The 112,803-nt window shown below is 58.0% G+C and carries 99 protein-coding genes and 2 pseudogenes; 67 read left to right on the top strand and 34 right to left on the bottom strand.

All coding sequences use genetic code 11. The features are described from left to right. Positions 1–198: 198 nt before the first annotated feature. Positions 199–357 carry a DUF3309 family protein gene (locus tag CKW18_RS13505; RefSeq protein WP_169432680.1) on the bottom strand — a complete coding sequence of 53 codons (159 nt, stop codon included), beginning with the start codon at positions 355–357 and terminating at the stop codon, positions 199–201. A 300-nt stretch (positions 358–657) separates the two neighbouring features. Here CKW18_RS13505 and CKW18_RS13500 point away from each other — a divergent pair, with 300 nt between their 5' ends. The 3 genes from CKW18_RS13500 (at position 658) to csrA (ending at position 2,203) form a co-directional block, all read left to right on the top strand. Further along, positions 658–1,473, top strand: coding sequence for an SDR family oxidoreductase (locus tag CKW18_RS13500; RefSeq protein ID WP_095189254.1), 816 nt, complete (start codon positions 658–660; stop codon positions 1,471–1,473). 63 nt (positions 1,474–1,536) lie between these two features. After that, entirely contained in the window at positions 1,537–1,869 is a 333-nt protein-coding gene (locus CKW18_RS13495; protein WP_003226957.1) for a YnfA family protein, read from the top strand. 148 nt (positions 1,870–2,017) lie between these two features. Continuing rightward, the gene (gene csrA / locus CKW18_RS13490) at positions 2,018–2,203 is read left to right on the top strand and encodes a carbon storage regulator CsrA (RefSeq protein WP_095189253.1); all 186 of its coding nucleotides are present in this window, start codon (positions 2,018–2,020) and stop codon (positions 2,201–2,203) included. 5 nt (positions 2,204–2,208) lie between these two features. Here csrA and CKW18_RS13485 read toward each other — a convergent pair whose 3' ends face one another. From CKW18_RS13485 to CKW18_RS13465, 4 genes are all read right to left on the bottom strand, one after another. After that, positions 2,209–2,436, bottom strand: a complete 228-nt coding sequence (locus CKW18_RS13485; RefSeq protein ID WP_003192759.1) for a YheU family protein — start codon at positions 2,434–2,436, stop codon at positions 2,209–2,211. Positions 2,437–2,621: 185 nt separating this feature from the next. Beyond that, complete coding sequence (locus CKW18_RS13480) at positions 2,622–3,812, bottom strand: osmoprotectant NAGGN system M42 family peptidase (protein WP_095189252.1); 1,191 nt, start codon at positions 3,810–3,812, stop codon at positions 2,622–2,624. Positions 3,813–3,953: 141 nt separating this feature from the next. Then, on the bottom strand, positions 3,954–5,699 hold the full coding sequence (ngg, locus tag CKW18_RS13470) for an N-acetylglutaminylglutamine synthetase (RefSeq protein ID WP_095189251.1): 1,746 nt from the start codon (positions 5,697–5,699) through the stop codon (positions 3,954–3,956). Between the two features lie 3 nt (positions 5,700–5,702). Further along, entirely contained in the window at positions 5,703–7,475 is a 1,773-nt protein-coding gene (locus CKW18_RS13465) for an N-acetylglutaminylglutamine amidotransferase (protein WP_095189250.1), read from the bottom strand. Positions 7,476–7,772: 297 nt separating this feature from the next. Between CKW18_RS13465 and CKW18_RS13460 the strand changes: the two genes are divergently transcribed. Continuing rightward, the gene (locus CKW18_RS13460; protein WP_095189249.1) at positions 7,773–12,749 is read left to right on the top strand and encodes an NEL-type E3 ubiquitin ligase domain-containing protein; all 4,977 of its coding nucleotides are present in this window, start codon (positions 7,773–7,775) and stop codon (positions 12,747–12,749) included. 26 nt (positions 12,750–12,775) lie between these two features. Here CKW18_RS13460 and mnmC read toward each other — a convergent pair whose 3' ends face one another. Next, entirely contained in the window at positions 12,776–14,755 is a 1,980-nt protein-coding gene (gene mnmC / locus CKW18_RS13455; RefSeq protein WP_095189248.1) for a bifunctional tRNA (5-methylaminomethyl-2-thiouridine)(34)-methyltransferase MnmD/FAD-dependent 5-carboxymethylaminomethyl-2-thiouridine(34) oxidoreductase MnmC, read from the bottom strand. A gap of 172 nt (positions 14,756–14,927) precedes the next feature. Here mnmC and pap point away from each other — a divergent pair, with 172 nt between their 5' ends. Beyond that, a complete protein-coding gene (gene pap, locus CKW18_RS13450; protein ID WP_095189247.1) occupies positions 14,928–16,442 on the top strand; it encodes a polyphosphate:AMP phosphotransferase in 1,515 nt (504 codons plus the stop codon). A 102-nt stretch (positions 16,443–16,544) separates the two neighbouring features. Further along, positions 16,545–17,729: a thiolase family protein gene (locus tag CKW18_RS13445; RefSeq protein WP_095189246.1), complete on the top strand. Its 1,185-nt coding sequence runs from the start codon at positions 16,545–16,547 to the stop codon at positions 17,727–17,729. 112 nt (positions 17,730–17,841) lie between these two features. Here the strand turns inward: CKW18_RS13445 and CKW18_RS13440 are convergent, their stop codons facing one another. Beyond that, complete coding sequence (locus tag CKW18_RS13440; protein WP_095189245.1) at positions 17,842–18,036, bottom strand: DUF6316 family protein; 195 nt, start codon at positions 18,034–18,036, stop codon at positions 17,842–17,844. A gap of 211 nt (positions 18,037–18,247) precedes the next feature. Here CKW18_RS13440 and CKW18_RS13435 point away from each other — a divergent pair, with 211 nt between their 5' ends. Beyond that, on the top strand, positions 18,248–19,207 hold the full coding sequence (locus tag CKW18_RS13435) for a DMT family transporter (protein ID WP_095189244.1): 960 nt from the start codon (positions 18,248–18,250) through the stop codon (positions 19,205–19,207). A gap of 122 nt (positions 19,208–19,329) precedes the next feature. Here CKW18_RS13435 and CKW18_RS13430 read toward each other — a convergent pair whose 3' ends face one another. Further along, positions 19,330–20,724 carry a class II fumarate hydratase gene (locus tag CKW18_RS13430; RefSeq protein WP_095189243.1) on the bottom strand — a complete coding sequence of 465 codons (1,395 nt, stop codon included), beginning with the start codon at positions 20,722–20,724 and terminating at the stop codon, positions 19,330–19,332. A 193-nt stretch (positions 20,725–20,917) separates the two neighbouring features. Here CKW18_RS13430 and CKW18_RS13425 point away from each other — a divergent pair, with 193 nt between their 5' ends. The 5 genes from CKW18_RS13425 (at position 20,918) to CKW18_RS13405 (ending at position 25,293) form a co-directional block, all read left to right on the top strand. Further along, positions 20,918–21,439 (top strand): DUF2059 domain-containing protein, encoded by a 522-nt coding sequence (locus tag CKW18_RS13425; protein ID WP_095189242.1) that lies wholly within the window; start codon positions 20,918–20,920, stop codon positions 21,437–21,439. A 12-nt stretch (positions 21,440–21,451) separates the two neighbouring features. Beyond that, a complete protein-coding gene (locus CKW18_RS13420) occupies positions 21,452–21,751 on the top strand; it encodes a BolA family transcriptional regulator (protein ID WP_095189241.1) in 300 nt (99 codons plus the stop codon). A gap of 152 nt (positions 21,752–21,903) precedes the next feature. After that, positions 21,904–22,845 carry a rhodanese-related sulfurtransferase gene (locus tag CKW18_RS13415; protein ID WP_095189240.1) on the top strand — a complete coding sequence of 314 codons (942 nt, stop codon included), beginning with the start codon at positions 21,904–21,906 and terminating at the stop codon, positions 22,843–22,845. A gap of 35 nt (positions 22,846–22,880) precedes the next feature. After that, a complete protein-coding gene (locus tag CKW18_RS13410; RefSeq protein WP_170947248.1) occupies positions 22,881–23,483 on the top strand; it encodes a DsbA family protein in 603 nt (200 codons plus the stop codon). Then, entirely contained in the window at positions 23,476–25,293 is a 1,818-nt protein-coding gene (locus CKW18_RS13405) for an ABC transporter ATP-binding protein (protein WP_095189238.1), read from the top strand. Before CKW18_RS13410 ends, CKW18_RS13405 begins: the two co-directional genes overlap by 8 nt. A 1-nt stretch (position 25,294) precedes the next feature. On the opposite strand, the gene CKW18_RS13400 is transcribed toward CKW18_RS13405, so the two are convergent. Continuing rightward, positions 25,295–29,416 carry a deaminase domain-containing protein gene (locus tag CKW18_RS13400; RefSeq protein ID WP_095189237.1) on the bottom strand — a complete coding sequence of 1,374 codons (4,122 nt, stop codon included), beginning with the start codon at positions 29,414–29,416 and terminating at the stop codon, positions 25,295–25,297. Positions 29,417–29,632: 216 nt separating this feature from the next. Between CKW18_RS13400 and CKW18_RS13395 the strand changes: the two genes are divergently transcribed. Continuing rightward, positions 29,633–32,092, top strand: a complete 2,460-nt coding sequence (locus CKW18_RS13395; protein WP_095189236.1) for an EAL domain-containing protein — start codon at positions 29,633–29,635, stop codon at positions 32,090–32,092. Positions 32,093–32,171: 79 nt separating this feature from the next. Continuing rightward, positions 32,172–32,933, top strand: a complete 762-nt coding sequence (locus CKW18_RS13390; RefSeq protein WP_371857629.1) for a TenA family transcriptional regulator — start codon at positions 32,172–32,174, stop codon at positions 32,931–32,933. A gap of 136 nt (positions 32,934–33,069) precedes the next feature. Here CKW18_RS13390 and CKW18_RS13385 read toward each other — a convergent pair whose 3' ends face one another. The 5 genes from CKW18_RS13385 to CKW18_RS13365 form a co-directional block, all read right to left on the bottom strand. Next, entirely contained in the window at positions 33,070–33,996 is a 927-nt protein-coding gene (locus CKW18_RS13385; protein WP_095189234.1) for a GGDEF domain-containing protein, read from the bottom strand. A 361-nt stretch (positions 33,997–34,357) separates the two neighbouring features. Further along, positions 34,358–35,098: a YciK family oxidoreductase gene (locus CKW18_RS13380; protein ID WP_085710824.1), complete on the bottom strand. Its 741-nt coding sequence runs from the start codon at positions 35,096–35,098 to the stop codon at positions 34,358–34,360. A 123-nt stretch (positions 35,099–35,221) separates the two neighbouring features. Beyond that, complete coding sequence (gene mupP / locus CKW18_RS13375; protein WP_095189233.1) at positions 35,222–35,893, bottom strand: N-acetylmuramic acid 6-phosphate phosphatase MupP; 672 nt, start codon at positions 35,891–35,893, stop codon at positions 35,222–35,224. 4 nt (positions 35,894–35,897) lie between these two features. After that, entirely contained in the window at positions 35,898–36,596 is a 699-nt protein-coding gene (ubiG, locus tag CKW18_RS13370) for a bifunctional 2-polyprenyl-6-hydroxyphenol methylase/3-demethylubiquinol 3-O-methyltransferase UbiG (protein WP_095189232.1), read from the bottom strand. A gap of 57 nt (positions 36,597–36,653) precedes the next feature. Then, positions 36,654–37,988: a TRZ/ATZ family hydrolase gene (locus tag CKW18_RS13365; RefSeq protein WP_095189231.1), complete on the bottom strand. Its 1,335-nt coding sequence runs from the start codon at positions 37,986–37,988 to the stop codon at positions 36,654–36,656. Positions 37,989–38,096: 108 nt separating this feature from the next. On the opposite strand from CKW18_RS13365, the gene mtnA reads away from it, so the two are divergent. From mtnA to CKW18_RS13230, 27 genes are all read left to right on the top strand, one after another. Then, positions 38,097–39,173 carry an S-methyl-5-thioribose-1-phosphate isomerase gene (gene mtnA / locus CKW18_RS13360; protein WP_095189230.1) on the top strand — a complete coding sequence of 359 codons (1,077 nt, stop codon included), beginning with the start codon at positions 38,097–38,099 and terminating at the stop codon, positions 39,171–39,173. A 423-nt stretch (positions 39,174–39,596) separates the two neighbouring features. Next, a complete protein-coding gene (gyrA, locus tag CKW18_RS13355) occupies positions 39,597–42,386 on the top strand; it encodes a DNA gyrase subunit A (protein WP_095189229.1) in 2,790 nt (929 codons plus the stop codon). A gap of 231 nt (positions 42,387–42,617) precedes the next feature. Further along, entirely contained in the window at positions 42,618–43,703 is a 1,086-nt protein-coding gene (gene serC, locus CKW18_RS13350) for a 3-phosphoserine/phosphohydroxythreonine transaminase (RefSeq protein ID WP_095189228.1), read from the top strand. Beyond that, entirely contained in the window at positions 43,703–44,797 is a 1,095-nt protein-coding gene (gene pheA, locus CKW18_RS13345; protein ID WP_007908404.1) for a prephenate dehydratase, read from the top strand. The genes serC and pheA overlap by 1 nt, the downstream gene beginning before the upstream one ends. Before the next feature lie 13 nt (positions 44,798–44,810). Further along, entirely contained in the window at positions 44,811–45,923 is a 1,113-nt protein-coding gene (hisC, locus tag CKW18_RS13340) for a histidinol-phosphate transaminase (protein WP_095189227.1), read from the top strand. A 28-nt stretch (positions 45,924–45,951) separates the two neighbouring features. Beyond that, positions 45,952–48,159 (top strand): bifunctional prephenate dehydrogenase/3-phosphoshikimate 1-carboxyvinyltransferase, encoded by a 2,208-nt coding sequence (locus CKW18_RS13335; protein WP_256586958.1) that lies wholly within the window; start codon positions 45,952–45,954, stop codon positions 48,157–48,159. Continuing rightward, positions 48,156–48,845: a (d)CMP kinase gene (gene cmk, locus CKW18_RS13330; protein ID WP_095189225.1), complete on the top strand. Its 690-nt coding sequence runs from the start codon at positions 48,156–48,158 to the stop codon at positions 48,843–48,845. Before CKW18_RS13335 ends, cmk begins: the two co-directional genes overlap by 4 nt. Before the next feature lie 119 nt (positions 48,846–48,964). Further along, a complete protein-coding gene (gene rpsA / locus CKW18_RS13325; protein ID WP_095189224.1) occupies positions 48,965–50,647 on the top strand; it encodes a 30S ribosomal protein S1 in 1,683 nt (560 codons plus the stop codon). Between the two features lie 213 nt (positions 50,648–50,860). Next, the gene (locus tag CKW18_RS13320) at positions 50,861–51,139 is read left to right on the top strand and encodes a hypothetical protein (protein ID WP_095189223.1); all 279 of its coding nucleotides are present in this window, start codon (positions 50,861–50,863) and stop codon (positions 51,137–51,139) included. Between the two features lie 150 nt (positions 51,140–51,289). Next, positions 51,290–51,586 (top strand): integration host factor subunit beta, encoded by a 297-nt coding sequence (ihfB, locus tag CKW18_RS13315; protein WP_003189779.1) that lies wholly within the window; start codon positions 51,290–51,292, stop codon positions 51,584–51,586. Positions 51,587–51,616: 30 nt separating this feature from the next. After that, a complete protein-coding gene (locus tag CKW18_RS13310) occupies positions 51,617–51,856 on the top strand; it encodes a lipopolysaccharide assembly protein LapA domain-containing protein (RefSeq protein ID WP_095189222.1) in 240 nt (79 codons plus the stop codon). Between the two features lie 224 nt (positions 51,857–52,080). Then, positions 52,081–53,157 (top strand): dTDP-glucose 4,6-dehydratase, encoded by a 1,077-nt coding sequence (gene rfbB, locus CKW18_RS13305; RefSeq protein ID WP_095189221.1) that lies wholly within the window; start codon positions 52,081–52,083, stop codon positions 53,155–53,157. Then, the gene (rfbD, locus tag CKW18_RS13300) at positions 53,154–54,047 is read left to right on the top strand and encodes a dTDP-4-dehydrorhamnose reductase (RefSeq protein ID WP_095189220.1); all 894 of its coding nucleotides are present in this window, start codon (positions 53,154–53,156) and stop codon (positions 54,045–54,047) included. Before rfbB ends, rfbD begins: the two co-directional genes overlap by 4 nt. Next, positions 54,044–54,937 carry a glucose-1-phosphate thymidylyltransferase RfbA gene (gene rfbA, locus CKW18_RS13295; RefSeq protein WP_095189219.1) on the top strand — a complete coding sequence of 298 codons (894 nt, stop codon included), beginning with the start codon at positions 54,044–54,046 and terminating at the stop codon, positions 54,935–54,937. The genes rfbD and rfbA overlap by 4 nt, the downstream gene beginning before the upstream one ends. After that, complete coding sequence (locus tag CKW18_RS31490; protein WP_095189218.1) at positions 54,934–55,914, top strand: WxcM-like domain-containing protein; 981 nt, start codon at positions 54,934–54,936, stop codon at positions 55,912–55,914. The genes rfbA and CKW18_RS31490 overlap by 4 nt, the downstream gene beginning before the upstream one ends. Then, on the top strand, positions 55,901–56,575 hold the full coding sequence (locus CKW18_RS13285; RefSeq protein WP_095189217.1) for an acetyltransferase: 675 nt from the start codon (positions 55,901–55,903) through the stop codon (positions 56,573–56,575). The genes CKW18_RS31490 and CKW18_RS13285 overlap by 14 nt, the downstream gene beginning before the upstream one ends. A gap of 11 nt (positions 56,576–56,586) precedes the next feature. After that, the gene (locus CKW18_RS13280; protein ID WP_095189216.1) at positions 56,587–57,504 is read left to right on the top strand and encodes a hypothetical protein; all 918 of its coding nucleotides are present in this window, start codon (positions 56,587–56,589) and stop codon (positions 57,502–57,504) included. A gap of 92 nt (positions 57,505–57,596) precedes the next feature. Then, the gene (locus tag CKW18_RS13275; protein WP_256586953.1) at positions 57,597–58,439 is read left to right on the top strand and encodes a GNAT family N-acetyltransferase; all 843 of its coding nucleotides are present in this window, start codon (positions 57,597–57,599) and stop codon (positions 58,437–58,439) included. Then, on the top strand, positions 58,432–59,532 hold the full coding sequence (locus CKW18_RS13270; RefSeq protein WP_095189214.1) for a DegT/DnrJ/EryC1/StrS aminotransferase family protein: 1,101 nt from the start codon (positions 58,432–58,434) through the stop codon (positions 59,530–59,532). Before CKW18_RS13275 ends, CKW18_RS13270 begins: the two co-directional genes overlap by 8 nt. A 78-nt stretch (positions 59,533–59,610) precedes the next feature. Beyond that, positions 59,611–60,876, top strand: coding sequence for an O-antigen translocase (locus CKW18_RS13265; protein ID WP_218274347.1), 1,266 nt, complete (start codon positions 59,611–59,613; stop codon positions 60,874–60,876). A gap of 188 nt (positions 60,877–61,064) precedes the next feature. Then, complete coding sequence (locus tag CKW18_RS13260) at positions 61,065–61,958, top strand: glycosyltransferase (RefSeq protein ID WP_095189213.1); 894 nt, start codon at positions 61,065–61,067, stop codon at positions 61,956–61,958. A 217-nt stretch (positions 61,959–62,175) separates the two neighbouring features. Then, positions 62,176–63,216: a glycosyltransferase family 4 protein gene (locus CKW18_RS13255; protein ID WP_095189212.1), complete on the top strand. Its 1,041-nt coding sequence runs from the start codon at positions 62,176–62,178 to the stop codon at positions 63,214–63,216. A gap of 297 nt (positions 63,217–63,513) precedes the next feature. Then, positions 63,514–64,401 (top strand): glycosyltransferase, encoded by an 888-nt coding sequence (locus tag CKW18_RS13250; protein ID WP_095189211.1) that lies wholly within the window; start codon positions 63,514–63,516, stop codon positions 64,399–64,401. Positions 64,402–64,423: 22 nt separating this feature from the next. Continuing rightward, positions 64,424–65,545, top strand: a complete 1,122-nt coding sequence (locus CKW18_RS13245) for a hypothetical protein (protein WP_095189210.1) — start codon at positions 64,424–64,426, stop codon at positions 65,543–65,545. 99 nt (positions 65,546–65,644) lie between these two features. Then, complete coding sequence (locus CKW18_RS13240; RefSeq protein WP_095189209.1) at positions 65,645–66,442, top strand: Wzz/FepE/Etk N-terminal domain-containing protein; 798 nt, start codon at positions 65,645–65,647, stop codon at positions 66,440–66,442. 50 nt (positions 66,443–66,492) lie between these two features. Next, entirely contained in the window at positions 66,493–67,431 is a 939-nt protein-coding gene (locus CKW18_RS13235) for an NAD-dependent epimerase/dehydratase family protein (RefSeq protein ID WP_095189208.1), read from the top strand. A gap of 384 nt (positions 67,432–67,815) precedes the next feature. Further along, complete coding sequence (locus CKW18_RS13230; protein WP_170947247.1) at positions 67,816–69,795, top strand: nucleoside-diphosphate sugar epimerase/dehydratase; 1,980 nt, start codon at positions 67,816–67,818, stop codon at positions 69,793–69,795. A 145-nt stretch (positions 69,796–69,940) separates the two neighbouring features. Here the strand turns inward: CKW18_RS13230 and CKW18_RS13225 are convergent, their stop codons facing one another. Genes CKW18_RS13225 through CKW18_RS13215 form a run of 3 tightly spaced genes read right to left on the bottom strand, consistent with a single transcriptional unit; the run spans position 69,941 to position 72,703 of the window. After that, positions 69,941–70,321, bottom strand: a complete 381-nt coding sequence (locus tag CKW18_RS13225; protein WP_256586952.1) for a GtrA family protein — start codon at positions 70,319–70,321, stop codon at positions 69,941–69,943. Next, the gene (locus tag CKW18_RS13220; protein ID WP_095189206.1) at positions 70,293–71,219 is read right to left on the bottom strand and encodes a glycosyltransferase family 2 protein; all 927 of its coding nucleotides are present in this window, start codon (positions 71,217–71,219) and stop codon (positions 70,293–70,295) included. Before CKW18_RS13220 ends, CKW18_RS13225 begins: the two co-directional genes overlap by 29 nt. A gap of 2 nt (positions 71,220–71,221) precedes the next feature. Next, the gene (locus tag CKW18_RS13215) at positions 71,222–72,703 is read right to left on the bottom strand and encodes a hypothetical protein (RefSeq protein WP_141233102.1); all 1,482 of its coding nucleotides are present in this window, start codon (positions 72,701–72,703) and stop codon (positions 71,222–71,224) included. Between the two features lie 576 nt (positions 72,704–73,279). On the opposite strand from CKW18_RS13215, the gene CKW18_RS13210 reads away from it, so the two are divergent. The 3 genes from CKW18_RS13210 (at position 73,280) to fabF (ending at position 75,931) form a co-directional block, all read left to right on the top strand. Further along, the gene (locus tag CKW18_RS13210) at positions 73,280–73,615 is read left to right on the top strand and encodes a helix-hairpin-helix domain-containing protein (RefSeq protein ID WP_095189204.1); all 336 of its coding nucleotides are present in this window, start codon (positions 73,280–73,282) and stop codon (positions 73,613–73,615) included. A gap of 215 nt (positions 73,616–73,830) precedes the next feature. After that, on the top strand, positions 73,831–74,634 hold the full coding sequence (locus CKW18_RS13205; protein ID WP_095189203.1) for an SDR family oxidoreductase: 804 nt from the start codon (positions 73,831–73,833) through the stop codon (positions 74,632–74,634). Between the two features lie 22 nt (positions 74,635–74,656). Then, positions 74,657–75,931: a beta-ketoacyl-ACP synthase II gene (gene fabF, locus CKW18_RS13200; protein ID WP_095189202.1), complete on the top strand. Its 1,275-nt coding sequence runs from the start codon at positions 74,657–74,659 to the stop codon at positions 75,929–75,931. Here the strand turns inward: fabF and CKW18_RS13195 are convergent. The 3 genes from CKW18_RS13195 to eat form a co-directional block, all read right to left on the bottom strand. Beyond that, positions 75,928–76,485: a TetR/AcrR family transcriptional regulator gene (locus tag CKW18_RS13195; protein ID WP_095189201.1), complete on the bottom strand. Its 558-nt coding sequence runs from the start codon at positions 76,483–76,485 to the stop codon at positions 75,928–75,930. The genes fabF and CKW18_RS13195 overlap by 4 nt on opposite strands. A 137-nt stretch (positions 76,486–76,622) precedes the next feature. Continuing rightward, positions 76,623–76,790 (bottom strand): DUF2897 family protein, encoded by a 168-nt coding sequence (locus CKW18_RS13190; protein WP_080896048.1) that lies wholly within the window; start codon positions 76,788–76,790, stop codon positions 76,623–76,625. Between the two features lie 129 nt (positions 76,791–76,919). Next, complete coding sequence (eat, locus tag CKW18_RS13185; RefSeq protein WP_095189200.1) at positions 76,920–78,284, bottom strand: ethanolamine permease; 1,365 nt, start codon at positions 78,282–78,284, stop codon at positions 76,920–76,922. 400 nt (positions 78,285–78,684) lie between these two features. On the opposite strand from eat, the gene kdpF reads away from it, so the two are divergent. From kdpF to CKW18_RS13155, 6 genes are all read left to right on the top strand, one after another. Next, positions 78,685–78,774: a K(+)-transporting ATPase subunit F gene (gene kdpF, locus CKW18_RS13180; RefSeq protein ID WP_007899818.1), complete on the top strand. Its 90-nt coding sequence runs from the start codon at positions 78,685–78,687 to the stop codon at positions 78,772–78,774. A gap of 8 nt (positions 78,775–78,782) precedes the next feature. After that, entirely contained in the window at positions 78,783–80,477 is a 1,695-nt protein-coding gene (gene kdpA, locus CKW18_RS13175) for a potassium-transporting ATPase subunit KdpA (protein WP_095189199.1), read from the top strand. A 10-nt stretch (positions 80,478–80,487) separates the two neighbouring features. Further along, positions 80,488–82,545 (top strand): potassium-transporting ATPase subunit KdpB, encoded by a 2,058-nt coding sequence (gene kdpB, locus CKW18_RS13170; protein WP_095189198.1) that lies wholly within the window; start codon positions 80,488–80,490, stop codon positions 82,543–82,545. A 155-nt stretch (positions 82,546–82,700) separates the two neighbouring features. Then, entirely contained in the window at positions 82,701–83,246 is a 546-nt protein-coding gene (gene kdpC, locus CKW18_RS13165) for a potassium-transporting ATPase subunit KdpC (RefSeq protein ID WP_095189197.1), read from the top strand. A gap of 130 nt (positions 83,247–83,376) precedes the next feature. Beyond that, a complete protein-coding gene (locus CKW18_RS13160) occupies positions 83,377–86,028 on the top strand; it encodes a sensor histidine kinase KdpD (protein WP_095189196.1) in 2,652 nt (883 codons plus the stop codon). Between the two features lie 48 nt (positions 86,029–86,076). Further along, positions 86,077–86,772, top strand: a complete 696-nt coding sequence (locus CKW18_RS13155) for a response regulator (protein ID WP_095189195.1) — start codon at positions 86,077–86,079, stop codon at positions 86,770–86,772. A 119-nt stretch (positions 86,773–86,891) separates the two neighbouring features. On the opposite strand, the gene CKW18_RS13150 is transcribed toward CKW18_RS13155, so the two are convergent. Next, positions 86,892–87,929 carry a patatin-like phospholipase family protein gene (locus CKW18_RS13150; RefSeq protein ID WP_095189194.1) on the bottom strand — a complete coding sequence of 346 codons (1,038 nt, stop codon included), beginning with the start codon at positions 87,927–87,929 and terminating at the stop codon, positions 86,892–86,894. 216 nt (positions 87,930–88,145) lie between these two features. Here CKW18_RS13150 and CKW18_RS13145 point away from each other — a divergent pair, with 216 nt between their 5' ends. From CKW18_RS13145 to CKW18_RS13135, 3 genes are all read left to right on the top strand, one after another. Beyond that, the gene (locus tag CKW18_RS13145) at positions 88,146–88,424 is read left to right on the top strand and encodes a hypothetical protein (protein WP_053122404.1); all 279 of its coding nucleotides are present in this window, start codon (positions 88,146–88,148) and stop codon (positions 88,422–88,424) included. Between the two features lie 80 nt (positions 88,425–88,504). Further along, positions 88,505–89,272 (top strand): CHAD domain-containing protein, encoded by a 768-nt coding sequence (locus CKW18_RS13140; RefSeq protein ID WP_095189193.1) that lies wholly within the window; start codon positions 88,505–88,507, stop codon positions 89,270–89,272. A gap of 236 nt (positions 89,273–89,508) precedes the next feature. After that, positions 89,509–90,303: an acyl-CoA thioesterase II gene (locus CKW18_RS13135; protein ID WP_095189192.1), complete on the top strand. Its 795-nt coding sequence runs from the start codon at positions 89,509–89,511 to the stop codon at positions 90,301–90,303. A gap of 1 nt (position 90,304) precedes the next feature. Here CKW18_RS13135 and CKW18_RS13130 read toward each other — a convergent pair. From CKW18_RS13130 to CKW18_RS13120, 3 genes and pseudogenes are all read right to left on the bottom strand, one after another. Continuing rightward, a pseudogene (locus tag CKW18_RS13130) lies at positions 90,305–90,670 on the bottom strand (terminase). Between the two features lie 187 nt (positions 90,671–90,857). Next, complete coding sequence (locus tag CKW18_RS13125; protein ID WP_095189191.1) at positions 90,858–92,339, bottom strand: methyl-accepting chemotaxis protein; 1,482 nt, start codon at positions 92,337–92,339, stop codon at positions 90,858–90,860. Between the two features lie 214 nt (positions 92,340–92,553). Beyond that, positions 92,554–93,360, bottom strand: a complete 807-nt coding sequence (locus CKW18_RS13120) for a TatD family hydrolase (RefSeq protein WP_095189190.1) — start codon at positions 93,358–93,360, stop codon at positions 92,554–92,556. A gap of 236 nt (positions 93,361–93,596) precedes the next feature. Between CKW18_RS13120 and CKW18_RS13115 the strand changes: the two genes are divergently transcribed. From CKW18_RS13115 to CKW18_RS13105, 3 genes are all read left to right on the top strand, one after another. After that, positions 93,597–95,018 (top strand): transglycosylase SLT domain-containing protein, encoded by a 1,422-nt coding sequence (locus CKW18_RS13115; RefSeq protein ID WP_095189189.1) that lies wholly within the window; start codon positions 93,597–93,599, stop codon positions 95,016–95,018. Between the two features lie 107 nt (positions 95,019–95,125). Beyond that, on the top strand, positions 95,126–95,560 hold the full coding sequence (locus tag CKW18_RS13110) for a DoxX family protein (protein ID WP_095189188.1): 435 nt from the start codon (positions 95,126–95,128) through the stop codon (positions 95,558–95,560). Positions 95,561–95,806: 246 nt separating this feature from the next. Then, a complete protein-coding gene (locus CKW18_RS13105) occupies positions 95,807–96,115 on the top strand; it encodes a hypothetical protein (protein ID WP_095189187.1) in 309 nt (102 codons plus the stop codon). Between the two features lie 6 nt (positions 96,116–96,121). Here CKW18_RS13105 and greB read toward each other — a convergent pair whose 3' ends face one another. The 3 genes from greB to CKW18_RS13090 are packed head-to-tail and all read right to left on the bottom strand — an operon-like array spanning position 96,122 to position 99,841. Beyond that, positions 96,122–96,619, bottom strand: a complete 498-nt coding sequence (gene greB, locus CKW18_RS13100; protein ID WP_025113125.1) for a transcription elongation factor GreB — start codon at positions 96,617–96,619, stop codon at positions 96,122–96,124. A gap of 34 nt (positions 96,620–96,653) precedes the next feature. After that, complete coding sequence (locus CKW18_RS13095) at positions 96,654–99,158, bottom strand: ABC transporter permease (RefSeq protein ID WP_095189186.1); 2,505 nt, start codon at positions 99,156–99,158, stop codon at positions 96,654–96,656. After that, complete coding sequence (locus CKW18_RS13090; RefSeq protein WP_095189185.1) at positions 99,158–99,841, bottom strand: ABC transporter ATP-binding protein; 684 nt, start codon at positions 99,839–99,841, stop codon at positions 99,158–99,160. Before CKW18_RS13090 ends, CKW18_RS13095 begins: the two co-directional genes overlap by 1 nt. Before the next feature lie 10 nt (positions 99,842–99,851). Between CKW18_RS13090 and CKW18_RS13085 the strand changes: the two genes are divergently transcribed. From CKW18_RS13085 to CKW18_RS13075, 3 genes are all read left to right on the top strand, one after another. Further along, the gene (locus CKW18_RS13085; RefSeq protein WP_167394895.1) at positions 99,852–100,457 is read left to right on the top strand and encodes an arylesterase; all 606 of its coding nucleotides are present in this window, start codon (positions 99,852–99,854) and stop codon (positions 100,455–100,457) included. 57 nt (positions 100,458–100,514) lie between these two features. Next, a complete protein-coding gene (locus CKW18_RS13080) occupies positions 100,515–100,808 on the top strand; it encodes a hypothetical protein (RefSeq protein WP_007955656.1) in 294 nt (97 codons plus the stop codon). Between the two features lie 213 nt (positions 100,809–101,021). Continuing rightward, positions 101,022–101,993, top strand: coding sequence for a L,D-transpeptidase family protein (locus CKW18_RS13075; RefSeq protein WP_095189183.1), 972 nt, complete (start codon positions 101,022–101,024; stop codon positions 101,991–101,993). A gap of 125 nt (positions 101,994–102,118) precedes the next feature. Here the strand turns inward: CKW18_RS13075 and oprI are convergent, their stop codons facing one another. After that, positions 102,119–102,370, bottom strand: coding sequence for an outer membrane lipoprotei OprI (gene oprI, locus CKW18_RS13070; protein ID WP_003199355.1), 252 nt, complete (start codon positions 102,368–102,370; stop codon positions 102,119–102,121). Positions 102,371–103,006: 636 nt separating this feature from the next. On the opposite strand from oprI, the gene CKW18_RS13065 reads away from it, so the two are divergent. After that, complete coding sequence (locus tag CKW18_RS13065; protein ID WP_095189182.1) at positions 103,007–103,288, top strand: GNAT family N-acetyltransferase; 282 nt, start codon at positions 103,007–103,009, stop codon at positions 103,286–103,288. Positions 103,289–103,348: 60 nt separating this feature from the next. Here the strand turns inward: CKW18_RS13065 and CKW18_RS13060 are convergent, their stop codons facing one another. Both CKW18_RS13060 and CKW18_RS13055 read right to left on the bottom strand, forming a co-directional pair. After that, on the bottom strand, positions 103,349–104,425 hold the full coding sequence (locus CKW18_RS13060; RefSeq protein ID WP_042560279.1) for a 3-deoxy-7-phosphoheptulonate synthase: 1,077 nt from the start codon (positions 104,423–104,425) through the stop codon (positions 103,349–103,351). 126 nt (positions 104,426–104,551) lie between these two features. Beyond that, positions 104,552–104,995 (bottom strand): PilZ domain-containing protein, encoded by a 444-nt coding sequence (locus CKW18_RS13055; protein WP_095189181.1) that lies wholly within the window; start codon positions 104,993–104,995, stop codon positions 104,552–104,554. Here CKW18_RS13055 and CKW18_RS13050 point away from each other — a divergent pair. The 5 genes from CKW18_RS13050 (at position 104,994) to cysB (ending at position 108,962) form a co-directional block, all read left to right on the top strand. Continuing rightward, a complete protein-coding gene (locus tag CKW18_RS13050; RefSeq protein WP_095189180.1) occupies positions 104,994–105,380 on the top strand; it encodes a co-chaperone YbbN in 387 nt (128 codons plus the stop codon). The genes CKW18_RS13055 and CKW18_RS13050 overlap by 2 nt on opposite strands. Beyond that, a complete protein-coding gene (locus tag CKW18_RS13045; RefSeq protein ID WP_095189179.1) occupies positions 105,381–106,334 on the top strand; it encodes a putative 2-dehydropantoate 2-reductase in 954 nt (317 codons plus the stop codon). It begins immediately after the preceding gene. 32 nt (positions 106,335–106,366) lie between these two features. Next, positions 106,367–107,272 carry a 5'-nucleotidase gene (locus CKW18_RS13040; RefSeq protein ID WP_095189178.1) on the top strand — a complete coding sequence of 302 codons (906 nt, stop codon included), beginning with the start codon at positions 106,367–106,369 and terminating at the stop codon, positions 107,270–107,272. Positions 107,273–107,370: 98 nt separating this feature from the next. After that, positions 107,371–107,874 (top strand): universal stress protein, encoded by a 504-nt coding sequence (locus CKW18_RS13035; RefSeq protein WP_095189177.1) that lies wholly within the window; start codon positions 107,371–107,373, stop codon positions 107,872–107,874. Between the two features lie 113 nt (positions 107,875–107,987). Then, positions 107,988–108,962, top strand: a complete 975-nt coding sequence (cysB, locus tag CKW18_RS13030) for an HTH-type transcriptional regulator CysB (RefSeq protein ID WP_007908591.1) — start codon at positions 107,988–107,990, stop codon at positions 108,960–108,962. A 9-nt stretch (positions 108,963–108,971) separates the two neighbouring features. Here the strand turns inward: cysB and CKW18_RS13025 are convergent, their stop codons facing one another. Both CKW18_RS13025 and CKW18_RS13020 read right to left on the bottom strand, forming a co-directional pair. Next, complete coding sequence (locus CKW18_RS13025) at positions 108,972–109,454, bottom strand: GreA/GreB family elongation factor (RefSeq protein ID WP_042607891.1); 483 nt, start codon at positions 109,452–109,454, stop codon at positions 108,972–108,974. Positions 109,455–109,456: 2 nt separating this feature from the next. Then, the gene (locus CKW18_RS13020) at positions 109,457–109,864 is read right to left on the bottom strand and encodes a hypothetical protein (RefSeq protein WP_095189176.1); all 408 of its coding nucleotides are present in this window, start codon (positions 109,862–109,864) and stop codon (positions 109,457–109,459) included. Positions 109,865–109,988: 124 nt separating this feature from the next. Here CKW18_RS13020 and earP point away from each other — a divergent pair, with 124 nt between their 5' ends. Both earP and CKW18_RS13010 read left to right on the top strand, forming a co-directional pair. After that, positions 109,989–111,131 (top strand): elongation factor P maturation arginine rhamnosyltransferase EarP, encoded by a 1,143-nt coding sequence (gene earP / locus CKW18_RS13015; RefSeq protein ID WP_095189175.1) that lies wholly within the window; start codon positions 109,989–109,991, stop codon positions 111,129–111,131. Positions 111,132–111,179: 48 nt separating this feature from the next. Continuing rightward, a complete protein-coding gene (locus CKW18_RS13010) occupies positions 111,180–111,749 on the top strand; it encodes an elongation factor P (RefSeq protein WP_028619992.1) in 570 nt (189 codons plus the stop codon). Positions 111,750–111,939: 190 nt separating this feature from the next. On the opposite strand, the gene CKW18_RS13005 is transcribed toward CKW18_RS13010, so the two are convergent. Beyond that, entirely contained in the window at positions 111,940–112,359 is a 420-nt protein-coding gene (locus CKW18_RS13005) for an organic hydroperoxide resistance protein (protein WP_095189174.1), read from the bottom strand. Between the two features lie 241 nt (positions 112,360–112,600). Then, positions 112,601–112,803 (bottom strand): annotated as a pseudogene (locus tag CKW18_RS13000) (IS110 family transposase); the annotation flags it as partial.

The following is a 112,803-nucleotide window of genomic DNA, read 5'->3' as shown; positions in this document are numbered from 1 at the left end:
GGGAACATCCCCAAATATCTCGCAGAGTTGCATGCCTCAGCCCCGCATTATGTCCTGCCACATCGACGCGAGGAGCGCATTTATCCTCGGGCAATCAGGCTCAAATCGCCGAAGTATCCGATCAAAAACAAAAATGCCAGTCAGCTTAACTGACTGGCATTACCCTGAAAAGGGCCTCTTTTTTTTACGTTTGAGTCGTTATATCCGACCGAGTAACAACAGCACCAGCAGCACGACCAACACCACGCCGATAATGCCCGATGGACCGTAACCCCAACTTCTGGAGTGCGGGAAGACTGGCAGACCACCGATCAGCAACAGGATCAGGATAATGATAAGAATTGTGCCCATGTCTATTTCCTTGTTGAAAGTGTTCGAGAAGTCTTGGTGTTCAAGGGCGACTGGAGACTAAGTATTTCCAGACGGCTTATAAATTCCGACTGGTGCGCGTGACAGAAAATTCAATGTTTTTTTAATGTATTTGGATCGCGCTCTTATTTCCTTTTCCACTGCTGCAAGTTCAGAACTTAGTCCCTCTCAACGGATCAAACGCGCCACGGTTTGCCCCCACCATTCAGCAATCTGATGGAGCGAGGCTGGCGGCTGATCCTTCGCTACACTCGGCGCATCTTCCCAAGAACAACAAGGCTGTCCGCTATGCAAAATCGCATGATGATCACTGGTGCAGGCTCGGGCCTGGGTCGCGAAATCGCGCTGCGCTGGGCGCGTGAAGGCTGGCAACTGGCCTTGTCCGATGTCAGCGAACCCGGCCTGCAGGAAACCCTGAAAATGGTCCGTGAGGTCGGCGGCGACGGCTTTGTTCAACGCTGCGATGTGCGTGATTACAGCCAGCTCACCGCGTTCGCCCAGGCCTGTGAAGAGAAACTCGGTGGCATCGACATCATCGTCAATAATGCTGGCGTGGCGTCTGGCGGGTTCTTCAGCGAACTGTCGCTGGAAGACTGGGACTGGCAGATCGCGATCAACCTGATGGGCGTGGTCAAGGGCTGCAAGGCGTTTTTGCCGCTGCTTGAGCAAAGCAAGGGCAAGATCATCAACATCGCCTCCATGGCCGCGTTGATGCAAGGCCCGGCGATGAGCAACTACAACGTTGCCAAAGCGGGCGTAGTGGCCTTGTCAGAAAGCCTGTTGATCGAACTGGCACAGCAGGAAGTCGGCGTGCATGTGGTGTGTCCGTCGTTCTTCCAGACCAATCTGCTCGATTCTTTCCGTGGTCCGACCCCGGCGATGAAGGCGCAGGTTGGCAAGTTGCTGGAGAGTTCGCCAATCACCGCTGCGGACATCGCCGATTACATCTATCAGCAAGTGGCTGCCGGCGAATTCATGATCCTGCCCCACGAGCAGGGGAGAATGGCCTGGGCGATCAAACAGAAGAATCCGCAACTGCTCTACAACGAAATGACCTCCATGGCCGAGAAAATGCGCGCCAAGGCCAAACAGAGCAACGGCTGAACTTGCCCCACAAGTGCGGCGTGGTTAGGGTGGCCGCAATGGTCACCCTGTCGAGACGCGTCAATGCTCAATTATCTGTGGTTCTTTCTCGCGGCACTGTTTGAAATCGCCGGTTGTTTTGCCTTCTTCATGTGGCTGCGCCAAGGCAAAAGTGCCCTGTGGGTGATCCCCGCGCTGCTCAGCCTGACCTTGTTCGCGCTGTTGTTGACGCGTGTTGAAGCGGCCTATGCCGGTCGTGCCTATGCCGCTTATGGCGGGATCTACATCGTGGCGTCGATCGGCTGGCTGGCTGTGGTCGAGCGTGTTCGGCCGTTGGGTTCGGACTGGATCGGCGTGGCGCTGTGCGTGATCGGTGCCAGCGTGATTTTGTTTGGTCCACGCTTTTCTGCCGCTTGAGGCGAAGCCTGTATAGCGATTTGCAGGAAACATCTGAAGGGCACTGCGCTACGACGTTGTAGGGCATTACTGATTTGCCCGCGACGCATTGTAGAGCCGCCGCAAGCCGCGCATCTTCAGGGTTCGTTAACCTTGAAGGACGAATCTCATGCTTGTGCTCAGCCGTGTCGTTGGTGAGTTGATATCAATCGGTGATGACATCACCTTACGCGTTCTGTCAGTGAACGGCTCCAGCGTGCGCTTTGGCGTCGACGCACCGCAGAAGGTCAACGTGCACCGCGCGGAGGTCTATGAGCGAATCCAGCGCAAGCAGGCCACGCAAAAAGTGCGCTGAGGATTTCAATCGAACAGATGCTTGGGCACATCGTGCTTGAGCATCAACTGGCACTGCTCGCTTTCCGGGTCGAAGACAATCAGCGCCTGGCCCTTGGTCAGCGCCTGGCGTACGCGCAGCACGCGGGTTTCCAGCGGCGTGTCATCGCCGTTGTCAGTGCCATCGCGGGTGACGAAATCTTCGATCAGGCGGGTGAGGGTGTCGACTTCAAGCGCGTCGTAGGGAATAAGCATGGGCACCTCGGCTAAATCAATGGCGGGATGCTACGGCGATTGGCGATCGACTGCCAGTTTTGTGCTGCTTGATCTGGCCCCTTCGCGAGCAGGCTCGCTCCCACATTTGGAATGCGTTTCCCTGTGGGAGCGACGGTGCGACGATTCGACCTGCTCGCGAAGGCGATGGTTCTGGCAACAGAGATTTAATTGTCCGAGCGCTGCCCCACCAGACTGTCCACTGGCGGCACTCGCGTTTCGCTCTCCATCTGCGTGTCATGTTCGATCTGATGACTGAAGCGATCCAGCGAAGCATTGGCCGGCGCCGCATCGCTGGCGAACACCGGAGGGCTCAGGATGTACGCCCCGAGCAAGCGACTCAGCGCTGCCAGACTGTCGATGTGCGTGCGCTCATAACCATGGGTTGCATCGCAGCCAAAGGCGAGCAGGGCGGTTCGAATGTCGTGGCCGGCGGTCACCGCCGAATGTGCATCGCTGAAGTAGTAGCGGAACAGGTCGCGGCGCACCGGCAGTTCGTTTTCCACGGCCAGACGCAGCAAGTGCCGCGACAGGTGATAGTCGTACGGCCCGCCGGAATCCTGCATCGCCACGCTCACCGCGTGTTCGCTGGAATGCTGTCCGGGCGCGACCGGTGCGATGTCGATGCCGACGAACTCGCTGACGTCCCACGGCAATGCTGCCGCCGCGCCGCTACCGGTTTCCTCGGTGATGGTGAACAGCGGATGGCAGTCGATCATCAACTCCTGGCCGCTGTCGACGATGGCTTTAAGCGATGCCAGCAGCGCAGCGACGCCGGCCTTGTCATCCAGGTGACGGGCGCTGATATGGCCGCTTTCGGTGAACTCCGGCAGCGGATCGAACGCCACCACATCGCCGACGCTGATGCCCAGCGAGTCGCAATCGGCCTTGGTCGCGCAGTAGGCATCCAGGCGCAGTTCGACGTGATCCCAACTGATCGGCATCTCATCCACGGCAGTGTTGAACGCATGCCCGGAAGCCATCAGCGGCAACACACTGCCGCGAATCACGCCGTTGTCGGTGAACAGGCTGACGCGACTGCCTTCGGCAAAACGGCTCGACCAGCAGCCGACCGGGGCGAGCGTCAGACGCCCGTTGTCTTTGATCGCCCGAACGGCGGCACCAATGGTGTCGAGATGCGCCGAGACCGCGCGATCGGGACTGTTCTTTTTACCCTTGAGCGTGGCGCGAATGGTGCCGCGCCGGGTCATTTCAAAAGGGATGCCGAGTTCTTCCAGACGCTCGGCGACGTAGCGCACGATGGTGTCGGTGAACCCGGTTGGGCTAGGAATGGCGAGCATTTCCAGAAGGACTTTTTGCAGGTAGTTGAGATCCGGTTCGGGGATTTGCGTGGTCATGGAAACTCCTGATGGGTTGAGCACTGATCGTTCCCACGCTCGGCGTGGGAATGCAGCCCGGGACGCTCTGCGTCCCAAGAGAGGACGCAGAGCGTCCGGTGAAGCGTTCCCACGCCGAGCGTGGGAACGATCAGGAAATGTTCAGACAACCGGCTGACTGTGCGGAAACAACAAATCGACAAACCGCTCAGCCGTCGGTTGCGGTTCATGGTTGGCCAGGCCTGCGCGTTCGTTGGCTTCGATAAACACGTACTCCGGTTGATCCGCCGCCGGCACCATCAAATCAAGGCCGACCATCGGAATATCCAGTGCGCGCGCCGCCCGCACCGCCGCATCCACCAGGGTCGGATGCAGAATCGCCGTGACATCCTCCAGCGTGCCGCCGGTGTGCAGATTCGCCGTGCGCCGCACAAACAGATGCTCGCCCGCGGGCAAGACGCTGCTGTAGTCGTAACCGGCCGCATGCAAAGTGCGCTGGGTTTCGTGATCCAGCGGGATTTTGCTTTCGCCACCCGTGGCCGCTTGCCGGCGTCGGCTCTGGGCTTCGATCAGCGCACCAATCGAATGCTGACCATCGCCGATCACTTCCGCCGGACGACGAATCGCTGCCGCCACCACTTCAAAACCAATCACCAGAATCCGCAGGTCGAGACCTTCGTGGAAACTCTCCAACAGCACTCGGCTATCAAATTGCCTGGCCGATTCGATGGCCTGCTGCACCTCTTCGATGCTCTGCAAATCCACCGCGACGCCTTGGCCCTGTTCTCCGTCGAGTGGTTTGACCACCACCCGCTGATGCTCGTCGAGAAAGGCCAGATTGTCGTCGGCGTTGCCGGCCAATTGCTGCGCGGGCAGCTTGAGCCCTGCGGCTTTCAGCACTTTGTGAGTCAGGCTTTTGTCCTGACACAAGCTCATGCTGATCGCACTGGTCAGGTCGCTCAGCGATTCGCGGCAACGCACTCGGCGCCCGCCATGACTGAGGGTGAACAGTCCGGCTTCGGCGTCATCCACTTGCACGTCGATACCGCGACGATGGGCCTCTTCGACGATGATCCGCGCATAGGGATTGAAGTCGGCTTCCGGCCCTGGGCCGAGGAACAGCGTCTGATTGATGCCGTTCTTGCGCTTGATCGCGAAGGTCGAGAGGTTGCGGAAACCGAGTTTGGCGTAGAGGTTTTTCGCCTGGCGGTTGTCGTGCAACACCGATAGATCCAGATAGCTCAGGCCGCGACTCATGAAGTGCTCGATCAGGTGCCGCACCAGCACTTCGCCGACACCGGGGCGCGAGCACTGCGGATCAACCGCCAGGCACCAGAGGCTGCTGCCGTTTTCCGGGTCGTTGAACGCCTTGTGGTGATTCAGGCCCATGACGCTGCCGATCACCGCGCCGCTGTCTTCATCCTCGGCCAGCCAGTAAACCGGGCCGCCCTGATGACGCGGGGTGAGCAGCGTCGGATCGATCGGCAACATGCCGCGCGCCTGGTACAGGTGATTGATTGCCTGCCAGTCCGCGTCACTTTGCGCACGCCGAATACGAAAGCCGCGAAATACTCGGGTGGACGGGCGATAGTCGCTGAACCACAGCCGCAGGGTGTCGGACGGGTCGAGAAACAGTTGCGTCGGTTCGAGGCCGAGAATCTGCTGCGGCGCGGCGACGTACAGGGCGATATCACGCTCGCCGGGCTGCTCGTTGAGCAGCTCCCGGGCCAGTGTCGCCGGGTCGGGAAAAGTATGCCCGATCAGCAACCGGCCCCAGCCGCAATGCACGGCAATCGGGGCGGTGGCGAGTTCGCTGCCGTCTTCGGCCAGACGCGCCTGCAAACGTTCATACGACGGAGTCTGGCCGCGTATCAGGCGTTGGTTAATGGCCGTGGCGTGGGGTTTCATCAATCAGATTCCTTGTTCACTGAGCCACAGGTTCAGGGCCGCCAGTTGCCACAGCTTCGAACCGCGCAACGGCGTCAGTTGGCCTTGCGGGTCAGTCAGCAGTTTGTCGAGCATGGCCGGGTTGAACAGGCCGCGATCCTGGCTCGGATCAAGCAGCAGTTCGCGCACCCAGTTCAGCGTGTCACCCTGCAAATGCTTGAGGCCAGGCACCGGGAAGTAGCCCTTCTTGCGGTCGATCACTTCACTCGGAATGACCCGTCGTGCGGCTTCTTTCAGCACTTGCTTGCCGCCATCAGGCAGCTTGAATTTGCCGGGAACCCGCGCCGACAGTTCGACCAGTCGATAGTCGAGAAACGGTGTGCGCGCCTCCAGCCCCCAGGCCATGGTCATGTTGTCGACGCGTTTGACCGGGTCGTCCACCAGCATCACCGTGCTGTCCAGACGCAGGGCCTTGTCCACCGCCTCATCAGCGCCGGGTTGGGAGAAATGTTCCTTCACGAAGTCACCGGCGGCGTCATTGGCGGTCAGCCATTTCGGTTGCACAGTGGCGGCGTAGTCGTCGTAGCTGCGGTCGAAAAATGCCTCGCGATACGCCGCGTAAGGATCGGCCGCGCCGTCCACTTGCGGGTACCAGTGATAACCGGCGAACAGTTCGTCAGCGCCCTGGCCGCTCTGCACCACTTTGCAGTGCTTGGCCACTTCGCGCGACAGCAGATAGAACGCGATGCAGTCGTGGCTGACCATCGGCTCGCTCATCGCACGGAACGCGGCGGGCAATTGTTCGATGATCTCTTTCTCGTCGATGCGCAGTTGGTGATGTTGGGTGCCGTAGTGCTTGGCGATCAGGTCGGAGTACTGGAACTCGTCGCCGCGCTCGCCACCGGCATCCTGGAAACCGATAGAAAAGGTCGACAGGTCTTCCACACCGACTTCACGCAACAGGCCGACCAACATGCTCGAATCGACGCCGCCGGACAGCAATACACCGACATCCACGGCCGCGCGTTGACGGATCGCCACGGCTTCGCGAGTGCTGTCGAGGACGCGGTCGACCCAGTCTTCGAGGGTCAGATTTTTTTCGTCATCGTGGGGGCCGTACGGCAAGGTCCACCAGGTTTTCTGCTCGGTGGTGCCATCGGCGTCAACGCGCATCCAGGTCGCTGGCGGCAGTTTTTCGATGCCGGCCAGCAGCGTGCGCGGTGCAGGCACTACCGCGTGGAAATTCAGATAGTGATTGAGCGCCACCGGGTCGAGGATCGGGTTGATGTCGCCGCCCTTGAGCAATGCCGGCAGGGCCGAAGCAAAGCGCAAGCGCTGGCCGGTGCGCGACAGGTACAACGGCTTCACGCCGAGACGGTCACGGGCGATGAACAGACGCTTGGCGTCGCGCTCCCAGATGGCGAAGGCGAACATGCCGTTGAGTTTTGGCAGCAGTGCTTCGCCCCAGGCGTGATAGCCCTTGAGCAGCACTTCGGTGTCGCCACCGGAATAGAAGGCGTAGCCCAGCGTTTCGAGTTCGGCACGCAGTTCCGGAAAATTGTAGATCGCGCCGTTGAAGGCCAGTGACAGGCCCAACTGGCTGTCGATCATCGGCTGCGCCGAGCCGTCCGACAGGTCCATGATTTTCAAACGGCGATGGCCCAGAGCAATCGGCCCTTGGGCATGGAAACCCCACGCGTCAGGCCCGCGAGGTGCCAGGTGATGGGTGATGCGTTCTACCGCTGCAAGGTCTGCAGGTTGTTGATCAAAACGTAACTCGCCAGCTAATCCGCACATAAAGTCCTTACCGGTTTTTCCGTTGGGGAGAGGGGTCAAGCCGTACCTCGCAAAGGGCGGGTACTCAGAAACTGACCTGCTGCGGTAAGTGGAGTTTTAGAACGATAAGTTATAAGCGGGCTTGTCTGACCGGCGGACCATTAGCAGATTCAACGCTTATCCGTGCGGTATATAGATAGGGCAAACATTGCATTTTCTGCTCTGAACAGCGGAAAACCGTGCAGTTATTCGTATTTTTAATCAAAGCGCAGTATCGATAGGGTAAAGGCTCGAACCAGCAATAAAGGAATATTGCCGATGCCGACTGAAGAGAAAAAAGTACCCTCCGCGCCATTGACGCAGACACAGATGCTGGCTGCTTTTTTGCAGGCCACCGGCGATCTCGACACCGCCGAGGCCTTGCAAAAAAGCCTGCCGCCATGGCTGCTGAAAACGTCACCGGCCACGCTGGGAGCCGTCGACAAGACGGCTCGTGATCTCGACGCAATCAGAGAGAAAGTAGACGTCGAACTGAAGCGCTTGCAACCGATGAAAGCTTTCTGCATCAACGCTCTGAATACTGCGCTGAGCGAGAAGTGGCAGAACGTGGAGTTCGACGTCGAGCATGACCATCTGGAACTGCCCGGTGCCGATTGTGATTGTGCACCGGCCCCGGAAACGGCGGGAGTACAAAACCTGATCGCGACCACCCAGGCGGTCAACGCCACGACGCAGGCGGGCAGTGCCGCCGTTCAGACCGCGGCCGCCAAGGTCCCGACCGTTGAGACGGCTTCGGTTTCGCCAGCGCCGGGTGCGCCTTCTGCCCAAGCCAAACCGGCCCAAGTCAGCATTCCCCCGGCGACACAGTCACTGCTGGAAGCGGCGATGCAAAATTTCACCGCCGATGAAGAGACGGCGGACGGCTTTCCGGCTGGCAGCGTCGTCAGCGTCGACAGCGCGCCGCAAGGCATCGACGGGCTGACACCGCAGGCTTTCGCCAAAGTGTGTCGCACGCTGGATCTGGGCAAGCGCTACCAGGCACACTTCGAACAGGTTTTCGGGCTGCGCGACAAGGACGGCAACGCCGTTGTCGGTAGTCGTGTGAGCAAAGACATTGGCACCCTGAAGAAGCTGCAACTGCAATTGGATGTGAGCCTCGCTCTGGCGAAAAAACATATCACGCCAGCGGGTGGCGAGACTTTGCAGCGGCTGATCGACGCGAATGGTGTGGTCAGCGCGCAAACCCTGCATTACCGCAATCAGCCGTTGATCATGCAGGGTATCGAAATTCGAGACAGTTGCATCTGGGGCGTGGTGGTGTTTTCGCTGCGCTCGATCGAAACCCACCCCAACGAGTGGTGCCTGGTTTACATGCCTGGCGAGCCTGATCGACCGGTTTACGATTACCCCAGCTTCGCCTCGTTCAAGGAATACCTGACGCTGAAACTGAGTGTGAGACGCTACAAGGATTATTTCGCCAACAGCCTCGACGAAGACAACAAGGTCGACTTCTTCAAGGCGTACGCCGGCAAGCGCGATCTGGGCATCATCAAAGCGCTGCCGATCACCGTTTCGCTGGTTGATTTCATGGTGCAAAGCCATCTCGGCAAGCTGCAGATCGATGCGCGCAAGCTCGTCGTACCGACTACGGACGTGGATGAGGAGGCACGCAAAAAGCGACTGCTCAATTACCTCGAAGTCAGTGTGACTGTCGCTTCTCTGGCTGGGTTTTTTATCCCGGTACTCGGCCAGTTGATGATGGGCGTCGCTGTGGGGCAACTGCTGGGCGAAGTTTTTGAAGGCGTCGAGGACTGGGGACAGGGTGATCGACAGGAGGCTTTGGCGCACTTGCTCAGCGTGGCCGAGAACATTGTGCTGATGGGCGCCACGGCGGGCGGGCAGAAAATCATCGGGTCGCTGGTGAAAAAAACCGTGCGCGCGCACCCGGAGTTTTTTGCCGGGTTTGCGGCGATTCTCGATCCCGCCGGCAAGGCACGCTTGTGGCGCCCGCAACTGGCCGCCTATGCGCAATCAATGCCGCAGACTGCAACTGCGCTCATTGACGCCAAAGGCCTCTTTCACTTACGGGGCAAGACCTTTGGACGAATCGGCGATTTGCTGTACGCCGGTCAGCACTCCGCCGAATCGAAGACCTGGCGCCTTGAACATCCGACGCGCAAGACGGCCTTCGCGCCTGAGCTGCAGGAAGGGATTGAAGGAGGCTGGCGCCATCCGGCCGAAGAGGCCAGCCAATGGGCCGGTCCCGGCTACACGCTCAAACGTATTGATCCAACGCTGGCCAGCGTTGAGGACCTTCGTCTGGATATGATGCGCCGGCTCACGCAAACCCCCTATGACGAACTGCATCGTACGTTCGAGGAAAATTTGTCGCTGCCGCCGCGGTTACGCGACACCATCGAGCGTTTCAGTCTTGAACGCCGGGTGCGCGATTTTATCGCCGACATGCAGGCGGGAAATGCTCGAAGCACCCGCTATACCCAAGAGCAGCTGTATACCTTGCCCAAGCTCAAGCAATGGCCGACTGACCGCTACATCAAGGTCATCGACGACAACGAGCAGGTCATTGCAACCTACCCTGAAGTGCAGGCGCAGGACGATGCGCTCAGTGTCGTCGTCACTGAAGATCAGTTAAGCAGCGGCGAGTTGCTCAAGACTGTCGTCAAAGGGCTGTCGCAGAAGGAAGTGGCGGCTTTGCTAGGCGCAAACGTCGCCCGGGGCGAGCAGAGCATACAGTTGGCAAAAAAACTCGGCGCCGCCGTCAAAACCGATCAGCGGCCGTTGTTCGAGCAGCTCTATCAAACCTACGACCAAAGCGACGTCGACGAAGTCCTGAAACTGCGCAAGCTGTATCCCGATCTCCCCGTACGCTATGCGCAGGCATTGATTGACCGGGCGTCGAGCGTTCAGCGGACGTTGCTGCGAGACACCGGGCGGGTATCGATGGCACTTGCGCAATCGGTTCGCCCGGCCAGCCACAACATTCGCCTGGATCGAGCGCTGGCCGGTTTTTATCTGCCGGATATCGCCAATGGCGATACCGAGAAACTGGCGATCCAGATGCTGCCCCGCCTGGCTGGCTGGAGCTCCGATGTGCGATTGGAGCTGCATGAAGGCACGCTCAACGGAACGCTGTTGGAGGCGATCGGCGCAACATCGGCAACGCCACTCAATACCTGCAAACTAGTGAAATCCCCAAGCGGTTACGAAGCATTCGACGGTAACGGGCTCTCGTCGGGATTGGCGCCAGCGGGGCCGGACAGCTTGTACGAGGCGATTCTCAAGGCGCTCCCGCCCAGCAAACGCACTGCTGCCGGTTTTCCCGACCCGACGCCAAGTGACGGTGCGAGATTGCGCAAGCGATTACTGGAGACGGCGTTGGGCGAGCGTGAGCAAGGTGCGCGGATGGTGGCCGGTGGTGAGTTCGAGCCGGTGATCGCAGAGCCGAACTGTGTTCAGGCTGACCCACCCTTATTTTCTTCTCGCCATGGCCGGACCTTGCTGCGCAAGGTGCGCAAATTGTTTCCTTTATTTACCGAAGCGCAAGCCGAGGCGTTTCTCGACAACCTTGGTGACGACCCCGTGACACGTGCCAAGCGGGTCAAACAGTTGCGCCTCGATCTGCAGAGCTTGCGCGAAACATTGGGCACCTGGAGCGAACAAAAGGACGAAACAGCGGATGCGGCGCAAGTCCGCGAACAGTTCAAAAGCCGGCAGGAGACAGCTTTTCGGATTGAGGACTGTTTCCGCCGCCGAATTCTGTTGCCTGATGCTCAGGGCAGACCTGTTTGCGGCCTCAAGCTTGACGGCATGCGCGTCGGCAGTCTGCCGTCGCTGCCCGCCGAGGTCAGCTTCGAACATGTCCGAGAGCTGTCGCTGAAGAACATGCAGTTGGGCGATGACATTGGCGGGTTTTTAAAATTTTTCAAACAAGTCGAGACGCTGCAACTGGACGCCAATCAACTCACAGCGCTGCCCCAGGCCTTGTCGCTTATGCCCGAACTCAAATGGCTGAGCCTGGCCGACAACAGCATCAAACTCACCGAACAATCACTTGCGCAGCTGGCCGGCCTGCGCACGCTGTACAGCTTGAATCTCAGCGGAAATCGCCTGGGAGCCACGCCCGATGTCGGCAAGATGTTTGATCTGCGCTACCTGTCTCTGCGTAATACTCATGCCACGGAGCTGCCCAAAGGGCTTTCGCGCTTGCCCAATCTTGACCGCGTGGATCTGCGCAACAATGCCATCAAGCAATTGCCGGCCTGGTTGTTCGACACGCCCAGACAGTTCAGCGAGACGATCAACCTGCGCCATAACGAGCTGTCACAGGCCAGCAGTGATTTATTGACGGCATACCGTGACCGCACGGGTATCGGTATGGGCTACCTGGAAGACGATCTGGCGCGCCTGGATGAACAACAGGCACGCTCGCTCTGGTTCAAGGAGATCGCCGGCACCCAGTGGGCCCGTCGCGAACCGATCTGGACGGCGTTCAAGGATGAGCCGGCCGCCGAAGGGTTGTTCCATTTGCTGGCCGAGTTGGGCAGTACCGCTGACAGTGCCAGGGTCAACGAGGACATGACCCGTCGCGTCTGGGACGTGCTGGAAGCGGCTGAGTCCAATGCCACGTTGCGAGAACAGGTGCTGGACCTGGCCGCCAATCCGATCAACTGTACCGATTCGGCAGCGTTGAACTTCAGCCATCTGGAAGTCGCCGTCGAGGTCGATAAAGTGACCCGCGACGGCAGGGCATCGACGGCTGCATTGCTCAAATTGGGCCGCGGTTTGTTCAGGCTCGAAAAACTGGAACAGATCGCTCAGGAGCATGTGAAGCAAAATGCGAGTGTCGATCCGCTGGAGGTCAGTCTGGCTTACCGCACCGGGCTGGCAGAACATTATGAGTTGCCGGGCCAACCGCGACACATGCGCTTCGCGGCACTGAGCGGCGTGAAGGCGACGGATCTGGAATCGGCCAAAAGCCAGGTAGACGCTGCTGAAATGTCCGCCAAGTGGAAAGATTTCATCGTGCGTCAGCCCTTCTGGTGCGATCACCTGAAACGCAACGATCCCTCGAAGTTTTCCGCCATTGATGAAATCCATGCACCCAAAATACAAGCGCTGTTCGACAAGGCCGATACGCTGACAAGTGCCGAATACCGCAAGCAAATGGATGGATTAATGATGCACAAAGAGCAGGCTGAGAACGAGGTGTTCAGAAGCCTGACCACCGAAGCATTGCGTGTGGGGGATGTCGGGATCTGCGCGATTCCAAACTGATATGTCACCGGTGTCGGCGAGCGGATTTACTTGCCCCTGATCAACCGCCGCAAGGCAAAACGATTGGGGTGACACGCCTCAGCCACACTGCGCGGTAACGGCAGCGGTTCGTTGTCCAGCCAGGCGGCGAGCAGCTCGCCGGACAGCGGCGCAGTGATCAGCCCCCGTGAGCCATGGCCGCTGTTGACGTACATACCGTCGAGCCATGGGCAAGCGATGTCCGGCACCTGTCGGGCATCCTTGGCCAGTGCGGCATACGCCTGAGTGAAGGCTTCGCGGTCGGCCAGCGGGCCGACGATCGGCAGATAGTCCGGGCTGGTGCAGCGAAAAGCCGCACGGCCCTGAAGGTCTTCGACAGCCTGTTCGCTGATGTTCAGACGCGCGACCAGATCGCTGGAGATCTCTTCGAGCATTGCCAGATTGCCTTGGTGTTCGGCGCTGGTCGGGGTCAGGTCGTCGCTGTTGAAATCGAAGCTGGCGCCCAGCGTGTGCTCGCCCAGCCGTGCGGGTGCGACATACCCCTCGGCGCAGACCACCGTGGCCAATGCCTGACTTTGCGCGGTCTGGGCGAGGCGGGTGATCTGCCCGCGAATGCGCTTGAGTGGCAGCTCGGCGCTTTGCGCAAAGCGCTTGATCTCCGCAGCACCGGCCAGCACCACGACGGCGGCGCTGGCGAGCAAACGGTCGCCGTCGAAAGCCTGCCATTGGCCATCGACCTTGCGCAGCTCCAGCACGTCATGATGGCTGAGCAGCTCGATATTCGGCTGCGCGGCGTGTGCCTGGCACAGCGCCGGCGGGTGCACCCAGCCGCCCTCGGGATAGTACAGGCCACCATGGGCCAGGCCCACGCCGGCACGGGCCTGCGCTTGGGGTTGATCGAGCCACTGCAACAGGTCGTGCGGGAATGCCTCGGCCAACTGCGCGTGACGCTCGGCTTCTTTGCTGTTGAACGCCAGTTGCAGCACGCCGCAATCGTCCCAGTCGGTACCGCGCTGCAGGCTCTCGAGCAGGCGGCGGGTGTAACCAAAGCCGCTGACGATCAGTTGCGACAACGCCGTACCGTGAGCAGACAGTTTCAGGTACAACACGCCCTGCGGGTTGCCCGAGGCCTCTTGCGCCACGGCATCGTGGCGTTCGAGCAAACTCACTTGCCAGCCGCGCGCCGCGAGGCTCGCCGCGGTGGCACAACCGGCCAGACCGGCGCCGATCACCAAGGCCCGACGTTCACCGCTCAGCGGCGCTGGGCGCGCGAACCAGGGTTTCTCGGCGGCGGGTGGCGGCACTTCCTGGGGCCAGCCAAGGAACTCGCCACGCAGGATTTCCCATTTGTGGCCGATGCCTGGCGTGCGCTTCATCTTGAACCCGGCGGCGTTGAGCAGGCGCCGCACCCAACCGGTGCTGGTGAAGGTGCTGATGGTCGAGCCGGGCGCCGCCAGTCGGGCCAGTTCGACGAACAGTTCGGCGGTCCACATGTCGGGGTTTTTCGCCGGGGCAAAGCCGTCGAGAAACCACGCATCGATCTGCGCATCAAGCTGCGGCAGTTGCTCCAGGGCATCGCCGATCAGCAGCGTCAACGTCACACGACCATTGGCCAGGGTGATGCGCTGAAAGCCCTGATGAATCGCCACGTAGTGCTTGAGCAACTGATCGGCCAGCGGTTTGAGTTCTGGCCACAACGCCAACGCGCGTTGCAGGTCGGCCGGGCTTAACGGGTACTTTTCGACACTGACAAAATGCAGGCGCGCACCTGCCACCGCGTGTTGTTCGAACAGTTGCCAGGCGCAGAGAAAATTCAGCCCGGTGCCGAACCCGGTCTCACCGATGACCAACCGCCCACCCGCCGGCAACGCCGCGAAGCGCTCGGCCAGACGGTTTTGTTCAAGGAACACATAGCGGGTTTCATCCAGCCCCGACTGATCGGAAAAATACACGTCATCGAACACTCGCGAACGCGGGCGTCCCTGGTCATCCCAGTCGAGTTGGGCGTGGGGCAATACAGGTTTCATGGCAGGCTCGGCAACGACAAGGCGGCCATTCTAGCTGATCGCGCAGGTGCTGCTTGATCCATGGCAAGGCTTGCTCGCGATGTCTCAAGGACAATCCACCGCCCGCGGGAATTTCTGCGCCGCGCCTGTGCCCAATCCGCTAGTCTTGCTGAATTCTGGAAGGAGCCGTCCAATGTTTGAATCCGCTGAAATCGGTCACGCCATCGACAAAGACACCTACGAGGCCGCCGTTCCTGCGCTGCGTGAAGCACTGCTCGAAGCGCAGTTCGACTTGCAGCAGCAAAAGCGCTTTCCGGTGATCGTATTGATCAACGGCATCGAAGGTGCGGGCAAGGGCGAGACGGTCAAGTTGCTCAATGAGTGGATGGATCCGCGCCTGATCGAAGTGCGCACCTTCGACCAGCAGACCGATGAAGAGCTGGCGCGGCCACCGGCCTGGCGTTACTGGCGGATGCTCCCGGCGAAGGGACGGATGGGGGTGTTCTTCGGTAACTGGTACAGCCAGATGCTGCAAGGGCGGGTGCATGGATTGTTCAAGGATCCGCGCCTAGATCAGGCGATCAATGCTGCCGAGCGTCTGGAAAAGATGCTCTGCGATGAAGGCGCACTGATCTTCAAGTTCTGGTTCCACCTGTCCAAGAAACAGATGAAGGCCCGGCTCAAGTCTCTCGCGGATGACCCGCTGCACAGTTGGCGCATCAGCCCGCTGGACTGGCAGCAATCGCAAACCTACGACAAGTTCGTCAAATACGGTGAGCGCGTGCTGCGCCGTACCAGTCGTGACTACGCGCCGTGGCATGTCATTGAAGGCATGGACGCCAATTACCGCAGCCTGGCGGTCGGCAAGATTCTGCTTGAGGGCCTGCAAAACGCCCTGAAGCGTCCGGATGTGCACACCGAAGAGGTCAACGCTGCGCCACTGGGCACGGCGGTCGATCAACTCAACCTGCTCGACAGCCTCGACCTGACCCAGCGCCTGGAAAAGAAAGATTACGAAGAACAACTGATCACCGAGCAGGCGCGGCTGTCCGGGCTGATGCGCGACAAGCGCATGCGTCGCCACGCGCTGGTTGCAGTGTTCGAAGGGAACGATGCGGCAGGCAAGGGCGGGGCGATTCGCCGGGTAGCGGCAGCCCTCGATCCGCGCCAGTACAGCATCGTGCCGATCGCCGCGCCGACCGAGGAGGAGCGGGCGCAGCCGTACTTGTGGCGTTTCTGGCGGCACCTGCCGGCGCGGGGCAAGTTCACCGTGTTTGACCGCTCCTGGTATGGCCGCGTGCTGGTGGAACGTATCGAAGGCTTTTGCAGCCCGGCCGACTGGCTGCGCGCGTACAGCGAAATCAATGACTTTGAAGAGCAGATCGCCGACGCCGGGGTGATCGTGGTCAAGTTCTGGCTGGCCATCGACAAGGACACGCAGATCGAGCGTTTCCAGGCGCGCGAAGAGATCCCCTTCAAGCGCTTCAAGATCACCGAAGACGACTGGCGCAACCGCGACAAGTGGGATGCCTATCGGACGGCGGTGGGCGACATGGTCGATCGCACCAGCACCGAAATCTCGCCGTGGACGCTGGTCGAAGCCAACGACAAACGCTGGGCCCGGGTCAAGGTGTTGCGCACCATCAACCGCGCGCTGGAAGAGGCGTTCGAGAAGTCGGACAAGAAGGCCAAAAAGCACAAGGACTGAGCCGATGGGCACGCATACGCGGGGTGAATGATTGTCGCGGTCGGTCATTTGGTGGGCTTATGCTCGAACCACTCTCAACCGACAACAACAACGAGGTATGCCATGCGTGAAGTGGTGATCGTCGACAGCGTCCGGACCGGCCTGGCCAAATCCTTTCGCGGCAAGTTCAACCAGACCCGCCCCGACGACATGGCGGCGCATTGCGTCAATGCGCTGCTGTCGCGCAATGACATCGACCCGGCCAGCGTCGAGGATTGCATCGTCGGTGCCGGCTCCAACGAGGGCGCGCAGGGCTACAACATTGGCCGTAACGTCGCAGTGCTTTCGCCACTGGGCACTGGCGTTGCAGGGATGACCCTCAACCGCTTCTGTTCCTCGGGCTTGCAGGCCATTGCGATTGCCGCTAACCAGATCGCCTCGGGGTGCAGCGACATCATCGTCGCCGGCGGCGTCGAGTCGATCAGTCTGACCCTGAAAAGCGTCAACACCGATCACCTGATCAACCCGCTGCTCAAGCAGCAGACCCCGGGTATCTATTACACGATGGGCCAGACCGCTGAAGTGGTCGCGCGACGTTATGGCGTCAGCCGTGAAGCGCAGGATCGTTATTCCCTGCAAAGTCAGTTGCGCACCGCCCAGGCGCAGGCCGCCGGGTTGTTTGATGACGAAATCGTGCCGATGGCGGTGAAGTACCGGGTCGAGGACAAAAACAGCGGCGAAGTGCAGATCCTCGACGGCATCGTCGAGCGCGACGACTGCAACCGTCCTGACACCACTTACGAAAGCCTCGCCGGATTGAAACCGGTGTTTGCCGACGACGGTTCGGTAACGGCGGGCAACTCGTCGCAACTGTCCGACGGTGCGTCGATGACGCTGGTCATGAGCCTGGAAAAAGCCCTGCAACTGGGGCTCAAGCCGAAAGCGTTTTTCCGTGGTTTCACCGTCGCCGGTTGCGCGCCGGACGAAATGGGCATCGGCCCGGTGTTCTCGGTGCCGAAACTGCTCAAGGCCAAGGGCCTGCAAGTGGCGGATATTGATTTGTGGGAACTCAACGAGGCGTTCGCTTCGCAGTGCCTGTACGCCCGGGATCGGCTAGAGATCGATAATGACAAATACAACGTCAATGGCGGGTCGATTTCCATTGGCCACCCGTTCGGCATGACCGGATCGCGGCAGGTCGGGCATCTGGTGAGGGAGTTGCAGCGGCGCAATCTGCGTTACGGCATCGTCACCATGTGCGTGGGCGGCGGGATGGGGGCGACGGGGTTGTTTGAGGCGGTACGCTAGGCTCCAAAGAGTTTGTTGTTCGTTCTAGCGCTTTCGCGAGCAGGCTCGCTCCCACATTTGGAATGCATTTCAACTGTGGGAGCGAGCCTGCTCGCGAAGGAAGCACCGCGGTTTATCTGTTGGAATCCATAACCTGCATCCGCGCGATATAAGCCTTTATCTCCTGCTCGGCTTTCTCATGACTGTCAAACGGCCCTTCAAGGGTATTTTCCCGAGTGCTGAAAAACAGTTCGCCATTGACCCGGCACACCCGGTCGCTGCGAAAGTGCGTGGCGGGGGCGGGATCCTGGCGGCGCATGCCTAACATGGTCGGTCTCCTTTTTGTGATGCGCTGAAACGGATCCAATGAGCTTATGCCTGAAGCACTTGGGATGCCTGCCCAGCCGATCAACGGCGCATCGTCAATTTAATGCTGCGACCTGCACAGTTTCATTCACGGCGTGTCCCGAACTGTCCCTGTGTCGCGTCCTGCACTGCGCCTAGAATGATCGCTCTTGTCAGCAGGCTTCGGGGTTCGCATGCATATTTCATCGGGTCGCTGGGTGTACGGCTTGTTCCTGGCGCTGCTGACGGCGTTTCTGTGGGGCATCCTGCCGATCAAACTCAAACAGGTGTTGCTGGTGATGGACCCGGTCACGGTGACCTGGTTTCGCCTGCTGGTGTCCGGCGGTTGCCTGTTCATTTATCTGGCGTCGACCAAACGCCTGCCGAGCCGCAAAGTGCTCGGCCCCAAGGGTGGCTGGCTGGTGCTGATGGCGGTGCTCGGGCTGGTGGGGAACTACGTGCTGTATCTGATGGGGCTCAACCTGTTGAGCCCCGGCACCGCGCAACTGGTGGTGCAGATGGGGCCGATCATGTTGCTGATCGCCAGCCTGTTCGTATTCAAGGAGCGTTTCAGCATCGGCCAGGGCATGGGGCTGGCGGTGCTGTTGATCGGTTTTGTGTTGTTCTTCAATCAGCGGCTGGCGGAGTTGCTGACCTCGCTCTCGGATTACACCGCCGGCGTGCTGCTGGTGTTGTTGGCATCGACGGTCTGGACGTTTTACGCGCTTGGGCAGAAGCAATTGCTGACGGTGTGGAATTCGTTGCAGGTGATGATGGTGATTTATCTGTTCTGCGCGTTGTTGCTGACGCCGTGGGTGCATCCGCTTGAAGCGTTGCAGTTGAGTCCGCTGCAGGGCTGGCTGCTGTTGGCGTGCTGCATGAACACCCTGATCGCTTACGGTGCGTTCGCCGAGGCGCTGGCGCACTGGGAGGCATCGCGGGTCAGTGCGACGCTGGCGATTACGCCGCTGGTGACGTTTGGCGCGGTGGCGATTGCCGCCGGAGTCTGGCCGGAGTATGTGCATGCCGAGCAGATCAATGGCCTGGGTTATGGCGGGGCGGTGCTGGTGGTGCTGGGGTCGGCGCTGGTGGCGTTGGGGCCGTCGTTGATTGCCGGGTTGAAGGCGCGGCGCATGCGTATGGCAGCAGGTTAACCGCGTCATCGTTCTTCGCGAGCAAGCCCGCTCCCACATTTGACCGCAATCCCATGAGAGGAATGCATTCGAATGTGGGAGCGGGCTTGCTCGCGAAGACTGACTTTCAGTCGCTACAAACCTCAGCCCTTGGCGCCAGCCTCGATCATGTTCTCCGGCCGCACCCACGCATCAAACTGTTCATCGGTCAGATACCCCAGCTGCAGCGCCGCTTCTCGCAAGGTCAGGCCTTCGCTGTAAGCCTTCTTGGCGATTTCCGCCGATTTGTCGTAACCGATGTGCGGGTTCAGCGCGGTCACCAGCATCAGCCCGCGTTCCAGATGTTTGGCCATGACTTCGGCGTCTGGCTCAAGACCGGCAATGCAATGCTGCTGGAAGTTGCTGCAGCCATCGCCGAGCAGGCGGATCGATTGCAGCAGGTTGTGGATGATCACCGGTTTATAGACGTTCAACTGCAAGTGACCCTGGCTCGCGGCAATGCCGATTGCCACGTCGTTGCCCAGCACCTGGCAGGCGAGCATCGACAGCGCTTCGCACTGGGTCGGGTTGACCTTGCCGGGCATGATCGAGCTGCCTGGTTCGTTGGCTGGCAGCCTTACTTCGGCAAAACCCGCACGCGGGCCAGAACCCAGCAGACGCAGGTCGTTGGCGATTTTCATCAATGCCACGGCGAGGGTCTTCAGGGCGCCGGACAGACTGGTCAGCGGCTCATGCCCGGCCAGCGCGGCGAACTTGTTTGGCGCGGTGACAAACGGCAGGCCGGACAACGCCGCCAGTTCCGCCGCAATCGCCTCACCGAAGCCATGCGGTGAATTCAGTCCGGTACCGACCGCAGTGCCGCCCTGCGCCAGTTCACACACCGCCGGCAGTGCAGCACGGATCGCTCGCTCGGCGTAATCCAGCTGCGCGATGAAGCCGGACAGCTCCTGACCGAAGGTGATCGGGGTGGCGTCCATCATGTGCGTGCGCCCGGTTTTCACCAGTTTCATGTGCCGCGCGGCGAGTTCGGCCAGGCCGCCGGACAGCTCGGCAATCGCCGGCAGCAGTTGTTCCTGCACGGCTTTGACCGTGGCGATGCTCATGGCGGTGGGGAAGCAGTCGTTGGAGCTCTGCGAGCGGTTGACATGATCGTTCGGGTGCACCGGCGTTTTGCCGCCGCGCGGGCTGCCGGCCAGTTCGTTGGCGCGACCGGCGATCACTTCGTTGACGTTCATGTTGCTCTGGGTGCCGCTGCCGGTCTGCCAGACCACCAGTGGGAACTGGTCATCGTGCTGGCCGTCGAGCACTTCGTCGGCAGCTTGTTCGATCAGGCGGGCGATGTCGGCGGGCAGGTCGCCATTGCGGTCGTTGACCCGGGCGGCGGCTTTCTTGATCAGGGCCAGGGCGTGCAGTACCGGCAGCGGCATGCGTTCCTGGCCAATGGCGAAGTTGATCAGCGAGCGTTGCGTCTGAGCACCCCAGTAGGCGTCGTCCGGGACTTCGATCTGGCCCAGGCTGTCGGTTTCGATACGGCTCATCGTGCACACTCCTGTTGGTCTGTTTGCGCTGGTTAGGCCAGGTCTGGCCCAGGTGGTTCCATCAATCCGATTGTTGACCGGTCAAACCCCGCCAATCAAGCGCGGCAAGGCTCGGGGGTTGAGCCATAGCGTTTGTTAGGCGCAGAATGGTCGCCCTTGGGGTTTTACCTCGTTAGCTAGAAAAGGAAACTCGATGACTCGTCTTCGTGCCATCTGTACCGCGGTTGCACTGGTTTGCGCCAGCGGCCAGGTGCTTGCCGATACCGCCAGCCACAATGCCAGTGCCGAAGCTTTCCTGACCCTGGCGCACGCTGACAAACTGGGCACTCCGGTGTACATGCAAGTGCAGCAAATGTTTGCTCAGCGTTTTGAGCAGACCAAAGCCCCGGAATCCAAGAAAGCCACGCTGGAAACCTACCAGGCCAAGGCCAACGCCGCCCTGGATCAGGCCATCGGCTGGAACAAGCTCAAGCCCGACATGGTCAAGCTCTACACCAGCAACTTCAGCGAATCGGAGCTCAAAGACCTGGTCGCTTTCTACAAGTCGCCACTGGGCAAGAAAGTCCTGGAAAAAATGCCGCAGCTGACTCAGCAATCGGCTCAGATGACCCAGGCCAAACTGGAAAGCGCGGTACCGGTAGTCAACAAGCTGCTGGAAGACATGACCAACGAGCTGGCCCCGAAAGGCGCTGCTCCGGCCAAGAAAAAGCCGTAAGCGGAGTTCGTGATGACCATGCAACAACGCATTGAATCGACGCTGGCGCTGCTTCAGCCCGAACACCTGCAAGTGCTGGATGAAAGCCACATGCACAGTCGCGGGTTACAGACCCACTACAAGGCTGTGGTGGTCAGCGCGCAGTTCGACGGCCTGAACCGGGTCAAGCGCCACCAGAAAGTCTACGGCACGCTCGGCGACCTGATGGGCGAGTTCCATGCGTTGGCGCTGCACACCTACACCCCGCAGGAATGGGCAGAGATCGGCGCCGCTCCGGCGTCGCCGACCTGTGCTGGCGGTAGCAAACATTAAGATCAAAAGATCGCAGCCTGCGGCAGCTCCTACAGGTGGCTGCCGCAGAGGGTGATGTTTTTTGCTAGAATCCGCAACGCGCCGCTTACCCGGCGCGTTTTTTTTCGTATCCGGTTCACCCTTTGCGAGGGTAGCCACCTGGAGAAATACCCATGACACAACCGATTGTCGTGGCGGCACTGTATAAGTTCGTCACCCTCGAAGATTACGTCAACCTGCGCGAGCCGCTGCTGCAAGCGATGGTCGACAACGGCATCAAAGGCACCCTGCTGATCGCCGAAGAAGGCATCAACGGCACGGTTTCCGGCACGCGCGAAGGCATCGATGGCCTGCTCGCCTGGCTCAAGAACGATCCGCGCATGATCGACATCGATCACAAAGAGTCGTACTGCGACGAGCAGCCGTTTTACCGCACCAAAGTCAAACTCAAGAAAGAGATCGTCACCCTCGGTGTCGAAGGCGTCGACCCGAACAAAAAGGTCGGCACCTACGTTGATCCGCAAGACTGGAACGCGTTGATCAGCGACCCTGAAGTGCTGTTGATCGACACGCGCAACGATTACGAAGTGTCGATCGGCACCTTCGAAGGCGCTATCGATCCGAAAACCACCAGTTTTCGCGAATTTCCCGACTACATCAAAGAACACTTCGACCCGGCCGTGCACAAGAAGGTCGCGATGTTTTGCACCGGCGGCATCCGCTGCGAGAAGGCCTCGAGCTACATGCTGGGCGAGGGTTTCGAAGAGGTTTACCACCTCAAGGGCGGCATTCTGAAATACCTCGAAGAGGTGCCGCAGGAAGAAACCAAGTGGCAGGGTGACTGCTTTGTGTTCGACAACCGTGTGACTGTGCGTCACGACCTCAGCGAAGGCGACTACGATCAATGTCATGCCTGCCGCACACCGGTCAGCGTTGAAGATCGCACCTCCGAGCATTACGTGGCTGGCGTCAGTTGCCCGCACTGCTGGGACACGCTGAGCGAGAAAACCCGCCGCAGCGCCATCGATCGGCAGAAGCAGATCGAACTGGCCAAGGCGCGCAATCAGCCGCATCCGATCGGCTACAACTACAAGCAAGCATCCTCCGAGGCTTAACCATGTCTGCGCGCCTGCTCTATGTGATGGATCCGATGTGTTCCTGGTGCTGGGGGTTTGCTCCGGTGGCCAAGGCACTGGTTGAGCAGGCGCAAGCAGCCGGGGTCGAGCTGCATCTGGTGGTCGGCGGCTTGCGCACCGGCAGCGGCGCTTCGCTGGAGCCGACCACTCGACGTTACATTCTCGAACACTGGCAAGCGGTCACCGAGGCCACAGGCCAAGCGTTCAAGTTTGAGGGGGCGTTGCCTGACGGTTTCGTCTATGACACCGAGCCTGCCTGCCGCGCGATCGTCACCGCACGCAGCCTGGCGCCGGATTGCGCGTGGAAACTGGTCGGGCTGATCCAGCAGGCGTTTTACGCTGAAGGTCGCGATGTCACCCAGGCCAGCGTGTTGGTCGAGCTGGCAGAACAGGCGGGTGTACCGCGCATCGAATTTGCCGCGTTGTTCGATCATGCTGATCAACACAAAGCCACTCAGGCCGATTTCAGCTGGGTGCAGGACCTCGGCATCGCCGGTTTCCCGACCTTGCTCGCCGAACGCAATGGCCAACTTGCGCTCTTGACCAACGGCTATCAGCCGCTCAGCGAACTGTCGCCATTGCTCGGCCGATGGCTGGAGCGCGCGGCCTGTGTCTGACCCGGCCGATGACACGCCAGCCGTCAAGCGCGTCGACCGGCTGAGCTGGGCAGAAGTCCGGCGTCTGGCACTGCATCACAAAAAATCCCTGTGGATCGCCAACGGCGTGGCCGTGCTGGCGACGCTTTGCAGTGTGCCGATTCCGTTGTTGCTGCCATTGCTGGTGGACGAAGTCCTGCTCGGCCATGGCGATGCGGCGCTGAAAATCATGAACCATGTGTTGCCGACGATGTGGCAGCAAGCAGCGGGTTATATAGGCCTGATGCTGGTGGTGACGTTGACCCTGCGTTGCAGTTCATTGTGTTTTGGAGTGTTGCAGTCGCGGCTGTTTGCGCGGCTGGCCAAGGACATCGTCTATCGCATTCGGGTGCGCCTGATCGAGCGCCTGAAACGGATTTCCCTCGCTGAATACGAAAGTCTGGGCAGCGGCACGGTCACCACGCATCTGGTCACGGATCTGGACACCCTCGACAAATTCGTCGGTGAAACCCTCAGCCGGTTTCTGGTGGCGATGCTGACACTGGTCGGCACCGCGAGCATCCTGATGTGGATGCACTGGAAACTGGCGCTGCTGATCCTGTTGTTCAATCCGCTGGTGATCTACGCCACGGTGCAGTTGGGCAAACGCGTCAAACACCTGAAGAGGCTGGAGAACGACAGCACGGCGCGCTTCACTCAGGCATTGAGCGAAACGCTCGATTCGATTCAGGAAGTGCGCGCGGGCAACCGTCAGGGTTATTTCCTCGGCAGGCTCGGTTTGCGCGCGCAGGAAGTGCGTAACTACGCGGTCAATTCGCAGTGGAAAACCGACGCCTCCAATCGCGCCAGTGGCTTGCTTTTTCAGTTCGGCATCGACATCTTCCGCGCGGCGGCAATGCTCACCGTGCTGTTCTCCGACCTGTCGATCGGCCAGATGCTCGCGGTGTTCAGTTACCTGTGGTTCATGATCGGCCCGGTGGAACAATTGCTCAATCTGCAATACGCCTACTACGCGGCGGGGGGCGCATTGGCGCGGATCAACGAATTGCTGGCGCGGGCCGATGAGCCGCAGTATCCGGGCGGTGTCGATCCGTTCAAGGGCCGCGAAACCGTGGGCATCGAGGTGCAAGGCCTGTGCTTCGGTTATGGCGATGAACTGGTGCTGGATCAACTGAAGCTGTCCATTGCTCCCGGCGAAAAAGTTGCCATCGTCGGTGCCAGTGGCGGCGGCAAAAGTACCTTGGTGCAATTGCTGCTGGGCCTGTATACGCCGTTGGCCGGGACCATCCGCTTCGGTGGTTCGACCCAAGAGGAAATCGGCCTGGAGACGATCCGCGAGAACGTTGCCGTGGTGCTGCAGCATCCCGCGCTGTTCAACGACACCGTGCGCGCCAACCTGACCATGGGCCGCACCCGCAGTGACGAAGCTTGTTGGCAGGCACTGGAAATCGCCCAGCTCGACGCCACCATCCGTGCGTTGCCGCAAGGCCTGGACAGCATCGTCGGGCGTTCCGGCGTGCGTCTGTCTGGCGGCCAGCGCCAACGGCTGGCAATTGCGCGGATGATCCTCGCCGAACCGAAAGTGGTGATCCTCGATGAAGCCACCTCGGCCCTCGATGCCGCCACTGAATACAACCTGCATCAAGCGATGGCGCGGTTCTTGAGTGGCCGTACCACGCTGATCATTGCTCACCGTTTGTCAGCGGTGAAGCAGGCGGACCGGGTGCTGGTATTCGATGGCGGGCAAGTGGCCGAGGATGGCGATCACCAGCAACTGATTGCCGATGGCGGCTTGTACGCCAAGCTTTATGGGCATTTGCAGCGGATGTAAGTCATCCCCACAACACCTTCAACCCATCCACTGCTCCGTCATAAGCAAATTCTTTGAGAACTACCGCGCAGCTGTTGCACGGCGACAGGGTAGTGGCCACGTCAATCGACTTGATCATTTTGTTGTCCGGGTACTTTTGCCGGAGCACGCTGATCAGCTTGGCTTCGCTGTCCAGTGAAGTCGGTCGGCTGGTGAGTTTCGCGGTATAGGCATTGACGTCCTTTATCGTATGCGGGATGGCCAGAAGCTTTCCGTCAGGCGAGACGTTTAGCGATGTCCTGGCGAATGTCTGGCCGGCATCGACGTTGAAGTAAGTGATGTCGTTGACGTTGATGCTGTCCGAACGGCCCAATTGTTCGAACAAGGGCAATTTCCCGGTCAGCCCTTGCCCGCCTGAAACGCTGACATAAACCTCGCGCTTGCCGGTCGAGGTCACAATGTCGGCATAGGCGATATTTCTGGGGTTTTCGGTTTGAAATTTCCGCGGCAGCAGTCGTTGAAGTTTTAGCATCGACTGATTGATTTTCAGATCACTGTTCGCCGTCACGTTGACGACTTTCTCGGTGAATAAGGTATCGAAGATTTCTGCGGTTTTCTTGCGCAAGGCTTCTGGAGCGTCCTTGCTGCGGGACCAGGACGCCGCTCCGGTCTCAAGTTTGCTGACAATCATGCGTGTGGAATGATCGAACATCACCGCTTCTGCCGGAGTGGTGTCGACCTTGAGCAGTTTGAGCGTATCCGGCGGTGTGATATGGCCGCCGATGGGAATGGCTATTTCATCCATGGTTTTCAACGCGTGTTCGATTTGTTCAACCCCGTGGATGCGGGCGATGTTATTGGCATTGAGCGATCCGGTATAAACCGTTTTCAATTCCTCTACCAAGTCTGAGCTGACAGCCCTGTTCAATGTAAAGCTATCGGGAATAGCAACTGCAGGGCGTTCGTTGATATAAAAGTCGCCATCGCTCAGTCGGGTAAAGACATAGTGTTTTGAGTTGTCTTTCGCCGTCACGAGGATCGCACCCACTTCCAGGGTATCGAACTTACCCCCCTGTTCGTAGGGCAGGTTGACCTTGATTCGAGCAAAAATGCCTTGTTGTAATTGCAGTGAGGCATCGAGCGACTTGTAGCGTTTGATGGCGCTTGTCCACAACGGTTGTTTGCGGATGGCCGGGCTATAAATAATGTCACCAAACCAGGGGGCCCAGCCTTTTGTTTCATCGATAGGGTTTTCTGGCAGTGGGGCCGGATCTCGGGTGACATAAACGGTTTTGCAAACGGCGTCCGGAGCACGGCGCACCCGGCACGGCGGGGCTTTGAACCGTGCCTGATCATTGATCATGTCGGCGCGGCGCAGTTGATTGCCATCCAGTCGATAGGGCGTGCCATCAATCAGCATTGTGGTGCTGCCATCGACTTCAAGCAGGTCGTGAATACGGGCGTGTTCTGGAACCTCTGTCACCACGCGGGACTGGTCAAGAGGCTGGGTCTTGAAGGTTGACCGGCCTTGCACAAAGTTTTTGCCGTGGCGGCTCAGGCGGGGGCCGTAGGGTAGAGACGTTACAGGATCCACCAAGTGAAAGCGCTGAAGGTCCACAGTGCTGGTATTGCGCACCAGCACATCGTCGATGCCGTTGATCGTTGCCAGTTGATCACCTGGGGTCAGCGGCCTCCAGCGCCCGGGATCGACGGCCTGGGGCAGGTTGTGATTGAGCCGGTAACTGTCGGTGTGTGCCAGTTTTCTGAATGGGCGAATACCCAGCTGGCTAGTGATTTTCAGGCCCTTCCAGGCGCCATTGCCCAACATCTTCAGCAACGGCCGGACGCCGCCCAGTGGGTTGAGATTTTTCAACGAGCTGATCAGCAGGTTACTCGCCAGCTTTGAAAACGCAGGCAGGCTGGCTTTGAGTGCAAGGTGCGAGGCTCCGGTGGCCACCCTGATCAAACGCACGCACCCTGAGAGGAATTTGCCGATGGGTAACACGAAGCCAACGACTTCCAGACCCAGCCCGATGCTGCCCCTGATTATCCTGAAAGTATCGCCCGATGCGATGTCCTCTATGTTGCTCCAGAACGGCACTGTTTGTTTGACCCGCTCCATGGCCAACTCTTTAAGAAGCACAATCGGCTCTGGTCGGTCGCGCAGGGTGTCAAATGTGGTTATGCCGCGAGCGCGGGCATGTAATGCCTTTTCGTCTACGTAGAGGAAATTCGACGCGATGTAGTCGGCCACGGTGTCGAGTCGCGGCAGTGGGGGCGTTACTTCAGGTTGCGCAGGCGCGGCGTCAGGTACTTCGCCTAGGCTGGACAGGATCGCTACGCAATACGCGCCTTCGACAGGTGGCTTTCCATCCAGGTGCGCGGACCAGTCCAGCCGCAACGACATGCTGAGATCAAGCGCAGTTGATTGCCCCGGAACAGGCGTGTGAAACGCAATATCCTCGACTACACCGTCGGATGTATGGGTCACCCGCAAGGTGGGTCGGCAACGAATGAAACCAGCGCTGGGGATGAGTTCGTAGTAGGTGATTTTCTCACCCTGAATAACCTGTAGCACAAAACCTTTCCTTGCCCGGACCTGCTCCTTGTCTTTGGATTTCTTCGAAAGCAGGCTCAGTACGCGCACTTTGCCCTGCTCCAGCGCCTGACGGTCGGCCAGTGGCAGTGAGTTCAGCAGGCTGCTAATCAGGGTTTTATAGGCGTTGCGGATACTTGAAAGGTGTTTTTTGAAGTCGCTTTCAAACTGATTGTTGATTTCCGGCAACGTGTTTTGCCTGCCGTAAAAAAACTGCTGCCGGTAAACGCCTGATAGGTCTTTGCGCTGCGACTGAACGCCGCGCTGGTGGTCGACGCTGATCCAGTGGTCGGTGCGTGTCTTGCCATCGGCAGCGGTGACAAACCATTTTTTTCCACTGTCGAACTGCCCGTCGGCATACACATCGAGGAAGGCGTGCCCCGGCACTTTGAATGAGGGGCTGTCCATGAACCGATTGCTGTCGTGCTCGTCAGCCAGTAATTTGCGCCCGTCCGATTCGAAGGCTGCCGCACCGAACAGACGATCTTTAGCCTCTTTGGCCATGTTCATTCTGTCAGGGCACGGTAGTGTCAGTGCGAGCACCGCCTGCGTCAGGCGTTCGTTGTGACTGTCCAGCGCGGTGATCGCCACCTGCATATCATTCTGGTCGTAATCGAATGTGGGGCGTGATTGAACGATACCTTTGCAGATCGCCCACTCCAGTGCCGGTATCAAGCGCAGTCGAGCAATGTCTTGCAGTTGTTCGGGGGATGCATCGGTACTGCGTTTGAGCGGCAGATCGACTAATTGCTGAAAGGACAGCGGTTGCGATCGATCCTCGTCGGGCTCATCCGCCAGGAGCACGCCGTGCATGAAGTTCACCCACACGAGCGAACTTTTGTAGGGCAGCTCGGCCGGTATGTCGCGCACGGCGAAGTCTTTGGAAAGGCGGGTTTCGTAGACTCGGGCGAGCAGGATTGCTTCTTTGCGGTTGGCAACCCTTTGGGTGTCCAGCAGGTGTTGTTCAAAATCGGCGCGTAGCGTCTGGTAGCTTTTGCCCCAGTGGGCCGGGTCGTCCCAGCGGAATCCGGCGACTTCCTGTGGCTCATCCGCCGAGGGGGCGTGCAAATAAAGGCAGATCGCTTTGCATGCCAGTTGATGGCGTACCGATGCCGGTGCTTTCTCGCCGACGCGCGCGCCGTACCACTTGAGGGTTTTCAGCAGGCGCTCTGTCAGGTCCTCGGTACTGGCCGCACTCAGTACCTTCTGCAGGAATACGGAAGGCGTCGCACGCAGTTCATCCGCCGAGGCAGAGGCGAGCACCGAAGCGCCGAGATGGCCGATCAATGAAGGTTTGCCAGCCAGAAAGGTACGTACGGTTTCGATGATTTGCCAATGGATGCGTTTGCGCTTGAGGTCGTCGACAGTGAGGTTTTGCACAAGATCGGGCGTTTTGCGTTGCAATGCTTTGAATCGCCTTCGATCCTGAGCGTTAGGAGGCTGGACGAATTCTTCGATGTTCGGGCTGTCGTCAAGTCCGAGCGCCTGGGTGGCGCGAAACTCGGCGATGACCGGTGTGTCGGATAACGTTATAGGTGTATCGGTCATATCGCACTCCTTCGTAAGAGTCCCCAAATGGGTTCGGGGAGTCGGAATGCTCAGTAAATCGGTGTTGAAACCACCGCTGGCGGTATATATGTATGCCCCCGGCCTGTGCTGTATTGAGGCGGATCTGCGGCTTGCTCTAATCGGGATCGCCTCCTAGTCTTGGGGGGATGGTCTGATAGGGAAGAATGATCAGGCAGTGACCATGCAAGGAACCCCATGAAGCAAAAGCGGACTCTCGGAACGCCACGGCTGTTGGGCATCGTCTGGCCATTCATTGCCGTTGTGTTGTTTCAGGCGTTATTGGGGGGTGTGAGTCTCTACGTCCTGTCGGCCGTTCGCGGTTATGTCGCGGGTGAGAGTCTGTGGTCCAAGGGCCAGAAAGACGCCATCTATTATCTGAACCTGTACGCCGACAGCCATGACGAGGCGATTTTCCTCAAATACCAGAATGCGATTGCCGTGCCTCAGGGCGGGCATCAGCTGCGGGTGGCTCTGGATCGCCAGCCGCCGGACCTGCAGTCAGCGCGCGAGGGCATTCTCAAGGGCGGCAATCACCCGGACGATGTCTCCAGCCTGATCTGGCTTTACCTCAATTTCCGTCATTTCAGTTACCTCGAAACCGCCATCGACCGCTGGACGGTGGGCGACGCTTACCTCGTGGAGCTCGACAGCTTGGCGCGCGAAATGCACCAGCATATCGTCGCGAACGCGGCCAGTGATGCCGATATCCGCCGCTGGAAAGCGCAGATTTTCGCGATCAACGACGGCGTGACCCCGGCGGCCAAAGCGTTCAGTGACGCTTTGGGTGAAGGGTCGCGGATGATCCTGCGCCTGCTGCTGGTGACCAATCTGGCTACCGCGCTGGGGCTGATCGTGCTGGCGCTGTTGCGCACCCACAAACTGCTCAAGCAACGGCATGCGTTCGCCGAGGCGCTGCAGTTGGAGAAGGATCGGGCGCATATCACTCTGCAGTCGATTGGCGACGGGGTCATCACCACCGATGTGAGCGGTGCCATTGACTATATGAACCCTGCTGCCGAAGCCCTGACCCACTGGAAAGCCGAGCAGGCGGCCGGGCTGCCGCTGGCGGCCTTGTTTAACCTGCTCGATGACAACGCTCAGGCCGAAGGGCTGACGTTGATCGAGCACATCCTCAGCGGTCAGCTCAGTGGTGGCAGCGAACATTCCAGACTGATCCAGCGCCTGGATGGCAGTACGGTTTCGGTGACGCTGGTCGGCGCGCCGATCCGTAACGCCGGCAAGGTCAGTGGCACCGTGCTGGTGTTGCACGACATGACGCAGGAGCGCCAGTACATCGCCAATCTGTCCTGGCAGGCGACCCACGATGCGCTGACCGGGTTGGCCAACCGGCGTGAATTCGAGTATCGCCTTGAGCAGGCGCTGCACAACCTCACGCGCCAGGCCGGGCGCCATGCGCTGATGTTTCTCGATCTCGATCAATTCAAATTGGTCAACGATACTTGTGGCCATGCCGCTGGGGACGAGCTGTTGCGGCACATCTGCACGCTGCTGCAGTCCGGCTTGCGCGAGGGCGACACCCTCGCTCGCCTGGGCGGTGACGAGTTCGGCATTTTGTTGGAGAACTGCGCGCCGGACGCGGCCGAGAAGATTGCCGAGAGCCTGCGTCAGACTATTCAAAACCTGCACTTTGTCTGGAAGGGGCGGCCCTTCCAGACCACCGTGAGTATCGGTCTGGTGCATATCGCGCAAACCCCGACCACCCTCGAAGCCTCGCTGCGCGCTGCCGACATGGCTTGCTACATGGCCAAGGAAAAGGGCCGTAATCGGGTGCAGGTCTACCATGCCGACGATTCCGAGTTGTCCCTGCGCTTCGGCGAAATGGCCTGGGTGCAACGCTTGCACATGGCGCTGGAGGAGGACCGTTTTTGCCTGTACGCCCAGGAAATTGCGCCGCTCAAACCCGATGACAAAACGGGTGGGCACATTGAAATTCTGCTGCGCCTGCACGATGAAGCCGGCCGGATGATTTTGCCTGACAGCTTTATCCCGGCCGCCGAGCGCTATGGTTTGATGAGTCAGTTGGATCGCTGGGTAGTGCAGAACGTATTTAAGGTTATTGCCCAATGTATTAACAAAGAACATCAAACACCCTTGGCGATGTGTGCGATTAATCTTTCAGGCATTACTATCGGAGATGACGCTTTCTTACACTTCCTACAAGAACAGTTTGTTAACTATGCGATACCGCCTGAAATGATTTGTTTTGAAATTACAGAAACCAGTGCAATTTCAAATTTAGGCAGCGCTATTAGATTTATCAATGAACTCAAAGGCTTGGGTTGCTACTTTTCGTTAGATGACTTTTGTGCCGGAATGTCTTCATTCGCTTATCTGAAACATTTACCTGTAGACTTCCTGAAGATCGACGGGAGTTTCGTAAAGGATATGCTGGACGACCCGATTAACCGCGCAATGGTCGAAGTGATCAATCACATCGGGCATGTCATGGGTAAGCAAACAATTGCCGAGTTTGTTGAAACACCGCAGATCGAGCAGGCATTGCTTGAAATCGGCGTGGATTATGCTCAGGGTTATGTCATAGAACGCCCGCAGTTGTTTACCTGTGCCAGTTTGCAAAGTCGGCCCGCCAGACCGCAACCGCTGTTATTCAAAGCGCCTGGCACGTTCCGTTGAAGTCTCTTGCCGATCCTTACAATCACAAATCAAAAGGAGCCGAACAGTGATCGACACATTCAACCGAACCGGACCCCTCATGGAAGCTGCAAGTTATCCTGGCTGGGCACAACAGCTGCTTCAGGATTGCAGCGCGAGCAAGCGCCGGGTTGTCGAACATGAACTTTACTTGCGCATGCGTGATAACAAGCTCAGCGCCAAGACCATGCGTCAGTACCTGATCGGGGGCTGGCCGGTGGTCGAGCAGTTTGCGTTGTATATGGCGCAGAACCTGACCAAAACCAAATTCGCCCGCCACCCCGGTGAAGACATGGCGCGGCGCTGGCTGATGCGCAACATTCGCGTTGAACTCAATCACGCCGATTACTGGGTGCATTGGAGTCGCGCGCACGGTGTAAGTCTGGAAGATCTCCAGGCCCAGCAAGTGCCGCCGGAGTTGCACGCCTTGAGTCATTGGTGCTGGCATACCAGTTCTGCGGATTCGCTGATCGTGGCGATTGCGGCAACCAACTATGCGATCGAGGGCGCGACCGGGGAATGGTCGGCGCTTGTCTGTTCCACGGGCGTGTATGCCGCAGCGTTCCCCGAAGAAGATCGCAAGCGGGCGATGAAGTGGCTGAAGATGCATGCGCAATACGACGATGCGCATCCGTGGGAAGCGCTGGAGATTATCTGCACCCTGGCCGGCATGAACCCGAGCAAGGCCCTACAGGCCGAACTGCGTCAGGCAATCTGCAAGAGCTACGACTACATGTATCTGTTCCTGGAGCGCTGCATGCAGCTTGAGACGTCCGAGCGCTTGCTGGTCAATCGTGAACGCAGAGTCGTAGTCGAAAGCTGATCTTTCGGCTAGTCGTAAACAAAAGTGGGAGCGAGCCTGCTCGCGAGAGGGTGTGTCAGTCAGTCGTTGATCGACTGACACACCGCTTTCGCGAGCAGGCTCGCTCCCACACGGTTTTGTAGAAGGCGGGAAGGGATCAGCCGGCCATCGCCAACCGGTTCCGCCCCTCACGCTTGGCCACGTACAACGCGCTGTCGGCGCGACGCAACAGGCTTTCTGCCGATTCCCCAGGAAGCAGGGTCGAGCACCCCAGGCTGACCGTCAGCTCGATCAACTGGCCATCGGCATAATATTCCGCCGCCTGCGCCGCATAGCGCAGCCGCTCGCCAACCATTGCCGCGGCTTCACGGCTGGTATTGGACAGCAGAATCAGAAACTCTTCGCCGCCATAGCGAAAGACCATATCGACGTTGCGCAATTGCCCCTTGATCGACGCTGCCACGGCTTTGAGCACATCATCGCCGGCACTGTGACCGTGACTGTCGTTGACCCGTTTGAAGTGGTCGATATCGAGCATCAGCACCGACAACGGTTGCAGATGCCGGCGTGACATCTCAATTTCGCGTTGCAGTGTCTGCTCCATCGCGATTCGATTGCCGGCACCGGTCAACGGGTCGCGCAGCGCGCTTTGTGTTGCGGCGCGATAGAGCAGGGCGTTGCGCATCGGGTACAGCAACGATGACAGCAGGGATTCGAGGTTGCCCTGATCCTGCTCGCTGAAACGCAGATTGCGGCGAAACACCAGTTCGCCCATGTGTTCGCCTTCATGGCTGAGGGTGTAGCTGACCGAATGGTGACCGCGAGCGCCGAACTCCAGGCGCAGATCGCTGCCCTGATGCAGATAGCTCAAGGCATCCAGCGGCACAAGACGCTGAACTTCGCGGAAAAACAGACCGAGGATTCGTTGCGGCTCAAGACTGGTTTGCAGTTGCAGGCTCAGTTGCTGGCGTAATTGCGCCAGACTGGTCGGGCGTTCCAGGAGCGGAGGCAACTGACCAAAGCCCAAGCGTTGCAATTTGGCACTGTCAAAGTCAATTGCATTGGTCTGGGAAGGTGATTTCATATGGCGTGAGCCCCTAAGCAGTAAGTCTGTCTTACAGGCTGGGTGAGAGCGGCTATGGGCTGCGCGTCATACTGATCCATCAGTCCCGTAGGACGTTTGGCGTAAGTTTAGTCTGCCTGATGACGATTAGTCAGCTATCGAATCAGGCCTGGCCCCATTGCCTTCACACGGCATGCTTTGAGGGAATTTAGAGCGAAAGTCGTGCCATTCGGTTCGTTTTTATTTAAAGCCATAAAAATCAATGGCTTGGAAATAAGGCGCGGGGAGGGGTGTTGGATATTTGACTCGATTGTGACGGTCATGAGCGGCAAATGCATGCCGCGACGGGAATCCGTCACGGCAACAAATGCGACGTATGGCACTACTGGGCGTTGAACGCCTGGCCGTTGATGCCCGTGCTGTCCGGGCCCATCAGGTACAGGTAGACCGGCATGATCTCTTCCGGGGTCGGATTGTTCAGCGGGTTTTCCCCCGGATAAGCCTGCGCGCGCATGCTGGTGCGTGTACCGCCGGGGTTGATGCTGTTGGAACGCACAGGCGCGACGCCGTCGACTTCGTCGGCCAACGTTTGCATCAGGCCCTCGGTGGCAAACTTCGACACGCCGTAAGCGCCCCAGTAAGCGCGCCCTTTGCGTCCGACGCTGCTGGAGGTGAACACCACCGAAGCATCCTGAGACAGCTTGAGCAGCGGCAACAACGTGCTGGTCAGCATGAACATGGCGTTGACGTTAACCTGCATGACGCGCATGAAGTTTTCGCCGGACAACTGCTCGATCGGCGTGCGCGGGCCAATGATCGAGGCGTTGTGCAGCAAACCGTCGAGGTGGCCGAATTCGCTCTCGATCATCGCCGCCAGTTCATCGTACTGATGGGGCAGGGCGGTTTCGAGGTTGAACGGGATCACTGCCGGTTGCGGGTGGCCCGCGGCTTCGATCTCGTCATAGACCTGCGTCAGATTGGCTTCGGTCTTGCCCAGCAGCAACACGGTTGCGCCATGCGCGGCGTAGGTTTTTGCAGCGGCCGCACCGATGCCACGACCGGCACCGGTGACCAGAATGACCCGATCCTTGAGCAATTCGGGACGAGCGGAGTAATCAAACATAAAAACCTCACAATCCATTAATAGCTAAAAGATCGTCCGAACGCGGTCCGAACCTTCGGTAGCGCCTACAGAAAATCACAATCAGTGTAGGAGCTGCCATAGGCTGCGATCTTTTGACTTTGATCAGCAACTGCAGAGCGCGCTGTCCAAAACCTTGCGCAACTCCAGCGGATGATCCACCACTACGTCCGCTCCCCAATGCCGCGGGTTGTCGTCCGGGTGAATGTAGCCGTAGGTCACTGCGGCCGTTTTGGTCCCGGCATCACGCCCCGACTCGATGTCACGCAGATCATCGCCCACAAACAGAACCGTCGACGGATCCAGATCAAGCATTTTGCACGCGAGGATCAAGGGTTCCGGATCCGGCTTGCTGTTCTTTACATGATCCGGGCAGATCAACAGTGCCGAGCGCTCGGCCAGCCCCAGCTGTTGCATGATCGGCTCGGCGAAGCGCAACGGTTTGTTGGTCACCACGCCCCAGATCAGGTTGGCCTTTTCAATGTCGGCCAGCAGTTCGCCCATGCCGTCGAACAGCTTGCTGTGCACCGCGCAGCCGACGAGGTAGCGTTCGAGGAACTCCAGGCGCAACTCCTCGAAGCCCGGCGATTCCGGGTCCATCGAAAACGTCACCGCGACCATCGCTTTGGCGCCGCCGGAAATCTCGTCGCGGATGTGCTTGTCGTTCATCGCAGGCAAACCACGATCCGCGCGCATCGCCTGGCAGATGGCGATGAAGTCCGGCGCGGTGTCGAGCAGGGTGCCGTCCATGTCGAAAAGAACTGCTCTGATAGCCATCGGCTTACTCCTCGCGCAGGGTCTGGATCATGTAGTTGACGTTAACGTCACTGGCCAGTTTGTAGTGCTTGGTCAGCGGGTTGTAGGTCAGGCCAATGATGTCCTTGACGGTCAGGCCGGCCATGCGGCTCCAGGCACCCAACTCGGACGGGCGGATGAATTTCTTGAAGTCATGTGTGCCGCGCGGCAGCAGCTTCATGATGTATTCAGCGCCGATGATGGCGAACAGGTAGGCCTTCGGGTTGCGGTTGATGGTCGAGAAGAACACCTGGCCGCCCGGCTTGACCATGCGGAAGCAGGCGCGGATGACCGACGATGGATCTGGCACGTGCTCGAGCATTTCCAGGCAGGTCACCACATCGAACTGCTCGGGCATTTCTTCGGCCAGCTCTTCGGCGGTGATCTGGCGGTACTCGACGCTGACGCCGGATTCCAGTTGATGCAGTTGCGCGACCGCCAGGGGCGCTTCGCCCATGTCGATGCCCATCACTGTGGCGCCGCGCTGGGCCATGGCTTCGCTGAGGATGCCGCCACCGCAACCGACGTCGAGGACTTTCTTGCCAGCCAGATTGACGCGTTCGTCAATCCAGTTGACCCGCAGCGGGTTGATGTCGTGCAGCGGTTTGAATTCGCTTTCGCGGTCCCACCAGCGATGGGCCAGGGCTTCGAATTTGGCGATTTCGGCGTGGTCGACGTTGCTCATGTTCAATTCCTCGAAAAACTTGAAAAAGGTTGTAGCCCCGGAGTGTGGCCCGGGTGTTTACGATTCGGTATGGCCGCTGATGCGCTGGCCCCAGGCTCGGGCAACAGCGCCAAGCTGTTCTTCATCCATGCGGGTCAGGCGCCGGTCATCGAGCAATTGTTTGCCGGCGACCCACAGGTGTTTCACGCAATCGCGGCCGGTGGCATATATAAGCTGTGAAACCGGGTCATACACCGGTTGCTGCGCCAGGCCGGACAGGTCGAACGCGACGATGTCGGCGGCTTTGCCGATTTCCAGCGAACCCGTTTCGGATTCGATCCCCAAGGCCCGTGCGCCGTTCAGTGTGGCCATGCGCAGGGCGCGATGGGCATCGAGCGCGGTGGCGGAACCGGCGACGGCTTTGGCCAGTAAGGCGGCAGTGCGGGTTTCGCCGAGCAGATCCAGATCATTGTTGCTGGCCGCGCCGTCAGTGCCGACCGCGACATTCACGCCAGCCTGCCACAGGCGCTCGACGGGGCAGAAGCCGCTGGCGAGTTTCAGGTTCGATTCCGGGCAATGGATGACGTTGGTGTTGCTTTCTACCAGCAACGCCAGGTCGTCATCGCTGATCTGGGTCATGTGCACGGCCTGGAAGCGCGGGCCGAGCAGGCCGAGGCGGCCAAGGCGGGCGAGCGGACGTTCGCCGCGCTGCTCTACGGCTTGCTGGACTTCGAAAGCGGTTTCGTGGACGTGCATGTGGATCGATGCGTCCAGTTCCTCGGCGATGACACGGATTTTCTCGAGGTTCTCGTCGCCGACGGTGTAGGGTGCATGAGGGCCGAAAGTAATCTTGATCCGCTCGTGATGCTTCAGATCACCGAACAGCTCGACGCCCTGACGAATGGCCTCGTCGGCACTGCTGGCGCCAGGGATCGGGAAATCGAGGATCGGAATGGCGATCTGCGCGCGGATGCCGCTGTTGTGCACACGCTCGCTGGCGACTTTCGGGAAGAAGTACATGTCCGAGAAGCACGTGATGCCACCCTTGATCTGCTCGGCGATGGCCAGATCGGTGCCGTCGCGGACAAACGCTTCATCGACCCATTTGGCTTCGGCCGGCCAGATGTGGTTTTCCAGCCAGGTCATCAGTGGCAGATCATCGGCCAGGCCACGGAACAGCGTCATCGCTGCGTGGCCGTGTGTATTGATCAGGCCCGGAGCGAGCAGCACATCCGGCAATTCGCGCACTTGCGTGGCGTTACACTTCAATGCTTCGGCGCGCGGGCCGATAAACACGATGCGCCCGTCGCGGATGCCCAGGCCATGCTCCTTGAGCACAACGCCTGCAGGTTCGACGGGTACCAGCCAGGTCGGCAGCAATAATAAGTCGAGCGCAATGGCAGGTTTCGGCATCGAGGGTCGGTTCCAGTGCTTTTGTAAAGGATGGCGAAGTATACCCGAGCGTCTTCGCGGGGGGATCGCTATAATCGGTGGCTTTTGTTCATGAGTGCGGGGTGAGGGATGCGCGATCGACTGTTGGCTGCGGAGAAAGTAAAGGCCATCGATTGGCGAGATGGCGCGCTCCACCTGCTGGATCAGCGTATTTTGCCGTTCGAGGAAACCTGGATCGCCTACACCAGCGCCGCCGGCGTGGCTGAGGCGATTCGCTCGATGGTGGTGCGTGGCGCGCCGGCCATCGGCATCAGCGCGGCCTATGGCATCGTGCTCGCGGCTCGCGCGCGAATTGCCGAAGGAGGCGACTGGTACGCGGCGCTGGAAGAGGACTTCGCTCTGTTGGCTGATTCCCGTCCGACCGCGGTCAACCTGTTCTGGGCGTTGAATCGCATGCACGATCGGCTGGATCGCTTGAAGGACAATGCCGATCCGCTGGTGGCACTGGAAGCCGAAGCCATCGCGATTCATGAAAGCGATCGCGAAGCCAACCTGACCATGGCACAGCTCGGTGTCGATCTGATCCGCAAGCATCAGGGCAATGCGCAGGCGATTCTCACCCACTGCAATACCGGGGCGCTGGCGACCGGTGGTTTCGGTACGGCGCTGGGGGTTATTCGCGCGGCTTTTCTCGAAGGCATGGTCGAGCGCGTTTATGCTGACGAAACCCGTCCGTGGCTACAGGGTTCGCGCCTGACCGCGTGGGAGCTGGCTAACGAAGGCATCCCGGTAACGCTGAATGCCGACTCTGCTGCCGCGCACATCATGAAAACCAAAGGCGTGACCTGGGTGATCGTCGGCGCTGACCGCATCACCGCCAATGGTGACGTGGCCAACAAGATCGGCACCTATCAACTGGCGGTCAATGCCATGCACCACGGTGTGCGTTTCATGGTCGTGGCGCCGAGTTCGACCATTGACATGCACTTGGCCAGCGGTGACGACATTCCGATCGAGGAGCGTGATGGCGCCGAGTTGCTGGAAGTCGGTGGCAAGCGTGTCGGCGCTGATGTTGAAGCGTTTAACCCGGTGTTTGACGTAACCCCTGCTGACTTGATCGATGCCATCGTCACCGAAAAAGGCATCGTCGAGCGTCCGGATACCGCGAAAATGGCCCAGTTGATGTGCCGCAAGCGCCTGCACTAACGCACTGTTGTGTCTGACAGGTCGCCATCGCTGGCAAGTCAGCTCCCACAGGTTTGTGCTCGGCATTGTTCCTGTGGGAGCTGGCTTGCCAGCGATGAGGGCGTTAATGTCAATAAACATCGCAAAACCAAGCCCGAATTCTGCATTCGAAGAAGCTCTAAGCTTCTCTCGTCCCCCTTTAAGACGATTATCGGTCAACTAACTATGCTCCATGCGCTTGTGGGGGATAGGTGCGTGGCGGCGATTGTGGTAGCATCCGGCGTTTTCCGAGGCAGTCCCACGGGGTTGTCTTCACTGCGCAAATCCAGGGTTCAACTTGTTGATTTGTCGTAAGTCGGCGCATGGCACTCAGCCTGCATTGACGAGCTTCGTGATCCCTATGGATATGACGAGGTTTCACCAGAAAAAGGAATCAGGCTTCTCATGGGCGAACTGGCCAAAGAAATCCTCCCGGTCAATATCGAAGACGAGCTGAAACAGTCCTACCTCGATTACGCGATGAGCGTGATCGTCGGCCGTGCACTGCCGGATGCGCGCGATGGCTTGAAGCCCGTGCACCGTCGAGTGCTGTTCGCGATGAGCGAGCTGGGCAACGACTTCAACAAGCCGTACAAGAAATCTGCCCGTGTTGTCGGTGACGTGATCGGTAAGTATCACCCGCACGGTGATACCGCGGTTTACGACACCATCGTCCGCATGGCGCAGCCATTCTCGCTGCGTTATCTGCTGGTCGACGGTCAGGGCAACTTCGGTTCGGTGGACGGCGACAACGCCGCGGCCATGCGATACACCGAAGTGCGCATGACCAAGCTGGCGCACGAACTGCTGGCTGACCTGCATAAAGAAACCGTGGACTGGGTGCCGAACTACGACGGCACCGAAATGATCCCGGCGGTCATGCCGACCCGTATTCCCAACCTGCTGGTCAACGGTTCCAGCGGTATCGCCGTGGGCATGGCGACCAACATCCCGCCGCACAACCTCGGTGAAGTCATCGACGGTTGCCTGGCGCTCATCGACAATCCCGAGCTGACTGTCGACGAACTGATGCAATACATCCCCGGCCCGGACTTCCCGACCGCCGCGATCATCAACGGTCGCGCCGGCATCATCGAAGCCTACCGCACCGGTCGCGGGCGCATTTACATGCGTGCGCGTTCGATCGTTGAGGACATCGACAAGGTCGGTGGCCGTCAGCAGATCGTTATCACCGAACTCCCTTACCAGTTGAACAAGGCGCGTCTGATCGAGAAGATCGCCGAGCTGGTAAAAGAGAAGAAACTCGAAGGCATTACCGAGCTGCGTGACGAGTCCGACAAGGATGGTATGCGCGTGGTGATCGAGCTGCGTCGCGGCGAAGTGCCTGAGGTGATCCTCAACAACCTCTACGCCCAGACCCAGCTGCAATCGGTATTCGGCATCAACATCGTTGCGCTGATCGACGGCCGTCCGCGGATCCTGAATCTCAAGGATCTGCTGGAAGCCTTCGTCCGTCACCGTCGCGAAGTGGTCACCCGCCGCACCGTGTTCGAATTGCGCAAAGCGCGTGAGCGTGGGCACATTCTCGAAGGCCAGGCTGTTGCCCTGTCGAACATCGACCCGGTGATCGCCCTGATCAAGGCTTCGCCAACTCCGTCGGAAGCCAAGGAAGCGCTGATCAGCACGCCTTGGGAATCCTCTGCGGTGGTGGCGATGGTTGAACGTGCCGGTGCTGATTCGTGCCGTCCGGAAAACCTTGATCCGCAATACGGTCTGCGCGAAGGCAAGTACTTCCTGTCGCCAGAGCAGGCGCAAGCCATTCTGGAGCTGCGTCTGCACCGTCTGACCGGTCTGGAGCACGAGAAGCTGCTGGCCGAGTATCAAGAGATCCTCAACCAGATCGGCGAACTGATCCGCATCCTCAACAGTGCCGTGCGCCTGATGGAAGTGATCCGCGAAGAGCTGGAAGTGATCCGCGCCGAATACGGCGATCAGCGCCGCACCGAGATTCTCGATGCACGTCTCGATCTGACGCTGGGCGACATGATCCCGGAAGAAGAGCGCGTCGTGACCATCTCCAACGGTGGCTATGCCAAGACCCAGCCATTGGCTGCGTACCAGGCTCAGCGCCGGGGCGGCAAAGGCAAATCGGCGACCGGCGTCAAGGATGAGGACTACATCACTCACCTGCTGGTTGCCAACAGCCACACCACGCTGCTGCTGTTCTCCAGTAAAGGCAAGGTGTACTGGCTGAAGACTTACGAGATTCCTGAAGCATCGCGTGCTGCACGTGGTCGTCCACTGGTCAACCTGTTACCGCTGGACAAAGACGAGACCATCACCGCGATGCTGTCGGTGGATCTCGAGGCGCTGCAAAAACGCGCTGGCGACGAAGATGAAGACGATGTCAACGATGAAATCATGGACAGCGAAGTGGTTGAAGCTGAAGAAGCTGTCGAGCTGGAAGAAATCGACGGCGATACGTCCGAATTGATAGCTGCGCGGACCGGTGAGTACATCTTCATGGCGACGGCTTCCGGTACCGTCAAGAAGACCCCGCTGGCACGCTTCGCCCGTCCGCGTTCCAATGGCCTGATCGCCTTGAAGCTGAAGGAAGGCGACACGTTGATTGCGGCTGCCATCACTGATGGCGCGAAAGAAATCATGCTGTTCTCCGACGCTGGCAAGGTGATTCGTTTCGCTGAAGCCGCAGTGCGCGAAATGGGCCGTGGTGCACGCGGTATCCGCGGCATGCGGATCCTCAAGGATCAGAAGCTGATCTCGATGCTGATTCCTGAGTCGGGCGCGCAGATCCTGACCGCTTCCGAGCGTGGTTTCGGCAAGCGCACCGCCCTGAGCAAGTTCCCACGCCGCGGTCGCGGTGGTCAGGGTGTGATTGCGATGGTTACCAAGGAGCGTAACGGCAAGCTGGTCGGTGCGATCCAGGTGCAGGAAGGCGAGGAAGTCATGCTGATTTCCGACCAGGGCACGCTGGTGCGGACCCGTGTTGATGAAGTGTCCAGTCTGGGTCGTAACACCCAGGGTGTGACCCTGATCAAGCTGGCCACTGATGAAACGCTGGTCGGTCTGGAGCGGGTTCAGGAGCCGTCGGAAGTCGAGGGCGAAGAGCTCGAAGGTGAAGAGGGGCTGGTGTCCGGCGCGGAAGTCGTGATTGACGACGTTGCCGAAGATCAGCAACTCGACGCCGCAGCTGACGAAGAACCGCAGGAATAAGCGGACAAGCGAGGGGGCGGATGAGAATTCGCCCCCTTGTTATTTGTCCGGTATGAAATTTCGACATCATGGAGATCCCCTGTGGGAGCGAGCCTGCTCGCGAATGCAGGCGCTGCGGCACCTCTGACGCACCGCGGTGATGCATTCGCGAGCAGGCTCGCTCCCACAGGGCCGTGTTGATCGGTAGTGTGATTTATTGCGTGATACCACCAAATCAGAGCGAGATTGGATGTGAGCAAGCGAGCCTATAACTTCTGCGCCGGTCCTGCGGCGCTTCCTGAAGCTGTCCTGCAGCGCGCCCAGGGTGAACTCCTTGATTGGCGCGGCAAGGGCCTGTCGGTCATGGAAATGAGCCATCGCAGTGATGAGTTCGTGTCCATCGCGACCCAGGCCGAGCAGGATCTGCGTGACCTGCTGAATATCCCTTCGAACTACAAAGTGTTGTTTCTGCAAGGCGGCGCGAGCCAGCAGTTTGCACAGATCCCGCTGAACCTGCTGCCTGAAGGCGGCTCTGCCGACTATATCGACACCGGTATCTGGTCGCAGAAAGCCATTGAAGAAGCGTCGCGCTACGGCCACGTCAACGTAGCCGCAACCGCCAAGCCTTACGATTATTTCGCCATCCCGGGCCAGAACGAGTGGAGCCTGTCGAAAGACGCCGCTTACGTTCACTACGCGCCGAACGAAACCATTGGCGGTCTGGAATTCCAGTGGATTCCGCAAACCGGCGACGTGCCGCTGGTGGCCGACATGTCCTCGGACATCCTTTCGCGTCCGGTTGATGTCTCGCGTTTCGGCATGATCTACGCCGGTGCGCAGAAGAACATTGGTCCGAGCGGCATCGTCGTCAACATCATCCGCGAAGACTTGCTCGGCAAGGCGCGCTCGCTGTGCCCGACCATGCTCGACTACAAGGTCGCAGCCGACAACGGCTCGATGTACAACACCCCGCCGACCCTGGCCTGGTACTTGTCCGGCCTGGTGTTCCAGTGGCTGAAAGAGCAGGGCGGCGTCGACGCCATCGCCAAACTCAACGACGTCAAACAGCGCACGCTGTACGACTTCATCGACGCCAGTGGCCTCTACAGCAACCCGATCAACAAGTCGGATCGCTCGTGGATGAACGTGCCGTTCCGTCTGGCCGATGACCGTCTGGACAAGCCGTTCCTGGCCGGTGCCGAAGAGCGCGGTCTGCTCAATCTCAAGGGTCACCGCTCGGTGGGCGGCATGCGCGCCTCCATCTACAATGCCGTCGACATCACTGCAGTCAATGCGCTGGTGGCCTACATGGCTGAATTCGAGAAGGAACACGGCTGATGTCCGAGCAAGAACTCAAGGCACTGCGCGTTCGCATTGACGCTCTGGACACCAAAGTCATGGAGCTGATCAGTGAGCGTGCGCGTTGCGCCCAGGAAGTCGCGCGAGTAAAGATGGCCTCGCTGGCCGAAGGCGAAGTGCCGGTGTTCTATCGTCCCGAGCGTGAAGCTCAGGTGCTCAAGCGTGTGATGGAGCGTAACCAGGGGCCGCTGGGCAACGAAGAGATGGCGCGGTTGTTCCGCGAAATCATGTCTTCGTGCCTGGCGCTGGAGCAGCCGTTGAAAGTGGCCTACCTCGGGCCTGAAGGCACTTTCACCCAGGCGGCGGCCATGAAGCACTTCGGTCACGCAGTGATCAGCAAGCCGATGGCGGCGATCGACGAAGTGTTCCGTGAAGTGGCCGCCGGTGCGGTGAATTTTGGCGTGGTGCCAGTGGAAAACTCCACCGAAGGCGCAGTCAATCACACGCTGGACAGCTTCCTCGAGCACGACATGGTGATCTGTGGCGAAGTCGAGTTGCGCATCCACCATCACCTGTTGGTCGGTGAAAACACCAAGACCGACAGCATCAGCCGCATCTATTCCCACGCGCAGTCGCTGGCCCAGTGCCGCAAGTGGCTGGACGCGCATTACCCGAATGTCGAGCGCGTGGCGGTGTCGAGCAACGCCGAAGCGGCCAAGCGGGTCAAAGGTGAGTGGAACTCGGCGGCGATTGCCGGCGACATGGCGGCCGGGCTGTATGGCCTGACCCGTCTGGCCGAGAAAATCGAGGATCGCCCGGATAACTCCACGCGCTTCCTGATGATCGGTAACCAGGAAGTGCCACCAACCGGTGACGACAAGACCTCGATCATCGTGTCGATGAGCAACAAACCCGGCGCGCTCCACGAGCTGCTGGTGCCGTTCCATGACAATGGCATCGACCTGACTCGCATCGAGACCCGCCCGTCGCGTAGCGGCAAATGGACCTACGTGTTCTTCATCGACTTTGTCGGCCACCACCGTGATCCGTTGATCAAAGGTGTGCTGGAAAAGATCAGTCAGGAAGCAGTGGCACTCAAAGTGCTGGGTTCCTACCCGAAAGCGGTTCTGTAAGGGGCGGTAGTCAATGAGTGGCAATTTCCTCGCTCTGGCACAGCCGGGCGTGCAACAACTTTCGCCGTACGTTCCGGGCAAGCCTGTGGACGAACTGGCGCGCGAGCTGGATCTGGATCCGGCGAAAATCGTCAAACTGGCGAGTAACGAAAACCCGCTGGGCGCCAGCCCGAAAGCCTTGGCGGCGATCCGCGAAGAGCTGGCCGAGCTGACGCGTTATCCGGACGGCAATGGCTTTGCGCTGAAATCCTTGCTGGCCGAGCAGTGCCGCGTTGAGCTGAACCAGGTCACCCTGGGCAATGGCTCCAACGACATTCTCGAACTGGTGGCGCGCGCCTATCTGGCGCCGGGCTTGAATGCAGTATTCAGCGAGCACGCGTTCGCGGTGTATCCGATCGCCACTCAGGCGGTCGGTGCGCAAGCCAAAGTGGTGCCGGCCAAGGATTGGGGGCATGACCTGCCTGCGATGCTCGCCGCCATCGACGCCAACACCCGCGTGGTGTTCATCGCCAACCCGAACAACCCGACCGGAACCTGGTTCGGTGCCGAGGCGCTGGACGAATTCCTGCAGGATGTTCCAGGGCATGTGCTGGTGGTGCTGGATGAGGCGTACATCGAGTATGCCGAAGGCAGTGATCTGCCGGACGGTCTGGACTTCCTTGCGGCGTACCCGAATCTGCTGGTCTCGCGCACCTTCTCCAAGGCCTATGGTCTGGCAGCTTTGCGCGTCGGCTATGGTCTGTCGACCCCGGTAGTGGCTGACGTGCTGAACCGTGTTCGCCAGCCATTCAACGTCAACAGCCTGGCGTTGGCTGCGGCTTGTGCAGCATTGAAGGATGACGAGTATCTGGCGCAAAGCCGTCAACTGAACGAATCCGGCATGCAGCAATTGCAAGCAGGCTTCCGTGAGCTGGGTCTTGGCTGGATCGAGTCCAAAGGCAACTTTATTTGTGTTGACCTTGGTCAGATGGCGGCTCCAGTGTTCCAGGGCTTGCTGCGCGAAGGCGTGATCGTGCGTCCAGTGGCCAACTACGGCATGCCGAATCACCTGCGGGTGACCATTGGTCTGCCGGCGGAAAACAGCCGCTTCCTTGAAGCGCTGCGCAAGGTTCTGGCTCGTGGGTGATGTCACTGCACTGCAATCTGCTGCACCTATGATCGGTCGCCTGGTGGTGGTCGGTCTGGGGTTGATCGGTGGTTCGTTTGCCAAAGGCTTGCGTGAAAGCGGCGTGTGCCGTGAAGTGGTCGGCGTTGATCTCGACCCGCAGTCGCGCAAGCTGGCGGTCGAGTTGGGCGTGGTGGATCGCTGTGAGGAAGACCTGGCAGTGGCCTGTCAGGGTGCTGACGTGATTCAACTGGCGGTGCCGATTCTGGCCATGGAGAAAGTGCTCGCGCGGTTGGCGAGTCTGGATCTGGGGCAAGCGATTGTGACGGATGTCGGCAGCGCCAAAGGCAATGTGGTGCGCGCTGCGACCGAGGCGTTCGGCGGTATGCCGGCGCGCTTCGTGCCGGGCCATCCGATTGCCGGTTCCGAGCAGAGTGGGGTGGAAGCCTCCAATGCCGAGCTGTTCCGTCGCCACAAAGTCATTCTCACGCCGCTTGAGCAAACTGATCCAATGGCGCTTGCCATGGTCGATCGTCTATGGCGCGAACTGGGTGCCGACGTCGAGCACATGCAGGTCGAGCGTCACGATGAAGTGCTGGCTGCAACCAGTCATCTGCCGCACTTGCTGGCCTTCGGTCTGGTCGACTCGTTGGCCAAGCGCAATGAAAACCTTGAGATCTTCCGTTACGCTGCCGGTGGTTTCCGCGATTTCACAAGAATCGCCGGAAGCGACCCGGTGATGTGGCACGACATCTTCCTCGCCAACCGCGAGGCTGTTTTGCGCACACTCGATACATTTCGCAGCGACCTCGACGCCTTGCGCGACGCGGTCGATGCAGGGGATGGGCACCAATTGTTGGGCGTTTTCACTCGCGCCCGGGTTGCCCGCGAGCATTTCAGTAAAATCCTGGCCCGCAGGGCCTATGTGGACGCTATGAATTCCAACGATCTGATCTTCCTGGCTCAACCTGGTGGCCGCCTGTCCGGTCGGATTCGCGTACCGGGTGACAAATCGATTTCCCACCGTTCGATCATGCTCGGCTCGCTGGCCGAAGGCGTCACCGAAGTCGAAGGTTTCCTTGAGGGCGAAGATGCTCTGGCGACCTTGCAGGCATTCCGTGACATGGGCGTGGTCATCGAAGGCCCGCACCATGGCCGCGTGACTATCCATGGTGTCGGCCTGCATGGTCTGAAGCCTGCGCCGGGCCCGATCTATCTGGGCAACTCCGGTACGTCGATGCGTCTGCTGTCCGGCCTGCTGGCCGCGCAGAACTTCGACAGCACCCTGACCGGCGATGCTTCGCTGTCCAAGCGTCCGATGAATCGCGTGGCCAATCCGCTGCGCGAAATGGGCGCCGTGATCGAAACCGCCGCCGAAGGCCGTCCGCCGATGACCATTCGTGGCGGGCACAAGCTCAAGGGCCTGACCTACACCATGCCGATGGCCAGTGCTCAGGTGAAATCCTGCCTGCTGCTTGCCGGTCTGTACGCTGAAGGCAAGACCACTGTTACCGAGCCTGCGCCAACCCGTGACCACACCGAGCGCATGCTGCGCGGTTTTGGCTACCCTGTGAGTGTCAATGGCGCCACGGCATCGGTCGAATCCGGTGGCAAGCTGACGGCGACCCATATCGAAGTGCCAGGCGACATCTCGTCGTCGGCGTTCTTCCTGGTTGCTGCTTCAATCGCTGAAGGTTCGGAGCTGGTGCTGGAGCACGTTGGCATCAACCCGACCCGTACGGGTGTGATCGACATCCTGCGTCTGATGGGCGCTGACATTACTCTGGAAAACCAGCGTGAAGTCGGCGGCGAACCTGTAGCAGACCTGCGCGTGCGGGCAGCTAAACTCAAAGGTATCGAAATCCCGGAAGAGCTGGTTCCGCTGGCGATCGACGAATTCCCGGTGCTGTTCGTAGCCGCCGCCTGTGCCGAAGGGCGCACTGTGCTGACCGGTGCCGAAGAGTTGCGAGTCAAGGAATCGGACCGTATCCAGGTCATGGCGGACGGTTTGCTGGCGCTGGGCGTCAAGTGCGAGCCGACCGCGGACGGCATCATCATCGACGGCGGCCAGATCGGCGGCGGCGAAGTGCATGGTCACGGCGATCACCGTATTGCCATGGCGTTCAGTGTGGCGTCCTTGCGTGCCACTGCACCGATCCGCATCCATGATTGCGCCAACGTCGCGACGTCGTTCCCGAACTTCCTTGCGCTGTGCGGGCAGGTTGGTATTCGTGTGGCACAAGAGGCTCAGTCGTGAAAAACATTGCACCGGTCATCACCATTGATGGGCCAAGCGGCTCGGGCAAAGGCACTGTGGCCGGGATTCTGGCCAAACGTCTGGGCTGGAATCTGCTGGATTCCGGTGCGCTTTATCGCTTGCTGGCTTTCGCTGCGCACAATCATGGGGTCGACCTGACCAATGAAGAGTTGCTCAAGCAACTTGCCGCTCATCTGGATGTTCAGTTCATCGCGGCGACCGACGGTCAATTGCAGCGAATCATCCTGGAAGGTGACGAAGTCAGCGATGTCATCCGCACTGAAAGCGTCGGTTCCGGCGCTTCTCAAGTGGCTGCGTTGCCGGCCGTGCGTGAGGCGCTGCTACAGCGCCAGCGTGCTTTCCAGGAAGCGCCGGGCCTTGTCGCCGATGGTCGCGACATGGGCACGGTGGTTTTTCCGAGTGCGCCGCTGAAGATTTTCCTGACCGCCAGTGCCGAGGAGCGGGCGCGCCGTCGATATTTGCAGTTGAAGGGCAAAGTCGAGGGTGTTAGTCTGTCGAGTCTGCTAGATGAGATCCGTGCACGCGACGAGCGTGACATCCAGCGAGCGGTAGCCCCGCTTAAACCGGCGGCTGACGCCATACAGCTGGATTCCACGGAGTTGTCCATCGATCAGGTGCTTGAACGCATCATGAGCGAGATCGCCATTCGCGATATCGCCGGGTGACCAAGAAGGCGGCAGGGGACCAGTCATAGTCCTGCGGCGCTTCTTCTATATGAAACTAACCCACACCGTCTGGGGTGTGGAGATGGGCGTATCCTTCGCCCTCATTTACAGGAATTAAAATGAGCGAAAGCTTTGCGGAACTCTTTGAAGAAAGCCTAAAAACCCTGAACCTTCAGGCAGGCTCCATCATCACCGGTGTTATCGTTGATATCGATTACCAGGCTCGCTGGGTAACCGTTCACGCTGGCCTGAAGTCTGAAGCACTCATCCCGCTTGAGCAGTTCTACAACGACGCTGGCGATCTGACTATCAATGTCGGTGACGAAGTTCACGTTGCTCTGGACTCGGTTGAAGACGGTTTCGGTGAAACCAAGCTGTCCCGTGAAAAAGCCAAGCGCGCTGAGTGCTGGATCGTTCTGGAAGCTGCCTTCGCAGCCGAGGAAGTGGTCAAGGGCGTTATCAACGGTAAGGTTAAAGGCGGCTTCACTGTCGACGTTAACGGCATCCGTGCGTTCCTGCCAGGTTCCCTGGTTGACGTCCGTCCAGTGCGCGACACCACGCACCTGGAAGGCAAAGAGCTGGAATTCAAGGTCATCAAGCTGGACCAGAAGCGCAACAACGTTGTCGTTTCCCGTCGCAGCGTCCTGGAAGCCGAGAACTCCGCCGAGCGTGAAGCTCTGCTGGAATCCCTGCAGGAAGGCCAGCAAGTCAAAGGTATCGTCAAAAACCTCACCGATTACGGCGCATTCGTCGATCTGGGTGGCGTGGACGGCCTGCTGCACATCACCGACATGGCCTGGAAGCGCATCAAGCATCCTTCCGAGATCGTCAACGTTGGTGACGAAATCGACGTTAAGGTTCTGAAATACGATCGCGAACGCAACCGTGTTTCCCTGGGCCTGAAGCAACTGGGCGAAGATCCATGGGTTGCTATCAAAGCCCGTTACCCAGAAAGCACTCGCGTTACCGCACGTGTAACCAACCTGACCGACTACGGCTGCTTCGCTGAGCTGGAAGAAGGCGTTGAAGGCCTGGTACACGTTTCGGAAATGGACTGGACCAACAAAAACATCCACCCTTCGAAAGTCGTACAAGTCGGCGACGAAGTGGAAGTTATGGTTCTGGACATCGACGAAGAGCGTCGTCGTATCTCCCTGGGCATCAAGCAGTGCAAATCTAACCCATGGGAAGATTTCTCTGGCCAGTTCAACAAGGGCGATAAAATCTCCGGCACCATCAAGTCGATCACCGATTTCGGTATCTTCATTGGTCTGGACGGCGGCATCGACGGTCTGGTTCACCTGTCCGACATCTCCTGGAACGAAGTTGGCGAAGAAGCTGTTCGTCGTTTCAAGAAGGGCGACGAGCTGGACACCGTTATCCTGTCGGTTGACCCAGAGCGCGAGCGTATCTCCCTGGGTATCAAGCAGCTGGAAAGCGACCCGTTCTCCGAGTACGTCTCGGTTAACGACAAAGGCGCAATCGTTACTGGCACCGTGAAAGAAGTTGACGCCAAAGGCGCCATCATCGTTCTTGCCGACGATATCGAAGCGACTCTGAAAGCCTCCGAAATCAGCCGTGACCGCGTTGAAGACGCGCGCAACGTTCTGAAAGAAGGTCAGGAAGTAGAAGCCAAGATCATCAGCGTTGACCGCAAGAGCCGCGTAATCCAGCTCTCCATCAAGTCGAAAGACGATGCTGAAGAGAAAGAAGCTATCCAAAGCCTGAAGGCTGAAGAAGCTCCTGCTGGCGACACCACCATGGCGGCACTGCTGCGCCAGGCAATGGCCAAACAGAACTAAGTTCTGCTTGATCATGAAAAGGGCGACTTCGGTCGCCCTTTTTTGTGCCTGCGATTTACTGATCGGCGATTCCGTTTTCCTGAATCGGGAGGGGTAGTGAAACCAATCCATTTCCCGGGATGTCTGTTTCTTTAATCGGATCAATCGCCTATTCGCGACTAAGCTTGATTTCAGGTGCGTAGTCGCCGGGCTTGGCCTGGCATAAGGAAGTGGATGAACAAGTTTATTGTCCTCGTTGCAGTGCTTGCGCTGGCGGGATGTACCACGAGCGCCAAATCCCATGCGGTGCGTGGTGTCAGTGGGATCGAGATTGACTGTTCGGGGCTGGGCTCTGGCTGGGAGAAGTGCCAAAAACGCGCGGCCAAGGAGTGTAAGGGTTCCGGCTATAAGGTCATTACGCGCTCTGACGACGCCAAGGATGAAGACGATTATCCTTTTGGCTTTAATCCCGCGGGCTTCGTAACCCGCACCATGCTGGTGATGTGCCGCTAGATCTGCGGTCTTCCGGCTTGGTATGGCGCCCTGAAAATGGGCGTCCAGATGCTGTGGAAGATATGTCAATCCCTGGGCTGTTCAAAATCTTCCGGGCGTGCTAAAACCTTTCAAGCGCTGATCTAGCTGCTTGAAAAAGAAGGGAAAAATATGACGAAGTCGGAGTTGATCGAACGAATTGTCACCCATCAAGGGCTGCTCTCATCCAAGGATGTGGAGCTGGCCATCAAGACCATGCTTGAACAAATGTCCCAATGTCTGGCCACCGGTGATCGTATCGAGATCCGCGGGTTTGGCAGCTTCTCTTTGCACTATCGTGCGCCGCGCGTTGGTCGCAATCCAAAGACTGGCCAGTCGGTTAGCCTCGACGGCAAATTTGTCCCGCATTTCAAGCCGGGCAAAGAGTTGCGTGATCGGGTGAACGAGGAAGAGGAGGAGGGGGTTTGATCCTCGCTGCTGACTATCAGGGAGACGCTCATGCGTAATCTCAAGCGCATACTAATTGGCGTTTTTATTCTTTTATTGGTGCTGGCGATCCTGGCCTTTGTGCTTGAGAACCAGCAGTCAGTTTCTTTGCTGTTTCTGGGTTGGGCAGGACCTGAACTTCCAGTATCGCTGGTCGTAGTGCTGGCCTTGCTCCTTGGTATGATCTTCGGCCCGATACTTGGCCTGTTTCTGGGGCGTTCGTCCAAAGCAGCGCGCAAGCGCCTTGTCTGAAAGCGACAGGTACAGGGCGTCTGTCGAATTTGCGCCTCAACCTGTCTATATCCATTAGTAAAAGATTCATTAAGCTGTAAAATGCGTCCCTTGTTCGATAGTGGCATATTCCCACATCGATTCAGACTGACTCTGACAGAAGCCTCATAATGGAGGCTTTTGCATTCATGGATTAGACCGCGCTCGTTGGTGGCGCTGTCCGCAGCTCAAGGGTATGGTTTCGCGTGAAAATTCTAGTTACCGGCGGCGCCGGGTTCATCGGCTCGGCAGTCATCCGTCACATCATTTCCAACACCACCGACGCCGTGATCAACGTCGACAAGCTGACGTATGCCGGTAACCTTGAGTCGCTGGCCGAAGTGAGCGGTGATTCGCGCTATGTGTTCGAGCGCGTCGACATCTGTGATCGTGATCAGATCGATCGTGTTCTGCGTGAGCACCAACCAGATGCCATCATGCACCTGGCCGCCGAGTCCCACGTCGATCGTTCGATCACCGGTCCGTCCGAGTTCATTCAGACCAACATCATCGGTACCTACACGCTGCTGGAAGCTGCGCGCCATTACTGGGCTGCGCTGGATGATGCGCGTAAAGCCAACTTCCGCTTCCATCATATTTCGACTGACGAAGTTTACGGAGACCTAGAAGGTCCGGAAGACCTCTTCACCGAAACCACGCCTTATCAGCCTAGCTCGCCTTATTCGGCCAGCAAGGCCAGCTCCGATCACCTCGTTCGCGCGTGGGCCCGTACTTATGGCCTGCCGACATTGGTGACCAACTGCTCGAATAACTACGGCCCTTGCCACTTCCCTGAGAAACTGATCCCGCTGATCATTCTTAATGCGCTGGAAGGCAAGCCGTTGCCTGTTTATGGCAAAGGTAATCAGGTTCGCGATTGGCTGTATGTCGAAGATCACGCCCGTGCTTTGTATAAAGTCGTGACCGAAGGTGTAATCGGTGAGACTTACAACATTGGCGGTCATAATGAAAAACAAAACATCGAAGTGGTGCATACCCTGTGTGCGTTGCTCGATGAGTTGCGTCCTGACTCGGCACATCGCCCGCATGCCAGCCTGATTACCTATGTTCAGGATCGCCCTGGTCACGACGTGCGTTACGCGATCGACGCCAGCAAGATCCAGCGTGAACTTGGCTGGACGCCTGAAGAAACCTTCGAAACCGGTATTCGCAAGACCGTCGAGTGGTACCTCAACAACACTGAGTGGGTTGCTCACGTCAAGAGCGGCAGCTACCAGCAGTGGATCGACCAGAACTACGCAGATCGCATGAACAAGGCATGAAGATTCTCCTGCTGGGCAAAAATGGCCAGGTAGGTTGGGAGCTGCAACGCTCCCTTGCCCCGCTTGGCGAGTTGATCGCACTTGATCGCCATGCCGTTGAAGGTTTTTGTGGTGACCTGTCCGATCTGGATGCGCTGCGTGCAACTATTCGTCGAATCCGCCCCGATATCATCGTCAACGCGGCAGCGTATACCGCTGTGGACAAAGCTGAATCGGAAAGCGAGTTGGCTGACCGGGTAAATGCTCAGGCGAGTCGGCTCTTGGCCGAGGAAACTGCGATTCTGGGTGGCTGGCTGATTCACTATTCGACCGATTATGTCTTCAGTGGCCACGGCACCACACCTTGGCAGGAGACCGATGCAGTTGCTCCGGTCAATCAGTATGGCGAAAGCAAACTCGCGGGTGAGCAAGCCATCACTGCGTCCGGATGCAAGCATCTGATCTTCCGGACAAGCTGGGTCTACGGCGCTCGAGGCAATAACTTCGCCAAGACCATGCTGCGTCTGGCCAAAGATCGCGACACACTGAGTGTCATCGCCGATCAAATCGGAGCACCGACAGGGGCTGATCTGATTGCCGATGTCACTGCGTTGGCTATCCGCGAGGTGTTGCAACGACCCGAGCTGGCAGGCTTGTATCATCTGGCAGCCGCAGGTGAAGTCTCCTGGCATGGTTATGCCAGCCATGTAATTGCATTTGCTCAAGATAACGGTGAGCAGCTCGCCGTCGAGACGATCAGTCCGATCGATACGACTGCTTATCCGACACCCGCGCGTCGGCCTCTGAACTCACGTTTGAATACTCAGAAGCTACGCGACCATTTTTCTCTACACTTGCCGGATTGGCAAAGTGGCGTAACCCGAATGCTTAGGGAAGTTCTCAACAAATGACCACGACAAATCGTAAAGGCATCATCCTCGCCGGTGGCTCGGGCACGCGCCTGCACCCGCTGACCCTTGGCGTCTCGAAGCAGATGCTGCCGATCTACGACAAGCCGATGATCTTTTATCCGCTCTCAGTGCTGATGCTCGCAGGCATGCGGGAAATTCTGATCATTTCGACTCCCGAAGATCTGCCTTGTTTTCGAAAGTTGCTTGGAGATGGTAGTCAGTACGGTATCAGTCTGACTTACGCGGAACAGCCTAGTCCGGATGGCCTGGCGCAGGCATTTCTGATCGGTGAGGAGTTCATCGGTAAGGATCCTTGCTGTCTCATCCTGGGCGACAACATTTTCTACGGTCAGCATTTCTCTGACAACTTGCGTTCTGCGATGACTCAGAAGCAAGGGGCAACCGTATTTGGTTATCACGTTTCAGATCCTGAGCGTTTTGGTGTCGTTGAATTCGATGGCTCGGGACGCGCGTTGAGTATCGAGGAAAAACCGGCAAAGCCTAAATCGAATTACGCGGTTACCGGTTTGTATTTCTATGACAATGATGTTGTTGAAATAGCCAAGAACATCAAGCCTTCGGAGCGCGGCGAACTCGAAATCACCGATGTCAATCGAGCCTACCTGGAGCGCAAGACGCTCAACGTGGAAATGCTCGGGCGAGGTTTCGCCTGGCTCGATACCGGTACGCATGACTCGCTGTTGGAAGCCAGCCACTTCGTGCACACGATCGAGCAACGCCAAGGCCTTAAGGTCGCGTGCCTGGAAGAAATTGCTTTTCACAATGGCTGGATTGCTGCGAGTCAGCTACAGGTTCAGGCTGACAAGTTGAAAAAAACCGGCTACGGACAGTATCTGCAGAAGATTCTTGATGAAGGTCGCCGTTCGTGAAGCTCCTCCAAACCTCTATAGCGGGTGTCGCTATTTTGGAGTCTGCGGTTCATGAAAAATCGCATCGGTTGTCAATGCACAGCTTTGATCAGTTTGCATTTAACGATGCGTTTAAAACGGCTGGTCTGTCAGTGCCGCAGCAATTGGTACAGGACTCTCACTTTCGGTTAAGGAAAGGGGAGTTGCGTGGCTTGCGCTATCAACTGCCGCCCCATGCTCAAGGCGCTCTCATCAGCGTTATAGGTGGGGCTGCTCATGTAGTCGCAGTAGACGTACGTTGCGATTCTCCAACTTACGGCAAATCAGTTGGTGTCGATCTGGATTCCAGCTCACAGCGCTCGCTTTGGATCCCTGAAGGGTTCGCTCACGGTTATCTTGCGCTGGAAGAAGACACTCACTTTTTTTGCAAGACCACTCACGGACTGCATAGTGCATCCGAGCGATCACTCAGGTGGAACGATCCGGCAATCGGTGTCAATTGGCCCCAGTCGGTGCAAATAAGTGTCAGCGAGCAAGACGCCGCGGCACCGCTGTTGGAAGACTGCGAACGCTATTCAGGGTTTCTCCATGGAACTACGGAATGGATTGACTTGAGGGTAATTGGCGATCAGCGAGGAAGTCTGGTTGCGCTTGAGCCTGGTTTGAATATTCCGTTCGCGATAAAGCGGGTTTATTATATCTACGGCACGCTGCCTGATGTAGGTCGTGGTTATCATGCTCATCGTCGTCTGGAACAAATGGCTATTTGCGTCTCTGGCCGTTGCAAGATGATCATTGATGATGGCGTTACGAGGCAAGAGCAGCTCTTGGATTCTGCCAGTAAAGCATTGGTTATTCGCAACATGATTTGGCGCGAAATGCACGATTTCAGCGATGACTGTGTACTTCTTGTTTTGGCGAGCGAGTACTACGATGAGTCTGATTATATCCGCGACTATGACCAGTTTATAAGAGAGGTGAATAATGGAAAAGAATAAGAAGCTGATCGTTGTAGGTGCCGGTGAATTGGCAATGATCGCTTATGAATACTTTACATACGATTCCGATTACGAAGTGTGTGCTTTCGCCGTTGAGCGAGAATACATTGACAGTACCGAATTGTATGATTTGCCGATCGTCTCTTTCGAAGAAATGGAGCAGCAGTTTCCGCCTGCAGAATTTGAAGCATTCGTGGCGATTCCTGCGTCCCAGCTTAACCGCTTGAGAACCCGTTTGTATCAGGGCGTTAAAGACAAGGGCTACACATGTGCGACGTATATAAGCTCGCGAGCCTTTGTTTGGCGAAATGCAAAGATAGGCGAAAACTGCTTCATCTTTGAGAATAATACGGTTCAGCCTTTTGTCGAGATTGGCAATAACGTAATTTTGTGGAGTGGTAATCACATCGGTCATCGTTCGGTGATCGAGGATAATTGCTTTATTTCTTCGCATGTTGTTGTTTCGGGCTACTGCCGAATCGGCGAATCGTGCTTTTTAGGTGTGAACTCGACACTCAATGATCATGTAACTGTTGCGCGAGACTGCATAGTGGCCTCCGGGTCTTTGGTCTCGAAGTCTCTGAAAGAGCCTGAGCGTATTTATTATGGTTCTCCTGCAAAAGAGCTCGCCAAGAAAAGTTCACTGAGCGTTAAATTGTAAAGGAAGGCGTCATGAAGTGGAGCAAGCTAGGTCATGTTTTTTCTCCAGCAGGAACAAATGATTGGAAGAAAAATTCTGCGCTGACGCCTACACCGATTCTGTTGGACAACGATGTAATCCGTGTCTATGCAGGGTTCAGGGATGAAGAGGGTATTAGTCGGATAGGCTACGTCGACGTCGATTCCCAGGATCCTACAAAAGTTTTAAAGGTTTCTGATGTTCCGGTCCTTGATCGTGGTCGGGACGGATGTTTTGACGATAACGGCGTTATCTTAGGTGATGTCGTCCGGTACGGTAATGTCCTGCGTATGTACTACGTTGGCTTTCAAATCGTCAAACGTGCGAAGTTTCTAGCCTTCACCGGGCTGGCAGAAAGTACTGATGGCGGTGAGACCTTCCAGCGTGTTTCGGAAATGCCAGTCATGGACAGAGCCGACGGTGGGAGCACGATTCGCGCAATCCATTCGGTGTTGTTCGAAGATAACGTCTGGAAGGTCTGGTTCGCCGTGGGAGACTCGTGGACGTTGATCAACGGCAATCAATATCCTGATTATAATATCTGGTATACCGAATCCGCCGATGGACGGGTATTTAATCAGAAGGAGTTGCTGTGTATTGATGTGGAAGGTGACGAGTACCGAATTGGTCGTCCGTCCGTCTACAAGTTTGAAGACAAGTACTACATGTTTTACACGAAGGGTGGAACATCGGGTCTTGACTATTTTCCAGGTGTCGCTGTTTCCAATGACGGAAAGAATTGGCAGCGTCAGGACAAAGAGTTTGGCCTGGAGCTTTCGGAGAATGGTTTTGATTCTTTGCATCTTTGCTATCCGAGGCTGGTTGTGGCGGGCAATAAGACTTTCTGTTTTTACAATGGAAATAACATGGGAGCTGAAGGTTTTGGTGTGGCGGAGTTGTTGGAATGGTAGTTTGCGAGTTTTATTCGGCCGCTAAAAAAAACGAATGGGATAGTTTCGTTTCCGACTCAAAGACTCCACTGTTTATCTTTCATAGAAATTTCATGGAGTACCACGCCGATCGCTTTATCGACGCCTCCTTGATGATTTATGAGGACGAGGTTCTGGTTGCTGTTTTGCCGGCGAGTCGCAACGATAGCGTTCTGGTAAGTCATGGTGGTTTGACCTATGGCGGCTTGATCCTGTCTCAGAAAGTCAAGGCCGAAGCCGTGTTGGAAAGCGTTCAGGCTGTCATGCTTTTCGCCAAATCCAATGGCTTTGATAAAATCATATACAAGGCCATACCCTATATATTCTCGACGCACGGTGCTCAGGAAGATCTTTATTCTTTGTTCAAGGTTGGCGCGGAAATAACTCGTCGGGATTTGTCGAGTATTATTTACCTTGACCGCCGCTTGAAACTTTCCAAAGGAAGAAAGTGGCTGATTGCTCGTGCTAAAAAGAATAATTTGGTTGTTATAGACTCACAAAACTGGGCCGAGTTTATTGGCTTGCTCAATGATGTGCTCGAAAAGCACGGTGCTGTACCTGTGCACACTTCACAAGAACTCGAACTGTTAGCCTCTCTTTTTCCGGATAACATCTCTCTGCGGGTTGTTAAGTCTGAAGAGAAGATTCTGGCGGCAACGTTGTTGTTCAAATTTGGTGAAGTCGTTCACACCCAGTATCTGGCAACGAGCGCTGAGGGTAAAGAAGTGGGTGCCTTGGATCATCTCATTGAGACCTGTATCCAAGAGAGCGCTAGCGGTGGCTTCAAGTATTTCAGCTTCGGCGTCTCTACCGAAGATGGCGGTAAATATATCAACTCTGGTTTGCTTGCTCAAAAAGAAAGCTTTGGTGCGCGCGCCATGACAATCGATTTTTATGAGATTAAGCTCAATGATTAATTTTCTGGATTTGAAGAAAGTAAACCAGGTCTACGCTGCGGAGTTGAAGGAAGCCTGCTCAAGGGTTATCGATTCCGGTTGGTATATCGGCGGCCAGGAGCTCTCGAAGTTTGAGCAAGAGTTCGCGAGCTATTGTGGCGCCAAATATTGTGTCGGCGTTGCGAATGGTTTGGATGCTCTTAATCTAACACTTAGAGCCTGGAAGGAAATGGGCAAGTTGCAGGATGGCGATGAGGTTATCGTCCCCGCTAACACCTATATCGCCAGCATTCTGGCAATAACCGAGAATCGGTTGGTTCCTGTTCTTGTCGAACCTGATGAATACAGCTTCAATTTGTCGCCTCAGTTGGTTGAGCGTGCAATCACCAAAAAAACCAAGGTCATACTTGCCGTTCATCTCTATGGACAGCTGGCGGAGATGCCATTGCTCTGCGCGCTGGCCAAAAAGCATGGTCTGCTAGTGCTGGAAGATTCCGCTCAGGCACACGGTGCAAGCATTGACGGGCGTCGTGCGGGAACTTGGGGCGATGCTTCGGGATTCAGTTTTTACCCGGGCAAAAATCTGGGTGCCCTGGGCGATGCAGGTGCTATCACAACAGACGATGAAGAGCTGCAGTCTGTTGTCCGTGCGCTTGGCAACTATGGGAGCTATAAGAAGTACGAAAACCAATACAAAGGCGTCAACAGTCGTCTCGATGAAATCCAGGCAGCAATGTTGCGTGTAAAACTGAACTATCTGGATCATGAGATCAGCGTAAGGCGTTCCTTGGCAAATCAGTACATTGCTCATCTGGACAATTCGTTGATCCAGGTTCCGGTACCGACTCTCCAAGAGCAGCACGTTTGGCACCTGTTTGTTGTGCGTAGTAAAAGACGCGATGAGCTGAAAAGTTATTTGCACGGTCATGGTATCGAAACGCTTATTCATTACCCGATCCCGCCACATAAGCAAAATGCTTATACAGAACTGGCCTCCCAGCATCACCCGGTCACCGACTCGGTGCACGCTACTGTATTGAGCTTGCCTTTGAGCCCGGTTACGTCGACTGATGAAGTGGCGCAGGTCATTGAACGCTTGAATGCTTTCTCTTGAGGTGAATGTTTCCAATTTGATCAGGGAACTCATCAGCTTCAGAAGGGGCTGAAGCGTGTAATTTAAATGCTGCGTTGAATGGTTTTGATTTTGAATATTTTAAGAACGGGAATGCTAACCTCCATCGCTACCGTCGCCCGCTTATTGTCGGGTTTCCTGGTGATGAAGTTTGTGGCTATTTTGGCTGGCCCTGAAGGAGTTGCACAACTGGGTCAATTCATGAGCCTCACAGCACTACTGGTTGTTTTATCAGGCGGGGGCGTTGGGGCGGGTGTGGTCAAATACCTGGCTGAGTACCGCGAAAAAAATCTTCCGCTTCAAAATCTGTTGAACTCAGCATTTTGCTTTTCTCTTGTTTCATCGTTGGTTATGTGTTTGGCTGTGCTCGCCTTCAGCGCAGATATAACAATCTGGTTGCTCGGTGATCTTCGCTACAAAAGTCTGATTGTTGTGTTGGCGTTCGCCCAGACTTTTGTAGCCGTGCACAATCTCATCATTGCCATCGTTAACGGGATGATGGATGTAAAGCGTCTCGCAGCTATACACGTAGGGGGGGCTGCACTGGGAGTGCTGGCCCCTTTGGTGTTGGGATACTACTTTCAGCTGTACGGTGTATTGCTGGCATTTCTGCTTGCGCAGGCGAGTCTTCTATTTGTTAGTTTCACGTTCTACAGAAAGAGCAGCTACTTCAGTTGGAGCTATTTCAGGCTGAAGTGGGATGTGGACATGGTCAAGAAATTATCGCATTACGCGCTAATGACTCTGACTTCCGCTCTTCTTGCTCCGTTGGTTCAAATTGCCGTAAGGAATATATTGGCCGACAAGTTTTCCTGGGAGCAGGTGGGTTATTGGCAAGCTGTCAGCAAAGTTTCAGAAGCTTATCTTTTGTTTATTACCATGGCCATTACTGTTTACTATCTGCCGAAGCTGTCAGCGATTGTTGAACGTAAGTTGTTGGTTGCGGAAATCAGATCAGCCTACCAGTATCTGATCCCCGCAGTTGTAGTGTCAGCGTTGGGTATATACCTCTTTCGTGATTTTATAACCCAGTTGCTGTTTTCTGGCGAGTTTTCGAACGCTCTTTATCTGTACGCACCGCAGTTGATTGGTGATGTAATCAAGATAATGTCATTCATTCTTTCGTTTATCATGCTCGCCAAGGCCATGACCAAGCTGTTCGTTTTTTCAGAGGTTTTTTTCAGTCTGACCTATGTCGCGTGGACTTATATGCTGACCGACTACTTTGGGTTGATAGGAGCCATGTACGCATTCATAGTTAACTATGCGATCTATTTCCTATTCTGTTTTGTGGTTGCTCGCCGATTTATCGTGAGTATTAAGTGATGCTGTAGCGTCGTAGCTCAATTATTTAAGGTGCGCCGTTTCAAATGAGGGCGCGAATGTAGAAGCTTTATAGGTTTTTGCTCGATCCTGTTGGTGTACGGTGATCAGGAAAGCTTGAGCTGATTGGAAGTGTGATGCAATTCATCGTTGCCGATGATCGGTGAAAGCCAAAGGAGATTTTGCAGTATATGGTTAAGATCGCTGTCTTGTTAGCAGCCTACAATGGCGTCCAGTGGCTCCCCGCGCAGATCGAGTCGATCCTGAAGCAGAGAGGCGTCAGTGTGACTGTCTTTGTCAGCGTTGACCGCTCCAGTGATGGAACCGATTCGTTGGTAAGTCAGTTGGCGCTGGATAATCCGCAGATCAGAGCTCTTCCTTACGGGGAACGTTTTGGTGGGGCTGCGCGAAATTTTTTCAGGCTTATTCGTGATGTGGATTTCTCCGAATTCGATTATGTGGCGCTCGCCGACCAAGACGATATCTGGTTAGAAGATAAGTTGATCACCGCTCATGAGAAAATTTCTGCAACGGGCGCCTCAGCGTATTCAGGTAATGTGACGGCCTTCTGGCCTGATGGCCGTGAAACTGTGCTTAACAAGGTACAACCGCAGCAAGCATACGATTTTCTATTTGAGGCTGCGGGACCGGGTTGTAGCTATGTTCTCAGAACTGCCGATGCGCTGGAGTTCAAGCGATTCATGACTGCCAACTGGTCACGAGTCGGCGAGGTATCGCTGCATGACTGGTTGTTGTACGCCTGGTTCAGGGCGAACGCTCTAGTCTGGTACATGGATGCCATTCCATATATGCGTTACCGTCAGCATACCAATAATCAGTTTGGTGCCAATTCTGGATTCAAAGCAGTGATTGGCCGTCTGTCCTTGTTGAGAAATGGCTGGTATCGCGGCGAGGTCAATAAAATTTCCAGTCTGTTGGCTGATAAAGTCCGCGGATTGCCAAGCTCCATAACAAATGAAGGCAATATTTCTCGCGGGTTTTTGATCTGGAACTGGTCTAAGTTGCGTCGCCGACATCGCGACCGAATTTTCTTGTTGGCAATGGTGGTCCTAGGTATTTATTAGTTATCGAACTGCTCGACTTTCCACTGCTTGATACCATTGTGGATTTCAGGCTTTGAGTGGAATTTTAGAGCATGTATAATTCTGCTGAAGAGCTATATTTTTTTTGAGAATTGCGTTTTAAACCCGGTCCTGATGACGTTGATTTTTTCAAATGGACCGTGGAGGCGGTGAACCCGGGCGCCGGAACCGTTGAGAAGCAATTTATGGAGCGTAAATAATGATTCAGTGGTTGTTTCTTTCCATCGTTATTGTCCTGTCGTTGGCTCTTACGGCGTGGCTAAGACGATATGCTCTCGCGCGTAAAATCATCGATGTCCCGAATTCCCGGAGCTCACATACGATACCGACGCCGCGGGGCGGAGGCGTCGCGATCGTGCTGGTCTTTCTGCTTAGTCTGCCATTCATGGCGTGGATGCAATTGGTGTCCGTTGATTCTCTGATAGCGGTCGGTGGGGCAGGGGCACTGATCGCAGTGATTGGTTTCATTGATGATCACGGTCATGTAGCGGCCAGATGGCGATTGCTGGGACATTTCGCTGCCGCCGCTTGGGCATTGGCCTGGTTGGGTGGGCTGCCTGCGATTGAAGTTTTTGGTGTCACGATTGATTTGGGTTGGGCGGGTTACGTGGTCTCGGCAGTTTTCCTGGTGTGGATGCTCAATCTTTACAATTTCATGGACGGTATCGACGGCATTGCCAGTGTTGAAGCCATCAGTGTGTGCGCTGGTCTAGCGTTGTTGCATTGGCTCAGCGGTTCTGAAGGAATGATTTGGCTCCCTCTCAGTCTCGCTTGTGCAACCGCAGGCTTTTTGTTCTGGAATTTCCCGCCCGCGCGAATTTTCATGGGTGATGCGGGTAGCGGGTTTCTGGGTATGGTGCTCGGTATTTTTGCGATAAGCGCAGCCTGGACGTCACCGAAAATGTTCTGGGCGACATTGATCCTGCTTGGCGTGTTCATAGTGGACGCAACGTTCACTTTGATGCGCCGGTGTCTGCGCGGTGACAAGGTCTACGAAGCTCATCGCAGCCATGCATACCAATTTGCCTCCAGATATTTTGGTAAACACCTGCCGGTCACACTTGGGGTTGCAGTGTTGAATACGTTCTGGCTTCTGCCGGTCGCCTTGTCCATAGTTTTGTTAGGTCTGGACGGTGTGCTCGGCTTGATTTTGGCTTACTCGCCGTTGCTTGTTCTGGCGGTGAAGTTTCATGCGGGAGAGCTTGAAAGCGCCGGTAACACGACCGGTGTTGAGAATTGATCGCGAAGTGTTTGCCAGCGGTTGTTCTTTGATGAGCGGAGATTGTTCTGCGGTTGTGCCGCAGATTTCTGAGTAGACCTTGGTTGAGCGCGCAGAAATGTTACTGCGCGGCTAATCGTTTCCGAATCCGTCAGAGGGCTCGGCGAGAAGCTTCAGGGGCTTGAGCCGGGTACTTTCAAGCAGGCCACGGTCTCTGTCGCCGAAGTGAGGGCGGTTGACTCACCTCAGTTGATAGTATATAAAATGCGATTATTTTAATGCGCCTTATGTCGGTCGCAATAATGTCCGGAGGCCGTATTGGTACCTTTAGTTTCCTACATCGTACCTGCTTACAATCATGAACAATACGTCCAATGTTGCCTTGATAGTATTTTGGCCGATGTATATGCCAATAAAGAAATCGTCATTATAGATGATGGTTCTACCGACGATACTGCCAAGGTAGTCGAGCAATGGATTTCAGCTCACGGCGATAGCATTAAGGTTGTCTACAGAAGCCGTCCCAATAAGGGCGTTACTGCGACCATTAATGAACTTACGAATATGGCGAGTGGCGAGTTTTTAAGATTGGGAGCCAGTGATGATTATTTTCTTTCCGGCGGCAGTCAGAAACTGGTCGATTATCTTTTAAGTTCGCCGAATAAGGTGGCTGTGATTGGCGACTCTGTTGTTGTCGACGAGAACGGCAAGATTGTGCACAACAGCGGCATGACGGACCTGCATCGAGCTGACAAGCAAAAATACCTGTCGGAAAAAGGCATCGTCGCTTCGGTCATCTCCAATTGGGCGGTTGCAGGGCCCGTGCCAATGGTCCGCAAGACCTACGTCACTAGTGGCGAAGGCTGGGACGAAGGTTTGCGCATTGACGATTGGGACTTCTTTCTGCGTATCGCTGCGCAGGGTGGGCTGGGTTTCATCGATGAGCGTGTTTGCGCCTACAGGGTGCATAGCAGCAATACGTGCCGGACTCCGGATGTCTCTTCGAGAATCAATAATCTCCAGGAGTCCGGACGGGTCGCTAAAAGGCACGTTGAAAAGTTTGAAGGTGCCTTCAAGAGCATGCTGCAAGCGCAGTGTTATTTGGTAGAAGCGAAGGTTGCGTTTCTACAGCGCCGATGGTTCAAGACTTCTTTCTATATGACCGCTTATATTGCATTCACCGCAGTAGGGAAATTAAAAGCATGATTCAATCTGAAAAGGGCGACATGTGAAAGATCTCCAGCGCTCCCCTGCGGTATTTTTCTCGCTGCCCCTGTTGGGCAGCTGTCTTATTGCGTTGCTGACGTTCGAGCTGCCTAACGGTTACGCCGTTGGTATTTCCATACTGATGGTCGTTGCAGCCTTGGCATTGGTATTTGATGCGATTCTTGGTGTTCGCCTTCCTTCGCGCAAAGCGCTGCGGCTAGTCCCCTTTGATCGGTCGCCGGAGTGTTATTGGGTAAAATTGCTCGCGTGGGTGATATTGGCCGCTTGCGTTATTGATCTGACCTTGTTTCCTCTGCCTTTGCTCAATCCGGAGATTTACGCAAACTTCGATGGTGGACGCTCACACGTTCGACATATTTCGAATATGTGCTGGGTGCTGCCGATCGTAGGGTTGCTTTGCTACGCAGACAAGCGCATGAAAGTTCTTTTCATCGCGGTTGGATTGGCGTTTCCGGTACTGGTGCTGGATCGAAATCGTCTGTTTACATCTGTGTATGGTTTGGCGATAACGCTAGTCTTTTTTTCCAAGCGCCAGATTCCGTGGAAGACACTGATTGTGAGCTTGTTTGGCGCGTTGTTGCTTTTTGCGAAGTTGGGGCAGTTTCGCTCCGGGCGTCTTGACTGGGTGGCAATGCCTTTCAGTGATTTTTATAACGCAGCATCGCCCGGTGTTAAGTGGATCTTGCTATACATCGGCGCGGGTATCTACAACTTCAGTTCGATCATGGCGAAGGGTTATATTGACGCAGATTTTCTGATCAATCAGTTGGTTCCCGGTGCCGGCGGCGTGGAAACGTTAGGATCTAATATTCCCTTTGATGAGCCTGTAATTAACGTCGGAACGGAGTACTTTCCGTTTCTGATGGCATGGGGTTCGTTGGGGGCGGTGGGTGCAGCGCTGTTTTTATATCTGTCGTTGGTAGCCTCCGTTTATTTCTTCAAAAAGAACCCTAACATTATTTCGTTTTTGATATTTCTGCGCATCAGTTACTCCTGCGTAATGGCCGGTTTTGCTCCTCAGGCCTACACTTGGACGAACCTGGGCTTCATTGCTTTATGTATCCTTATGCAAATTTTTACCTATCGGGTAGCCCTGAAACCAGTATTGAAAATTAGCCGATAAGACTCGTTGCTCAGCGAAGTTTGAGAAATATTTTGCAGAGTCGAATTGTTATCGAGATGGGCTAAACGGCCTAACTTAACCTTACGCGAGTGATGTTTTATGCACGACCCAGAAGTAAAAAATAATGTGGAAGCTTTTACCTTTCTGTCGTTAATGAAGTTTTTGGCGCAAGGCTGGAAGTTAATTGCTGCAGGCATTGTGCTCGGCTTGCTGGGTGCGGCAGCCTACCTGGCGGTTACCCCGGTTGAGTATGACGCATCGGCGATCGTGAAGATGGCTGAGAACCGTGGGCTGGATAAGGACGGGATTCCGATTCCGAATCAGGTCGAGTCTGCAACGCTGGTCATTGCGCGGTTGAATACGCCTGCTGCATATTCCAGCGAAGTCTTGAGTGCGTGTGGTCTTGAGGATTCTGCCGAGGCGAAGCTGAAACTGAGCAAGGAGGCTCGCTACACAGCCGAAGGGCAGCCTGCTTTTCTTACTGTCAACGTTCGTGGGTCGAGTGCAGAGCTTGCTTCGAAGTGCGCTGAAGGCGTTTTCGATATGATCCGTCAACAGCAGGATACGCTCAGCAAGCCAGGCCGAGAGCGCCTTTCGCAGCTGATCGCTGATCTTCAAAAGTCAAAACAGGCTCATCTGGATGCCCTGCATGGCGGAAATGGCGCGGCAGAGCAAATGGCTGTATACGTCGCGCACCGAGAAGCCATCAATCAGATAGAGACTGCCTTGCGTAGATACGAATACGCTTTGGGCTACGTCCCAACGCAACTGGTTTCCGTCTACCCATCCTCCCAGCCAGTATTCCCACGGCAGGTCCCGGTAATTGTTCTGGGGTTGATCACGGGTCTACTGATCGGATTGCTGGCGGCTTGCCTGCGACGTCTAGGCAAAGGTTGAGAGGCGATGCGCCGGCGACGGCGCATTCGTAGCTTGGCGAAGGAGCGGGCGTGAAAATATTTGTGACAGGTGCTTCCGGTTTTATTGGGAAAAACCTATGTGAGAAACTGTCGGCTGACGGGCACGACGTAGTGGCACTGCATCGCAGGCTGCCAGAGTTGGCCAGCGGCGAAGTCGTGCTGGGTGATCTGGATGATATCGATGCCTGGTCGGATCGTCTCGCGGGCGTCGACTGCGTTATCCATCTGGCCGGACGTGCGCATGTCTTGAACTCGCACGAGCAGAACCCGCTTGAAGTTTTCCGCAAAGTTAATCGCGACGCTTGTCTGCGTCTGGCTGAAGCGTGTGTGTCGAAATGCGTTCAGCGTTTTGTGTTCATCAGCTCCATCGGTGTCAACGGCAATGAAACGCATGGGCAGGCGTTCACCGAGCAATCGTTGGTATCGCCTCATGCTCCCTACGCAATTGCCAAGTACGAGGCTGAAGTTGGACTCACTTCGCTTCTTGAGAATGCGCCTACCGAGTTGGTGATGATTCGTCCGCCGCTTGTATATGGCGCGCACGCGCCTGGCAATTTCCGTCGTCTACTGAAATTGGTCGGGAGTGGCCTGCCAATGCCGTTCGGTCTAGTGACGAACAGACGCAGCATTATCAGCGTAAAAAGCCTGTGTAACTTTATCGCTCTTGCGGCACACCACCCCAAAGCGGCCGGGCAACTGTTTCTTGTAGCTGACGAGCCGGTGTTGTCGACGGCCGATATGGTACGCTCGCTTGCGCAGGGCATGGGCAAGCGAGGCGTGCAGTTACCTGTTCCAACGGTAGTGTTGAAGATCATGAGTTCGCTTGTTGGTAAGAAAGCACTCTATCAGCAACTTTGTGGTTCGCTGGAGGTAGACAGCTCGCATGCTCAGCGGACTCTGGAATGGGAGCCCGAACGTGATACCAGATCAGAGCTTCGACGGGAAAGTGCAAGTTTCCGATCGCTTTAAGGATGTGGAGCGCTGAGCGTTGAAGTGAACACGCTCAGTTGTCCACTGCTTTTTGTTTCCATGGCCGACACGCAGTTCAGCGGCGTCGCACAGTCGATACTGCGTATCGCCCTCTGATCATTACCTGATCATGCTCTGAGCCCGTGAACCTGGGCTCAAGGCTGCCTGCATGTCGACAATGTCCGGATGAAGCGCTGAAAGCGCGCACCTTGTTGCTGTCTTGCGCGATGCACCTGCGCGCGGCGCCCCGGCCTGTCTGTTCGCTGACAGTACATAGATCGTTTTTTCCTGTTATGACGAAGCCTACCTACGTACAATGGCCTCTTATGAGTTCAAACAAGGGAGTAGGGCGCTTTGGAGCAAGGCTATGTGGTCAGGCTGAGAATGTTTTTACTAGGGCTTCCGCGTCGGCAGAAGCGGTTGATCCAAGTGTTCACGGACGTGATTCTCGTTTGGGTAGCCTTATGGATGGCGTTCATGGTGCGTTTAGGGATTGATGAAATGATCAATCCGCTCAAGGTTCACATATGGCTATTCGTCTGTGCGCCCTTGGTTGCGATTCCCCTCTTCATACGATTTGGCATGTACCGAGCGGTCATGCGTTATTTCGGCAATGATGCTCTCGTGGCAATCATCAAGGCAGTCAGCCTGTCTTCGCTTATTCTGGCTTTGATAGTTTACTGGTACAGCAATCACGAGGCTGTGGTTCCTAGGTCGGTGATTTTCAACTACTGGTGGTTGAGCCTTGTCATTATTGGCGGTCTGCGTCTGTTCATGCGTCAATACTTCATGGGCGACTGGTTTACTGCTGCACAGCACGTTCCCTTTACCAATCGTGACGACGGTTTGACCAAGGTTGCGGTTTACGGTGCCGGGGTTGCGGGCAACCAGTTGGTGGCGGCGCTGCGGATGGGGCGTGTCATGCGGCCGGTTGCATTCATCGATGATGATTCCAGTATTGCTGACCGCTCGATTTCAGGTTTGCAGGTTTACAAGCCGAAGCGAATCCAGCAAATGATCGATGTTACAGGCGCTCAAGAGATACTTCTTGCGCTGCCGTCTTCAACCCGTGCGCGGCGTCGAGAAATTCTCAATCTACTTGAAGGGTTTCCCTTGCACGTGCGCAGCGTTCCCAACTTTACTGATTTGGCCAGCGGTCGCGTAAAGGTTGAGGACATTCGCGAAGTTGATATCGCTGACTTGTTGGGTCGCGATTCCGTCCCCGCGCAGCCAGAGCTGCTGGAACGCTGTATCCGCGGTAAAACTGTCATGGTGACGGGCGCTGGTGGTTCTATCGGATCCGAACTGTGCCGACAGATTTTTGCGCTTGGCCCGACCACGCTCCTGCTGTTTGAGCACAGTGAATTCAATCTCTACAGCATTTTGTCCGAACTCGAACAGCGCAGCAGCCGCGAATCGTCAACGGTTCAGTTATTGCCGATCCTTGGTTCCATACGCCATAAAGACAAGTTGCTGGATGTGATGAGTGCCTGGTCGGTCGATACGGTCTATCACGCCGCTGCCTATAAGCATGTGCCGATGGTTGAGCACAACATAGCTGAGGGTGTATTGAATAATGTCATGGGAACGCTTAATACCGCGCAAGCGGCGTTGCAGTCAGGGGTGGCCAATTTTGTCCTGATCTCAACCGACAAAGCGGTTCGTCCGACGAATGTGATGGGAAGTACCAAGCGTCTCGCCGAGTTGACGTTGCAAGCGCTCAGTCGTGAAATCGCTCCGGTATTGTTCGGTGACAAGTCCAACGTTTCGCGTGTCAACAAAACCCGCTTCACAATGGTTCGTTTCGGCAATGTCTTGGGCTCATCCGGTTCGGTTATTCCGCTTTTCCACAGCCAGATCAAGTCTGGAGGGCCGCTCACGGTCACTCATCCTAAAATCACTCGTTACTTCATGACCATTCCTGAAGCAGCTCAACTGGTAATTCAGGCGGGTTCGATGGGGCAGGGCGGCGATGTGTTCGTCTTGGATATGGGCGAGCCGGTCAGAATTGTTGAGCTCGCGGAGAAGATGATCCATCTGTCTGGACTGAGCATCCGTTCCGACAAAAATCCTCATGGCGACATCTCCATCGAGTTCACCGGTCTGCGTCCTGGTGAAAAACTGTATGAAGAGCTGCTGATCGGGGAAAACGTATCGGCAACCCCGCACCCAATGATCATGACCGCTAACGAAGATCACCTTGCCTGGGATGTCCTGAAGGTGCGATTGACCGAGTTGCTGGCTGCGGTCGAGCAGGATGACTACTCGCGTGTTCGGCAACTTCTGCGCGAAACCGTAAGTGGCTACACCCCGGACGGTGAGATAGTCGACTGGATTTACCAGCAGCGTCGCCTCGAACCTTGATTGGCTTCCTCAGCGATCACGTTGGATGATCGGGTTCAGCCCACCCGTCTAGCGACGATTTGAACTGGGCTACACGCTCCGCATTGGGGCCGGTTAATCACCGGCCCTTTTTGCATCTCAGGAGTGGGAACATTCAGTCGATGCATTATTTCACAATGAATCGGGCGAGCAGGAAAGTAACAGGTAGGGTTACGACAACTACCAGAAGGGGAGCCAGTGCGACGGGAATAGATAGCTTTTCGACAGCGATGTATACCAGGCACAACCCACTTATGTATTGGACGATATACACAAGTGGGAACGTGAGCAGCTTCTTGAAAGACAAAGGCTCGTTAAATACAAAGCGAGCATTGAGTACGTAAGAGAGCACAACGCTCAATGCAAAGGAAAGCGAATAGGCATAGGTGTAGGCCATAACCTGGATAAACGCCAGATAGAAGATATACCCGGCGCCGGTATTGATAGACCCTACGATTAGGAACTTGATGAACTCTGCGTTAAAGAATTTCTTCTTCAATAACTGCATGAGGGTGTCTGTTGACCTCATCGAATATCCTCCAGATGTATTCGCTCATCACGCCGAGCATTACGATGATCAGCCCTAGCAGAAAGGAAACGAGCGTGGCCAGCGTTGCAAACCCCGGCACCTCAACCTTGCCAAACAGAGCGCTCAGCACTACGACGGTGCCATAAGCGAAACTCCCCAGCGATACGATCAGACCTATTGCGGAAATCAACCTGACTGGAGCAAAGGAAAAAGAAAAAATGGAATCAATCAGCAGCTTCCATTTTTTACCGAAAGTCCATCTGGATTTTCCGTGCTCTCGAGCGACGCGAACGTAAGGTATTTTTTCCGGTGTGAACCCAAGCCAGAATGGAAACAGTGGAAAGTTAATATGCTTGCCGCTGTCTTTCAGGTAGGGCAGTAGCTGAGCATCCATCAGGGCCAGATCGAAACCATTTTTTGGATAGCTGGCCATGACAAACTTTCGCAACAGCTTGTAGTAAACCGCCGAAAATATTTTTGATCCCAGCGGGTCTTGCCTGTCGGTGCGTTCGCAAATGATGTACTTGGTTCCGGTTTTCCAGCGTGTGACCATCTCAGGAATCAACTCTGGTGGATCCTGAAGATCGGCAGCTAAAAATAGAAAGCAATCTCCAGTGATATAGTTGAGGCCGGTTTTTACCGCGCTGATGGCACCAAAGTTCCGGCTGAGTTTAATGATTTTGGTGCCAGGGCGGGTAATCAAAAACTGCTTAAGCAAACTTAGCGAGTTATCTTGAGATCCATCATCTACAAATATCAACTCAAGCAGCATATCTTGTTGTTCAAGGGTCTGCTCAATGTAAAGCAACTTACTGAAGAGATCGGGCAGGGAGCCTTCATTAAAATAAACAGGCACCACGATTGACAGTGTTTTCATGTTCACGCTTCCTGTTTCGGTGTGCACAGGGCTGAGCCCGTTGGTTGGCGCAGTAATGTCAGCAGTGTAATGAAGCAAAGCAGCGTCACTGCAAGAAATACGGCATACATCTGGTGGGAGATCCACGGGCCGGAGTACATGTAGAGCATTTGATCTGGAAAAGCCTGGAAGTTACCTGTCCATGGTCCGACATTGATGCTCAACCAAAATCTGGAAAGAATCAGTCCCATGCCAGCCACGGCATAGGTGAACCACCAGTCAACCTTGCGCTCATCGCCCAATTTGTTCAGTGCCTGACATGTCAGCATCGCCAGCGCGGGCCACGCATTCAGGAACTGTCGTGATTCGGAGCCTATGGACAGAAATGCGAACAGGCCGAGGTAGACGCAGAGACCCAGGCCTTCTTCTTTTGCCTGCGCAGCGATGCGTGGCCACAGCAATAGGGCGATCATGTAGAGCGGGCCGTAGTGCATGGCGTGTGCAACGACATTGATCAGAGGGTTGGACAAGGATGCCTGGGTGAACAGGCCGAGATAACTGGTGATTGTAAGCGGGCCGGGTGTCTGGTCGGAAAAGTGCGAGACGATCGCCTTGACTGACACATACAAGAAAATACCCACGATGACTGGAATGACCTTGATGTGCCTGGATGCCTGTAAATAGGCAGGGATGTCGATCATCGGTTTCAAGGCGAGGTAGATGTAAGTGACGAACAGGATCACGCTGAGAGGAAGAATCTCTGGCTTGAATGTGGTGGTACCGTCGGATTGCCGCAGACCATTGGCGTATAGATAGGCTGCGAGCGCAAGTAAGGAAACCCCTACCAGCAAAGCTAACAGGTGGCTATGCAGGGAGGGTGGACGTTGGGTGACCCGAGCCCGTCCCAGCATGATCATTGGCAGGGCGCCATAGAGCATGGTGGGCCACACGAAACAGCAGAGGAAGCAGAGAATTACTAAAAGCGCGAAGCGGTTTTTAATGTAAGCGTAGAAAATTCCGAGGCCTAGAACGTACCCAGACATGTCTGTCAAAGTTGGGTTATAAGAAAGGTTGGTTAACACAGGATAGTTGAAAAACAGTGCGCTGAACCCCAAGAAATAAACAGGCATTCGCCATTGATAGTGTCGGCCAATCAGGATAAGCAATCCCGCTGCTACGATAAGCAACCCAACGTTCAACAAGTAAAAGGCATGTATAACCCTAGGAGTGGAACTGATGTCGTAGCCAAGCAACTTCGAAGTGTTGTGGATAATTATCGAAGGCAGCAGGCGTCCAATATAATATTCAGAAACTTTATGGCTGTTCAGAACCTCCATAGAGTCACGCTGCGCCCAGTCAGCATAGGCCGAGCCGTCCCAGCCCAAGCCATCATTGTGCTGAATTCTTTCGCCGTGATTGAAACTAAAAGAGAACCAGAACACCATGAACAGCACCCCCACACAGCCCATTAGTGTGTGGCGGTTAATACCAGATAGCTTATTCATTTCGATGTGTTTTTCTTGTGTTGCACAGCCTTTAAGCCGCGATGACGAAGTTTATCCACCCGTACAGGGGGGGGCGTGTGTGTGCTCATTGGATAGTCCATGCTATCTGGGCATCTTGTAGATATACCCCGCACCCTCGAATTTTTAGCGGCTCAACGTATTTTCATGAACCGGCGACATTATCAGATAGAAGGCTGGCTAATCAAGCGAGGCTGCATCAACCATATTCCAGGAAAGCTTTACCAGTACTGGCCGGCGAAGGTTAGTGTCGATCGGCGTTGGCATAATCTGCGGCAGGGCTGCGGAATTCGCAGCTGTTCTATCCGGTGGCGGAGTGCATCCTCGATAAACAAGGTTCGTTATTTCAAGGAGGGTATCGGAGTCAGCGTGTTGGAAGGCACCTTTTCGCCAGATTTGAAGCTGTCCGTCTATGCAAGGTGCGCGCGAGGTCAGTCTGGCCCTGATCGTTTCACATCCTGTAACGGACACATTTTTGACAGACTCCCATCATCGCCTAAGTTTGGGGAGCAGCTTCGGAAAAGCTGCTTTCTAAAAACGATGATGGAGCGTCACTTTATGCGTACCGGTTACTTCTATTCCCTGATATTCGCCTTGCTGACCAGCGCCTCGATTGCCGCAATCGCTGCGCCGGTTGCTCCTGTGCAACCGCTGAAGGCACCCTTGGCAGTGGATGTCGCGGCGCCCTCAGAGCATGGGAAGATTGATCTTAACGACGCCGATGCAGCCAAGCTGCAGAAGGAACTGTCTGGAGTAGGGGAAGCCAAGGCCAAGGCAATTGTTGCTTATCGTGAAACAAACGGACCCTTCACATCGGTGGATGAATTGCTCGAAGTGAAAGGCATCGGCAAAGCGATCCTGGATCGCAATCGCGACAAGCTGGAAGTCAACTAAGCTGTTGGTTCTGCGCCAGGAGGCCGGTCATCGACCGGCCTTTTTGTTGGGCAAAGACCAGCACCAGCGGATACATGACTCCAGAGACGTTTATCGGATTGCTGAAAATTACGGCTATCATATTGCGTTGAGATTATGCCTATAATAATTTCCACGCGCTCTGGCACATCCTGTCCCGGTGGCGATTTCCCAATCAGTCTTTCAGGAGCACAGTCATGAATTCTGCCCAATCCAAAGGTACCGCTCTGGTCACCGGCGCCTCATCCGGTATCGGTGCGATTTACGCGCAACGTCTCGCGGCACGCGGTTTCGATCTGCTGCTGGTGGCCCGCGACAAGGAACGCTTGGAGAGCGCCGCAACCGCGTTGCGTGATGCCCACGGTATTGAGGTCGAAGTGCTCAAGGCCGACCTGACGCAAAAGGATGACGTGCTCAAGATCGAACAGCGTCTGCGCAGCGACTCAAGCATCAGTCTGTTGGTGAACAATGCCGGCGTTGCCGCTGATGGCCTGCTGGCCAATGCCGATCTTGATCATCTGGAGCGCTTGATTCAACTGAACATCACCGCCGTCACGCGCCTGGCTTCGGCGGCTGCCGCCAGTTTCGCCAAAGCCGGGCGCGGCACGATCATCAATATCGCCTCTGTGGTCGCATTGTTTCCCGAACGGTTCAACGCAACCTACAGCGCGAGCAAGGCTTACGTATTGAGCCTGACCCAGTCGCTGAACGCCGAACTCGAAGGCACCGGCGTGCAAGTCCAGGCGGTGTTGCCTGGCGTGACCCGCACCGAAATATGGGAGCGTTCCGGCATTGATGCCAGCGGTATTCCGGCAGAAATGGTGATGGAGGCCGGTGAAATGGTCGATGCGGCATTGGCCGGGCTGGATCAGGGCGAGTTGATCACCATTCCGTCGCTGCCTGATGCTGGCGAGTGGCAGGCATTTGTCAGCGCCCGCCACGTCATGGCGCCGAACCTTTCACGCAGCTCTGCAGCCCAACGCTACAAGGCAGGCAATTGAATTGATCAGGGGTCACCACGGTATGGATCAGCGTCGAATAGTGGTTACGGGCATGGGTCTGGTTTCGCCGTTGGGCAGCGGTGTCGAAGCGGTTTGGCAGCGCTTGCTGGCCGGTCGTTCCGGTATACGTAATTTGCCGGAAGCGGTGGTCGCGGATCTGCCCACGGCTGTCGGCGGTAAAGTGCCGACACTGGAAGAGGATGCCGAGGCCGGTTTCGATCCGGATCTTGCAACACCACCGAAAGAACAAAAGAAGATGGATCGCTTCATTCTCTTTGCCATGGAAGCGGCCCGACAGGCTTTGGAACAGGCGGGATGGCATCCCGCTGATGCAAACGATCAAGCGCGCACGGCGACGATCATCGGCTCAGGTGTCGGAGGTTTCGGCGCGATCGCCGATGCGGTACGTACCACTGACAGCCGTGGCCCACGGCGTTTGTCGCCATTCACCATTCCGTCGTTTCTGGTCAATCTCGCCGCCGGGCACGTTTCGATTCAGCACGGTTTGAAAGGACCCTTGGGCGCACCGGTGACCGCTTGTGCCGCCGGGGTTCAGGCCATTGGCGATGCCGCGCGATTGATTCGCTCAGGTGAAGCAGATATTGCCGTGTGTGGCGGCGCGGAGGCCTGCATTGACCGCGTCAGTCTGGCCGGTTTCGCGGCAGCGCGGGCGCTGTCGAGCGGTTACAACGACACCCCGGAGCGTGCCTCGCGGCCGTTCGACAGTGGCCGCGACGGATTCGTCATGGGCGAGGGCGCCGGGCTGTTGGTTATTGAGTCCCTGGAGCATGCGCTGGCACGCGGTGCGCAGCCGCTGGCTGAACTGGTCGGTTACGGCACTACCGCCGATGCCTACCATCTGACCGCCGGGCCGGAAGATGGCAGCGGTGCACGTCGGGCGATGACACTGGCGCTGGCTCAAGCGGGGGTGACGCCGGATCAGGTCCAGCATTTGAATGCACACGCGACCTCCACGCCGGTTGGGGATCTTGGTGAGCTGGCGGCGATCAAGGCGTTGTTTGGCCGCGAAAAGAAAATCGCCGTGACCTCGACCAAATCGGCCACTGGCCACTTGCTCGGTGCTGCCGGTGGGCTGGAAGCGATCTTCACCTTGTTGGCGATTCGCGATCAGAAGGTGCCGCCGACGCTCAACTTCGATAACCCTGATCCTGCGAGCGAAGGCGTGGATATTGTCCACGGCGAAGCGCGGTCGATGCCGATCGAATATGCATTGTCCAATGGCTTCGGATTTGGCGGGGTGAATGCCAGCGTATTGTTCAGGCGCTGGGAAGACTAATCCTGCTGGTTTTTCAGGTGAGCGCGCGTGACGCCGAGGATGCGCTGGGCCAGTTCCGGATCTTCGACGCTGCGCGCCAGTACCAGCGCACCCAACAAAGTGGCCATGATCACGACGCTGCGATCAGCGGCAGTTTCGCCACCCAACGCGTTCTGCACTTGCTCCAGCCGCGCATTGAGCACCGCGTCGGTTGTCGGACTGGGCTGGCCGCGCAGACCGAGTTCCGAGGACATGGTCGGTAACGGACAACCTTCGTGGGGCGAGGTGTGATGCCATTCGGACAAATAACTGTCGATGAAGGCTTCCAGTGGTTGTTCTTCGGAAAACAGCATGGCGCAGTGCGCATCCAGTTGGGCGCCGGCCTCTTGCAGGGCCTTCTCCACCAACTCGTCCTTGGATTTGAAATGCGAGTAAAACCCGCCATGGGTCAACCCCAGCGCTTTCATCAAAGGTTGCAGGCCTGTCGCGCCGATACCGTCCTTGCGGAATCGCGCCGAAGCTTCCTTGATGATGCGCTGATGGGTCTGGGCTTTATGGTCCTGCGAGTAACGCATGTGGAACTCTCCGCAACAATGCCACCATCTTAACCACTGAAAATTGAATGGTGACTGTACTTCTACTTCTAAAAAGCATGCAGATAAGTCCAATAGCGCCCAAAAAACAAACCCCGCCAATCCGGCGGGGTTTTTTGTCAGCGGTCTTGCGCTTCTTTAGCGTCCGCTTCGGCGTTGCGGGCAGCGACGCGTTTGCGCTCCTCATCGGTCAGTTCGACCTTGTTGGCGGTGTCGCGCAGCATCATCAAACCGCCAACGATCGAGCCGATTGCAACAACCAGAATCAACCAGGCATACCAGGGCATAACGGCTCTCCTTAATGGCAAATCGACGGGCGAGGATTTCGCCGTGCGACGTTGCCTATCATTTATGAGCGAAATCACTTCGCAGTGGTTCCATTCTAGGCCGCTTATGCCCCGTACACCTTAAATCCCTTATTGCCCGGTCAACATCGCATCGGCCGGGGCATCGGCGCGCAACTGGCCGGTCAGCAGGAAGTATCCGAACCCGACGGCCATAAAGCCGAGGAAGATCAGCCCGATCAACGCATTGAACCAGGCCATCGCCACCAGGCACACCACGGCCAGGACTAGCGCAATCATCGGGATCAGCGGATAGCACGGCGCGCGGAAAGTGCGCTCAAGATTCGGTTCCGATCTACGCAGTTTGAACAGGCTGAGCATGCTCATGATGTACATCACGATCGCGCCGAATACGGCCATGGTGATCATCGCGGCAGTGAGGGGCATGCCGCCGAGGTTGATCAGACCGTCGCTGTAGATAGCAGCGATGCCAATGATGCCGCCGACGATAATGGCGCGGTGCGGGGTCTGGAAGCGCGAGAGTTTTGCCAGCGAGGCAGGCAGATAACCGGCGCGGGCCAAGGCAAAGAACTGCCGTGAATAGCCAAGGATGATGCCGTGGAAACTCGCCACCAGGCCGAACAGGCCGATCCACACCAGCATGTGCAGCCAGCCGGAGTTGTCGCCGACCACGGTTTTCATCGCTTGCGGCAGTGGATCGTTGATGTTCGCCAAGGTGCGCCAGTCGCCGACGCCGCCGGCGAAGAACATCACCCCCATCGCCAGCAACACCAACGTCAGGATGCCGCTGATGTAAGCCTTGGGAATCGTGCGTTTCGGGTCCTTGGCTTCTTCGGCAGCCATCGCCGCACCTTCGATGGCGAGGAAAAACCAGATCGCGAAGGGAATCGCCGCGAACATACCGGCAATCGCTGGCGCGCCAAACACGTCAGAGCCGGCCCAGCCGTTCAAGGCAAAGTTGCTGAAGCTGAACGCAGGCGCGACCACGCCCATGAACACCAGCAGTTCGGCGACGGCGAGCACGCAGACGATCAGCTCGAAGGTTGCCGCCAGCTTCACGCCAAGAATGTTCAGGCCCATGAACACGATGTACGCGCCGACTGCCGCGTGTTTCGGATCAAGTGCCGGAAATTGCACATTCAGGTAAGCGCCGATGGCCAAGGCAATGGCGGGTGGGGCGAAGACAAATTCGATCAGTGTCGCCAGCCCGGCGATCAATCCGCCTTTTTCACCGAACGCTCGACGACTATAGGCAAACGGCCCGCCCGCGTGGGGAATCGCGGTGGTCAGTTCGGTGAAGCTGAAGATAAAACAGGTGTACATGGTGGCGACCATGAACGAGGTCACCAGAAAACCCAGCGTTCCGGCCACACCCCAGCCATAACTCCAGCCGAAGTATTCCCCGGAAATCACCAGCCCCACGGCAATGCCCCACAGGTGCAGCGTGCCCAGTGTGGGTTTGAGTTGTGTGTTCATGCGGTTGCTCCCTGAACGGTTTGGAAAGCTCGGGAGGAGGGCGTTTGCAGTGTGCGTGCCATCGCTGTGAAACAAGTCGTAATAAGTTGAAAGCTGTCGTATCGAGGATGTTCGCGGGGGGATTGCCGCTTTTTGTGCGCCAGTTGGGTGCGATGCTGGCGGTTATGCCGTCTTCGCGAGCAGGCTCGCTCCCACAGGGGAATGCATTTCAAATTGTGGGAGCGAGCCTGCTCGCGAAGAGGCCCGCCCGCACAGCGCAAAAACCACCTGTAACGCCCGCATAAACCCACTCTTTACGCTTTCTTTATGCCCAGCCAACACCCTCGCTCTCGCTCCTTTACAGCCTCCTTTCCGACAATGCCTCCACACGCGGCAATACGCCGTAACACGGAGATCTTCCATGAGCGTTCTGGACGGGGTGTCACTGCTACTGGCAGTGGGGCTGTTCATTTATCTGTTGGTTGCGCTGTTGCGCGCGGACCGGAACTAGGAGCGGCTATGCACAGTTATGACTATTGGCTGATCCTCGCGTTTTTTGCGCTGGTCTTGCTCCCGGCGCCGCTGCTCGGGCGCTTCTACTACAAGGTGATGGAAGGCCAGCGCACCTGGCTGACGCCGATTCTCGGCCCGGTCGAGCGCGGTTGCTATCGCATCGCCGGCGTCGATGCGGACGCAGAACAGAGCTGGCAGAAGTACACGCTGGCCCTGCTGGCGTTCAACCTCGCCGGTTTCCTCCTACTGTTCGCGATTCTGTTGTTCCAGGATCACCTGCCGCTGAACCCGCAAAACCTGCCGGGCCAGGAATGGACGCAGGCGTTCAACACCGCGGTCAGTTTCATGACCAACACCAACTGGCAGTCCTACAGCGGCGAAGCGACCCTCAGCTACCTGAGCCAGATGGTCGGCCTCACCGTGCAGAACTTTGTCAGCGCCGCCACCGGCCTCGCCGTGCTGGTTGCACTCTGCCGTGGCATCGGCCGCAAATCGACGAAAACCCTCGGCAACTTCTGGGTCGACATGACCCGTGCCACCCTCTATGGCCTATTGCCGTTGTGCCTGCTGCTGGCGCTGTATCTGGTCTGGCAGGGCGTGCCGCAAACCTTCGCGCAGTATGTGAACGCGGTGACGATGCAGGGTGTTGATCAAGTGATCCCGCTCGGCCCGGCCGCCAGCCAGATTGCGATCAAGCAACTGGGCACCAACGGTGGCGGCTTCTTCGGCGTCAACTCGGCGCATCCGTTCGAGAACCCGACGGCGTGGAGCAACCTGTTCGAAGTCGCCTCAATCATCCTGATCCCGGCGGCGTTGGTGTTCACCTTCGGCCACTACGTCAAAGACCTGCGTCAGAGCCGCGCGATCATCGCCTGCATGCTGGCGCTGTTCCTGATCGGTGGCGCGACGTCGCTGTGGGCTGAATACCAACCGAATCCGACCCTGAACAACGCCGCCGTCGAACAGACCGCGCCGCTGGAAGGCAAGGAAGCGCGCTTCGGCACCACCGCCACCGTGTTGTGGTCGGTGACCACCACCGCAGCGTCGAACGGCTCGGTCAATGCCATGCACGACAGCCTCAACCCGCTCAGCGGCATGGTCGCGCTGGTCAACATGATGGTCGGCGAAGTGATCTTCGGCGGCGTCGGGGCCGGGCTCTACGGCATGTTGCTCAACGTGCTGATCGCGGTGTTCCTCGCCGGTCTGATGATCGGGCGCACCCCGGAATACCTCGGCAAGAAACTCCAGGCCCGTGAAGTGCAATTGCTGGTCGTGACCCTGCTGGTGATGCCGGTCGGCGTGCTGGTACTCGGTGCGATTGCTGCCGTGTTACCCGGCCCGGCGGCGACCATCAGCAACCCCGGCCCGCACGGTTTCAGCCAGTTGCTTTACGCCTACACGTCGGCGAGTGCCAACAACGGCTCGGCGTTCGGTGGTCTGAGCGCTAATACGCCATTTCACAATTTGATGTTGGGCCTGGGCATGTTGATCGGTCGCTTCGGTTACATCCTTCCGGTTCTGGCATTGGCCGGCAGCCTGGCGATGAAGAAAACCGCGCCGATCGGCCAGAACAGCTTCCCGACCCACGGCCCGCTGTTCGTGACCCTGTTGACCGTGACCATTTTGCTGGTGGGCGGCCTGACCTTCTTGCCGACTCTGGCGCTCGGCCCGATTGCCGAACACCTGAGCATGGGCTTCTGAGGACTGAATGATGAATATGCCCGCAATCAAACCCGCCGCCGTCAAGGCGCCGGAACAAGCGAAAACCGCGATCTCGGCGTTGTGGCGTCCGGCGCTGGTGCAAGCTTTCGTCAAGCTCGACCCACGGCAATTAAAGCGCTCGCCGGTGATGCTGGTGGTCGAACTGACCGCGATTTTCACCACCGTGCTGTGCTTCATTCCGGACGCTGATGTGCCGACTTTCGTCGCTGCACAAATCGCCCTGTGGCTATGGTTCACCGTGCTGTTCGCCAACTTCGCCGAGGCCTTGGCCGAAGGTCGCGGCAAGGCCCGCGCCGACAGCCTCAAGGCCGGCAGCGAAGGCCTCAGCGCCCGCCGCAAACAGGCCAATGGCAGCTTTCAGGTCGTGCCTGCTGCCAGCTTGCGTAAAGGCGATATCGTGCGCGTCGAAGCCGGGGAGATGATCCCCGGTGACGGCGAAGTCATCGAAGGCATCGCCGCTGTCAACGAAGCGGCGATTACCGGTGAATCTGCGCCGGTGATCCGTGAGTCCGGCGGTGACCGCTCGGCGGTCACCGGCAACACTCGACTGGTGTCGGACTGGTTGCTGGTGAAGATCACCGTCAATCCCGGCGAATCGACCCTCGACCGCATGATCGCACTGGTCGAAGGCGCCAAGCGCCAGAAAACCCCGAACGAAGTGGCGCTGGACATCCTGCTGATCGGCCTGACCCTGATCTTCCTGTTGGTGGTCGTCACCCTGCAACCGTTTGCCCACTTTGCCAACGGCAGCCTGCCGCTGGTGTTCCTCGTGGCGCTGCTGGTCACGCTGATTCCGACCACTATCGGCGGCCTGCTTTCGGCCATCGGTATCGCCGGGATGGATCGTCTGGTGCGCCTGAACGTGATCGCCAAGTCCGGCCGCGCGGTGGAAGCAGCGGGCGACGTGCATGTGCTGCTGCTGGACAAGACCGGCACCATCACCTTCGGTAACCGTCGTTGCAGCGCGGTGTATGCCGCGCCGGGTGTCACGGGTCGCGATCTGGCCGAAGGCGCGTTGTTCGCCTCGCTGGCGGACGACACCTCCGAAGGTAAATCGATCGTCGAGTACCTGCGCGGCCTGCACCCGCAGCCTGAACCGGCGCCGGAAACCCTGACCGCCGTGCCGTTCAGCGCGGAAACCCGCTTGTCCGGTGTTGACTATCAGGGCCGTGTTTATCGCAAAGGTGCGGTGGATTCGCTGCTGAGTTTCCTTGGCCAGAAACGCGCTGATCTGGCACCCGCGCTGTCGCGGGAAATCGACAAGATCGCGCAGAGCGGCGGCACACCGTTGCTGGTCTGCGCCGACGGCAAACTGCTCGGTGCGATCCATCTCAAGGACGTGGTCAAACCAGGCATCCGCGAGCGTTTTGCCGAACTGCGCAAACTGGGGATTCGCACCGTAATGGTCACCGGCGACAACCCGCTGACCGCTGCCGCCATCGCTGCTGAAGCCGGCGTGGATGACGTGCTGGCTGAAGCGACCCCGGAGAAAAAACTGGCGCGCATTCGTCACGAGCAAAACGACGGTCGCCTGGTTGCGATGTGCGGCGACGGTGCCAACGATGCCCCGGCGCTGGCGCAGGCTGACGTGGGTATGGCGATGAACGACGGCACCCAGGCAGCGCGTGAAGCGGCGAACATGGTCGACCTCGACAGTGACCCGACCAAGCTGCTCGACGTGGTGCAGATCGGTAAGGAATTGCTGGTGACTCGCGGCGCGTTGACGACCTTTTCCATCGCCAACGACGTGGCCAAATACTTCGCGATCCTGCCGGCGCTGTTCGCCTCGATCTACCCGCAACTGGGCGTGCTGAACATCATGCACCTGACCAGTCCGCAGAGCGCGATCCTGTCGGCCATCGTCTTCAACGCGTTGATCATTGTCGTGCTGATTCCGTTGGCATTGCGTGGCGTGCGCGTGCAGGCGGCGAGCGCGGCGGCGTTGCTGCGACGCAATCTGTTGATCTACGGGGTGGGCGGGATTCTGGTGCCGTTCGTGGGGATCAAGGCGATCGACATGTTGCTCACGGCGCTGCATCTGGTGTGATTTTGGTTGGCGTGCCAGGCGCGCCACCATCGCCAGCAGGCTGGCTCCCACATTTGAAATGCGTTCCCCTGTGGGAGCCAGCTTGCTGGCGATGAATTCGACTCGGTTCACCTGGCTTAACGCAGTATTTGCTCTTTGAATTCGAGGATCTTGAAATGTCCACAATGATACGTCCGGCCCTGAGCCTGCTGGTGCTGATGACCCTGGTCACCGGCGTCGCCTACCCACTGGTAGTCACGGGCGTTGCCCAGGTCGCGTTCCCCGCTCAAGCCAATGGCAGTCTGGTCCACGATGCCGACGGCAAAGTCCGTGGCTCATCGCTGATCGCGCAGGATTTTGTCGGCGATGCCTGGTTCCACCCACGCCCATCTGCCGGGGCGTGTGCTACCGTGTCCAGCAGCGCAAGCAACCTGGCGCCAAGCAATCCGGCGCTCGCCACGCGCGTGATCGACGACGCCAACAAGTTGCAAGTCCCTGGGCAAGGCCCGGTGCCGCTGGCGCTGTTGACCACCTCGGGCAGCGGTCTCGATCCGCACTTGCCACCGGCGGCAATTGCCTATCAACTGGCGCGAGTTGCGGCCGCACGCAATCTGCCGGTATCGACCGTGCAGCAGTTGCTCGATGCCCACATCGAACAGCCGCTGGTGGGGCCGCCGGTGGTGAATGTGCTGGCGCTGAACATGGCACTGGAAAAACTCTGAATCGGCGGCGCGGCCATTCGCGAGCAGGCTCGCTCCCACAGGAATACGCGTTCCAAATGTGGGAGCGAGCCTGCTCGCGAAGAGGGCCGAAAGAACACCGCATAACTATCAGGAAGAGAGAGCATCAAGCATGAGCGATTCCGGCCGCGCCGACGCGCTGTTAGCAGATCTGCCCCGCGATGGCCGCGGCCGGCTCAAGGTTTTCCTCGGCGCCGCGCCCGGCGTCGGCAAGACTTACGCCATGCTTCAGGCCGCGCACACCCAACTGCGTCAAGGCGTCAAAGTCATTGCCGGCGTCGTCGAAACCCACGGCCGCGCCGAGACTGAAGCGCTGCTCGGTGGCCTGCCGCAGTTGCCTTTGGTGCGCTCGGAATACCGTGGCGTGATGCTCGAAGAAATGGACCTCGACGGCATCCTCGCGGCCAAACCGAAACTGGTGCTGGTCGATGAACTGGCTCACAGCAACGCCCCGGGCAGTCGCCATGCCAAGCGCTGGCAAGACATTCAGGAACTGCTCGCCGCCGGCATCGACGTGTACACCACGGTCAACGTCCAGCACCTGGAAAGCCTCAACGATCAAGTGCGCGGCATCACCGGTGTGCAGGTACGCGAAACCCTGCCGGACTGGGTGCTGCAAGAAGCCTACGAGCTGTTGCTGATCGACCTGCCACCGCGTGAATTGCTTGAGCGTCTGCGCGAGGGCAAGGTCTACGTCCCGGAGCAGGCCCGCGCGGCCATCGATGCATTTTTTACCCAGACCAACCTCACCGCCCTGCGCGAATTGGCCATGCAAACCGCCGCGGCGCAGGTCGATAATGACCTCGCCCAAGGCTATCGGCAACTCGGCCAGGCAGCACCGGCCGTACGCGGTCGTTTGCTGGTCGGGGTTGATGGCGATGCCCAGGCCGAACGCCTTGTGCGTCATGCCAGTCGGGTTGCGCAACGTCGGCATCTGCCGTGGAGTCTGGTACACGTCGACAACGGCACGGTAAGCGACGAGCAATCACGCCTGCGCCTGCAAAGTGCCCAGCAACTGGCCGAACGCCTCGGCGGCGAAGTGGTGTTGCTGCGCGCCGGTGAAGTGGCGAAAACCCTGATCCAGCACGCCGCTGAACGCCGCGCGAGTCTGGTGCTGGTCGGCCAATCGCGGCCGCGTCTGCGTCGTCGCCTGTTCGGTGGCGGTCTGGCCGCACGGCTACTGCGTCAGGGCCATGGCCTGGAAATCAACGTCCTCGACAGCGATCAGGAGCAGCATCAACCGCGTCAGCGATCCGCACCGACACTGGTGTGGTTCGACTATGCGTTGGCGCTGCTCGCCACAGTGTTGGCCACTGCCTTGGCGTGGGCGGTGTCGAGTGTGTTGCCGCTGCCGAACATCTCGCTGGTGTTCCTCGCGGCGGTGTTGCTGGTGGCGGTGCGCAGCAGCCTCGGCCCGGCGCTGGCCTGTGCCGCGTTGTCGTTTCTGACCTACGACTTTCTGTTCATTCCGCCAAATTTCTCGTTCAGCATCCAGCGCGAAGAAGATGTCCTGACCTTGCTGTTCTTCCTGCTGATGGCGGCGCTCACCGGCAACCTCGCCGCGCGTCAGCGTCGGCAATTGCAGGCGTTGCGCGATACCCAGGAAGAGACCACCGAGCTGCTCGACCTGTCGCGCAAACTCACCGCTGCCACCGACCGCCAGGCCGTGGTCAGCGCCGCGGCGCAACACCTCAACGGCTGGAGCGATCTGCAACTGTGCCTGCTCAACCGCGACGGGCAGGGCGGCTGGAAAGTCGAGACCGGTGGGCCGCTGGAGTTCACCGAATCCGAGCGCGCCGCCGCCGACTGGGCCTGGCAGCACGATCAACCGGCCGGTATGGGCACCGGCACCTTGCCATTCGGTCGCTGGTGGTGGTGGCCGCTGTCGGTCGAGGACGGGCCGTTGGCCTTGCTTGGTGTCTGCGCCAAAGAGGGTCAGACCCTGAGCGGCCAGCGTCGTCGTTTGCTGACTGCACTCAGTCAGCCATTGGCGCAAGCACTGGCCCGCGCGCAACTGGCCGATGATCTGGAAGCGGCGCGCCTGCACGGCGAAACCGAGCAATTGCGCAGCGCCTTGTTGGCCTCGGTGTCCCACGATTTGCGCACGCCGCTGACGTCCATGCGTGGCAGCATCGACAGCCTCTTGGCGCTGGGCGAAGCGATCCCGCTGGAAGATCGTCGCGAACTGCTCGAAGGCACCCGCGATGAGGCCGAGCGCCTTGATCGCTACATCCAGAACCTGCTCGACATGACCCGCCTCGGCCACGGCGCGCTGAAGCTGGCGCGAGACTGGGTGTCGCCCGCCGACATCGTTGGCAGTTCGCTCAATCGTCTGCGCGCGGTGCTGGCGCCGCTGCAGGTCAGCACCGAGGTGCCGGCGCAGTTGCCGCTGCTGTTTGTGCATGCGGCGCTGATCGAGCAGGCGCTGGTCAATGTGCTGGAAAACGCCGCTCGGTTCTCGCCGGCCCACGGTCGCTTGCAACTGAGTGCGGGAGCGAATGAGCAAGAGATTTTCTTCGCGGTCAGCGATGAAGGGCCGGGTATTCCCGAAGACGAACGAGCGAAGATTTTCGACATGTTCTACACCGCCGCGCGCGGTGATCGCGGCGGGCAGGGCACCGGCCTCGGGCTGGCGATCTGTCAGGGCATGGTCGGCGCTCACGGTGGGCGAATCAGCGTCGCCGACGGCATCGACGGGCGCGGCACCTGCATCACCTTGCACCTGCCGTTGCAGACGCAACCGGGGATGGACGATGAAGGCTGAATCCGACTGCGCTACTCTCTTGCCAATCTTTTTTGTTGATGTGAATTCATGAGCCAGACCGCGACCATTTTGGTCATCGACGACGAACCGCAGATCCGCAAATTTCTGCGCATCAGCCTCGCTTCACAGGGCTACAAAGTGCTGGAGGCGGGCACAGGCGCCGAAGGGTTGGCGCAGGCAGCACTGAACAAACCGGATCTGCTGGTGCTCGACCTGGGTCTGCCGGACATGGACGGCCAGCAAGTGCTGCGCGAGTTTCGCGAGTGGGCCACGGCGCCAGTGCTGGTGCTGTCGGTGCGCGCCAGCGAAGGGCAGAAAGTCCAGGCGCTGGATGGCGGCGCCAATGACTATGTGACCAAACCGTTCGGCATTCAGGAGTTTCTTGCGCGGGTGCGTGCGTTGTTGCGTCAGGCACCGGCCGGAGAAGCGCAGCAGGCGGCGCTGAATTTCGGCCCGCTGACGGTGGATCTGGCCTATCGACGCGTATTGCTCGACGGCGTCGAAGTGGCGCTGACCCGCAAGGAATACGCGGTGCTGGCGCAACTGGCGCGGCATCCGGGGCGCGTGATTACCCAGCAGCAATTGCTCAAGGATATCTGGGGGCCGACGCATACCGAGGACAGTCATTATTTGCGGATCGTTGTCGGGCATCTACGGCAGAAACTGGCGGACGATCCGACGCGACCACGGTTTATTGTCACTGAAGCCGGGGTTGGCTATCGGCTGTTGAGTGATGTTGGCTGATCTGGCCTCTTCGCGAGCAGGCTCGCTCCCACACTGGATCTGCGTCGTTCACAAATCCCCTGTGGGAGCGAGCCTGCTCGCGAAGATGTCATCAAACACACCCGAGAAATCAGGCCCGATCAACCCTGCTCACTCTCATACCGATCCAGCGTATCCCGGGCAATCTCGCGACCCAGCGCGATCAGCTCCGGCGCCTTGTAAAACTCGAAAAACCGGCAGACCCGTTTCGGTACGTTGATCAGGATATCCGGCGGATACCCGGCAATCTTGTACTGCGCCAGCGAGGTCTGCATCACCTCGAAACTCTGGTTGATCAAATCCAGCAGCGAGGCCGGCCCGACGTTATCGATGATGAACGAGCCGGTGGCGGATTTCGGCGCGCCTTCGTGCTCGGGCGCGGCGGCGGGTTGCTGGGCTTCGGGTTCGGCGCCTTCGAGCCACGGATTGATAGCGGCTGCCTCTGCTCGCAAAGCTTCCTGTTCCAGACGCAATAATTGTTCGGCCTGGGTGCGACGGAACGGCATCTTCGAGCCCAGCGAACTGATCAGGCTGTCGAAGCGCGAGCGAAACGCTGGCGGGCGCTGGATCACCGGCAGTTTGTAATGCCGCTGGTTGGTCGAGTTGAGATTGACCGCAATGATCAAATCACAGTGGCTCGACACCACCGGCACGATCGGCAGCGGGTTGAGAATGCCGCCATCGACCAGCATCCGGTTGCCTTGCATCACTGGAGTGAAGAGGCTGGGAATCGCCGCCGAGGCGCGCATGGCTTGATGCAGGCAGCCTTCCTGAAACCAGATTTCCTGTTGGTTGGTGAGGTCGGCGGCCACCGCGGTGTAGGGGATGCGCAGATCCTCAATGTTGATATCGCCGACGATCTTGCGGATCTGGCCGAAAACCTTTTCACCACGAATCGCGCCGAGACGGAAACTCACGTCCACCAGCCGCAGCACGTCGAGGTAATCCAGGCTTTCGATCCAGTTGCGGTATTCGTCGAGTTTGCCGGCGGCATAGATTCCGCCGACTACTGCGCCCATCGAACAACCGGCAATGCAGGCGATGTCGTAACCGCGGCGTTCAAGTTCTTCAATGACCCCGATATGGGCGTAGCCCCGGGCGCCTCCGGAGCCCAACACCAGTGCGACACGCTTTTTCATCAAACTTCCTCCCGACAAGGTTGCACAATGCACTTATCGAGCGGACGGCTCAATCGTCAAGGTCGTCCTGTGCGCCGGTGACGTCGTTTTTACGTTACGGCCTGACCACTCGGCGCTATCCTTTTTGCCACCGCAGATTCGCGCTGGGGCAAGGCACTTTTTCGCCGCCCGACCGTCTTACCTGCACCACTGTTGACCTATTTTGAGGTGTGAGAGATGAAAGCCTGGATCTGTGTGCCGTTGATTGCCTTGGCATTGGCCGGTTGCGCCGGGAAAACCGCTTACCGCGACAGCTGCGGCAGCCAACTCGACACCGCATGGCATGAGCTGGACCTGGCCAAGGCCGAAGGCTTTGCCGGCACCGTCAGTTATTCCAAAGCGCTGTCCTTGCTGACGGCCGCCAAGACCCAGCAGCAATTCGAAGGTTTCGAAGGTTGCGCCAGTAAGGCCGAGAAGGCGCGTTTTTACATTCGCGAATCCCGCGCCGGTCGCTAAGCTGCTGACATAGCGCAAGCGGGGCGAGGCTGCGAAGTTGCAGACTCATCCCTGAAGCCATTTCGAATCAGGAGCAAATGATGTCTGCGTTGGTTGACCGGTTGGTGGCTCACATCCTGAGCCTGGAAGTGCGGCTACTGGCCTGTCAGGCGAGATTGACCGCACGCACTGATCCCGAGGCGCTGCACGATCTGCGCACCACGGTGCGGCGCTTGCGCAGCCTGTTGCGGCCGTTGCGCGGCTTGCCGGGTGTTGAGCAACTGGAAGGGGCAGCGTCGGCGGTCGGCCAGGTGACCACGCCCTGGCGCGATCGCGAAGTGTTGGCGGCGTACCTGCTCGAACACGATCAACCCGCTGCTGCGCAAAAGCGCATGGCGCAGATGGCCGAAGCCTATCCGGCGCTGGCGGCGAGTCATGAGGTGGCGTCGCTGCTGATGATTCTTGACGCTTTCCCGCGATTCCTGCGTGCCTCTCAGCGTCAGGGCCTATTGAAAGGTCTGGATAAACGCATCGAAAAACGCCTCGGCAAGCAATGGCACAAACTCGATGAGGCGCTGCACGATCCGGCCCACGACCGGCATCGCCTGCGTCTGCTGATCAAGCGTGTGCGTTACGGCATCGAAGCCTATCCCGAACTGGATCGCCTGCCGGAAGCGGCGCTGCCACGCTTGAAGTCTGCGCAAGGTGCGCTGGGCGATTGGCACGATTGCTGGCAGTGGCTGGCGAAAGCCGAGCTGGAAACCGATCTGCAACCGTGTGTTGCCACATGGCAGGCGGGTTTGATCAAAGCCGAGGCCAAAGCCGATCGTGTGCTCGAAAAACTCAACAGCACCTGCTTCAAATCCTGAGACCAGCACATCACCCCTTGTGGGAGCGGGCTTGCTCGCGAATGCGGTGTGCCAGATAAGTATCTATCGACTGATACGCCGCTTTCGCGAGCAAGCCCGCTCCCACAGGGGATTTTCAGTGTGGCTGATGTGGGTGTACGGCCTATCTGTCAGCCCATTTGACCGGAATAGACGCTGCGGCGCTCTGCCGGGCTAGTTAAGATCCCTGCACTCTCTTTTTGCTTTCTGAGGTTGCCATGCGCTTTTGCGATCTGCTCGATGCCGTCCGCCGTCAACCGGAACTGACGATTCCTGCCGAATGGGGGCAGGGCCGTGCCAGTTTCGGCGGTCTGGTTGCCGCGCTGCAATATGAAGCCATGCGTGCGAAAGTTCCGGCGGATCGCCCGGTGCGTTCGCTGGCGATTACCTTCGTCGGACCGGTCGAGCCTGAAGTCCCGGTGAGCTTCGAAGTGCAGGTGCTGCGTGAAGGCAAAGCGGTCAGCCAGGTCATGGGGCGGGCGATGCAGAATGGCCAGGTCGTGACGATCGTCCAAGGCAGTTTTGGCGCTTCGCGGCCCTCGGAGGTGGCAGTCCAAGCGTATCCGGCGCCTTCAATGAAACACTGGGACGAATGCCAGGAATTACCTTACATCAAAGGCGTGACCTCGGAATTCATGCGCCATCTGGCGATGCGCTGGAGCGTTGGCGGCATGCCGTTCACCGGCAATCAATCGCGGCTGATGGGGGGCTGGGTGCGGTTACGCGGGGATGTCAAAGAAGAGCCGGTCAAAGAGGCGCATCTGCTGGCTTTGGTGGATGCGTGGCCGCCCGCGCTGTTGCCGTATCTGAAGAAGCCTGCACCGGGCAGCACGTTGACCTGGACCATCGAATTCGTACAGCCGCTACGTGACTTGAGTACGCTGGACTGGTGCCAATACCTCGCCGACATCGAGTACGCCGCCGATGGCTACGGCCACGTCGCCGCCAAGTTGTGGAGCGCAGAAGGTGAATTGATTGCGATGAGTCGCCAGACCGTCACGATCTTCGCCTGAATCAATGCCGACGGTGACGCTCGACCCAGGCGCGCCACCAGCCGCCACTGAGAAACAAGCGCGCAAAGGTCAGAAACTGCTCGACCCGTAAACGCGAGACGGCATCTTCACGATCACTGAAAGGCTCGCAGGCTTACGCCTCCAGGCTGTGCCCGTGGCGCTGCAGACCCAGCGCCGCGATGATGCCGATCACGCCGATGGCCACACTGGCCAGGCTCAGGCTGAACACTCCGGACACGATCAACAGAAATGCCACGATGAACAACGGCACGGCAATCAGGTGCAGCACCCGATGGGTCGGATGCTGGTGATTGTTCGGGTCCGCGCGCCATTGCCACGCGGGAAGGCTGGGGTGACGTTTGCCCATGTTGACTACTCCTCGATCCATGTTGAACACATGCTTGAAGAATAGGCCTGGGCGGGAAGGGCGGCGAATCAAGGTTGGCTATTGGCGTCATAGGGATGATGAACAAAAAAGATCGCAGCCTTCGGCAGCTCCTACATTGAAATGCGTACACCTGTAGGAGGGGCCGAAGGCTGCGATCTTTTGATCTTCAGAGTTTCAATTGACCGATTGCCTTGCTCAATTCCCCAGCCAACGTCGCCAACTCATTACTGGTGGTCGCCGAATCCACCGTCTGCTGCACCGTGTTCTCGGTCACATCGCGAATACTCACCACTGCGCGATTCATCTCCTCGGCCACCTGACTCTGCTGTTCCGCCGCCACAGCAATCTGCGTGTTGCTCTCACGCATCTGCGCCACCGCCCCGGTGATTTCCGCCAACGCCTCGCCAGCCTCCTGCGCCTGCTGCACGCAGTCGTCGGCCTTATAGGAACTCTCCTGCATGAAATCCACCGCATCGCGCGTGCCAGCCTGCAACGCCGACACCATGCTGGTGATCTCATCGGTCGAGGTCTGCACGCGCTTGGCGAGGTTGCGCACTTCATCAGCAACCACCGCAAAACCGCGACCCATCTCACCGGCCCGCGCCGCTTCAATGGCGGCGTTCAACGCCAGCAGATTGGTTTGCTCGGCGATGCTGTGGATCACGCTGACCACGCCGTTGATCTTCTGACTGTCTTCGGCCAGACGCTGGATCATCTCGGCGGTCTGCTGCACGCCGCTGGACAGCCCGGCAATCGAAAGCTGCACCCGCGCGACCACCTGCTGACCGCTGCCGGCCAGGCCGTCGGCAGTCTGTGACAAATCGCGGGTGGCGCCGGCGTGTTGGGCGATGTGGTAAACCGTGGCGGTCATTTCGTTGATCGCGGTGGCGGCCTGGTCGGTTTCGCTTTGCTGGCCGAGCATGCCGTGGCGCACTTCGTTCATGCTCGATGCCAGGCGTGCAGCGCCGACATCCAGCTGCCGTGCGGTGTTGGCGACGGTGGTGACCACGCGTTGATAGCCGGCCTGCATGGCGTTGAACGCATTGGCCATCTGCCCGACCTCATCCTTGCCGACCAGCGGGACACGGGCGCAGAGGTCGCCGCTTTTTTCAACGTGCAACATCACGTCTTTCAACGTGTTGAGCTGGCTGAGCAGGAAACGGATCAGCAGTTGTGAAGCACAGAGCATCGCCAGCATCAGGATGAACACCGCCACCGCGTAGTTGGCGAAACGCTCGCCAAACACTTGCGTCAGGCTTGGCCCATAGGCGATGACGGCGACTTGTTGGCCGTCGGCACGGCTGAACACTTCGGCGCCCATCAGCGGGTTTTCGCCGAATACTGGCAGGTGATTGATTTCGTTCCAGCCGTTGCTGTCGGTGATCTCCAGCAGCGGTTGATCGTTGAGGCGTGGGGCTTCGCCGCGTTTGAAGGTCAGCACCTGTTCAGTCTTGGGCAGCGCCTGCCCGGCCGGCCAGGCCTTGAGCAGTTGTGCCTGGGCTTGCGCCGACGCTTGTGAGGCGTGACTGCGGGCCTGCTGTTCGAGCTGTACGGCATACAGCACCAGCAGCAGGGTAGTGACGAAGGCGACCGCATTGACCGCCCAGAATTTGTATTTCAGCGAGATATTGCTAAGCCAGGCACCCATGGAGGTCTTCTCTGATAGCGGAAACAGCATTGGCAAGGTGCCAGCATTGTGCCGCTATGCAGGTCTGCAGATCTTGATATGGGTCAACAGGCAACACTGCAAACCCCCTGTGGGAGCGGGCTTGCTCGCGAAGGCGGCGTGTCAGTCGATGTTTCTTTAACTGAACCACCGCATTCGCGAGCAAGCCCGCTCCCACAATGGGGTTTGTGTTGTGTCAGGGGAGGGGGCTCAGGTTGAAGAACGCGCGGGCACACGCGGTGGTATGCGCCGCCAGATCTTCCTCGGTTTCACCCCGATGCAGCGCCACTTCACGCAGCACTTCAGTCAGATACGCCGGTTCATTGCGCCCGTTTTTCGGCTTCGGTCGCAAGGTGCGTGGCAGCAGATAGGGCGCATCGCTTTCCAGCATCAGCCGTCCACGCTTGATTTCTTTGACCAGCGGATGCAAATGCGTGCCCCGGCGCTCGTCGCAGATCCAGCCGGTAATGCCGATGTGCAGATCCAGATCGAGGTAACTGAACAACGCCTTTTGCTCGCCGGTAAAGCAATGCACCACGGCGGCGGGCAATTGATCACGGAAGTCTTTCAGAATGTCCAGCAGGCGCTGACTGGCATCACGCTCATGCAGAAATACCGGTAATTGCAATTCGACGGCCAGCGCCAAATGTTCTTCGAGGACTTTTTCCTGTTGCGGGCGCGGCGAGAAGTCACGATTGAAGTCCAAGCCGCATTCACCCACCGCCACCACGTTCGATTCGTTGAGGAAACTGCGCAGACGTCGGGCGCTGTCTGCGTTCCAGTCGCTGGCCGAATGGGGGTGGATCCCGGCGGTGGCGAACAGTCGTTGGCCGCTCTCATCCAGTTGCTGGCATAGCTCAAGCGCCTGTTCGCTGCCCTCGACGCTGGTGCCGGTCAGCACCAGTTGGCAGACCCCGGCGGCGTAGGCGCGGTCGAGTACGGCCTGGTGTTTGTCGGCGAAACTTGGGTTGGTCAGGTTGACGCCGATATCGATGAGTTGCATGGTTGCTACCTCGGGCCGAAGGCCGGGAAGCATACCAGAGCTGTAGATTCATAAGAAAAGCCAAGAACTACAACGACTTATGATTGTCTGTTGAGGCCGCGAGACCGCTGGTGTTGGCGCAAAAGCCATCATTGTGCCAGTCTCTCGCACTTTACCAGCGCTCCAGGCGCTCTGTTTTCGTCGGTGATGTCGACCGCTCAGCGGTGATTTCGCCCCGTATTCTTTCCGGAGAGTGGATGCATCGTCCCTCGGTGTTGTTGCTGTTGTGTGGATCGCTGCTGCTGCCGATGACGGCGGTTGCGCGCCTGCCCGGGCCGCTGCAAGCCGTGCCGGCGGCGAAAGTGCGCGATCTGTCGGAGATTCGCAGCAGTCGCGTGCTGCGGGTGCTGGTCAACCAGAGCCGCAACAGCTCCGGCGAAGTCCAGGGCCAGGCCATCGGCGTCGAATATCATCGCCTGCGCGCCTTCGAGCAATACCTCAACGGTCACGCCCGTGACGGCCAGGAAATCACCCTCAAGATCATTCCCAAAGCCAAGGATCAACTGCTCGGCGCGTTGCAACGCGGCGAGGCGGATCTGGTCGCGCCTGGCGAGTTGCTGGAGCTGCAACCGGGCCATGCGGTGGCCAGCAGTTCGCCGATCGCCAGCAACGTGCCGTTGATGCTGGTCGGCATCAAGGGCGAGCGGCGCTACACCAAGGTCGAGCAACTTTCCGGGAAAACCCTCGCGTTGCCGACCGGCAGTGCAGCAGGAGAGGCGGTCAGCCAGATCAACCAGAAACTTGCCTTGCACAAACTGGCACCGATCAAGATCGAATGGGTCGATCCGACGCTGGCAGTCGAAGACGTGCTGGAAATGGTTCAGGGCGGGATCTTCCACCTGACCATCGTTGAGCAACCGATTGCTGAGCGCTGGGGCAAGATCCTGCCGAAGCTGCGCTTCGATCGGCAAGTGATGATCAGCGAGCCGGGCGAGGAATATTGGTTTGTGCGCCGCGATGCCTCGATGCTGCGGGCGAGCATCGATCGCTTCCTGACCGGGTACAAGAAACCCTCGAACGAAGACGCGGCGTTTCTGCGCATTTATCGGCGTCTCTATCAAGTTCACTATCCATTGGCCAAGGCCGACCGTCAGCGCCTGGAGAAACTACGCCCGACCCTGCAAAAACACGCCCAGGCGCAAAACATGGACTGGCTGAACCTGGCCGCGCTGGCGTTCAAGGAATCGGCCCTGCAACCCAATGCGCGCAGCGGCAGTGGCCCGACCGGTTTGATGCAGATCACCCCGTCCGCCGCGCAACGGGTCGGCGTCAACAATATCCAGAATCTCGATGCGAATGTGCAGGCCGGGGCCAAGTACCTGGCGATGATCCGCCGCAAATTCTTCAATAGCCCCAAGCTCAATGAGCGCGAACGCATGGCCTTCACGCTGGCGGCCTACAACATCGGCCCGGAGCGGGTGCAAGGTATGCGCGCCGAAGCCCGGCGCCGTGGGCTGAATCCCAATCAGTGGTTCTTTCAGGTTGAGCGCATCGCCATGGAGCAGGTGGGAATGGGCGCCGTCAGCTATGTTAATAGCGTGAACAAGTATTACTTGGCGTTCGACCGGGAGCGGGAGTCGTTGGAGCCCGGTGGACAGAAAGTTGTCTCACGCAAATGATCAGATAAATTGATTGTTATAGCGGGATTTTTGCGCTTTTAACATGAGAATAACTGATTAATATGGCGGCCAACCACACACACTTCTCGCAAAACAAGGAATGCACCATGAGCTCTCTGATCAACAAGGTACTGTTCACCCGCGCCGGTTACGGTCTGACCATCCTGCGCATTGCTGTCGGCGTGATCTTCGCCGCCCACGGCTCGCAGAAGCTCTTCGGCCTGTTCGGCGGTTACGGTCTGGCCGGCACCGCGCAGTACATGGAAAGCCTGGGACTGACACCGGGGTATCTGATGGCCACACTGGCCGGCGGCATCGAGTTCTTCGCCGGTCTGGCCTTGATCATCGGCCTGCTGGTGCGCCCGGCAGCATTGGGTTTGACCGTCCTGTCGCTGGTGGCGATCTTCACCGTGCACATCAGCAACGGCCTGTTCATGGCCAACAACGGTTACGAGTTCGCCTTGGCTTTGCTCGGTGGCAGCCTCGCGGTGCTGATCGAAGGCGCCGGCAAACTTTCGGTGGACCGCGCCATCGCCGGTTGACCGCTCTGGCTCAAGCAAAGGCCCGCATTGTCGGGCCTTTTTTGTTGGCGCTGATTCTTGACACTGATCGGTCACGTTCTCTAGGATGTTGCTCATGCGCCGATTTAAACAGCTACTTGCGGGGCGCCAGGTGACTTCAACAGTTGCCGTCAGAAGCCGGAACAGGGCTTCGAAATACCGCTAAAGCGCTGGTTCGGTGTTGCCTCTCACCTGCCATGCAGACTTTTGAGGCAGAGACACGACACGATGAATGCACTACGCCCTCCAGCACGTCCCGCGCCGATCACGGCACATATCACCCAGCGCAACCCGAAAATCCTGCTTGGCGGCAAACATCAGCCGACGCTATTGCGTTATCTGGATGGCTGGCCACGTCGCAGCGGTGGTCCTGCTGCATTCCTGATCCAGTTCGTTGAAGACGGTGAGTCACTGACGCGCTTCGCCAGTGACAGTTTCGATCTGGCCGTGATTCAGGCCCCGAGCCAGGAAGACGCGCCGCAAATGATCAAGCAATTGGTCCGCGTCGCACGGCAGGGATTGATCACTCGTCGCTGATCCCGTTTACGGGTAATCGATCGCCACGATGTACACGCATTGCTCGCCGGTCGGCGTCTGCACCCGCACTTCGGCGTCCAGCGCCTTGCCGATCAAGGCGCGGGCCAGCGGTGAGTCGATGCTGATCAGGCCCAGCTTCAGATCCAGTTCATCCGGGCCGACAATGCGGTAGCGCGATTGCTTGCCGTCTTCGTCTTCGATGGTCACCCACGCACCGAAGTAGACCTTGTTCGGATCGCTGGGTTTTTCGCTGACAACCTTGAGCGCTTCCAGGCGTTTGGTGAGAAAGCGCACACGGCTGTCGATCTCGCGCAGCATCTTCTTGCCGTAGGTGTACTCGGCGTTTTCCGAGCGATCACCTTGCGCCGCCGCCTCGCTGACCGACTGCGTCACCTGCGGGCGACGCACATGCCACAGCTCATGGAATTCGGCACGCATCCGCGCTTCACCTTCAGGGGTGATCAGCGCGGTGCCGGCGGTGCGGGGAGGGCGATAACGGCTCATGGCAACTTCTTGTGAGAGAGACGACTGAAGTCTATCAACCCTCGCGCAACACTGTCAGCGGACTTGCGTTGAGTGCCCGGCGCGTGCCGAACACACCGGCACCACCGATCAGTGCCGCGCCAAGCAGCGGCAGCACCAGCAGCCACGGATGCGGATGCCACGGCAGATCGAAGGCGTAGCGATACAGCACCAGACTCACCACTTCCGAACCGATGGCCGCCAGCAAACCGCTGACCGCACCGAGCAGGCCGAACTCGATTCGCCGCGCCTTGATCAGCAACTGCCGCTCCGCACCCAGCGCACGCAACAGCGCGCCTTGGCGAATGCGTTCATCCAGGGTTGCCTGCAAGCCGGAGAACAGCACGGCCATGCCCGCCGCCAAAACAAACAACAACACATATTCTACGGCCAGGGTGACCTGGGCGAGGATGCTGCGCAGTTGCTCAAGCAGCGCTTCGACCTGCAGGATGGTCACCGCCGGAAAGGCGCGCGACAACTCGACGATCTGCTGGTCGTGACCCGGGGCCAGATAGAAGCTGGTCAGGTAGGTCGCCGGCAAGTCCTTCAGGGTGCCCGGCTGGAAGATCATGAAGAAGTTTGGCTGGAAGTTGTCCCAGTTGATCTCGCGCAGGCTGGTGACTTTGGCTTCACGGTTGACTCCGCCGACGCTGAACACCATGTGATCGCCGAGTTTGAGTTTCAGGCTCTCGGCGACTTTGCCTTCCACCGACACACCCGGGATTTCGTCCGACGGTTGCTCGCTCCACCACACGCCGGAAGTGAGTTTATTGCCAGCGGGCAAGTCAGCGGCCCAAGTCAGGCTCAGGTCGCGTTGCACCGCGCGGTCACCGGCGGAATCCTTGCTGACGATTTGCTGCACGGGGTCGCCGTTGATGCTGATCAACCGGCCCGGCACCACTGGATACAACGGCGCCGCTTGCGCCGAGACTTTGATCAGGTGATCGGTGAAGGCCTGTTTGTCCGCCGGCAGGATGTTCAGAGCGAAGTAGTTCGGCGCGTTTTTCGGCAACTGGTTCTGCCAGGTATCCAGCAGTTCACCACGCAGCAGTGCGATCAATGCCATCGACAGCAGGATCAGCCCAAACGCCAATGATTGGCCGGCCGCCGCCAACGGATGGCGCAACAATTGGCCGAGGCCAAGGCGCCACGGCAGCGACGCACGGGCCAGCAGGCGGCGCAAACTGTTCAGCAGTAACAGCAGCAGTCCGCCAAGGATGACGGCTGCGATGACTCCGCCGCCGAGCAGGGCGAACGTCAGCAGCAGATCAAGGCTCAGGCGCCACATGATCAGACCGAGGGCGCCTAATGCGGCGCCATAAACCATCCAGGTGCTCGATGGAATGGGCAGCATGTCACGGCGCAGCACACGCAGCGGTGGGACACGACCCAGAGCGGCGAGCGGCGGCAGGGCGAAGCCTGCCAGTGCCACCAGTCCGGTGCCAATTCCGGCGATCGCCGGGAACAGGCCACCCGGCGGGACATCGCTTGGCAGCAGGTCATGCAACAACGCAAACAAACCCAACTGCGCCAGCCAGCCAAGCAGCGCGCCGCTGAGACTGGCGAGCAGGCCCAGTACGGTCAACTGCACACTGAACAGCAGCATGGTTTCCTGGCGTGACAAACCGAGGCAGCGCAGCAGGGCGCTGGCATCGAAACGGCGGCTGGCGAAGCGGTTGGCTGACAGCGCCACAGCCACCCCGGCCAACAACACCGCGACCAGACTGGCCATGTTCAGATAACGCTCGGCCTTGCCCAGCGCACCGCCAATCTGCCGGTTGCCGTCGCGAGCGTCTTGAATGCGCTGATTCGCCGCCAGTCCCGGTTTGATCAGTTGCCGATAGGTTTCCAGCGCTTGTGCTTCGCCGCGCCACAGCTCTCGATAGCTCACCCGGCTGCCGGGTTGCACCACTCCAGTGGCAGCGAGGTCATCGAGGTTGATCATGACCCGTGGCGTCAGGCTATAAAAGTTGCCGGCACGATCCGGCTCATAGGTCAGCACCCGCGCCAGCTTCAGGGTTTTCATGCCGACATCGATGCTGTCGCCGATTTTCAGATCCAGTGCGGTGAGCAGGCGTGCCTCGACCCAGGCTTCGCCCGGTTGCGGTTCGCCGCCGGTTTCTTCAGTGGCGAAAGGTGCGGGTGCACTCTTCAGTTCGCCGCGTAAGGGATAGGCGCGGTCAACCGCTTTGATACTCGACAACTGTATGCCGTTGTCGGTGGCGATGACGCTGGAGAACTCCACCACTTGCGCATGATTCAGGCGCAATTCGGTGCCGCTCCTGATCTGTTCCTCACGGGCCGGCGAGCTGCCTTCCAGCACCAGATCGGCGCCGAGAAACTCGGTGGCGCGCAACATCATTGCGCCGTTGAGACGGGCGCCGAAGTAGCCGATGGCAGTGCTTGCCGCCACCGCCACAACCAATGCAAAGAACAACACCCGCAGTTCACCGGCGCGGGCATCGCGCAGCAGTTGGCGAATGGCGAGGCTGAACAGGCGCAACAGCGGCAAGCGTGCCATCAAGGCTCCAGAGGGGCGACCAAAAGCCCGGCTTCAAGACGGATCAGGCGCCGGCAGCGATGGGCCAGGCGTTCGTCGTGGGTCACCAGCACCAGGGTGGTGCCGCGTTCCTTGTTCAATTCGAACAGCAAGTCGCTGATGCGCTCGCCGGTGTGGCTGTCGAGGTTGCCGGTGGGTTCGTCGGCGAACAACACATCAGGTTCGGCGGCAAATGCCCGGGCAATCGCTACGCGTTGTTGTTCGCCACCGGAGAGCTGACGCGGTGAATGCGTCAGGCGCTGGCCGAGGCCGACCCGTTGCAGCAATTGGGTGGCACGCTCGCGGGCGTCTTTGCGGCCATCGAGTTCCAGCGGCAGCATGACGTTTTCCAGCGCGTTGAGGCTGTCGAGCAATTGGAACGATTGAAAGACGAAACCCACATGCTCGGCGCGGATGCGCGCGCGCTGGTCTTCGTCGAGGTTGCTCAAAGATTGCCCGGCGAGGGTGACTTCGCCGCTGCTGGGCAAGTCGAGACCGGCGAGCAGGCCGAGCAGGGTGGATTTGCCGGAACCGGACGCGCCGACGATAGCGAGGCTGTCGCCCTTGTTCAGTTCCAGGCTGAGTTCGTGCAGGATAGTCAGTTCACCTTCCGCGCTGGGAACCACTTTGCTGAGGTTCTTCGCGGTGAGAATGCTTGCGCCCATGGAGAATCCGATGCGTGTGTGGTTTTTGAGTGCTGGCCTGGCCTTGATGTGCATGGCCCAGAACGCAGCGGCGGGTACTGTCCTGATCGTTGGCGATAGTATCAGCGCCGGTTTCGGACTGGATACCCGCTTGGGATGGGTATCGCTGCTCGAACAACGGCTCAAACAGGAGGGTTTCGACGATAAAGTGGTCAACGCCTCCATCAGTGGCGACACCAGTGCCGGAGGCCAGGCGCGCCTGCCGGCGCTGCTTGCAGAGCATAAGCCTGAGCTGGTCATCCTCGAATTGGGAGGCAATGACGGCCTGCGCGGAATGCCGCCAGCTCAATTGCAACAAAACCTTGCGGCGATGATCGACAGCTCCCGCGAAACGGGGGCCAAGGTGTTGTTGCTCGGCATGCAATTGCCGCCCAACTACGGCAAGCGTTACACCGATGCTTTCGCCGAGGTCTACGGCAAGCTCGCCGACGATAAAAAGATCCCGCTGGTGCCGTTTTTCCTCGACGGCGTGGGCGGCCATCCGGACTTGATGCAGGCCGATGGTCTGCACCCGGCGGCAGGGGCTCAGGGCAAGTTGCTGGAAAATGTCTGGCCGACGCTAAAACCGCTGTTATGAGGCTTTTCTAGTGGCAGGCTTTCGGCTAATGTGGCGCCCCCTTATTTGGAGCCCCCGATGCCGCGTTCTGCCTGGTCCCTGTTTGCCTACCAACTGATCGAGCCTGACGAGCAGCTGGATCTGTTCGCCTGCCAGGAAGTGCGAGTGCATCTGGTGACCCGTCAACTCGAATTGGGCGGCTCGGCCGATCGCACCCTGTGCGGCAGTCTGCTGCCGGCGCAGCCGCGTTGGTCGAGCGTGGACCGCCGGGTGTTTCAGGATCAGCGCCTGTGCTCGTTGTGCCGGGCGATTCTGGAGTCGCAGAAGCGTGGGACTTCGCCGATCTGGCCGGAACTGCGTTTCGAGCTCTGACTTTGTGGGAGCGGGCTTGCTCGCGAATGCGGTATTTCAGTCGCAGTAATGTTGACTGACACGGCCCCTTCGCGAGCAAGTCGAATCGTCGCACCGCCGCTCCCACCCAAAGCACCTTGCATCGCCTGTTGCAGGGTGAGCTCCCCGAATTCCCGAGGCGCGGTGTACAATCGCGCTCTTATACCCTTGTTGATCATGCGAAGGATTTTCCGGATGTTGCCGCGCTTTCCTGCCGTCACCCGCTGCCTGTCACTTGCCGCCCTGTGTGTGGCCGGTCCCGTTGCTGCATTGGAGTTTCCCCTGCCACCACCCGGTGAAGACATCATCGGCCAGGTGCAGGTGATCAAAGCCAGGTACGAAGACACCTTCGCCGACCTGGGCACAAAGTACGATCTGGGTTATTCGGAAATGGTCGCGGCCAACCCGGGCGTCGATGCCTGGTTGCCGGGCGCCGGTACCGAAATCGTCTTGCCGACGCGTTTCATCCTGCCGCCAGGCCCGCGTGAAGGCATCGTCATCAACCTGGCCGAATACCGCCTCTACTACTTCCCGAAAGGCCGGAACGTGGTGTACACCTTCCCGCTGGGGATCGGTCGTGAGGGCTGGGGTTCGCCAATCGCGCACACCTCGATCATTGCCAAGACGCCGAACCCGACCTGGACGCCTCCGGCGTCGATCAAGGCCGAACACGCCGCTGACGGTGATCCGCTGCCAAACGTGGTGCCGGCCGGTCCCGACAACCCGCTGGGCCCGTTCAAGTTCACTCTCGGTACACCGGGCTACCTGATCCATGGTTCGAACAAGAAGTTCGGCATCGGCATGCGCACCAGCCACGGCTGCTTCCGCATGTTCAACAACAACGTGCTGGAAATGGCCAGCATGGTGCCGGTCGGTACCTCGGTGCGCATCCTCAATGATGCTTACAAGTTCGGGCGCGGCGGCGGCAAGGTCTATCTGGAAGCGCACACGCCGATCGACGACAAGGGCAACCCGTCGGTGGTCGACAAGCACACCGCTGTGATCAACGCGATGCTCAAGCGTGAAGACGTCACCAACAACCTGCGAATGAACTGGGATGTGGTGCGTGACGTGGTCGCGGCAGAAGATGGCTTGCCAACGGAAATCGGCACGCCGAATACCTCGGCGCCGATTGTCTCGAGCGCACCGATCGACTTGCAGCAGTAAGGTCTGATCCAGAACCCGCCGATGCGTGAAGCATCGGCGGGTTTTTTAATGCCCGGACAAAAGCTTCAGGCACAAAAAAGCCGACCCGAAAAACGGGTCGGCTTGATAACAATCCCGAGGGATTATTACTTGCGGCTAGCTTTGTCCAGCATGCGCAGAGCACGCTCGTTAGCTTCGTCAGCAGTCTGTTGTGCTTTTTGAGCAGCAGCCAGAGCTTCATCAGCTTTACGGTAAGCTTCGTCTGCACGAGCCTGGGAGCGAGCAGCTGCGTCTTCAGTAGCGGTCAGACGTGCTTCGGTTTCTTTCGATGCGCTGCTGCAACCGGTAGCCAGAACTGCGGCCAGAGCCAGAGCAGAGAATTTCAGAACGTTGTTCATCGTGTTCCCCTTCAAGGACTTTCAATTAAGTGGCTGTCTCCTCCGATTGAGGAAATAGCCGGCGTACATACTACCCATTACTTGTAGTAAGTAAACTGACGTAGAGCAAGAAGCAAAAAAAATTGTAGGCGTTGATTCTTTTTCGAGCAACTTTTAACTGAGCTGTTTAAAAAATATCCAGCTACAAGCCCCGAGCTGAGCGAGTTATTGAGAAAAAGTTCCCGTTGCCGCGCACTGTTTTGCAGCGGTGGGGAAAGTCTGTCTAGATGAATTTGTCCATACTTTCATACGGATTCTGCGGACGGCTTCGCTTATCTTTGTCCATGTTGAGGTGACTTTAAAAAAGGTGGCACGTCTTAAGTCTCAACATCCGGCAATGTTCAGGTAAGCGGCCCGGGATTATCTTCTCCCAAGCCATCCCTGCGTCTATCGGAGCAACCCGCCTCAACCCCCTTGATGACGAGCGCACCTTGAGCATTTTCGCCAATGGTGCCTACTATTTATCAGGTGCTCGGTTGCGCGAGATCGGTGTGGCTCTTCTCGGTGTCCATCAGGCACAGGGTGGCGTAGATGTTCCTTCGCCGGAAAAACATCGGTAAGGTAGGGGTCAGAATTCAAGACCCGCAAGGAGTAGTGATGAGCGAGGCGTTGTCCATCCACCATGACCAGGCTGGTCATCAGTTCGAGACCAGTGTGGACGGTCATCGTGCCTACCTGACATACATGGATCTGGGAAAACAGACCCTGGATATCTATCGCACGTTTGTGCCCAACGCCCTGCGCGGCCGAGGCATTGCGGCGGCGCTGACCGAAAGCGCGCTGCAATACGCTGAAGAAATGGGCTACACGGTGATCCCGTCGTGCTCTTACGTCGAGCGCTACATGGAGCGTCATCAGCGGCGTGCCGCCAAGATCTGAACAGCACACACAAAAACGCCGGGCAATGCCCGGCGTTTTTTTTTGCCTGTAAAACGCGTATCAGCTGCGCTGGCGTTTTGGCAGAACATCCTTGAGCTTGGCGTGCATGCTGCGCAGGGTGTTCTCGGTGGCGGACCAGTCGATGCAGGCATCGGTGATCGACACGCCGTATTGCAGGTCGGCGAGGTCTTTGGGGATCGCCTGGCAGCCCCAGTTCAAGTGGCTTTCGACCATCAGGCCGATGATCGACTGGTTGCCTTCAAGGATCTGGTTGGCGACGTTCTCCATCACCAGCGGTTGCAGGGCCGGGTCTTTGTTGGAGTTGGCGTGGCTGCAATCGACCATGATGTTCGGCTTGATCTTCGCCTTGTTCAACGCCTGCTCGCAGAGGGCAACGCTGACCGAATCGTAGTTCGGTTTGCCGTTGCCACCGCGCAGCACCACGTGACCGTAGGCATTGCCTTTGGTGGTGACGATCGACACGCCACCTTCCTGGTTGATCCCCAGGAAACGGTGCGGGCTGGACACCGACTGCAAGGCGTTGATCGCTACAGTCAGGCCACCGTCGGTGCCGTTCTTGAAACCAACGGCCGAAGACAGGCCGGAAGCCATTTCACGGTGAGTCTGGGATTCGGTGGTACGCGCGCCGATGGCCGACCAGCTGATCAGGTCCTGCAGATACTGCGGGGAGATCGGGTCGAGGGCCTCGGTGGCGGTTGGCAGGCCTTTCTCGGCCAGATCCAGCAACAACTGGCGACCGATGTGCAGACCGTCCTGAATCTTGAACGAGTCGTCCAGATACGGATCGTTGATCAGGCCTTTCCAGCCGACAGTCGTGCGCGGCTTTTCGAAATACACGCGCATGACCAGATACAAGGTATCGGAGACTTCCGCGGCCAGCACTTTCAAGCGTTCGGCGTATTCGTGGGCAGCCTTGATGTCGTGGATCGAGCACGGGCCGATCACTACGAACAGACGGTGGTCGGTGCCATCAAGAATGTTGCGAATGACTTCGCGGCCCTTGGTGACGGTGCGCAGGGCGGCGTCGCTCAGAGGGATATCACGCTTGAGCTGATCGGGAGTGATCAGGGTCTCGTTAGAGGCGACGTTTAGGTCGTTGATCGGTAAATCAGCCATCGTTTACTCGTCAGGTCACGGGTGCCGGCCGCCATCCCCCGCGCGGCGGAGCACAGCAGATTTAAGCGCGTCGGGGAGCGGAACCTTAGCGCGTCGGGCGCTGCTCGACAATGGGCAAACGCCGCTTTAATCCAGCACTGGCTGGGCAAAAGCCTTGCGAACGCTGTCTTGGGAGAACTCGTCGGCGTGCTGCTCGACCCATTGCAGGGCCAGCGCCTGATTATCCTGCAGGTCATTGTGGGTGTCGTTCATGCGGCAGTAGCGTTCGATCTGACACACTTGCTCACCCATTCGCGCGCTGAACAGGGTTTGTTCATCCGTGAAGGCGATCCCCACGAGATAGCCTTTTTTACGGCGCAAACACCACGCCACATAGCCCGGATAGCAGATATCGGCGTTGAGCGTCGGCAGGCGCACTTGTAGCGCTGTGCCATGGCGCCAGGCACGGTGGTAATTGCAAGCGATGCCGCCGAGGCTGATAGTGTGCAGCTGTTGCCTGGAAATGCACTCAGGCTTGAGCAAGGTTAATTCAACCGGCACTTCGTCCGGATGAGGAATAAAACGTCCCATGAGCACAGACTCCCTGTGTCGGCCATTTGACATTGTTTCCCCCAGTATAGTGGTCGAATCCGAGCTGACCGATTTCGACGCCGACCAGCGGCTGTTGGCGATGGCAGGCGTTTCGCTGGTGATTTTCACCAGTGTCGGCTGCGCCAGTTGCCGCTATGCCCGCGAGGTATTGCCCGGTCTCGACCTGGCGGTGGATCGCCTGTGCTGGATCGACGCCGGCGACAGCGGCGGCCTGGTGGAGCGTTATCAGGTCTTTCATTTGCCGGCGCTGTTTGTCGTGCGCGACGGCGAGTTCTTTGGCGCGTTGCACACGCGCCTGACAGCCGATGCGCTGAACGCGGCAGTGGCGCAGGCATTGGGTCGAATTGCAGAGGAGTTGCCATAAATGGGGACAATCAACAAACCGGTCGTGGGGATCATCGGCACTGGCGCCATCGGCGGGTTCTACGGATTGATGCTGGCGCGCGCTGGCTTCGATGTGCACTTTCTGTTGCGCAGTGAGTTTTCGGCAGTGGCCGAGCGCGGCTTGCAGGTCAACAGTGCGGTACATGGCCCGCTGACGCTGCACCCGGTGCAGGCCTATTCGGTGGCTGAAGACATGCCCAAGTGCGACTGGCTGCTGGTCGGCGCCAAGACCACCAGTTCGGCAGGTCTCGCTCCGGCGATCATTCAAGCGGCCAGGCCCGATGCGAAAGTGCTGGTGCTGCAAAACGGTCTGGACGTCGAGGACAGTTTGCGTGAGTTGCTGCCTGAATCCCTGCATGTGCTGGGTGGTTTGTGTCTGGTCTGCGTGCATCGCGACGGGCCGGGGCAGATTACCCACCAGGCCCTCGGCGCAGTAAACGTCGGTTATCACAGCGGCCCGGCAGTCGGTGACGCGGCGCGCATGGCGTTGGTCGAAGAGGGCGCCGGACTATTCCGCGCCGCGGGTATCGACTCCCAGGCAATGCCCAATCTGCAGCAGGCGCGCTGGCAGAAACTGGTCTGGAACATTCCCTACAACGGTCTCTCGGTGCTGCTCGGCGCAAGCACTACGCCCCTGATGGCTGACGCTGACAGTCGCGCATTGATTCAGGCGATGATGGCCGAAGTGGTACAGGGCGCGCGGGCTTGCGGTCACGAGATCCCGTCCGGTTATGCCGAATACCTGTTCATGATGACCGAGAAAATGCCCGACTACTGGCCGAGCATGTACCACGATTTTCAGCACAAGCGACCGCTGGAACTGCAAGCGATCTATGCGCGTCCATTGGCAGCGGCAAAAGCGGCGGGCTGTGAGCTGCCGCGCATCGAGGCGCTGTATCGCAATTTGAGTTTTATCGACCGACGCAACGTTTAGCTCGGTCGCTTTTTTTGAAGGGCGGGGGAAGGATGGCGAAGAACATCGATGACAAACTGGTACTGGCGATTTCGTCGCGCGCCCTGTTCGACCTGAGCGAGAGCCACAAGGTCTACCTGTCGAGCGGCGTCGAAGCCTATCGGCAATATCAGATCGAGCATGAAGACGAGATCCTCGCGCCGGGCGATGCCTTCCCGCTGGTGGAGAAACTCCTGAACCTGAACAGTCGCCTCGGCCGCGCACGGGTCGAGGTGATTCTGGTGTCACGCAACAGCGCCGACACCGGCCTGCGCGTTTTCAACTCGATTCATCACTATGGCCTGGCGATTTCCCGCGCGGCGTTCGTCGGCGGGCGCAGTCCTTATCCGTATCTCAAAGCGTTCGGTTGCGACCTGTTTCTCTCCACTCATGCCGAAGATGTGCGCGCGGCACTCGATGCCGGTTTCGCTGCAGCGACCATTTTGTCCGGTGGCGCCAGCCGCGCGGCCAGCGACGAATTGCGCATCGCCTTCGATGGCGACGCGGTGATTTTTTCCGACGAGTCCGAGCGGGTCTATCAGTCCGGCGGGCTGGAGGCGTTTCAGGCCAAGGAGCGCGAATCGGCGCGCGAGCCATTGCGCGGCGGGCCGTTCAAAGGCTTTCTGGCTGCGCTCAATCTGTTGCAGCGCGAGTTCCCCGACGACGACTGCCCGATCCGCACGGCGCTGGTCACCGCGCGTTCGGCGCCGGCGCATGAGCGGGTGATTCGCACGTTGCGTGAGTGGGACATTCGCCTCGATGAATCACTGTTTCTCGGCGGCCTGACCAAGTCGGCGTTTCTCGAAGCGTTTGCCGCCGACGTGTTCTTTGACGATCAGACAGGTCACTGCGAACTGGCCCGCGAAGTGGTCGCCACCGGCCACGTGCCGCACGGCATCAGCAACGAACCGCCGATCTAAAGCCCCTGTGCTTCAAGACGTTGCGTGGCCCGTCGTACTCGCCAAGGCACTGCTAAGCTGAATCAAATCTCCGCCATGTTGGCTTGCGAGGAGGTCATATGATTCGTTCGATGCTGTATGCCACTGACCTCGGTCTGTACGCACCGTTAGTGATGCAGCATGCCCTGGCATTGGCGCGAACGTTTAATGCCGACTTGTATGTGGTGCACGCGGTGGAGCCGATGGGGCTGTTTGCCGAGTCGGTGTTGCAGAGCTATCTCGACGAGCAGGCACTGAACGAATTTCATAGCCAGGGTCTGAAAACAGTCATCGCCAATATCGAGCAGCGGGTGCTGGAGAGTTTTCGTGAGGAGCTGGGCGATGATGGCGAGCAGGATCTGCAACGCATTCGTGCGGTGCGTGTGGTGCAGGGCGATCCCTCGCAGGTGATTCTCGACCAGGTGCAGAAACTCTCCGTCGATTTACTGATCGTAGGAAGTCACAGCCATGGGGTGGGCGCGGAAACGCCGTTGGGGCGCACGGCGGCGCGGGTCCTGCAATTGGCCAAGGTGCCGGTTTATCTGGTGCCGCTGGTGGAGCGTCGGCGGCGGGAGGATCGCTGAGGCAGGAATAATGGCGCTTTGACAAAAAAGTTCTAGATTTATTCTTCGAACCATTAATATAGTTATATACCGTCGCTGATGCCCGTGGCGTCTACCTGCTTTGAGGGATACATATGAAGCTTCAACAATTGCGCTACATCTGGGAAGTGGCGCACCACGACCTCAACGTTTCCGCTACAGCCCAAAGCCTTTACACCTCGCAACCGGGCATCAGTAAGCAAATCCGACTGCTGGAAGACGAACTCGGCGTTGAAGTGTTTGCCCGCAGCGGCAAGCACCTGACCCGCGTCACCCCGGCCGGCGAGCGTATCATCACCACCGCCGGTGAGATTCTGCGCAAGGTTGAAAGCATCAAGCAGATCGCCCAGGAATTCTCCAACGAGAAGAAAGGCACCCTGTCGATCGCCACCACTCACACCCAGGCACGTTATGCGCTGCCGCCGGTGATCAGCAACTTCATCAAGCAATACCCGGACGTGGCGCTGCACATGCATCAGGGCTCGCCGATGCAGATTGCCGAAATGGCCGCGGACGGCACCGTCGATTTCGCTATCGCCACCGAAGCACTGGAACTGTTCGGCGATCTGGTGATGATGCCGTGCTACCGCTGGAACCGTTGCGTGGTTGTACCGCAGGGCCACCCGCTGACCAAGCTGCCGAAGCTGACTCTCGAAGCGCTGGCCGAATACCCGATCGTGACTTACGTGTTCGGTTTCACCGGCCGTTCGAAACTCGACGAAGCGTTCAGTCATCGTGGCCTGACGCCGAAAGTGGTGTTCACCGCTGCCGACGCCGACGTGATCAAAACCTACGTGCGTCTGGGGCTGGGTGTGGGCATCGTCGCCAAGATGGCGGTTGATACCAAACTCGATAACGATCTGGTGGTGCTGGATGCCAGCGAGCTGTTCGAATCGAGCATCACCAAGATCGGTTTCCGTCGCGGCACCTTCCTGCGTGGTTTCATGTGCGACTTCATCGAGAAGTTCGCGCCGCACCTGACCCGCGAAGTGATGGCCAAAGCGATCCAGTGCCACAACAAGCAAGAGCTGGAAGAGCTGTTCGATGGCGTCGAACTGCCCGTCCACTAAGTCCCTGGTTCAGAGCACCTCGGTGACAGCAAACTGTTGCCGGGTGCCCGCCACCAGAATCTCCACCTCATCGCCTTCGAACTTGCCCAGCAGGCTTTTGCCCAGCGGTGAGCGTGGCGTGATGACGGTGATCGGCTGACCGACCACGTCGACTTTCAGGCCTGCTGCATCCGGCGCCAGAAACAGCCATTGCTCTCGGCCCTTTTCGTCTTCCAGGCCGAGCAGGGCACCTACCTCAATTCCACGGTTTTCGTCATACGCTCGCAGCGTCAGGTTCTGGCACAGCGCCAGTGACTGGCGGATTTCTTCGACCCGTTTCGCTTGCCCGGCGGCCAGATACGACGCCTCAAGCCCAAGGGTGTCGTACTTGTTTTCAGCGATGTTCTCTTCGTGGGTCGCGGTTTCGTAAGCGGTTTGCGCCGCACGTTCGGCGATGTCGAGATCGATGCGCAGTTTGTCGAGAATCAGTTGGTGGACGCTGTGTTTGTTCATGATCAATCGCAGAATTGCAAAACGTTGGCGCGACTTTTTTCGCTGGGCGCGGTCTGGTCCTGTTGCAGCCAGAACTGGCATTTGGGGCTCGACTGGTTGCGGCTGCTGCTACGCGCCTGATCCAGACGATTCTGCTGCTCGCTCTTGCGCAGGTTTTCTTCGTACTGATCAAACAGCGGGCTCTGCGGTGGCGCATCTGGCACGGCTTGCACCGCCGGCGGCTTGGCCAGTTGCTGCACAGCCTGGGCGACCGGCGTCAGTTGTTCGTTGAACAGCAAGCGCGAGAGCAGCCAGCAGGTCAGGGCAATCGCGAGGAAACCCAGCCACATGCCCAAGGCAATGCTGCCGGTCAAATGCAGCGCGCTAAGCTGAACGGGCAAGGGGCGACGCGGGTTGGGACGGTAGGGCATGGCTGCCTCCTGGCGAATGGTTGCGGGCAAGCGGCGATTGTCGCACGAAGATTAATCGCCGTCGGCTCTTCTGCACGAGCTCATTTATGCGGACAATCGGTGCTTTTGCCAACGGGAGACTCGAATGCCGGAACTGAAAACCCGCTGGGATATTTTTTGCACCGTGGTCGACAACTATGGCGACATCGGTGTGACCTGGCGCCTGGCCCGGCAACTGGTCGCCGAGCATTCGCTGACGGTACGCTTGTGGGTTGATGACCTGCGTGCGTTCGAGCGCATTTGCCCGCAGATCGACATCAACGCCACGCAGCAATGGCAGCAAGGCGTCGAGGTCCGGCACTGGCCGAGCGAGTGGCAACAGACCGATGCCGCCGATGTGGTGATTGCCGCGTTTGCCTGCCAACTGCCGAGTGCTTACATGGACGCCATGGCCGAGCGCGAGAAACCGCCGCTGTGGATGAACCTCGACTATCTCAGCGCCGAGGACTGGGTGATCGGCTGCCACGGCCTGCCGTCGGTGAAATACAAATCGGTGCAGAAGATCTTCTTCTTTCCGGGCTTCCAGCCAGGCACCGGTGGGTTGCTGCGTGAACGAGGTTTGCTCGAACAACGTCGGCAGTTTCAACAGGATCCCGCAGCGCAGCGACAATTGCTGCAAGGTCTGGGGATCGAGCGCGCGCCTGACGCACAGTTGATTTCGCTGTTTGCCTACGAGAACGCGGGGTTAGCCAGTTGGCTGGATGTATTGGCCGCCGACGCGAGCCCCACTCATTTGCTGGTGCCAGAGGGGCGAATTCTCGGCGATGTCGCGCGCTGGCTCGGGGTGGAAACCCTGTCCGCCGGGGCGATCCATGTATGCCAATCACTGACCGTGCAGGTGCTGCCATTCGTCCGCCAGGATCAATACGATCATCTGCTCTGGTGTTGCGATTTCAACGCAGTGCGTGGCGAGGACTCGTTCGTCCGGGCGCAGTGGGCGGGTCGACCGATGCTCTGGCACATCTATCAACAGGACGAAGATATCCACCTGGACAAGCTCGATGCTTTCCTTGCGCTCTATACGAAAGGGCTTTCGCCGAAAGCTGCCGAGGCGATGAACGGTCTGTGGCAAGCCTGGAGTGCCGGCCAGCCTATTGGGCAACACTGGCTAGCGGCCCGTGAACATTGGCCAGAACTGCAGGAAAATGCCGAAGCGTGGTGTCTGGAACAAGGCTTGCAGGTCGATCTCGCCACGGCGCTGGTACAGTTTTACCTAAATTGGATATGATACGCGGCCTAGATTTTTGTAAATCCCATCCAAATTCGGATATTCGCAATGAAAACTGGTAAAGAACTGAAACCCGGTACCGTGATCCGTCTCGAAAACGATCCTTGGCTGGTTCAGAAAGCTGAATTCACCAAGTCGGGCCGTAACAGCGCGATCATGAAGACCAAGCTGAAAAACCTGCTGACCGGTTACAAGACCGAGATCGTTTACAGCGCCGACGACAAACTGGACGACGTGATCCTCGACCGCAAAGAAGCGACCCTGTCCTTCATCAGCGGCGACACCTACACGTTCATGGACACCACTGACTACACCATGTACGAGCTGAACGCTGAAGACATCGAAGCTGTTCTGCCTTTCGTTGAAGAAGGCATGACCGATGTTTGCGAAGCGATCTTCTTCGAAGAGCGTCTGGTTTCCGTAGAGCTGCCGACCACCATCGTGCGCGTAGTTGACTACACCGAAGGTTCGGCTCGCGGTGACACTTCCGGCAAAGTCATGAAGCCAGCCAAGCTGAGCAACGGTACTGAGCTGCAAGTTGCCGACTTCATCGAAATCGGTGACAAGATCGAAATCGACACCCGCGAAGGCGGTTCCTACAAAGGCCGTGCCAAATAAGCACTGCTTTTTACGGAAAGAAAAAGCCCGACCATTGAGTCGGGCTTTTTTGTGCCTGCAATTTCACCTTCAACACCTATCCCCTGTGGGAGCGAGCCTGCTCGCGAATGCGGTGTGACATCCAATGCAGCGTTGTCTGACAGAACGCCTTCGCGAGCAGGCTCGCTCCCACAGGGGTTTTGCGTTTATCTCAAACGGTGATGTGCAGGCGCACGTCAACGTTGCCACGCGTGGCGTTGGAGTACGGGCAGACCTGGTGAGCCGCTTCGACCAGGCTTTGCGCGTCAGCTTGTTCCAGACCTGGCAGGCTGATGTGCAGGTCGATATCCAGACCGAAGCCACCGGGGATCTGACCGATACCGACGTGAGCGGTAATCGAGGCGTCGTCGGGGATTTTACGTTTGGTCTGGCTGGCGACGAATTTCAGCGCGCCGATGAAGCAGGCCGAGTAGCCGGCAGCGAACAGTTGCTCAGGGTTGGTCGCTGCGCCGCCAGCACCGCCGAGTTCTTTCGGGGTGGCGAGTTTGACGTCGAGGACGTTGTCACTGGAGATCGCACGACCGTCACGGCCGCCAGTGGACGTTGCGATTGCGGTGTAGAGAGTTTGCATGGTGTGGGCCTCGTTTCAGTGTCGTTGATTGCGCTAACTGTTTGCGCGCTAATTAAGTCGAGGTGAATGTAGCTCGCTAATGTTTAGTGCGCAAGATATTTTTTTGAAAAAGTCAGTCTTGGCAATCGGCAATGCGTGTCGAGAGCTTCAGGGCACGCATTCCAGAGCAGATGAAGGCGATGAACGATGATCAAAAAAATTGTGAAGGCGACGGGTTCGCCTGTAGATACCGTCTTGCCCCTCATCGGGCAAGGGCAATTTTCGGGTCGAATGGCTGGCCCGATTTAAGAACGGCGTAGACAAAATGTAGGAGTTTGCGCATCGCTGCACAGATGATTTGCTTGGGGGCCTTGCCGTTGGCCTTCAAGCGGTCCTTCATGGCGATGATTGCTTTGTTGTGCTTCAGTGCAACCAATCCAGGCATGTATAGACCCGCCCGAACGC

The sequence above is a fragment of the Pseudomonas sp. Irchel 3E19 genome (assembly GCF_900187585.1).
GTDB classification, from domain to species: Bacteria; Pseudomonadota; Gammaproteobacteria; order Pseudomonadales; family Pseudomonadaceae; genus Aquipseudomonas; species Aquipseudomonas baetica.
The sequence above is the reverse complement of the archived record's forward strand: the minus strand, read 5'-3'. Positions and strand labels throughout refer to the sequence as shown.

Excerpts from the sequence above, each read along its gene's own strand:
- CKW18_RS13500 (WP_095189254.1), top strand. The coding sequence starts at position 658 with ATGCAAAATCGCATGATGATCACTGGTGCAGGCTCGGGCCTGGGTCGC.
- CKW18_RS13495 (WP_003226957.1), top strand. The coding sequence starts at position 1,537 with ATGCTCAATTATCTGTGGTTCTTTCTCGCGGCACTGTTTGAAATCGCC.
- csrA (WP_095189253.1), top strand. The coding sequence starts at position 2,018 with ATGCTTGTGCTCAGCCGTGTCGTTGGTGAGTTGATATCAATCGGTGAT.
- CKW18_RS13485 (WP_003192759.1), bottom strand. The coding sequence starts at position 2,436 with ATGCTTATTCCCTACGACGCGCTTGAAGTCGACACCCTCACCCGCCTG.
- CKW18_RS13480 (WP_095189252.1), bottom strand. The coding sequence starts at position 3,812 with ATGACCACGCAAATCCCCGAACCGGATCTCAACTACCTGCAAAAAGTC.
- ngg (WP_095189251.1), bottom strand. The coding sequence starts at position 5,699 with ATGAAACCCCACGCCACGGCCATTAACCAACGCCTGATACGCGGCCAG.
- CKW18_RS13465 (WP_095189250.1), bottom strand. The coding sequence starts at position 7,475 with ATGTGCGGATTAGCTGGCGAGTTACGTTTTGATCAACAACCTGCAGAC.
- CKW18_RS13460 (WP_095189249.1), top strand. The coding sequence starts at position 7,773 with ATGCCGACTGAAGAGAAAAAAGTACCCTCCGCGCCATTGACGCAGACA.
- mnmC (WP_095189248.1), bottom strand. The coding sequence starts at position 14,755 with ATGAAACCTGTATTGCCCCACGCCCAACTCGACTGGGATGACCAGGGA.
- pap (WP_095189247.1), top strand. The coding sequence starts at position 14,928 with ATGTTTGAATCCGCTGAAATCGGTCACGCCATCGACAAAGACACCTAC.
- CKW18_RS13445 (WP_095189246.1), top strand. The coding sequence starts at position 16,545 with ATGCGTGAAGTGGTGATCGTCGACAGCGTCCGGACCGGCCTGGCCAAA.
- CKW18_RS13440 (WP_095189245.1), bottom strand. The coding sequence starts at position 18,036 with ATGTTAGGCATGCGCCGCCAGGATCCCGCCCCCGCCACGCACTTTCGC.
- CKW18_RS13435 (WP_095189244.1), top strand. The coding sequence starts at position 18,248 with ATGCATATTTCATCGGGTCGCTGGGTGTACGGCTTGTTCCTGGCGCTG.
- CKW18_RS13430 (WP_095189243.1), bottom strand. The coding sequence starts at position 20,724 with ATGAGCCGTATCGAAACCGACAGCCTGGGCCAGATCGAAGTCCCGGAC.
- CKW18_RS13425 (WP_095189242.1), top strand. The coding sequence starts at position 20,918 with ATGACTCGTCTTCGTGCCATCTGTACCGCGGTTGCACTGGTTTGCGCC.
- CKW18_RS13420 (WP_095189241.1), top strand. The coding sequence starts at position 21,452 with ATGACCATGCAACAACGCATTGAATCGACGCTGGCGCTGCTTCAGCCC.
- CKW18_RS13415 (WP_095189240.1), top strand. The coding sequence starts at position 21,904 with ATGACACAACCGATTGTCGTGGCGGCACTGTATAAGTTCGTCACCCTC.
- CKW18_RS13410 (WP_170947248.1), top strand. The coding sequence starts at position 22,881 with ATGTGTTCCTGGTGCTGGGGGTTTGCTCCGGTGGCCAAGGCACTGGTT.
- CKW18_RS13400 (WP_095189237.1), bottom strand. The coding sequence starts at position 29,416 with ATGACCGATACACCTATAACGTTATCCGACACACCGGTCATCGCCGAG.
- CKW18_RS13395 (WP_095189236.1), top strand. The coding sequence starts at position 29,633 with ATGAAGCAAAAGCGGACTCTCGGAACGCCACGGCTGTTGGGCATCGTC.
- CKW18_RS13390 (WP_371857629.1), top strand. The coding sequence starts at position 32,172 with ATGGAAGCTGCAAGTTATCCTGGCTGGGCACAACAGCTGCTTCAGGAT.
- CKW18_RS13385 (WP_095189234.1), bottom strand. The coding sequence starts at position 33,996 with ATGAAATCACCTTCCCAGACCAATGCAATTGACTTTGACAGTGCCAAA.
- CKW18_RS13380 (WP_085710824.1), bottom strand. The coding sequence starts at position 35,098 with ATGTTTGATTACTCCGCTCGTCCCGAATTGCTCAAGGATCGGGTCATT.
- mupP (WP_095189233.1), bottom strand. The coding sequence starts at position 35,893 with ATGGCTATCAGAGCAGTTCTTTTCGACATGGACGGCACCCTGCTCGAC.
- ubiG (WP_095189232.1), bottom strand. The coding sequence starts at position 36,596 with ATGAGCAACGTCGACCACGCCGAAATCGCCAAATTCGAAGCCCTGGCC.
- CKW18_RS13365 (WP_095189231.1), bottom strand. The coding sequence starts at position 37,988 with ATGCCGAAACCTGCCATTGCGCTCGACTTATTATTGCTGCCGACCTGG.
- mtnA (WP_095189230.1), top strand. The coding sequence starts at position 38,097 with ATGCGCGATCGACTGTTGGCTGCGGAGAAAGTAAAGGCCATCGATTGG.
- gyrA (WP_095189229.1), top strand. The coding sequence starts at position 39,597 with ATGGGCGAACTGGCCAAAGAAATCCTCCCGGTCAATATCGAAGACGAG.
- pheA (WP_007908404.1), top strand. The coding sequence starts at position 43,703 with ATGTCCGAGCAAGAACTCAAGGCACTGCGCGTTCGCATTGACGCTCTG.
- hisC (WP_095189227.1), top strand. The coding sequence starts at position 44,811 with ATGAGTGGCAATTTCCTCGCTCTGGCACAGCCGGGCGTGCAACAACTT.
- CKW18_RS13335 (WP_256586958.1), top strand. The coding sequence starts at position 45,952 with ATGATCGGTCGCCTGGTGGTGGTCGGTCTGGGGTTGATCGGTGGTTCG.
- rpsA (WP_095189224.1), top strand. The coding sequence starts at position 48,965 with ATGAGCGAAAGCTTTGCGGAACTCTTTGAAGAAAGCCTAAAAACCCTG.
- CKW18_RS13320 (WP_095189223.1), top strand. The coding sequence starts at position 50,861 with ATGAACAAGTTTATTGTCCTCGTTGCAGTGCTTGCGCTGGCGGGATGT.
- ihfB (WP_003189779.1), top strand. The coding sequence starts at position 51,290 with ATGACGAAGTCGGAGTTGATCGAACGAATTGTCACCCATCAAGGGCTG.
- CKW18_RS13310 (WP_095189222.1), top strand. The coding sequence starts at position 51,617 with ATGCGTAATCTCAAGCGCATACTAATTGGCGTTTTTATTCTTTTATTG.
- rfbD (WP_095189220.1), top strand. The coding sequence starts at position 53,154 with ATGAAGATTCTCCTGCTGGGCAAAAATGGCCAGGTAGGTTGGGAGCTG.
- rfbA (WP_095189219.1), top strand. The coding sequence starts at position 54,044 with ATGACCACGACAAATCGTAAAGGCATCATCCTCGCCGGTGGCTCGGGC.
- CKW18_RS13285 (WP_095189217.1), top strand. The coding sequence starts at position 55,901 with ATGGAAAAGAATAAGAAGCTGATCGTTGTAGGTGCCGGTGAATTGGCA.
- CKW18_RS13280 (WP_095189216.1), top strand. The coding sequence starts at position 56,587 with ATGAAGTGGAGCAAGCTAGGTCATGTTTTTTCTCCAGCAGGAACAAAT.
- CKW18_RS13275 (WP_256586953.1), top strand. The coding sequence starts at position 57,597 with ATGGAGTACCACGCCGATCGCTTTATCGACGCCTCCTTGATGATTTAT.
- CKW18_RS13270 (WP_095189214.1), top strand. The coding sequence starts at position 58,432 with ATGATTAATTTTCTGGATTTGAAGAAAGTAAACCAGGTCTACGCTGCG.
- CKW18_RS13265 (WP_218274347.1), top strand. The coding sequence starts at position 59,611 with ATGGTTTTGATTTTGAATATTTTAAGAACGGGAATGCTAACCTCCATC.
- CKW18_RS13260 (WP_095189213.1), top strand. The coding sequence starts at position 61,065 with ATGGTTAAGATCGCTGTCTTGTTAGCAGCCTACAATGGCGTCCAGTGG.
- CKW18_RS13255 (WP_095189212.1), top strand. The coding sequence starts at position 62,176 with ATGATTCAGTGGTTGTTTCTTTCCATCGTTATTGTCCTGTCGTTGGCT.
- CKW18_RS13240 (WP_095189209.1), top strand. The coding sequence starts at position 65,645 with ATGCACGACCCAGAAGTAAAAAATAATGTGGAAGCTTTTACCTTTCTG.
- CKW18_RS13230 (WP_170947247.1), top strand. The coding sequence starts at position 67,816 with ATGTTTTTACTAGGGCTTCCGCGTCGGCAGAAGCGGTTGATCCAAGTG.
- CKW18_RS13225 (WP_256586952.1), bottom strand. The coding sequence starts at position 70,321 with ATGCAGTTATTGAAGAAGAAATTCTTTAACGCAGAGTTCATCAAGTTC.
- CKW18_RS13220 (WP_095189206.1), bottom strand. The coding sequence starts at position 71,219 with ATGAAAACACTGTCAATCGTGGTGCCTGTTTATTTTAATGAAGGCTCC.
- CKW18_RS13215 (WP_141233102.1), bottom strand. The coding sequence starts at position 72,703 with ATGAATAAGCTATCTGGTATTAACCGCCACACACTAATGGGCTGTGTG.
- CKW18_RS13210 (WP_095189204.1), top strand. The coding sequence starts at position 73,280 with ATGCGTACCGGTTACTTCTATTCCCTGATATTCGCCTTGCTGACCAGC.
- CKW18_RS13205 (WP_095189203.1), top strand. The coding sequence starts at position 73,831 with ATGAATTCTGCCCAATCCAAAGGTACCGCTCTGGTCACCGGCGCCTCA.
- fabF (WP_095189202.1), top strand. The coding sequence starts at position 74,657 with ATGGATCAGCGTCGAATAGTGGTTACGGGCATGGGTCTGGTTTCGCCG.
- CKW18_RS13195 (WP_095189201.1), bottom strand. The coding sequence starts at position 76,485 with ATGCGTTACTCGCAGGACCATAAAGCCCAGACCCATCAGCGCATCATC.
- CKW18_RS13190 (WP_080896048.1), bottom strand. The coding sequence starts at position 76,790 with ATGCCCTGGTATGCCTGGTTGATTCTGGTTGTTGCAATCGGCTCGATC.
- eat (WP_095189200.1), bottom strand. The coding sequence starts at position 78,284 with ATGAACACACAACTCAAACCCACACTGGGCACGCTGCACCTGTGGGGC.
- kdpF (WP_007899818.1), top strand. The coding sequence starts at position 78,685 with ATGAGCGTTCTGGACGGGGTGTCACTGCTACTGGCAGTGGGGCTGTTC.
- kdpA (WP_095189199.1), top strand. The coding sequence starts at position 78,783 with ATGCACAGTTATGACTATTGGCTGATCCTCGCGTTTTTTGCGCTGGTC.
- kdpB (WP_095189198.1), top strand. The coding sequence starts at position 80,488 with ATGAATATGCCCGCAATCAAACCCGCCGCCGTCAAGGCGCCGGAACAA.
- kdpC (WP_095189197.1), top strand. The coding sequence starts at position 82,701 with ATGTCCACAATGATACGTCCGGCCCTGAGCCTGCTGGTGCTGATGACC.
- CKW18_RS13160 (WP_095189196.1), top strand. The coding sequence starts at position 83,377 with ATGAGCGATTCCGGCCGCGCCGACGCGCTGTTAGCAGATCTGCCCCGC.
- CKW18_RS13155 (WP_095189195.1), top strand. The coding sequence starts at position 86,077 with ATGAGCCAGACCGCGACCATTTTGGTCATCGACGACGAACCGCAGATC.
- CKW18_RS13150 (WP_095189194.1), bottom strand. The coding sequence starts at position 87,929 with ATGAAAAAGCGTGTCGCACTGGTGTTGGGCTCCGGAGGCGCCCGGGGC.
- CKW18_RS13145 (WP_053122404.1), top strand. The coding sequence starts at position 88,146 with ATGAAAGCCTGGATCTGTGTGCCGTTGATTGCCTTGGCATTGGCCGGT.
- CKW18_RS13140 (WP_095189193.1), top strand. The coding sequence starts at position 88,505 with ATGTCTGCGTTGGTTGACCGGTTGGTGGCTCACATCCTGAGCCTGGAA.
- CKW18_RS13135 (WP_095189192.1), top strand. The coding sequence starts at position 89,509 with ATGCGCTTTTGCGATCTGCTCGATGCCGTCCGCCGTCAACCGGAACTG.
- CKW18_RS13125 (WP_095189191.1), bottom strand. The coding sequence starts at position 92,339 with ATGGGTGCCTGGCTTAGCAATATCTCGCTGAAATACAAATTCTGGGCG.
- CKW18_RS13120 (WP_095189190.1), bottom strand. The coding sequence starts at position 93,360 with ATGCAACTCATCGATATCGGCGTCAACCTGACCAACCCAAGTTTCGCC.
- CKW18_RS13115 (WP_095189189.1), top strand. The coding sequence starts at position 93,597 with ATGCATCGTCCCTCGGTGTTGTTGCTGTTGTGTGGATCGCTGCTGCTG.
- CKW18_RS13110 (WP_095189188.1), top strand. The coding sequence starts at position 95,126 with ATGAGCTCTCTGATCAACAAGGTACTGTTCACCCGCGCCGGTTACGGT.
- CKW18_RS13105 (WP_095189187.1), top strand. The coding sequence starts at position 95,807 with ATGAATGCACTACGCCCTCCAGCACGTCCCGCGCCGATCACGGCACAT.
- greB (WP_025113125.1), bottom strand. The coding sequence starts at position 96,619 with ATGAGCCGTTATCGCCCTCCCCGCACCGCCGGCACCGCGCTGATCACC.
- CKW18_RS13095 (WP_095189186.1), bottom strand. The coding sequence starts at position 99,158 with ATGGCACGCTTGCCGCTGTTGCGCCTGTTCAGCCTCGCCATTCGCCAA.
- CKW18_RS13090 (WP_095189185.1), bottom strand. The coding sequence starts at position 99,841 with ATGGGCGCAAGCATTCTCACCGCGAAGAACCTCAGCAAAGTGGTTCCC.
- CKW18_RS13085 (WP_167394895.1), top strand. The coding sequence starts at position 99,852 with ATGCGTGTGTGGTTTTTGAGTGCTGGCCTGGCCTTGATGTGCATGGCC.
- CKW18_RS13080 (WP_007955656.1), top strand. The coding sequence starts at position 100,515 with ATGCCGCGTTCTGCCTGGTCCCTGTTTGCCTACCAACTGATCGAGCCT.
- CKW18_RS13075 (WP_095189183.1), top strand. The coding sequence starts at position 101,022 with ATGTTGCCGCGCTTTCCTGCCGTCACCCGCTGCCTGTCACTTGCCGCC.
- oprI (WP_003199355.1), bottom strand. The coding sequence starts at position 102,370 with ATGAACAACGTTCTGAAATTCTCTGCTCTGGCTCTGGCCGCAGTTCTG.
- CKW18_RS13065 (WP_095189182.1), top strand. The coding sequence starts at position 103,007 with ATGAGCGAGGCGTTGTCCATCCACCATGACCAGGCTGGTCATCAGTTC.
- CKW18_RS13060 (WP_042560279.1), bottom strand. The coding sequence starts at position 104,425 with ATGGCTGATTTACCGATCAACGACCTAAACGTCGCCTCTAACGAGACC.
- CKW18_RS13050 (WP_095189180.1), top strand. The coding sequence starts at position 104,994 with ATGAGCACAGACTCCCTGTGTCGGCCATTTGACATTGTTTCCCCCAGT.
- CKW18_RS13055 (WP_095189181.1), bottom strand. The coding sequence starts at position 104,995 with ATGGGACGTTTTATTCCTCATCCGGACGAAGTGCCGGTTGAATTAACC.
- CKW18_RS13045 (WP_095189179.1), top strand. The coding sequence starts at position 105,381 with ATGGGGACAATCAACAAACCGGTCGTGGGGATCATCGGCACTGGCGCC.
- CKW18_RS13040 (WP_095189178.1), top strand. The coding sequence starts at position 106,367 with ATGGCGAAGAACATCGATGACAAACTGGTACTGGCGATTTCGTCGCGC.
- CKW18_RS13035 (WP_095189177.1), top strand. The coding sequence starts at position 107,371 with ATGATTCGTTCGATGCTGTATGCCACTGACCTCGGTCTGTACGCACCG.
- cysB (WP_007908591.1), top strand. The coding sequence starts at position 107,988 with ATGAAGCTTCAACAATTGCGCTACATCTGGGAAGTGGCGCACCACGAC.
- CKW18_RS13025 (WP_042607891.1), bottom strand. The coding sequence starts at position 109,454 with ATGAACAAACACAGCGTCCACCAACTGATTCTCGACAAACTGCGCATC.
- CKW18_RS13020 (WP_095189176.1), bottom strand. The coding sequence starts at position 109,864 with ATGCCCTACCGTCCCAACCCGCGTCGCCCCTTGCCCGTTCAGCTTAGC.
- earP (WP_095189175.1), top strand. The coding sequence starts at position 109,989 with ATGCCGGAACTGAAAACCCGCTGGGATATTTTTTGCACCGTGGTCGAC.
- CKW18_RS13010 (WP_028619992.1), top strand. The coding sequence starts at position 111,180 with ATGAAAACTGGTAAAGAACTGAAACCCGGTACCGTGATCCGTCTCGAA.
- CKW18_RS13005 (WP_095189174.1), bottom strand. The coding sequence starts at position 112,359 with ATGCAAACTCTCTACACCGCAATCGCAACGTCCACTGGCGGCCGTGAC.